Annotated in this window: 95 protein-coding genes, 4 tRNA genes and 1 pseudogene (1 of these 100 running past the window's edge); 31 read left to right on the forward strand and 69 right to left on the reverse strand. The window is 71.2% G+C overall.

All coding sequences use genetic code 11. The features are described 5' to 3' along the window. Positions 1-517 carry the 3' portion of a response regulator gene (locus CP975_RS11505; protein ID WP_030783457.1) on the forward strand. 68 nt of this gene lie to the left of the window's left edge, so 517 of the gene's 585 nt are visible here — the last part of the coding sequence; its start codon lies beyond the left edge, outside the window; it ends in the stop codon at positions 515-517. A gap of 26 nt (positions 518-543) precedes the next feature. Here CP975_RS11505 and CP975_RS11510 read toward each other — a convergent pair whose 3' ends face one another. Then, the gene (locus CP975_RS11510) at positions 544-2,433 is read right to left on the reverse strand and encodes an AMP-dependent synthetase/ligase (protein WP_055531622.1); all 1,890 of its coding nucleotides are present in this window, start codon (positions 2,431-2,433) and stop codon (positions 544-546) included. Positions 2,434-2,717: 284 nt separating this feature from the next. Further along, entirely contained in the window at positions 2,718-4,589 is a 1,872-nt protein-coding gene (gene lepA, locus CP975_RS11515) for a translation elongation factor 4 (RefSeq protein WP_030783452.1), read from the reverse strand. A gap of 217 nt (positions 4,590-4,806) precedes the next feature. Here lepA and rpsT point away from each other — a divergent pair, with 217 nt between their 5' ends. Further along, on the forward strand, positions 4,807-5,073 hold the full coding sequence (rpsT, locus tag CP975_RS11520) for a 30S ribosomal protein S20 (protein ID WP_055531624.1): 267 nt from the start codon (positions 4,807-4,809) through the stop codon (positions 5,071-5,073). Between the two features lie 360 nt (positions 5,074-5,433). Here rpsT and CP975_RS11525 read toward each other — a convergent pair whose 3' ends face one another. After that, a complete protein-coding gene (locus tag CP975_RS11525; protein ID WP_055531626.1) occupies positions 5,434-6,201 on the reverse strand; it encodes a polysaccharide deacetylase family protein in 768 nt (255 codons plus the stop codon). A 370-nt stretch (positions 6,202-6,571) separates the two neighbouring features. On the opposite strand from CP975_RS11525, the gene CP975_RS11530 reads away from it, so the two are divergent. Further along, a complete protein-coding gene (locus CP975_RS11530; protein WP_055531630.1) occupies positions 6,572-7,090 on the forward strand; it encodes a hypothetical protein in 519 nt (172 codons plus the stop codon). A 95-nt stretch (positions 7,091-7,185) separates the two neighbouring features. Here the strand turns inward: CP975_RS11530 and CP975_RS36585 are convergent. Next, positions 7,186-7,277: pseudogene (locus tag CP975_RS36585) on the reverse strand (IS5/IS1182 family transposase); the annotation flags it as partial. Between the two features lie 51 nt (positions 7,278-7,328). Here CP975_RS36585 and CP975_RS35010 point away from each other — a divergent pair. Beyond that, the gene (locus CP975_RS35010; RefSeq protein ID WP_167532682.1) at positions 7,329-7,478 is read left to right on the forward strand and encodes a hypothetical protein; all 150 of its coding nucleotides are present in this window, start codon (positions 7,329-7,331) and stop codon (positions 7,476-7,478) included. 40 nt (positions 7,479-7,518) lie between these two features. On the opposite strand, the gene holA is transcribed toward CP975_RS35010, so the two are convergent. After that, entirely contained in the window at positions 7,519-8,505 is a 987-nt protein-coding gene (holA, locus tag CP975_RS11535) for a DNA polymerase III subunit delta (protein WP_055531632.1), read from the reverse strand. Between the two features lie 110 nt (positions 8,506-8,615). Here holA and CP975_RS11540 point away from each other — a divergent pair, with 110 nt between their 5' ends. Then, entirely contained in the window at positions 8,616-8,861 is a 246-nt protein-coding gene (locus CP975_RS11540; RefSeq protein ID WP_055531634.1) for a hypothetical protein, read from the forward strand. Between the two features lie 13 nt (positions 8,862-8,874). Here CP975_RS11540 and CP975_RS11545 read toward each other — a convergent pair whose 3' ends face one another. The 6 genes from CP975_RS11545 to leuS all read right to left on the reverse strand — a co-directional run bounded on the left by CP975_RS11545 (position 8,875) and on the right by leuS (position 18,740). Beyond that, entirely contained in the window at positions 8,875-9,756 is an 882-nt protein-coding gene (locus tag CP975_RS11545) for a YceI family protein (protein ID WP_030783440.1), read from the reverse strand. Between the two features lie 335 nt (positions 9,757-10,091). After that, entirely contained in the window at positions 10,092-12,767 is a 2,676-nt protein-coding gene (locus tag CP975_RS11550) for a ComEC/Rec2 family competence protein (protein ID WP_150476836.1), read from the reverse strand. Continuing rightward, positions 12,764-13,906 (reverse strand): ComEA family DNA-binding protein, encoded by a 1,143-nt coding sequence (locus tag CP975_RS11555; RefSeq protein ID WP_150476837.1) that lies wholly within the window; start codon positions 13,904-13,906, stop codon positions 12,764-12,766. Before CP975_RS11555 ends, CP975_RS11550 begins: the two co-directional genes overlap by 4 nt. A 111-nt stretch (positions 13,907-14,017) precedes the next feature. Continuing rightward, positions 14,018-14,863 carry a DegV family protein gene (locus CP975_RS11560; RefSeq protein ID WP_055535269.1) on the reverse strand — a complete coding sequence of 282 codons (846 nt, stop codon included), beginning with the start codon at positions 14,861-14,863 and terminating at the stop codon, positions 14,018-14,020. A gap of 91 nt (positions 14,864-14,954) precedes the next feature. After that, entirely contained in the window at positions 14,955-15,692 is a 738-nt protein-coding gene (locus CP975_RS11565) for a hypothetical protein (RefSeq protein WP_055535264.1), read from the reverse strand. A gap of 147 nt (positions 15,693-15,839) precedes the next feature. Then, a complete protein-coding gene (gene leuS / locus CP975_RS11570; RefSeq protein ID WP_055535262.1) occupies positions 15,840-18,740 on the reverse strand; it encodes a leucine--tRNA ligase in 2,901 nt (966 codons plus the stop codon). 393 nt (positions 18,741-19,133) lie between these two features. Here leuS and CP975_RS11580 point away from each other — a divergent pair, with 393 nt between their 5' ends. Together CP975_RS11580 and CP975_RS11585 are read left to right on the forward strand one after the other, a co-directional pair. Further along, on the forward strand, positions 19,134-20,213 hold the full coding sequence (locus tag CP975_RS11580; protein ID WP_246201472.1) for a cytochrome b/b6 domain-containing protein: 1,080 nt from the start codon (positions 19,134-19,136) through the stop codon (positions 20,211-20,213). Continuing rightward, positions 20,210-21,802 carry an NADH-quinone oxidoreductase subunit NuoF family protein gene (locus tag CP975_RS11585; protein WP_150476838.1) on the forward strand — a complete coding sequence of 531 codons (1,593 nt, stop codon included), beginning with the start codon at positions 20,210-20,212 and terminating at the stop codon, positions 21,800-21,802. Before CP975_RS11580 ends, CP975_RS11585 begins: the two co-directional genes overlap by 4 nt. A gap of 94 nt (positions 21,803-21,896) precedes the next feature. On the opposite strand, the gene CP975_RS11590 is transcribed toward CP975_RS11585, so the two are convergent. Further along, positions 21,897-21,969 (reverse strand) — tRNA-Ala (locus tag CP975_RS11590). A gap of 122 nt (positions 21,970-22,091) precedes the next feature. On the opposite strand from CP975_RS11590, the gene CP975_RS11595 reads away from it, so the two are divergent. Continuing rightward, positions 22,092-23,306, forward strand: coding sequence for a glycosyltransferase 87 family protein (locus CP975_RS11595; RefSeq protein WP_055529457.1), 1,215 nt, complete (start codon positions 22,092-22,094; stop codon positions 23,304-23,306). Here CP975_RS11595 and CP975_RS11600 read toward each other — a convergent pair. The 3 genes from CP975_RS11600 to CP975_RS11610 all read right to left on the reverse strand — a co-directional run bounded on the left by CP975_RS11600 (position 23,275) and on the right by CP975_RS11610 (position 25,231). Next, positions 23,275-23,508: a hypothetical protein gene (locus tag CP975_RS11600; RefSeq protein ID WP_030783413.1), complete on the reverse strand. Its 234-nt coding sequence runs from the start codon at positions 23,506-23,508 to the stop codon at positions 23,275-23,277. The genes CP975_RS11595 and CP975_RS11600 overlap by 32 nt on opposite strands. A 3-nt stretch (positions 23,509-23,511) precedes the next feature. After that, positions 23,512-23,694, reverse strand: a complete 183-nt coding sequence (locus CP975_RS11605; protein ID WP_055529455.1) for a hypothetical protein — start codon at positions 23,692-23,694, stop codon at positions 23,512-23,514. Positions 23,695-23,764: 70 nt separating this feature from the next. Further along, positions 23,765-25,231, reverse strand: a complete 1,467-nt coding sequence (locus CP975_RS11610) for an MFS transporter (protein WP_150476839.1) — start codon at positions 25,229-25,231, stop codon at positions 23,765-23,767. Between the two features lie 102 nt (positions 25,232-25,333). Here CP975_RS11610 and CP975_RS11615 point away from each other — a divergent pair, with 102 nt between their 5' ends. Continuing rightward, the gene (locus tag CP975_RS11615) at positions 25,334-26,386 is read left to right on the forward strand and encodes a helix-turn-helix transcriptional regulator (RefSeq protein WP_478492146.1); all 1,053 of its coding nucleotides are present in this window, start codon (positions 25,334-25,336) and stop codon (positions 26,384-26,386) included. Positions 26,387-26,408: 22 nt separating this feature from the next. Here the strand turns inward: CP975_RS11615 and CP975_RS11620 are convergent. The 7 genes from CP975_RS11620 to CP975_RS11645 form a co-directional block, all read right to left on the reverse strand. Next, positions 26,409-26,481: transfer RNA gene (locus tag CP975_RS11620), tRNA-Ala, on the reverse strand. 130 nt (positions 26,482-26,611) lie between these two features. Then, on the reverse strand, positions 26,612-27,253 hold the full coding sequence (locus tag CP975_RS11625) for a histidine phosphatase family protein (protein WP_055529451.1): 642 nt from the start codon (positions 27,251-27,253) through the stop codon (positions 26,612-26,614). Continuing rightward, complete coding sequence (rsfS, locus tag CP975_RS11630) at positions 27,250-27,693, reverse strand: ribosome silencing factor (protein ID WP_030783398.1); 444 nt, start codon at positions 27,691-27,693, stop codon at positions 27,250-27,252. Before rsfS ends, CP975_RS11625 begins: the two co-directional genes overlap by 4 nt. Before the next feature lie 109 nt (positions 27,694-27,802). Then, the gene (locus CP975_RS11635) at positions 27,803-29,533 is read right to left on the reverse strand and encodes an LCP family protein (protein WP_249924289.1); all 1,731 of its coding nucleotides are present in this window, start codon (positions 29,531-29,533) and stop codon (positions 27,803-27,805) included. A 17-nt stretch (positions 29,534-29,550) separates the two neighbouring features. After that, the gene (nadD, locus tag CP975_RS11640) at positions 29,551-30,189 is read right to left on the reverse strand and encodes a nicotinate-nucleotide adenylyltransferase (protein ID WP_030783394.1); all 639 of its coding nucleotides are present in this window, start codon (positions 30,187-30,189) and stop codon (positions 29,551-29,553) included. A gap of 89 nt (positions 30,190-30,278) precedes the next feature. Further along, positions 30,279-30,443: a hypothetical protein gene (locus tag CP975_RS35015; RefSeq protein ID WP_164551736.1), complete on the reverse strand. Its 165-nt coding sequence runs from the start codon at positions 30,441-30,443 to the stop codon at positions 30,279-30,281. Positions 30,444-30,529: 86 nt separating this feature from the next. After that, positions 30,530-30,802: a hypothetical protein gene (locus CP975_RS11645; RefSeq protein WP_055529448.1), complete on the reverse strand. Its 273-nt coding sequence runs from the start codon at positions 30,800-30,802 to the stop codon at positions 30,530-30,532. Positions 30,803-30,901: 99 nt separating this feature from the next. Between CP975_RS11645 and CP975_RS11650 the strand changes: the two genes are divergently transcribed. Then, positions 30,902-31,990: a M48 family metallopeptidase gene (locus CP975_RS11650; protein ID WP_055529446.1), complete on the forward strand. Its 1,089-nt coding sequence runs from the start codon at positions 30,902-30,904 to the stop codon at positions 31,988-31,990. A 23-nt stretch (positions 31,991-32,013) separates the two neighbouring features. Here the strand turns inward: CP975_RS11650 and CP975_RS11655 are convergent, their stop codons facing one another. The 5 genes from CP975_RS11655 to proB form a co-directional block, all read right to left on the reverse strand. Continuing rightward, the gene (locus CP975_RS11655) at positions 32,014-33,078 is read right to left on the reverse strand and encodes an SCO2583 family membrane protein (RefSeq protein ID WP_055529444.1); all 1,065 of its coding nucleotides are present in this window, start codon (positions 33,076-33,078) and stop codon (positions 32,014-32,016) included. 66 nt (positions 33,079-33,144) lie between these two features. Next, the gene (locus tag CP975_RS11660; RefSeq protein WP_055529441.1) at positions 33,145-33,762 is read right to left on the reverse strand and encodes an SCO2584 family spore wall biosynthesis protein; all 618 of its coding nucleotides are present in this window, start codon (positions 33,760-33,762) and stop codon (positions 33,145-33,147) included. A 50-nt stretch (positions 33,763-33,812) separates the two neighbouring features. Beyond that, positions 33,813-35,105 carry a glutamate-5-semialdehyde dehydrogenase gene (locus tag CP975_RS11665; RefSeq protein WP_055529439.1) on the reverse strand — a complete coding sequence of 431 codons (1,293 nt, stop codon included), beginning with the start codon at positions 35,103-35,105 and terminating at the stop codon, positions 33,813-33,815. A 123-nt stretch (positions 35,106-35,228) separates the two neighbouring features. Continuing rightward, positions 35,229-35,708: a hypothetical protein gene (locus CP975_RS11670; protein ID WP_037897177.1), complete on the reverse strand. Its 480-nt coding sequence runs from the start codon at positions 35,706-35,708 to the stop codon at positions 35,229-35,231. Between the two features lie 225 nt (positions 35,709-35,933). Next, entirely contained in the window at positions 35,934-37,061 is a 1,128-nt protein-coding gene (proB, locus tag CP975_RS11675; RefSeq protein WP_150476841.1) for a glutamate 5-kinase, read from the reverse strand. A 282-nt stretch (positions 37,062-37,343) separates the two neighbouring features. Between proB and CP975_RS11680 the strand changes: the two genes are divergently transcribed. Then, complete coding sequence (locus tag CP975_RS11680; RefSeq protein WP_055529435.1) at positions 37,344-39,434, forward strand: hypothetical protein; 2,091 nt, start codon at positions 37,344-37,346, stop codon at positions 39,432-39,434. A 195-nt stretch (positions 39,435-39,629) separates the two neighbouring features. Here CP975_RS11680 and obgE read toward each other — a convergent pair whose 3' ends face one another. From obgE to folC, 18 genes are all read right to left on the reverse strand, one after another. Next, entirely contained in the window at positions 39,630-41,069 is a 1,440-nt protein-coding gene (gene obgE, locus CP975_RS11685; RefSeq protein WP_055529433.1) for a GTPase ObgE, read from the reverse strand. Positions 41,070-41,179: 110 nt separating this feature from the next. After that, a complete protein-coding gene (gene rpmA / locus CP975_RS11690; protein ID WP_010986870.1) occupies positions 41,180-41,434 on the reverse strand; it encodes a 50S ribosomal protein L27 in 255 nt (84 codons plus the stop codon). A 14-nt stretch (positions 41,435-41,448) separates the two neighbouring features. Then, the gene (rplU, locus tag CP975_RS11695; protein WP_028813461.1) at positions 41,449-41,769 is read right to left on the reverse strand and encodes a 50S ribosomal protein L21; all 321 of its coding nucleotides are present in this window, start codon (positions 41,767-41,769) and stop codon (positions 41,449-41,451) included. Positions 41,770-41,988: 219 nt separating this feature from the next. Further along, on the reverse strand, positions 41,989-43,347 hold the full coding sequence (locus CP975_RS11700) for a phospholipase D-like domain-containing protein (protein WP_055529432.1): 1,359 nt from the start codon (positions 43,345-43,347) through the stop codon (positions 41,989-41,991). 224 nt (positions 43,348-43,571) lie between these two features. Beyond that, on the reverse strand, positions 43,572-47,801 hold the full coding sequence (locus CP975_RS11705; RefSeq protein ID WP_055529430.1) for an Rne/Rng family ribonuclease: 4,230 nt from the start codon (positions 47,799-47,801) through the stop codon (positions 43,572-43,574). A gap of 234 nt (positions 47,802-48,035) precedes the next feature. Further along, positions 48,036-48,836, reverse strand: a complete 801-nt coding sequence (locus CP975_RS11710) for a TIGR03936 family radical SAM-associated protein (RefSeq protein WP_055529428.1) — start codon at positions 48,834-48,836, stop codon at positions 48,036-48,038. A gap of 48 nt (positions 48,837-48,884) precedes the next feature. After that, positions 48,885-50,171 (reverse strand): hypothetical protein, encoded by a 1,287-nt coding sequence (locus CP975_RS11715; RefSeq protein WP_055529426.1) that lies wholly within the window; start codon positions 50,169-50,171, stop codon positions 48,885-48,887. Positions 50,172-50,177: 6 nt separating this feature from the next. Further along, complete coding sequence (locus CP975_RS11720) at positions 50,178-50,726, reverse strand: GNAT family N-acetyltransferase (protein ID WP_425474245.1); 549 nt, start codon at positions 50,724-50,726, stop codon at positions 50,178-50,180. Between the two features lie 6 nt (positions 50,727-50,732). Then, the gene (locus tag CP975_RS11725) at positions 50,733-52,658 is read right to left on the reverse strand and encodes a TIGR03960 family B12-binding radical SAM protein (protein ID WP_055529424.1); all 1,926 of its coding nucleotides are present in this window, start codon (positions 52,656-52,658) and stop codon (positions 50,733-50,735) included. Positions 52,659-52,710: 52 nt separating this feature from the next. Further along, entirely contained in the window at positions 52,711-54,366 is a 1,656-nt protein-coding gene (locus CP975_RS11730; RefSeq protein ID WP_055529422.1) for a CYTH and CHAD domain-containing protein, read from the reverse strand. A 63-nt stretch (positions 54,367-54,429) separates the two neighbouring features. Beyond that, entirely contained in the window at positions 54,430-55,626 is a 1,197-nt protein-coding gene (gene rodA, locus CP975_RS11735) for a rod shape-determining protein RodA (RefSeq protein ID WP_055529420.1), read from the reverse strand. Further along, the gene (mrdA, locus tag CP975_RS11740; RefSeq protein ID WP_150476842.1) at positions 55,626-57,872 is read right to left on the reverse strand and encodes a penicillin-binding protein 2; all 2,247 of its coding nucleotides are present in this window, start codon (positions 57,870-57,872) and stop codon (positions 55,626-55,628) included. The genes rodA and mrdA overlap by 1 nt, the downstream gene beginning before the upstream one ends. 55 nt (positions 57,873-57,927) lie before the next feature. Next, positions 57,928-58,599, reverse strand: a complete 672-nt coding sequence (mreD, locus tag CP975_RS11745) for a rod shape-determining protein MreD (protein ID WP_055530030.1) — start codon at positions 58,597-58,599, stop codon at positions 57,928-57,930. Positions 58,600-58,611: 12 nt separating this feature from the next. Then, positions 58,612-59,565: a rod shape-determining protein MreC gene (mreC, locus tag CP975_RS11750; protein WP_055530028.1), complete on the reverse strand. Its 954-nt coding sequence runs from the start codon at positions 59,563-59,565 to the stop codon at positions 58,612-58,614. 162 nt (positions 59,566-59,727) lie between these two features. Next, complete coding sequence (locus tag CP975_RS11755) at positions 59,728-60,747, reverse strand: rod shape-determining protein (RefSeq protein WP_030362602.1); 1,020 nt, start codon at positions 60,745-60,747, stop codon at positions 59,728-59,730. Between the two features lie 323 nt (positions 60,748-61,070). Beyond that, a complete protein-coding gene (ndk, locus tag CP975_RS11760) occupies positions 61,071-61,484 on the reverse strand; it encodes a nucleoside-diphosphate kinase (protein ID WP_030783313.1) in 414 nt (137 codons plus the stop codon). Positions 61,485-61,560: 76 nt separating this feature from the next. After that, on the reverse strand, positions 61,561-61,926 hold the full coding sequence (locus tag CP975_RS11765; RefSeq protein WP_055530027.1) for a DUF4233 domain-containing protein: 366 nt from the start codon (positions 61,924-61,926) through the stop codon (positions 61,561-61,563). Positions 61,927-61,931: 5 nt separating this feature from the next. Further along, positions 61,932-63,455, reverse strand: a complete 1,524-nt coding sequence (gene folC, locus CP975_RS11770) for a bifunctional tetrahydrofolate synthase/dihydrofolate synthase (protein WP_055530032.1) — start codon at positions 63,453-63,455, stop codon at positions 61,932-61,934. 177 nt (positions 63,456-63,632) lie between these two features. Between folC and CP975_RS11775 the strand changes: the two genes are divergently transcribed. After that, complete coding sequence (locus tag CP975_RS11775) at positions 63,633-64,649, forward strand: rod shape-determining protein (protein WP_167532684.1); 1,017 nt, start codon at positions 63,633-63,635, stop codon at positions 64,647-64,649. Between the two features lie 94 nt (positions 64,650-64,743). On the opposite strand, the gene CP975_RS11780 is transcribed toward CP975_RS11775, so the two are convergent. After that, positions 64,744-65,904, reverse strand: coding sequence for a sensor histidine kinase (locus CP975_RS11780; RefSeq protein WP_150476843.1), 1,161 nt, complete (start codon positions 65,902-65,904; stop codon positions 64,744-64,746). Between the two features lie 135 nt (positions 65,905-66,039). On the opposite strand from CP975_RS11780, the gene CP975_RS11785 reads away from it, so the two are divergent. Continuing rightward, positions 66,040-66,696 carry a hypothetical protein gene (locus CP975_RS11785; protein ID WP_063756225.1) on the forward strand — a complete coding sequence of 219 codons (657 nt, stop codon included), beginning with the start codon at positions 66,040-66,042 and terminating at the stop codon, positions 66,694-66,696. Between the two features lie 111 nt (positions 66,697-66,807). Here the strand turns inward: CP975_RS11785 and CP975_RS11790 are convergent, their stop codons facing one another. Then, positions 66,808-69,432 carry a valine--tRNA ligase gene (locus CP975_RS11790; protein WP_055530511.1) on the reverse strand — a complete coding sequence of 875 codons (2,625 nt, stop codon included), beginning with the start codon at positions 69,430-69,432 and terminating at the stop codon, positions 66,808-66,810. Positions 69,433-69,643: 211 nt separating this feature from the next. Here CP975_RS11790 and CP975_RS11795 point away from each other — a divergent pair, with 211 nt between their 5' ends. From CP975_RS11795 to CP975_RS11805, 3 genes are all read left to right on the forward strand, one after another. Then, on the forward strand, positions 69,644-70,672 hold the full coding sequence (locus CP975_RS11795) for a hypothetical protein (protein WP_150476844.1): 1,029 nt from the start codon (positions 69,644-69,646) through the stop codon (positions 70,670-70,672). A gap of 113 nt (positions 70,673-70,785) precedes the next feature. Then, positions 70,786-71,799 carry a hypothetical protein gene (locus CP975_RS11800; protein WP_150476845.1) on the forward strand — a complete coding sequence of 338 codons (1,014 nt, stop codon included), beginning with the start codon at positions 70,786-70,788 and terminating at the stop codon, positions 71,797-71,799. A 63-nt stretch (positions 71,800-71,862) separates the two neighbouring features. Further along, positions 71,863-72,720 (forward strand): hypothetical protein, encoded by an 858-nt coding sequence (locus CP975_RS11805; protein ID WP_150476846.1) that lies wholly within the window; start codon positions 71,863-71,865, stop codon positions 72,718-72,720. Positions 72,721-72,786: 66 nt separating this feature from the next. Here the strand turns inward: CP975_RS11805 and clpX are convergent, their stop codons facing one another. The 5 genes from clpX to CP975_RS11830 form a co-directional block, all read right to left on the reverse strand. Further along, complete coding sequence (gene clpX / locus CP975_RS11810; protein WP_055530012.1) at positions 72,787-74,073, reverse strand: ATP-dependent Clp protease ATP-binding subunit ClpX; 1,287 nt, start codon at positions 74,071-74,073, stop codon at positions 72,787-72,789. 166 nt (positions 74,074-74,239) lie between these two features. Then, positions 74,240-74,944: an ATP-dependent Clp protease proteolytic subunit gene (locus CP975_RS11815; protein WP_030783282.1), complete on the reverse strand. Its 705-nt coding sequence runs from the start codon at positions 74,942-74,944 to the stop codon at positions 74,240-74,242. 62 nt (positions 74,945-75,006) lie between these two features. Further along, entirely contained in the window at positions 75,007-75,612 is a 606-nt protein-coding gene (locus tag CP975_RS11820; protein WP_030783279.1) for an ATP-dependent Clp protease proteolytic subunit, read from the reverse strand. Positions 75,613-76,007: 395 nt separating this feature from the next. Then, positions 76,008-77,384, reverse strand: a complete 1,377-nt coding sequence (gene tig / locus CP975_RS11825; RefSeq protein WP_055530013.1) for a trigger factor — start codon at positions 77,382-77,384, stop codon at positions 76,008-76,010. A gap of 126 nt (positions 77,385-77,510) precedes the next feature. Continuing rightward, a tRNA-Pro gene (locus CP975_RS11830) sits at positions 77,511-77,587 on the reverse strand. A 141-nt stretch (positions 77,588-77,728) separates the two neighbouring features. Between CP975_RS11830 and CP975_RS11835 the strand changes: the two genes are divergently transcribed. Next, positions 77,729-77,799 (forward strand) — tRNA-Gly (locus tag CP975_RS11835). A 76-nt stretch (positions 77,800-77,875) separates the two neighbouring features. Here the strand turns inward: CP975_RS11835 and CP975_RS11840 are convergent. Continuing rightward, positions 77,876-78,070, reverse strand: a complete 195-nt coding sequence (locus CP975_RS11840; RefSeq protein WP_030783273.1) for a hypothetical protein — start codon at positions 78,068-78,070, stop codon at positions 77,876-77,878. A gap of 574 nt (positions 78,071-78,644) precedes the next feature. On the opposite strand from CP975_RS11840, the gene CP975_RS11845 reads away from it, so the two are divergent. After that, a complete protein-coding gene (locus tag CP975_RS11845; RefSeq protein ID WP_150476847.1) occupies positions 78,645-79,850 on the forward strand; it encodes an acyltransferase family protein in 1,206 nt (401 codons plus the stop codon). Between the two features lie 78 nt (positions 79,851-79,928). On the opposite strand, the gene CP975_RS11850 is transcribed toward CP975_RS11845, so the two are convergent. The 3 genes from CP975_RS11850 to CP975_RS11860 all read right to left on the reverse strand — a co-directional run bounded on the left by CP975_RS11850 (position 79,929) and on the right by CP975_RS11860 (position 84,172). Next, positions 79,929-82,385 carry an FtsX-like permease family protein gene (locus CP975_RS11850; RefSeq protein WP_055535770.1) on the reverse strand — a complete coding sequence of 819 codons (2,457 nt, stop codon included), beginning with the start codon at positions 82,383-82,385 and terminating at the stop codon, positions 79,929-79,931. Beyond that, the gene (locus CP975_RS11855) at positions 82,385-83,212 is read right to left on the reverse strand and encodes an ABC transporter ATP-binding protein (RefSeq protein ID WP_055535769.1); all 828 of its coding nucleotides are present in this window, start codon (positions 83,210-83,212) and stop codon (positions 82,385-82,387) included. Before CP975_RS11855 ends, CP975_RS11850 begins: the two co-directional genes overlap by 1 nt. A 123-nt stretch (positions 83,213-83,335) precedes the next feature. After that, positions 83,336-84,172 carry a hypothetical protein gene (locus tag CP975_RS11860; protein ID WP_150476848.1) on the reverse strand — a complete coding sequence of 279 codons (837 nt, stop codon included), beginning with the start codon at positions 84,170-84,172 and terminating at the stop codon, positions 83,336-83,338. A 358-nt stretch (positions 84,173-84,530) separates the two neighbouring features. Between CP975_RS11860 and CP975_RS11865 the strand changes: the two genes are divergently transcribed. Further along, positions 84,531-85,379 carry a helix-turn-helix domain-containing protein gene (locus CP975_RS11865; protein WP_055528754.1) on the forward strand — a complete coding sequence of 283 codons (849 nt, stop codon included), beginning with the start codon at positions 84,531-84,533 and terminating at the stop codon, positions 85,377-85,379. Beyond that, on the forward strand, positions 85,339-85,683 hold the full coding sequence (locus tag CP975_RS11870; RefSeq protein ID WP_055528755.1) for a DUF397 domain-containing protein: 345 nt from the start codon (positions 85,339-85,341) through the stop codon (positions 85,681-85,683). Before CP975_RS11865 ends, CP975_RS11870 begins: the two co-directional genes overlap by 41 nt. A 3-nt stretch (positions 85,684-85,686) precedes the next feature. Here CP975_RS11870 and CP975_RS11875 read toward each other — a convergent pair whose 3' ends face one another. Next, positions 85,687-86,862 (reverse strand): PP2C family protein-serine/threonine phosphatase, encoded by a 1,176-nt coding sequence (locus CP975_RS11875; protein ID WP_055528741.1) that lies wholly within the window; start codon positions 86,860-86,862, stop codon positions 85,687-85,689. A 108-nt stretch (positions 86,863-86,970) separates the two neighbouring features. On the opposite strand from CP975_RS11875, the gene CP975_RS11880 reads away from it, so the two are divergent. Further along, positions 86,971-88,245 carry a GNAT family N-acetyltransferase gene (locus CP975_RS11880; RefSeq protein ID WP_055528743.1) on the forward strand — a complete coding sequence of 425 codons (1,275 nt, stop codon included), beginning with the start codon at positions 86,971-86,973 and terminating at the stop codon, positions 88,243-88,245. A gap of 9 nt (positions 88,246-88,254) precedes the next feature. Here CP975_RS11880 and CP975_RS11885 read toward each other — a convergent pair whose 3' ends face one another. From CP975_RS11885 to CP975_RS11895, 3 genes are all read right to left on the reverse strand, one after another. After that, positions 88,255-88,500 carry a superinfection immunity protein gene (locus CP975_RS11885; RefSeq protein ID WP_055528744.1) on the reverse strand — a complete coding sequence of 82 codons (246 nt, stop codon included), beginning with the start codon at positions 88,498-88,500 and terminating at the stop codon, positions 88,255-88,257. Further along, positions 88,490-89,320, reverse strand: a complete 831-nt coding sequence (locus tag CP975_RS11890; RefSeq protein ID WP_055528745.1) for an Fpg/Nei family DNA glycosylase — start codon at positions 89,318-89,320, stop codon at positions 88,490-88,492. Before CP975_RS11890 ends, CP975_RS11885 begins: the two co-directional genes overlap by 11 nt. 162 nt (positions 89,321-89,482) lie before the next feature. Beyond that, positions 89,483-89,968, reverse strand: a complete 486-nt coding sequence (locus CP975_RS11895; protein WP_055528746.1) for a ribose-5-phosphate isomerase — start codon at positions 89,966-89,968, stop codon at positions 89,483-89,485. A gap of 173 nt (positions 89,969-90,141) precedes the next feature. Between CP975_RS11895 and CP975_RS11900 the strand changes: the two genes are divergently transcribed. Both CP975_RS11900 and CP975_RS11905 read left to right on the forward strand, forming a co-directional pair. Next, positions 90,142-91,590 carry an amino acid permease gene (locus tag CP975_RS11900; RefSeq protein WP_055528747.1) on the forward strand — a complete coding sequence of 483 codons (1,449 nt, stop codon included), beginning with the start codon at positions 90,142-90,144 and terminating at the stop codon, positions 91,588-91,590. A gap of 122 nt (positions 91,591-91,712) precedes the next feature. Then, positions 91,713-93,041: an FAD-binding oxidoreductase gene (locus CP975_RS11905; protein WP_199782914.1), complete on the forward strand. Its 1,329-nt coding sequence runs from the start codon at positions 91,713-91,715 to the stop codon at positions 93,039-93,041. On the opposite strand, the gene CP975_RS11910 is transcribed toward CP975_RS11905, so the two are convergent. Beyond that, positions 93,038-93,616, reverse strand: a complete 579-nt coding sequence (locus tag CP975_RS11910; protein ID WP_055528748.1) for a biotin transporter BioY — start codon at positions 93,614-93,616, stop codon at positions 93,038-93,040. The genes CP975_RS11905 and CP975_RS11910 overlap by 4 nt on opposite strands. Before the next feature lie 264 nt (positions 93,617-93,880). Here CP975_RS11910 and CP975_RS11915 point away from each other — a divergent pair, with 264 nt between their 5' ends. The 3 genes from CP975_RS11915 (at position 93,881) to CP975_RS11925 (ending at position 97,745) form a co-directional block, all read left to right on the forward strand. After that, positions 93,881-95,287 carry an amino acid permease gene (locus CP975_RS11915; protein ID WP_055528750.1) on the forward strand — a complete coding sequence of 469 codons (1,407 nt, stop codon included), beginning with the start codon at positions 93,881-93,883 and terminating at the stop codon, positions 95,285-95,287. A gap of 190 nt (positions 95,288-95,477) precedes the next feature. Further along, complete coding sequence (locus CP975_RS11920) at positions 95,478-96,905, forward strand: amino acid permease (protein ID WP_150476849.1); 1,428 nt, start codon at positions 95,478-95,480, stop codon at positions 96,903-96,905. Positions 96,906-97,094: 189 nt separating this feature from the next. After that, entirely contained in the window at positions 97,095-97,745 is a 651-nt protein-coding gene (locus CP975_RS11925; RefSeq protein WP_030783236.1) for a superoxide dismutase, read from the forward strand. Positions 97,746-97,857: 112 nt separating this feature from the next. Here CP975_RS11925 and CP975_RS11930 read toward each other — a convergent pair whose 3' ends face one another. After that, complete coding sequence (locus CP975_RS11930) at positions 97,858-98,499, reverse strand: mycothiol-dependent nitroreductase Rv2466c family protein (protein ID WP_055528752.1); 642 nt, start codon at positions 98,497-98,499, stop codon at positions 97,858-97,860. A gap of 148 nt (positions 98,500-98,647) precedes the next feature. Here CP975_RS11930 and pepN point away from each other — a divergent pair, with 148 nt between their 5' ends. Next, positions 98,648-101,215, forward strand: coding sequence for an aminopeptidase N (pepN, locus tag CP975_RS11935; protein ID WP_055528753.1), 2,568 nt, complete (start codon positions 98,648-98,650; stop codon positions 101,213-101,215). Positions 101,216-101,392: 177 nt separating this feature from the next. Beyond that, entirely contained in the window at positions 101,393-102,448 is a 1,056-nt protein-coding gene (locus CP975_RS11940) for a hypothetical protein (protein ID WP_150476850.1), read from the forward strand. A gap of 16 nt (positions 102,449-102,464) precedes the next feature. Here CP975_RS11940 and CP975_RS11945 read toward each other — a convergent pair whose 3' ends face one another. Next, on the reverse strand, positions 102,465-104,282 hold the full coding sequence (locus CP975_RS11945; protein WP_055535139.1) for a TIGR03767 family metallophosphoesterase: 1,818 nt from the start codon (positions 104,280-104,282) through the stop codon (positions 102,465-102,467). Positions 104,283-104,539: 257 nt separating this feature from the next. After that, the gene (locus CP975_RS11950; RefSeq protein WP_055535137.1) at positions 104,540-105,007 is read right to left on the reverse strand and encodes an NUDIX hydrolase; all 468 of its coding nucleotides are present in this window, start codon (positions 105,005-105,007) and stop codon (positions 104,540-104,542) included. 302 nt (positions 105,008-105,309) lie between these two features. On the opposite strand from CP975_RS11950, the gene CP975_RS11955 reads away from it, so the two are divergent. Continuing rightward, a complete protein-coding gene (locus CP975_RS11955) occupies positions 105,310-108,594 on the forward strand; it encodes a S8 family serine peptidase (RefSeq protein ID WP_246201473.1) in 3,285 nt (1,094 codons plus the stop codon). Between the two features lie 64 nt (positions 108,595-108,658). On the opposite strand, the gene CP975_RS11960 is transcribed toward CP975_RS11955, so the two are convergent. Next, positions 108,659-109,393, reverse strand: a complete 735-nt coding sequence (locus CP975_RS11960; RefSeq protein ID WP_150476851.1) for a hypothetical protein — start codon at positions 109,391-109,393, stop codon at positions 108,659-108,661. Positions 109,394-109,395: 2 nt separating this feature from the next. Continuing rightward, a complete protein-coding gene (locus CP975_RS11965; protein WP_055535132.1) occupies positions 109,396-109,926 on the reverse strand; it encodes an RNA polymerase sigma factor in 531 nt (176 codons plus the stop codon). A 197-nt stretch (positions 109,927-110,123) separates the two neighbouring features. Between CP975_RS11965 and CP975_RS11970 the strand changes: the two genes are divergently transcribed. Then, positions 110,124-111,140 carry an aspartate-semialdehyde dehydrogenase gene (locus CP975_RS11970; protein ID WP_055535131.1) on the forward strand — a complete coding sequence of 339 codons (1,017 nt, stop codon included), beginning with the start codon at positions 110,124-110,126 and terminating at the stop codon, positions 111,138-111,140. Between the two features lie 27 nt (positions 111,141-111,167). Here CP975_RS11970 and CP975_RS11975 read toward each other — a convergent pair whose 3' ends face one another. Beyond that, a complete protein-coding gene (locus CP975_RS11975) occupies positions 111,168-112,367 on the reverse strand; it encodes an MFS transporter (RefSeq protein WP_055535129.1) in 1,200 nt (399 codons plus the stop codon). A gap of 107 nt (positions 112,368-112,474) precedes the next feature. Here CP975_RS11975 and CP975_RS11980 point away from each other — a divergent pair, with 107 nt between their 5' ends. Beyond that, positions 112,475-113,365, forward strand: a complete 891-nt coding sequence (locus CP975_RS11980; RefSeq protein WP_055535122.1) for a LysR family transcriptional regulator — start codon at positions 112,475-112,477, stop codon at positions 113,363-113,365. On the opposite strand, the gene CP975_RS11985 is transcribed toward CP975_RS11980, so the two are convergent. Together CP975_RS11985 and CP975_RS11990 are read right to left on the reverse strand one after the other, a co-directional pair. After that, complete coding sequence (locus tag CP975_RS11985) at positions 113,366-113,875, reverse strand: DUF1203 domain-containing protein (RefSeq protein WP_150476852.1); 510 nt, start codon at positions 113,873-113,875, stop codon at positions 113,366-113,368. It abuts the gene before it with no gap. 119 nt (positions 113,876-113,994) lie between these two features. After that, the gene (locus tag CP975_RS11990; RefSeq protein WP_055535118.1) at positions 113,995-115,236 is read right to left on the reverse strand and encodes a flavin-dependent oxidoreductase; all 1,242 of its coding nucleotides are present in this window, start codon (positions 115,234-115,236) and stop codon (positions 113,995-113,997) included. Positions 115,237-115,343 lie beyond the last annotated feature (107 nt).

Raw genomic sequence — 115,343 nt, forward strand, 5'->3', positions numbered from 1 at the left:
GATGGCCCTCGAAGCAGTCCTCGGGTCCCTGAACGAGCCGCTGGTGCGGGCCCGTTCGGGAGAGGAGGCGATGAAGGCGATCCTGCGGCAGCGGTTCGCCGTGATCCTCCTGGACGTACGGATGCCGGGCATGGACGGCTTCGAGACCGCGGCGAACATCAAACGCCTCGACCAGACCAAGGACGTGCCCATCATCTTCCTGACGGGCACCGACCACGACGCCGGGTACGCCTTCCGGGGCTACGCGACGGGCGCCGCGGACTTCCTCACCAAGCCGTTCGACCCCTGGGTGCTGCGCGCCAAGGTCACGGTCTTCCTGGAACTGCACCGCAAGAACCGCCAGCTGGAGCGGATACTGGCCCGCGAGCAGCTCCAGTTCGACGAGCTGGCCGCGCGCCTGTCCGCGATCGAGGCGCACATGGCGGCGAGCAGCCTCAAGGACGTCCTGGAGCTGCGCCACCATGTGACGCACATGGAGAAGCTGGTACAGGAGATGCGCCACGGACGCGGCCACTAGGGCGTGTCCGGCGGGACGGGCGGGCTTCAGGCCTCGCGTGAACCCGCGTACATCTCGTCGATCAGGTGCTTGTACTGCCGTTCGACGACCGGGCGCTTCAGCTTCAGGCTGGGCGTCAGCTCGCCGTGCTCGACGTCCAGGTCGCGCGGCAGGAGGCGGAACTTCTTGATGGTCTGCCAGCGCTGGAGGCCTTCGTTGAGCTGCTTCACATAGCCCTCGACCAGCTCGACCGCGGCGGGGGCGGCGACGACCTCGGCGTAGGACTTGCCGCCCAGGCCGTTCTCCTCGGCCCAGGCCAGGATCGCGGGCTCGTCGAGGGAGATCAGCGCGGTGCAGAAGTTCTTGTCGGCGCCGTGCACCAGGATGTTGGAGACGTACGGACACACGGCCTTGAACTGGCCCTCGACCTCGGCGGGCGCGATGTACTTGCCGCCGGAGGTCTTGATGAGGTCCTTCTTGCGGTCGGTGATCCGCAGATAGCCGTCGACGGACAGCTCGCCGATGTCGCCGGTGTGGAACCACCCGTCGGACTCCAGGACCTCGGCCGTCTTCTCCGGCAGGCCGTGGTAGCCCTCCATGATGCCGGGGCCGCGCAGCAGGATCTCGCCGTCGTCGGCGATGCGCACCTCGGTGCCGGGCAGCGGCTTGCCGACGGTGCCGGTGCGGTAGGCCTCGCCGGGGTTCACGAAGGAGGCCGCGGAGGTCTCGGTGAGGCCGTAGCCCTCCAGGACGTGGATGCCGGCGCCCGCGAAGAAGTATCCGATGTCGGGCGCGAGCGCGGCCGATCCGGAGACGGCGGCGCGCAGCCGCCCGCCGAAGGCCTCGCGCAGCTTGGAGTAGACGAGCGAGTCGGCGACCTTGTGCTTGGCCCGCAGCCCGAAGGGCACCGAGGCGTTGCCGGTCCTGCGGAAGTTGTCCTGGCTGACCTTCGCGTACTCGCGAGCGACGTCGGCGGCCCACAGGAAGATCTTGTACTTGGCTCCACCGGCGGCCCTGGCCTTGGCCGCGACGCCGTTGTAGACCTTCTCGAAGATGCGGGGCACGGACGCCATGTACGTCGGCTGCACCACCGGCAGATTCTCGATGATCTTGTCCACGCGGCCGTCGACGGCGGTGACGTGCCCCAGCTCGATCTGCCCGGAGGTCAGCACCTTGCCGAAGACGTGCGCGAGCGGCAGCCACAGGTACTGCACGTCGTCGGGGCCGAGGAGGCCGGTCGCGGCGATGGCCTTCGCCATGTACGACCAGTTGTCCTGCGGCAGGCGCACGCCCTTGGGGCGGCCCGTGGTGCCGGAGGTGTAGATGATCGTGGCGAGCTGCTCCTTGGTGATCGCCGCGACCCGCTCCTTGACGGCCTCGGGGTTCTTCTCCAGGTGGGCGGCGCCCCGGGCCTCCAGCTCGGCGAGCGTGAGCACCCAGCCCTCGGGGTCGCCCTCGCCGCCGCTCACGCCCTCGGGGTCGATCACGACGACGTGCCGCAGCTCGGGCAGCTCGGCCCGCTTCTCGCGCGCCTTGGCGAGCTGGGCCGCGTCCTCGGCGATCAGCACCCGGCTGTCGGAGTCGGCGAGGATGTACGCGGACTCCTCGGCGTTGGTCTGCGGATAGACGGTCGTGGTGGCCGCGCCCGCGCACATGATGCCGAGGTCGGACAGGATCCACTCGACCCGCGTGGAGCTGGCCAGGGCCACCCGGTCCTCGGGGCGCAGCCCCAGCCCGATGAGGCCCGCGGCGATGGCGTAGACGCGGTCGGCGGCCTGCGACCAGCTGAGCGCCTTCCAGACGTCGGGGCCCTCGCCGGACGGGGCCGGGACCGGGTAGCGGTAGGCCTCGCCGTCCGGCGTGGCCGCCACGCGCTCCAGGAAGAGATGCGCCACCGAGGGCGGACGGTTCTCGATCAAGGTCTGTGTGTCGCTCACGACATCCTCCGGGCCCACGACGGTGCGGCGATCTGGCTGGCGGCGGCTCTGCTTCTTATGTCTGCTGCTGCCCTGTCGGCCACTTGTTTAACTTGCGAGTAACCTGCGAGTGGAGATCAGAGTAGAGCGCCGACGCCCGGTGCGTAAGGGGCAGCTGCCCCTCACTTCCTCCGGACACCGAAATCCCCCGGACGCTCACACGAACGGGCCCGGCACGTCGTACGCACCGGGCCCGCGTGGCAGCGGCAGAACCGCGACCGGGGAGGCTACTCCTTCACGGGGAGCTACTTCTTCGCCTTGCCCGGGCCGCTGTCGTCGCTGGAGAGCACCGCGATGAAGGCCTCCTGCGGCACCTCGACGGAGCCGACCATCTTCATCCGCTTCTTGCCCTCCTTCTGCTTCTCCAGGAGCTTGCGCTTACGGGAGATGTCACCGCCGTAGCACTTGGCGAGGACGTCCTTGCGGATGGCGCGGATGGTCTCGCGGGCGATGACCCGGGAGCCGATCGCGGCCTGCACCGGCACCTCGAAGGCCTGCCGCGGGATCAGCTCGCGCAGCTTGGCGACGAGCCGCACGCCGTACGCGTACGCCTGGTCCTTGTGCGTGACCGCCGAGAAGGCGTCGACCTTGTCGCCGTGCAGCAGGATGTCGACCTTGACGAGCTGGGCCGACTGCTCGCCCGTGGGCTCGTAGTCCAGCGAGGCGTACCCGCGGGTCTTTGACTTCAGCTGGTCGAAGAAGTCGAAGACGATCTCGGCGAGCGGCAGGGTGTAGCGGATCTCGACGCGGTCCTCGGAGAGGTAGTCCATGCCGAGCATGACGCCGCGCCGGTTCTGGCACAGCTCCATGATCGAGCCGATGAACTCGCTGGGCGCGAGGATCGTGGCGCGCACGACGGGCTCGTAGACCTCGTCGATCTTCCCCTCGGGGAATTCACTCGGGTTGGTGACCGTGTGCTCGGTGCCGTCCTCCATGATCACGCGGTAGACCACGTTGGGGGCGGTGGCGATCAGGTCGAGCCCGAACTCGCGCTCCAGACGCTCCCGGATCACGTCCAGGTGCAGCAGCCCCAGGAAGCCGACGCGGAAGCCGAAGCCGAGCGCGGCCGAGGTCTCCGGCTCGTACACCAGCGCGGCGTCGTTGAGCTGGAGCTTGTCGAGGGCCTCGCGCAGGTCCGGGTACTCCGAGCCGTCCAGCGGATACAGACCCGAGAACACCATCGGCTTCGGGTCCTTGTAACCGCCGAGGGCCTCGGTGGCGCCCTTGTGCAGGGAGGTGATCGTGTCACCGACCTTGGACTGACGGACGTCCTTCACGCCGGTGATGATGTAGCCCACCTCGCCGACGCCGATGCCGTCGGCCGGGGTCATCTCGGGGGACGACACACCGATCTCAAGCAGCTCGTGCGTGGCCCCGGTGGACATCATCCGGATCCGCTCGCGCTTGTTGAGCTGGCCGTCGACCACTCGTACGTACGTCACGACGCCGCGGTAGGAGTCGTAGACCGAGTCGAAGATCATCGCGCGCGCGGGGGCGTCGGCGACGCCGACCGGCGGCGGGATCTCGGCGACGACCTTGTCGAGCAGCGCCTCGACACCCATGCCGGTCTTCGCGGAGACCTTCAGGACGTCGGCGGGGTCGCAGCCGATGAGGTTGGCCAGCTCCTCGGAGAACTTCTCCGGCTGGGCGGCCGGCAGGTCGATCTTGTTGAGGACCGGAATGATCTTGAGGTCGTTCTCCATCGCCAGGTACAGGTTGGCGAGAGTCTGCGCCTCGATGCCCTGGGCCGCGTCGACCAGGAGGACCGTACCCTCACAGGCCGCGAGCGAACGCGAGACTTCGTACGTGAAGTCCACGTGGCCCGGGGTGTCGATCATGTTGAGGATGTGGGTACTGCCCTGGTCCGGGCCCTCGTTCGGGGCCCAGGGCAGACGCACCGCCTGGGACTTGATCGTGATGCCGCGCTCGCGCTCGATGTCCATGCGGTCGAGGTACTGAGCACGCATCTGCCGCTGCTCCACCACCCCGGTGAGCTGGAGCATGCGGTCGGCGAGCGTGGACTTGCCGTGGTCGATGTGCGCGATGATGCAGAAATTGCGGATCAGAGCCGGGTCGGTACGGCTCGGCTCGGGCACATTGTTAGGGGTCGCGGGCACGCAGGGTCCTGTCTCTTGAGGCGCCTGTAGCCTCGGGTCGGATCTATACGTAGCTTCCATCGTCCCATGGGTGGGGCACTGCGCTCGGTTTGGGCCGGTCCGACGGTGGCTGGTACCGTGGGCAGCTGTGTCTCGTAGCCCTCTCAAGCGTCGAGGCGCGTGTCATAACACTCATCTGCAGTACCTCTGCAGTACCTGAACCTGAAAAGGCTCTTTCGTGGCGAACATCAAGTCCCAGATCAAGCGGATCAAGACCAACGAGAAGGCGCGTCAGCGCAACAAGGCGGTCAAGTCTTCCCTGAAGACCGCGATCCGCAAGGCCCGCGAGGCCGTTGCCGCCGGTGACGCCCAGAAGGCCGCCGAGCTCACGCGTGAGGCCACGCGCCAGCTCGACAAGGCCGTCTCCAAGGGTGTCATCCACAAGAACCAGGCCGCCAACAAGAAGTCGGCGCTTGCGACGAAGGCCGCGACCCTCAAGGGCTGAAGCCTTTACCCCGGCTAGTACGCCCTGTACACCTAGTACGCCGGGGAGCTGATCAATCCTCCCGCGAGGGTAATTCGAGCCCTCTACCTCGAATCGCGGACAGACCACGCAGTACGCCACGCTGCGACAGTGCCCCCGGCCCACTCCGGGGGCATTGCTGTGTCTGGGGTCTGTGGCCTGGAGTCTGGGGCCTGGGGCGTGCGGTCTGGGGCCTGGGCCTGGGCCTGGGAGGTTGTCTTTTCAAGCCGGCTCCCGGCAGATACCGCCGACCGCTCCCCCGGATCACGAGACCTTCGACGCCGGCGCCCACCTACGTCCTATCGGTCAGTTCGGCGCCCGAAGGGCGACATGTGTCCGGCGTCAGGCGCCGATGCGAGCGGCCCCTTCGCTCTCTTCCGAAACCAGGAATTCGCGTAGGTCTACGACGCCGTAGCCCTCCGCCCGCACTGCGTCAAGGATCCGGGGCAGCGCCTGGGCATCGAGCACGATCCCGTCACCGGTGCTGCTGCCCACGTGCATCTGGATGATGGCGCCCGGCCCGAACGCATCGACGGCCCGCTCGACGACGCGTTCCACGGTCATGCCGCGCCCCGGACCGAGGTAGCCGTTGGTGTCGGTGGTGAACTCGATTGCCGCGTAGCCAAGCCTGTTGACGTCGGCGACCGACTTCGCCGTGGTGGAGCTGTAGGGAAAGCGGAAGAACGGAAGCGGCTCGGTCCCGGCCGCGGCCCTGATCGCCATGTCGGCACGCCGCACCTCCCGCTCTCGTTGCCCGGTGCTCAAGTCGTCGAAGTACGGGTGGCTGTAGGAGTGGTTGCCCAGCCCGTGCTCAGCGCCCATGGCCCGCACAGCCCTGGGATGCGCCCTGGCGAACTGGCCGGTCGGGAAGAATGTCGCCGCGAGCCGTCGGCACCGTAGCTCGGCCAGGACAGTGTCAACACCGCTCTCGTCCCACGCGGCGTTGAACGTGAGCGCCAGCACCTTGCGCGAGGTGGGCAGACGACGGATCTCACCCCCCAACAGCGAGGCGGGAGGCCGGGGCCCCACCGCTGCGGCCCCTCCTGCCGCGCCGGGCACAAGCCCCGCGGCCAACAGCCCGGCCAGAACAGCCCGTCGCGTTGAGTCCATCCCCAGAGTCTGCGTGCAGGTGCCCTCCCGCCACCCGCAGCCGCGCCGCGCGCCCGGGTGACCCTTCATAGCCCACGGGCATTGCGCCAACCCACGAGTGCGCCGCCCACGGCCGCCGTGAGGATGCAGATCCCGTCCCGGCGAGCCGCCGCACGTGGCGAGTTGCATCCAATGCAGCGGGCCCGCTGCTGAAGTGCCGCGAAGTCCAGGCGGCCGTCGCGAAATGTGACCAGCTCCCCGTCAAGACCCAGGTCCACGTCCATGTCCACGTCCGCGGCGACTTCGACGAACTCCGGGGAGGCGGGCAGCACAAGCGCACCACGCCGGGACTTTCGGAGGGGCCACCTCGGCTGCCTTCTAGGCTGACGCCATGGACAACGGGCTCGCCCACGAGGAAAACACCCTCATCAACTTTCGACGCTATGCCCCGGATCCCAAAGAGCACGGGTTTCGGTGGATCGATACCAAGCAGCTCCGCATCTCTGCGGAGTCCATGGACGATAGAGGGCTGCTTGCCGCACTGATTGGGCACGACCAGTTCCGGGACGACTACGCAGGTGGTGGAGTGCTGCCTGACGGGCTCCGGCACGGTCCGTACTGGCTGGGGTTGATCACCCCGGACCGGTACGAGCCCATCAGCCAGGAGAAGGCCGTGCAGATCCTGCGGGGGTGGATGGATCCGCTCCGGGACGTGTCCACCGAGCTGGAGGCAGATCTACAGCGGGAGGTCTTCGCCTGCCTGGCCGCAGCCGATGGCATCTACTACCTCAGCGAGCTCGGTGATGATGCGATTCATGACTGGGGACGCGCGCACGACTACTTCCACGAGTTCGTGCTCATCGACCGCTCGGCTGGGCGGATCACGCTCATCGTTGCCGCCGACGACTGAGGCCACCATCGGGACATCCGCCGCGGTGGCCGATGTCAGGAGCGGAGCCACAACCGAATCGCCCTCTTGTCGAAGTGAGTCGCTGCGGCTCGGAACCCTTGAGCATGCTGATGGGCGCGGCAGCCGTCGTATCCACGCCCACCACACTCCTGTCGATCCGCCCCTCGACGTCTGCGTCGGCCTGGACCCCGGGCGGGGTGGTCTTTCTGATGACGAGTGGGCTCGACTCGACCCCCTTTTGCAGGCCTCTGCCGCATGCTGGAACGGCAACTGGCGGGGTGTCTGCAACCGGCTGCGGATGTGGGCCGTAGAGGGCGCCTGGGAGCGGGTGTTCACCGCTCTGGTGGCCCAGGCCGACGCGGTCGAGGGCCTCAACCGGACCGATTGATCCAAACGAAACCGCCTAGGCCCCCGGCCCGGCAAGGGCGTCAGCGGCGTCCGGACCGAGCCGCCCGCGCAACGGCGACGACCGCCTTCTCCAAGGCGTACTCGGGGTCGTCGCCCCCGCCCTTGACCCCCGCATCGGCCGCAGCGACAGCGGCAATCGCCGAGGCCACCCCATCCGGGGTCCACCCCCGCATCTGCTGACGCACCCGGTCGATCTTCCAGGGCGGCATACCCAGCTCCCGAGCGAGATCGGCCGGACGCCCACCCCGCGCGGAGGAGAGCTTGCCAATGGCGCGCACGCCCTGCGCGAGGGCACTGGTGATCATGACGGGGGCGACCCCTGTCGACAGCGACCAGCGCAACGCTTCGAGCGCCTCGGCGGCCCGCCCCTCCACCGCCCGGTCGGCGACCGTGAAGCTGGAGGCCTCGGCCCGGCCCGTGTAGTACCGCCCGACGACGGCCTCGTCGATCGTGCCCTCCACGTCCGCCACCAGCTGCGACACCGCGGAGGCCAGCTCACGCAGATCGCTGCCGATCGAGTCGACCAGGGCCTGGCACGCCTCGGGGGTCGCCGAACGCCCCAGCACCCGGAACTCGCTCCGCACGAACGCGAGCCGGTCCGCGGGCTTGGTCATCTTGGGACAGGCGACCTCGCGCGCGCCCGCTTTGCGCGCGGCGTCGAGCAGGCCCTTGCCCTTGGCGCCGCCCGCGTGCAGCAGGACGAGGGTGATCTCCTCGACGGGCGCCCCGAGATACCCCTTCACGTCCTTGACCGTGTCGGCGGGCAGATCCTGCGCGTTCCGCACGATGACGACCTTGCGCTCGGCGAAGAGCGAGGGGCTGGTCAGCTCGGCGAGCGTGCCGGGCTGCAACTGGTCGGGGGTGAGGTCGCGCACGTCCGTGTCCGCGTCGGAGGCACGGGCGGCCGCCACCACCTCCTGGACGGCACGGTCGAGGAGCAGGTCCTCCTGCCCCACGGCGAGCGTGAGGGGAGCGAGCGGATCGTCGTGAGCTGTCTTCCTGGCCATCGCGGTCAAGCATCCCACGCGCCACTGACAGCCGATCCCGGACGCCGGTCCCGGACGCCGTTTCCGGACGCCGCTCCCGGGAGCCGTTTCCGGTATCGGAGAATGGACCGGTGAACGACGTACGACATGTCCTGGTGCTGCCCGACCGCGATGCCGCGGAGGAAGTCGCCGAAGAACTCCCCGACCGTTTCGGCATCGCCGAGGAGCCCCAGCTCGTCCGGGACGCGTTGGCTGGTGAGGACGACGCCGAGGACGCCCAGTGGCTGGTCGTGGTCGAGGACCCCGAGTCCCGCCTGGACCCCGCCGCGCTCGACGAACTGGCCGCCGAGCACGAGGGCTGGCTGGAGGCCCCCTAGGCCCGAGGAGTCCCTAGGCCTTGGGGATGACCTGGATGTCGAGGTCGATCGTGATGCTGTGCCCGACAGCGGCGATACCGCGCGCCAGCATCGTCTGCCAGGTGATCGTGAAGTCGTCGCGGTGCAGTTCGGTGGTGGCGCGGCAGGCCACGCGGGTCTCGCCCTCCAGCCCCTGACCGACCCCGAGATACTCGGTGTCCAAAGTGACCGTGCGCGTCACGCCGTGCAGCGTCAGACCGCCGGATATGGCCCAACGGCTGCCGCCCTTGTGCACGAAACGGTCGCTGTAGAACTCCATCGTCGGGAACCGCCCCACGTCGAGGAAGTCACCGGAGCGCAGATGGTCGTCGCGCATCTGCACCCCCGTGTCGATGGAGGCCGCGTCGATGACGACGTGCATCGCGGAGTCCTCCATGCGCTCCCCCATCCGGATGGCGCCCGCGAAGCTGTTGAACCGGCCGTGGATCCGGGCGAGACCGATGTGTCTGGCGGTGAAGCCGACGGAGGAGTGCAGGGGGTCGACCTCCCAGTCGCCGGGCTCGGGAAGCGCCGGGGGCTGGGCGACCTGGAGCGTCACATCGCCGAGCGAGGCATGAGCCTCCTCGCCGACCGTGGCACTCGCCCGGTACGGAGTGAACCCTTCCGCCGAGACCATGAGCCGGTAGTCCCCCGCCGGAACGGTGGTGACGAACGACCCGTAGGGATCCGTCCCGCCACCGACCACCTTGCGGCCCATCGCGTCACTGACGGCGAATTCCGCGTTCCGCACGGGCTCGTTGACGGGGTCGAGCACCCGGCAGCTGAGCACCCCCGCGTTCGGCGGAACCGTGAACGCCGACATGGGTCCCGTCCGTCCCACCCGATTCGTACGGTTTCCCAGCCAACGGCCGATCACGCGCGACACACCCCCGCGTTCCTTGACAACACCTGCAAACTGCAACGAAGAGGCATTCGATCACCGTTGCGGCATTCGATGCAACACGGCCGTACATCGCGGGAATGCTGGCGATGCGCTGGAAGTGTCGCGAGTAGCCCGAATTGATCGCCCCTCCTTTCTCGTTTTGCCAGGTCAAGCGGTGTTCCCGGCGGTAGCGGCGCGAGGCGCCACAGCTCGGATCGGCCCGGGGTGTCATGGCCCGGGGTGTCATGGCCCGGGGTGTCATGGCCCGGGGTGTCATGGCCCGGGGTGTCATCGCTCGGGGTGTCATCGCTCGGATCGGCTCGCCTCGGCTAGGGCGGCGGCCGCGTGGCCGCTTCCAGCCGGGGCGACGCCCGCGCGCCGGAAGCCACCACCGCGACCGAGCCGTCCACGTCCGTGCGCAGCACCTGGGCCCCGCCCGCCCGCAGGGCCGCGACCGTGACGGGCGCGGGGTGGCCGTACGAGTTGTCCGCGCCGCAGGAGATCAGCGCCAGCCTCGGCGCCGCCCTGCGCAGGAGCTCCGGATCCTGGTGGGCCGAACCGTGATGGGCCACTTTGAGGACGTCCACGGAGGCGAGCGACGCGGCGGCCGGGCTGCGCAGCAGGGCACGCTGGCCGGGCGGCTCCAGGTCCCCGAGGAGCAGCAGACTCACTCCCGCGGTGCGCACGAGCAGCGTCACGCTCGCGTCGTTCGGCCCCTCGGGGGGCGGCGCCGGGCCCGCCGGGGGCCAGAGGACCTGCCAGTCCAAGGGTCCCGCGCGCCGCCGCTCGCCCGCCACGGCCCGGGTCACCGGAACCCTCTCGGCGGCCGCCTGCTCCCTCACGAACTCCGCCTGCTCCGGCGGCTCCTGGAATCCCGTCGTCTGGATCACCCCCACCTCACGCCCCCGCAGCACTCCCGGCAGCCCCGCGACGTGGTCGGCGTGGAAGTGCGTGAGCAGCACCAGCGGCACCCGGGTGATGCCGAGCGAGCGAAGGCACCGATCGGCCGCCACCGGGTCGGGCCCCGCGTCGACAACCACCCCCGTGTCCTCCCCCGCCGCCAGCACCGTGGCGTCACCCTGGCCCACGTCGCACATCACCATGCGCCACCCCTGCGGCGGCCAGCCCGCGATCACCCGGGTGAGGGGAGGCGGCTGGACGATCGCCAGGAGGAGGAGCAGGGCGCAGGCCCCGGCGAGCCACGGACGCCGGGCGAGTCCCCGGCCCGCCAGGACGAGCACCACCGTGGCGAGCGCGAGCAGCAGGCCGCCGTGCCAACCGCCCGGCCAGTCGATGCCGCTGCCGGGCAGCGCCGCGCCGGTGCGGGCGATCTCCGCGATCCACTCGGTGGGCCAACTCGCGCCCCACGCCAGCGCCTCGGCGACCGGCATCGCCACCGGCGCCGAGGCCAGCGCGGCGAAGCCGAGCACGGTGGCGGGCGCGACCGCGAACTCCGCGAGCAGATTGCACGGCACCGCTACCAGACTCACCCGGGCGGCGAGGACGGCGACGACGGGCGCGCACACCGCCTGCGCCGCGGCCGCGGCGGCCAGCGCGTCGGCGCACCGCGGTGGCATCCCGCGTCGGCGTAGCGCCGCACTCCAGCGTGGCGCCAGGGTGAGCAGGGCTCCGGTGGCGAGTACGGAGAGCAAGAAGCCGTAGCGACGGGCCAGCCAAGGGTCGTACAGGACGAGCAGCAGCACAGCGGCGGCCAGCGCCGGGATCAGCGATCTGCGTCTGCCGGTGGCGATGGCGAGGAGTGCGATCAGCCCACAGGCCGCCGCCCTCAGCACGCTCGGGTCCGGTCGGCAGACGATGACGAAGCCGAGGGTGAGCAGCCCGCCCAGCAGCGCGGTCGTGCGCAGTGGGATGCCCATCTTCGGTGCGAGGCCCCGTCGTTCGACCCGCTGGGCCGTGCCGGGCGGCCCGATGAGCAGCACGAGGACGATCGTGAGATTCGCACCGCTGACGGCGAGCAAGTGCGTCAGGTCGGTGTCCTTGAACGCCTGCTCAAGCTCGGTGGGCACCCGTGAGGTGTCCCCGACCACCAGCCCCGGCAGCAGCGCGCGGGCGTCGGCCGGCAGGCCTTCCGTGGCCTCGCGCAGCCCGCCCCGCAACTCCCCGGCGAGCCGCTGTGCCCCGGACGGCGCCCCGACCACCCGCGGCGGCCGCTCTCCCGACACCCTGAACACCGCCGCGGCCCTGTCCCCCTCCGGCAACGGCGGCGCCAACCTCCCTTGCGCCCGTAGCCGCGTGGAGGGCAGCAGCGTGAGCCAGGGGTCGCCGGGACGACTGGCGCCCGCCGGCCGGCCGCCCGGCGCCCTCACTCCCGCACCCCGGCCACCCGGCAGGTACGGAGGCCTCGCGGGCCCCGAGGCCTCACCCCGCACCACGACAAGCACCGGTGTCCGTGTCACAGCCACCGTGCCGTCCGCCTCCGTGACACGGACAACGTCGGCGTCCAGAACGACAGTGGGCGGCATCGCGTGGGCGCTCGCGACGCGGGGCCGGACGCGCCGAGGGTCGGACGTGACCTCCAGCTCCGCCTCCACCTCGGCGAATTCGCTCGCCAGGGCGGGGATCGGGCCACGGTGCAGATCCGCCCCGTGCAACGCCGTGGAGCCCGCGGAGGCGGCGGCACAGAGCAGGGTCGCGGCCACCGACAACCGCCCCCGGGCACACCGCCGACCGGCGCCCCGCCCTCGCGGCGACCACCCCCGCCGCCCACCCGGGGTCCCGCCCGGGGGCGCGGGGCCGGCCCCGATCCCAGCCGTCCACGTGACCAGCAACGCGCCCGCCACCGCCACACAGGCCGCCACCGTGACGACCGCCCACCGTGGCGGCGCGTCCAGCATGAGCGCGGCCGTCACCCACGCCGCCAACGCGGGTGGCACCAGGCGGAGATCGACCGGCCCCTCCTGCCGGGGGTGCGCGGCGCCGAGGCGGTGGCCCGACGAGACGTGGACCGCCGCACGCGCGCCCCCGGCCCGAGATCGCGGCGTCATGGCCGTACGAGATCCTGGAGATCGGCGAAGCGTCGGTCGCCGATGCCGTTGACCTCTCGGAGCTCTTCGACGGAGCGGAAACCGCCGTGCTCAGTGCGGTAGTCGATGATGTGCTGCGCCAACACGGGACCGACCCCTGGCAGTTCGTCGAGCTGCTCCGCGGTCGCCGTGTTCAGCCCCACGGGACCCGTGGCGGCCGCCCCCGGCCCGGCTCCCACCGGACCCGACCCCGCCGCGGCACCGGCTCCGCCCGGACCGGTGGCCGCGGCCGGCTCTCCGACCACCACCTGCTCACCGTCCATCAGGAACCGCGCGCGGTTGAGGCCGCCCATGTCCGCACCGGGCCTGGCCCCGCCCGCGGCCCGCAGCGCGTCGGCCACCCGGGACCCGGCGGGGAGCCGGTGCACGCCGGGACGGCGGACCTTCCCGCTGACGTCGACGACGATCGCGCCACCACCCGCACCGGTCACCGCACCGGCCGCACCGCTCCCGCCCGCTGGTGTGCGCCCCGCCTCGGCCGGGGTCCCCGGCGAGGGAACCGGTCGCGCCCCGTGTTCGGAGGCCGTGCCCGCCGAGCGCACGACGTCCGGCGCCTCGACGGGCCGCGTCCGCCCCGCCCAGAAGTGCTGCGCGGCGAAGACCACGGCGACGGCGAGAACCACGACGAGCGCGACCACGCCCCGCCGTTCGAGCCCGCACCGCGACTGGAGCCACACGGGCAACCGCTCCCGTACGGCAAGGCCCACCCGCTCCCGCCGCGAAGGTCCGGCCCGCGCCACCCCCTTCGAGGCGGCCTCCGCCTCCTCCGGGGCCTCCCCGGCAGCCCCTTCCCAGGTCTCCTCCCGCCGGGCCCATCCCGGCACGGGCGGCGGAGCCGGACGCGCCCCACCGCCGCCCCCTCCCTTGCTTCCCGGCAACAGCGGCACATCCGCGGCCGCCACGTCCAACCGCGGCGAGGGAGGCGGGGTTTGTGGCTCGGCGAAGAGTCTCTCCGCTCGCAACCGCACCGCCTCCGCCGAGGCATGGCCGCGCCGGACCCGGCGGGCGTGACGGCGCTGCGCCCGGCCGTCGGACGCGGGGGCGCGACCAGGGCCGCTCGTCGCGGAAGCTGTGCGAGAAGGTGATCGAAGTGAGGTCATGCCGACGACGTTAGGCACCGCCGCGACATTATGTTGATCTTGGTCAATTCCCGTGGATTACCCAGCAGTTGTGGATAACTCCGTCACCCACACGTGGGACAGAACCAGCTCTCACCGAGGCGAGACCACGGCCCCCAGCAGCCCCGGCCCGGTGTGCGCCCCGATCACCGCGCCCACCTCACTGACGTGCAGTTCCCCGAGACCCGGCAGCCGCTCGCGCAGGCGGTCGGCAAGGTCCGACGCCCGGTCCGGTGCCGCCAGATGATGCACCGCGATGTCGACCCGGCCCGTACCGGCACGTTCGACGACGATCTCCTCCAGCCGGGCGATCGCCTTCGACGCCGTCCGCACCTTCTCCAGCATGTCGATACGGCCGCCGTCCAGCTTCAAGAGGGGCTTCACGGCGAGCGCGGAGCCCAGCAGCGCCTGCGCGGCGCCGATACGGCCGCCCCTGCGCAGATAGTCGAGGGTGTCGACGTAGAAGTACGCGGACGTTCCCGCGGCGCGCTTCTCGGCGGCCGCCACCACCTCCTCCACCGGATCGCCCGCCTCGGCCGCCTCCGCGGCCGCGACGGCACAGAAGCCGAGGGCCATCGCGACCATGCCGGTGTCCACTACCCGCACCGGCACCGGAGCGTCCTTCGCGGCGAGTACCGCAGCGTCGTAGGTACCGGAGAACTCGGCGGACAGATGCAGCGAGACGATGGCCGTGGCTCCCGCCTCGGCCACCTTCCTGTACGTCTCGGCGAAGACCTCGGGGCTGGGCCGGGACGTCGTCACCGGCTTGCGCTTCTGCAACGCCAGGGCGAGGGAGCGCGCCGAGATCTCGGTGCCCTCCTCCAGCGCCTGGTCTCCCAGGACCACGGTCAGGGGCACCGCGGTGATGCCGTGCCGCTCCATCGTCCGCTGCGGCAGATAGGCCGTGGAATCCGTGACGATCGCGACATGGCGGGACATGGGCTGGACACTACCCGCCTGGGCCGCCGGGCGGCAGCCCGGCCCCTGCTCGCCCCTTCCCCGGGAGGAGGTGCCCCGCGTCATGGGCGGCTCAGGTCGTGCTCTCGGGCTTGGCCTTCTTCTCCCATGGATACGTGGGCGTCTGCGAAGGCGGCGTGATCGCCGGACGCGTGGGCTCCTGGGGCGCCTGCGGTGAGGGCTCGGACCAGGTCTGCTCCGCGTCCTTGCCGGGCTGCGCGGCGGCGGGCTCGGGCCAGGCTTCGGGGGCCTGCGCGGGGGGCGGCTCCGTCGCCCAGTGCCGCAGGGCGCCCGCCTCCATGTCGATCTGCGTGCTCAACGAGTCCAGGTCGTCGCCCGCGAACCGGTGGGCACGGTCGCGCGCCGACCACCGCAGCGAGTCCGCCGCCTTGGTGATCTGTTCCGTACGCTCCCTCAGCTCGGGGAGCCGCTCGGCCAGGGCCGCCTTGTCCGGGTCACGCTCCAGCCGCCGCAGCTCGCCGTCCAGCTCGTGCCCGTGCGCGCTGAGCCGTTCGAACAGGCCGAGGGACTCCTTCAGGGAGGCGTCCTCGACGGCGCCCGCCTTCAGGACGTCCTGCGTGGCCCGCATCGACGTGCGCAACGACAGCCGCAGCTGGGCCAGTTCGCCCGCGGCGCCGATCTGGGTGAAGCTCTTCGCGCGAAGGGTGGTGTCCTCCACCGTGCGGCGGGCCTCCGAGATGGTGCGGTCCACACCCCGCTTGGCGGCCTTCACGACCTTCACCGTGGCATACACCCCCAGCACCAGGAACAGCACGACGAGCAGCGCCACGATCACGCCCACGGCTTCCATGACGCCCCTCTCCGAGTCCGGTCCGATCCGCTCCCGCGGTGACCCCTCCACCGTAAACGGAGAAGGCAGGCCGGAGGTTCCATCCGGACCCCCAACCTGCCCTTAAGGGAAGACCCCTATGCCACTGACCCGGCAGGGGCCGGCCCGCTACGCCGGAACGATGTTCACCAGCTTCGGAGCCCGCACGATCACCTTGCGGATGCCCGCGCCGTCCAGTGCGGCCACGACCTTCTCATCGGCCAGGGCCACCTTTTCCAGTTCCGCGTCGGAGATCGACGGCGGTACCTCCAGGCGCGCCTTGACCTTGCCCTTGATCTGCACGACGCAGGTCACGGACTCGTCCACGACGTACGCCGGGTCGGCGACCGGGAAGTCCTGGTGGACGACCGATTCGGCGTGGCCCAGCTTGCGCCACAGCTCCTCGGCGACGTGCGGGGCAAGCGGCGCGATCAGCAGCACCAGGCGCTCGGCGACGGACCTCGGCACCGCGCCGCCCGCCTTCGTCAGGTGGTTGTTCAGCTCGGTGATCTTGGCGATGGCGGTGTTGAACCGCATGCCGTCCAGGTCCTGGCGGACCCCGTCGATCGCCTTGTGCAGGGCGCGCAGCGTGGCCTCGTCGATGTCGGCCTCGGCGACGTCCGCGACGGTGACCTCACCGGTCGACTCGTCGACGATCAGGCGCCACAGGCGCTGCAACAGGCGGTACTGGCCGACGACCGCACGGGTGTCCCAGGGGCGCGACACGTCCAGGGGGCCCATCGCCATCTCGTACAGGCGCAGGGTGTCCGCGCCGTACTCGTCGCAGATCTCGTCCGGCGTGACGGCGTTCTTCAGGGACTTGCCCATCTTGCCCAGCTCGCGCTTGACGGGCTCGCCCTCGAAGAAGAACTTCCCGTCGCGCTCCTCGACCTCGGTCGCCGGCACCGGGAAACCGCGGCTGTCCCGGTAGACGTACGCCTGGATCATGCCCTGGTTGTAGAGCTTGTGGAACGGCTCGGCGGACGAGATGTGCCCCAGGTCGAACAGGATCTTGGACCAGAAACGCGCGTACAGCAGGTGCAGCACCGCGTGCTCGGCGCCGCCCACGTACAGGTCGACGCCGCCGGTCGGCTGCCCCGCGCGCGGGCCCATCCAGTACTGCTCGACGGCGGGGTCGACCAGCTGCTGGTCGTTGCGCGGGTCCAGGTAGCGCAGTTCGTACCAGCATGAACCGGCCCAGTTGGGCATCGTGTTGGTCTCGCGGCGGTACTTCTTCGGACCGTCGCCCAGGTCCAGGGTGACGTTGACCCAGTCCTCGTTGCGGGACAGCGGGGTCTCCGGGGAGGTGTCCGCGTCGTCCGGGTCGAAGGTGCGCGGCGAGTAGTCGTCGACCTCCGGCAGCTCCAGGGGCAGCATCGACTCGGGCAGCGAGTGGGCGACGCCGTCCTCGTCGTAGACGATCGGGAACGGCTCGCCCCAGTAGCGCTGGCGGCTGAACAGCCAGTCGCGCAGGCGGAAGTTGACGGTGCCCTCGCCGATGCCGCGCGTGGCCAGCCAGCCGGTGATGCGCGCCTTGGCGTCGACGACGTCCAGGCCGTCCAGGGAGAACTCCGCGTTAGCGGAGTTGATCAGCTTCGCTTCGTACGAGACGAAAGCGTCGTCCCAGGTGGCGGTGTCGGTGCCGCGGCCGTCCGACGGCTCGACCACGCAGCGCATCGGCAGGTGGAAGGCGCGCGCGAAGGCGAAGTCGCGGCTGTCGTGCGCCGGGACGGCCATGATCGCGCCGGTGCCGTAGCCCATCAGGACGTAGTCGGCGATGAAGACCGGCACCTGCTCGCCGCTGACCGGGTTGGTGGCGTAGACGCCGGTGAAGACGCCGGTCTTCTCCTTGGCGTCGGCCTGGCGCTCGACGTCGGACTTCGACGCGGCGAAGGCGCGGTACTTGGCGACGGCCTCGGCGGGAGTGGCGTGACCGCCGGTCCACACCTCGTGGGTGCCCTCGGGCCAGGCCGCCGGGATGACCTTGTCGACCAGCTCGTGCTCAGGCGCCAGGACCATGTAGGTCGAGCCGAACAGGGTGTCCTGGCGGGTGGTGAAGACGGTGATCGCGTCGCCCTCGGTGCCCACGGGGAAGTTGACCCGCGCGCCTTCGGAGCGGCCGATCCAGTTGCGCTGCTGGAGCTTGATGGCGTCGGGCCAGTCCAGCGCGTCCAGGTCGTCCAGCAGGCGGTCGGCGTACGCGGTGATGCGCATGTTCCACTGGCGCAGCTTGGCCTTGAAGACGGGGAAGTTGCCGCGCTCGGAGCGGCCGTCGGCGGTGACCTCCTCGTTGGCCAGGACGGTGCCCAGGCCCGGGCACCAGTTGACGGGCGCGTCGGAGGCGTAGGCCAGGCGGTACTGGCTCAGCACCTCGGCGCGCTCCGAGGCGTTCAGCTCGCTCCACGCGCGCGTGGAGCCCGGTACCGCACGCTCACCGCTGTCGAACTGCGCGACCAGGTCGGCGATCGGGCGGGCCTTCCTGGCGTCGGCGTCGTACCAGGAGTTGAAGATCTGGACGAAGATCCACTGGGTCCACTTGTAGTAGTCCGGGTCGATCGTCGCGAACGAACGCCGCTTGTCGTGCCCCAGACCCAGGGAGCGCAGCTGGGCCTTCATGTTCTCGATGTTGGCCTCGGTGGAGACCCGGGGGTGCGTGCCCGTCTGCACGGCGTACTGCTCGGCGGGCAGGCCGAACGCGTCGAAGCCCAGGGTGTGCAGGACGTTGTGGCCGGTCATGCGCTGGAAGCGCGCGAAGACGTCCGTGGCGATGTACCCCAGGGGGTGGCCGACGTGCAGGCCCGCTCCGGAGGGGTACGGGAACATGTCCATGATGAACTTCTTGGGCTTGGCGACCAGCGCGGCCTGCGCCTCGTCCCGCGCGGCCATGTCACCGCTCGGGTTCGGCGCCTCGTAGGTGCCCTCGGCGTCCCAGAAGTCCTGCCAGCGTGCCTCGATCTCAGCGGCCAGAGCGGCCGTGTAGCGGTGCGGCGCGGCCACCTCGGAGGCGGCAGCAGAATTCGTCTCGCTCATGATCCTCAAAGCTCCATCGATCGTCTCTGCCTACGGAATTGACCGTGCTGGCCAAATGAAAAAGCCCCTCGCACAGGAGGGGACGCCGCGCCGATTCCGACCGCGATTCACCGGCGGTCGGGACTGATCAGCGCGGCCCGCTAAGCAGAAGGCGTACGGCACGCATGGCGTCAGGGTACCGCAGCGCCCGCGCGGCCCGCGACGAGGTCACGCGGGCGGCGGCGAGGCCCCTCCCGCCGAGCCTTGGCCAATGGTTACTCCGCGTACCGCCCACTATCGGGGCAACACCAAGACCGCATCGCACTTTGATAACAACGCAATAACTCAAACCCCGTACCCACTGGTATGGAGCGACTTAGCATGCGGCGGACCGAACCATTTCGGAGCCGCCCCATGAACCCTCTGCACCCTCATCGCCAGAGCCGTCCTCTCGGCACCGGAGCGCAGCTCCAGCGCCGTCTGCTCGGCACCGGAGCCCTGCTCCTGATACCCCTGCTCGTCGTCGTGGGCAGCGACGCCTTCCGGGCCGCCCTGGACTTCACCACCGGCGTCCTGTGCCTGGTCTCCCTCACCGCCGCCGTGGTCTGGGGCCTGGTCGCCACCGACCGTCTCTTCCTGCGCTCGCGCCAGCGACTGCTCGCCCAGGCCGTGCACCGGGCCACAGCGGTCGCCTCCGTCGGCTTCCTGCTGCTGCACGGCACCGTCAAGGTCGCCCTGGACCACGTGTCGCTCCTCGGCGCCCTCGTGCCCTTCGGGCTCGGTGTCACCGGCACCGCCGGGCTGATCGGCCTCGGCTCGCTCGCGGGCCTGCTCATGGTGGCCACGAGCGTCACCGGCGCCCTGCGCAGCGCCTTCGCCTCCCCCGCGCGGATCGCCTCGCGCTGGCGGTCGCTGCACATGCTGGCCTACCCCGCCTGGTGCGCGGCGCTGATCCACGGCCTGTACGCGGGCCGCCCGCCGAAGCCGTGGGTGATCACCCTGTACTGCCTGTGCCTGGTCGCGGTCGCCGGGGCCGTCGCACTGCGCGCGGCGCCGCCGCCGATCAAGCGGATGGTCGCCTCCCGGATCCTGGCCCTGCTGGAACCCGACCGGGGGGCTCCGCCCCGCGGCCGGCCACCCACGCGGGACACCGCCTCCAGCCCGCTCCCCGGCACGGCCCCTGACTTCACGGCCGCCCCCGACCCCGTCGTCGGCATCTCCGCGGCCTACCGCGCACTGGCCGAGCCGCCACGCCACGCGCCCCGCGCCGAGCCCGCGGAAGGCTGGCCCGTCCCCTGCCCGCCCCCGCCCGCCGAGTCCCCGTACGTGGCGCCCCAGCCCACGTACGACACCACGCCCCAGCCCGTCTACCACCTCACCTACGACTACGACACCGCGTACGACAGCGGCCCCGCCACCGAACCGCTGCCCCGGCCCTTCCAGGCCCCCAGCTCGGGCGAGCCCTGGAACGCCGGCACCGGAGGCCATCCTTGAACGCGCCGCTACCCGACGTCCCCGAAGTCCGCGTCGTCGGTCTCCCCCTCCTCACATCCGGCTTCGACCTGGTCGAACGCCTGGACCTGACCATGCATCTGAAGGTGCACGGCCCCCTGGAACCGATGGCGGGCGAGCCGCTCGCCCGCCTCGCCGAGCAGATCGCGCTGCGCGGCCGGGGCGGCGCCGGCTTCCCCTTCGCCCGGAAACTGCGGGCCGTCGCCGACGCGGCGATACGCCGCGGCGTGCGCCCCGTGGTGGTCGTCAACGGCAGCGAGGACGAGCCGGCCTGCCGCAAGGACACCGTCCTGATCAACCGCGCCCCACACCTGATCCTGGACGGCGCCCTGCTCGCCGCGGAGGCCATCGGCGCCCGCACCCTCGTCATCGGCGTGACGCGCGACTCCACCGAGACCTCGATGAGCAACGCCCTCGCCGAGCGCGGCCTCGGCAACCGCCGCGGATCGGCGCTCCGCGCGCGCGTGCAGCGCAATCCGGTACGGATGGTCACCGGGGAGTCCTCCGCCCTGGTGCGCTCGGCCGACGGCGGCCCCCCGCTGCCGCCGGGCCGCAAGGTGCGTACGTCCGACTCCGGAGTGGGCGGCGCGCCCACCCTGCTCTCCAACGCGGAGACCTTCGCGCAGCTCGCCATCGCCGCCCGGACCGGAGCGGACCGCTACTGCCGCACCGGCCTGCGCGACGAGCCGGGCACGGTCCTGCTGACCCTCTCCGGAGCGGTCGCCCGGCCGATGGTCGTCGAGGTGCCCACGGGCGTGCCCCTGCGGTACGTCCTTCAGCTCGCCGGCGCCCCACCGCTCCCCCAGGGCGTGCTGACGGGCGGGTACCACGGCAAGTGGCTCGACAGCGTCACGGCGCACGACGCGGTCGTCTCCCGCGCCTCCCTGGAGGCCTGCGGAGGCGCGCTCGGCGCGGGCGCGATCCTGCCGATCGGCGAGGACACCTGCCCCCTCGGGGAGTCGCTGCGCGTCGCGCACTGGCTCGCCGCCGAGAGCTCCGGCCAGTGCGGCCCCTGCTACCTCGGCCTCCCGGCGGCGGCGCGCGGCCTCGCGGATGTCCTGGACGGGGGCGGCCCGACCGCCCTCGAAGCGCTGCGCGAGGTGACCCGTGCCGTGAAGAGGCGCGGTGCCTGCAAGCATCCCGACGGCTCGGCGGCCTTCCTGGAGTCGTCGATCACGGCGTTCACCGACGACCTCGCGGCGCATGTCCTGGGCCATGGCTGCGGCCGTCCCGTGACGGGTGTCCTGCCCCTCCAGGCGGAGGCTCCCCCGGCCCAGGCGCCCAGTGGCCGCAAGCTGGCCGTCGACTGGACGCTCTGCCAGGGGCACGGCCTGTGCGCGGATATCGTCCCGGAGCTGATCCAGCTCGGTCCTGACGGCTTCCCCGCCGTGGCGGAGGCCGCCGTACCGCGCTACTCCGAAGCGCGCGCCTCCCGCGCCGTGCGCCGCTGCCCGGCGCTCGCCCTGCGCATCGAGGAGGACCCGGAGGCGGCACCCCCAGCCCGTCCCGAGCGGCCCGCCGCGCTCCCGCCCGGTCGGCGCCGCAGGGCGCTGGGCAGCGGACGGCAGTGACAAGAAGGGCCGCGACGACAGCGGGACGGCAGAGAGGAACGACAAAGAAATGAGAGCGGGCCACCCGATCCGGGTGGCCCGCTCTCATGTGCTGTGGAGCTAAGGAGAATTGAACTCCTGACCTCCTGCATGCCATGCAGGCGCTCTACCAACTGAGCTATAGCCCCTTGCTGTGTCCGCCCGGTTTCCCCGGCGGCTCCGCCAACATTACACGGTCATCCCGGTGCTCCACCAAATCGTTTCCGGTCTGGGCCGATACCGCCCGATAAGGCCGGTACTGTCAGCCTCCGTGACCGTGATCGCGTTCGCCGCCGCCCGCCGCCGCGTGCCCCTGGCCGCCGGGGCCTGCCTGCTCTCGTTCACGGCCTTCTGGCTGGCCCAGCGCGCCGCCGACGTCTCGATGATCGACCTGATGGTCTACCGGGCCGAGGGCGCGACCGTGCGCGCGGGCGGCGACCTGTACGCCCTGCGCACCACCGAAGCCCGTCTGCCGACGACCTACCCGCCGTTCGCCGCGCTCCTGTTCACCCCACTGACGCTCCTGGACATTCCGGACATGCGCACGCTCGCGACGCTCGGGAACCTGCTCCTCCTCGTCGCGTTCGTATCGCTCTCCCTGCGGTTCGTCGGTGAAGCCCGGCACGCGCGCGTGGAGAACACCCTGTGGGTGTCCGCGCTCGCCGTCTGGTGCGAGCCGGTGTGGACGACCCTGCGCTACGGACAGGTCAACCTGCTGCTCGCCGTCCTCGTCCTGTGGGACCTGTCCCGGCGTCCCGGCCACCGCTGGGCGGGCCTGGGCATCGGCGTCGCCGCGGCGATCAAGCTCACTCCCGCGCTCTTCGCGGTGTTCCTGCTGCTGACCGGGGGCGCCGAGGCACTGCGGCGCGGTGTGTGGCGGCCCGCGGTGCGCCACGCGTGCGTGGCGGCCGTCTCGTTCGCGGGCGCGACGCTCCTCGCGGCCGCCGTCCTGCCCTACGACTCGTGGCGGTTCTGGACCCGGATGGTCTTCGACGCGGGCCGGGTCGGGCTCGCGGAGGACACCGCGAACCAGTCGTTGCGCGGTGTCCTCGCCCGGCTCCTGCACACCCCGGAGCCCGGCGCGTGGTGGGCGGCGGTCGCGGCGGCGTGCTGCGCGCTCGGCCTGGCGGTCGCGGTGGCCGCCGCGCTGCGCGGGGAGCGGGCCCGGGCCGCGCTCTGCTGTGCGGCGACGGCGCTCCTGGTGAGCCCGGTGTCGTGGTCGCACCACTGGGTGTGGTGCGTGCCGATGGTGCTCCTCATGGGGGCCGAGGCGGCCCGCCGCGGGGGCTGGGCTCGGTGGGCGGCCACCGGAGCCGCGTCCCTGGTCTTCTGCTCGTACGCCTTGTGGTGGGTGCCGCATGGGGCGGGGCGGCTCGAACTCGGCCAGAATTATGGCCAGATGATGCTGTCCGCCCTCTACGTAGTGACCGCTTTGGGGTTTCTGCTGGTCGGCGTCATGCGGTGGCGAACGAGTAGAACCGCTTGAGGGTGCAGTGCTCGTCGAGCAGCCGACCGTAGATCGGCTCCCCTTCGAGCTCGCGGTAGGTCTCGATGGGGTCGCCTTTTATGATCAGCGCCCGCGCACACTCCTCGCACCAGTACTGGTACTCGTTGTTGACCGGCTCCATGTCGCGGACGATGGGTGTGCCACTGCCGCACCAATCGCATTTCCGCCTGTGTGCACCCATCGATCAGCTCCAGCTGTGGCCGCAGGCGGTGCAGACATAACTGACCCCGCCGTTGTCACCGAGTACCTGGGCGACGTGGGCCGAGCCGCAGGAAGGGCAGTTGAGGAGGGCGCCGAGCGCGGCACGTTCTCGTGTCGCCGCCTCGTCGAAGAGGCGGTCGACCTCTTCGAGGATGCTCGCAGGCATCGCGCTCTCCCTCCCGTCGGGCTGCGTCACCTTCCGGCTGTCCGATTCTGCCACGCTCCGAGCGGCCCGGTCAGCGAGGCATTCGTACCAGTCCGGACACGGCGCCGAGCACGGCCACCGCCGAGAGCGCGTAGCAGCACACAAGGAGCGCGCTCCCGGATGAATACGCCCCGGAGCCCCCCTGCGACTCAAGCCGGTTCAAGAAGAGTGCTCCGAAGCAGGCGACTCCGGTCAGCTGGCCGAGCTGCGTGACCGTGGCGAGGAGGCCGCTGGCGTCGGCCGCGTCCTCGGCGCGCACCGTGGCGAGCGCCCGTGTGAGCGTCGGCCCGAAGCCGAGCGAGAGCCCCGCGCCGACGCCGACGAAAGCCCCGTACAGCCAGAGCCCGCCGTCGCCGCCGTCGCGCAGCAGAAGACCCACGGCGGCCGTCGACACGGCGGTCAGCGCGAAACCGCCGGGAATCAGCGCCCCTTGGACCGCCTGAGGCCAGCGGCGCCAGGTCAGGCCGACCAGGCCGAAGACCGCGGCGGTCGGCGCGAAGGTGAGACCGGCGCGCAGCGCGCTGTGGCCGAGGCCGCCCTGGACGTGCAGGGTGAGCACGAACAGGAAGCCCGCGTTGGCGGCCATCACCGCGGTGACCCGGAACACCGCGAGGCCCATGCCCGGGGTCCGCAGGACCCGCGGCGCGACCAGCGGCGCCCCGCCCCGCCGGGCGAGCCGCGACTCGTAGGCGCAGAACAGCGCGAAGAGGAGCGCGGCGGCGGTCAGTGAGAGCCAGGACCACAGCGGCCAGCCCTCCTCCTCGCCGAGTACCAGCGGCACGGTGAACAGCGACACGGCGGCGCCGAGCAGCACCAGCCCCGGCAGATCGAGGCCGCGCGCCCGCCCCGCCGCGCGCTCCGCGGCGTCGTCGCGCGGCAGCACGCGCACCGCGAGGAGGAGCAGGACCACGCCGACCGGCACGTTCACCAGGAACACCGGCCGCCAACCGGTGCCGAACAGGTCGGCGCTGACGAGGACCCCGCCGAGCACCTGTCCGGCGGCGGCACCGGTCGCGAGGACCGCCGAGTACGCGCCGAGCGCCTTCACCCGCGCCTCGCCGACGAAGTTCCGCTGGATCAGGCTGAGCACCTGCGGGATAAGGACGGCGGAGCCCGCGCCCTGGAGCAGCCGGAAGGCGGTCAACTCCCCGGCACCACGGGCGAGTCCGCAGGCGAGCGAGGCCACGGTGAAGACCGCGAGGCCCACGAGGTACATCCGCCGGTGCCCGAGGCGGTCGCCGAGCCGGGCGCCGGTGATCAGGAGCACCGCGTACGTGATGGTGTAGCCGGCGATGACCAGCTGCAACCCGGCGCCGGACGCGTGCAGTTCGGTGCGGATGGTGGGGGCCGCGACATTGACGATGAAGACGTCGAGCAGCGCCATGAACTGGGCGGCCAGCACGACCGCGAGGAACCGTCCGCGGCGATTGTCAGTGCCGGGGGCTTTACTGGGTGCGGGAGTTGAACCCGCGGGGGCGGGTGAGGTGGTCGTCGTCATGCCGTCGAGCGTGCGGACGATCGAGTACGGGTAACGAGAGCCCGCTGATGCTGGTACTGACAGCACCTGGCAGGGGCCGGGGCGGGCGCGGACGATGGGGGCGTGACGACGATGACGGGGACGACCGGGATCCGAGGACAGGCACAGGAGCGGGCGCGGCAGACAGCGGCCCAGCTACGGCGAGCAGAGGACTCACCGGCGGCGACTTCGCAGCGCCCGCCGGACCAGACACAGGCGGCCGCCCCGCAGCGCCCGCCGGACCAGACACAGCCCCCGACCGCCCAACGGCGCCGGCCCGAGCTGGCCGCCTTCCTGCGCGGCCGCAGGGCCCGGGTGACACCGGCCGACGTGGGCATGGCCCCGGGCCTGCGCCGCCGCACTCCGGGGCTGCGCCGCGAGGAGGTCGCCCAGCTCTCCGGAGTCGGCGTCACCTGGTACACCTGGCTCGAACAGGGCCGTCCGATCAACGCGTCGCCCCAGGTCCTGGACGCCGTGGCACGCACCCTGCGCCTGGACCGGCCCGAGCGCGAGCATCTGTACCACCTGGCCGAGGTGCCGTACGCCCCGGACCGCGAGGCGGCGGCGGGGGCGGTGGCCCCGGAGATCCAGGGCATCATCGACGCCGTGGACCCGCACCCCGCAGTGGTCTACAACGCGCGCTACGACATCCTCGCCACCAACCCCGCCTACCGCGATCTGTTCCTCATCGAACAGCCCCCCACAAGTGGCGTCGCGAACGTGTTGTGGTCGCTGTTCACCGTGCCCGCGCGGGACTGCCCGCTGGTCTTCCGCGACGCGGAGCTGCCGGTGATGGTGGCGACCCTGCGCAGCGCGTACGGACGGCATGTGGGTGAGCCCGAATGGGAGGGCTTCCTCCACGCCCTGTCCGCCGCGAGCCCGTACTTCGCGCAGCTCTGGAAGAGCGGCGATGTGCTGCCGCCCGGGCCTCGGGTGAAGACGTTCCGGCACAAGGCGATCGGCGAGCTGCGCATGTCGTCGGTCTCCCTGAGCATCAACGGCATGCCCGAGTCCCGGATCGTCGTCTACACCCCGGACGACGACGAGAGCCGACGGCACACGGCCGAGCTGCGGGAGAGGCGGCTGAGGAGGGGGCGCCTGAGGAGAGGGGCGGGAAGAGAAAATCCCGCCCCCTGACGGGGACGGGATTTCCGGACTGTGGAGCTAAGGAGAATTGAACTCCTGACCTCCTGCATGCCATGCAGGCGCTCTACCAACTGAGCTATAGCCCCTTGTGCCACGCGGCGGAGCCGCGTGATGTTTCGCCCCGCTCGGCGGGGCGAACAAGAAGAACTTTAGCTTGCGACCAGCCGGAATGTGAAATCCGGGTCCGGCCGCCCACCTGAGCGGCTCGGAGGGCGCTCAGTCGTCGTCGCCGAGCACCGGCTCCGGCAGGGTGCCGGCGTTGTGTTCGAGCAGGCGCCAGCCGCGCGCGCCCTGGCCGAGGACCGACCAGCAGCAGTTGGAGAGCCCGCCGAGCCCTTCCCAGTGATGGGAGTCCAGACCGAGGAGGCGACCGATTGTGGTGCGGATGGTGCCGCCGTGGCTGACCACCACCAGCGTGCCGTTGTCGGGCAGCTTCTCGGCGTGGCCCAGGACGATGGGCGCGGCCCGGTCGGCGACCTCGGTCTCCAGCTCGCCACCGCCGCGGCGCACCGGCTCGCCGCGCTTCCACGCGGCGTACTGGTCGCCGAAGCGCGCGATGATCTCCTCGTGCGTCAGGCCCTGCCACTTACCGGCGTACGTCTCCTGGAGGCCCTCCTCGTACGTGACGGGGAGGCCGGTGACGGCGGCCAGCTCGCCCGCCGTGGCCGCCGCCCGCTTGAGGTCGGAGGCGACGATCGCGTCCGGCTTCAAGGAGGCCAGCAGCCGGGCGGCGCGCCTGGCCTGGGCGATGCCCGTCTCGGTCAGCTCGATGTCCGTGGAGCCCTGGAAGCGGCGCTCCAGATTCCAGGCCGTCTGGCCGTGCCGCCACAGGATGATCCGGCAGCCGCGGTTGCTCACCGAAGCTCACCGTCCAGGTCAGCCTCCTCCGCGGCCCGCTGCTCGGCGTGCTCGGCGCCCTTGCCGCGGGTCGCCTTGGCGTCCTCGGGCAGCGCGATCTCGGGGCAGTCCTTCCACAGGCGCTCGAGGGCGTAGAAGACCCGCTCCTCGCTGTGCTGGACGTGCACCACGATGTCGACGTAGTCGAGGAGGATCCAGCGCGCGTCGCGGTCGCCCTCGCGGCGGACCGGCTTGGCGCCGAGCTGCTTGTTCAGCTGCTCCTCGATCTCGTCGACGATCGACTTGACCTGGCGGTCGTTGGGCGCGGAGGCGAGCAGGAAGGCGTCGGTGATCGACAGCACGTCGCTGACGTCGTACGCGATGATGTCGTGCGCGAGCTTGTCGGCAGCCGCCTGGGCGGCGACGTTGATGAGCTCGATGGAGCGGTCCGTGGCGGTCACTGGTGAGCTTTCCTTCAGATGGTCAAGACACCTCAAGGGTCTCACGGACCGCCGCCCGCACCCCAGACGATTACGTCACCGCCTCCGCCGGCCCCCTCTCGCCCCGCTCTCACCCCGCCTTGTAGTCCTGGCCGAGGACCACGGACACATCGGCGTTCGGTGCGGTCCTGCCCTTGCGGACCGCGCTGGTCGGCAGGCCGAGGGTCTTGGCGACCTCGGTGGCCTGCGCCTTCTTGGATGCGTCGGCGTAGGTGACCTGCGAGGTGGGCTGGGCAGCGGAGCCCGCGCCGCTGTCGATGAAGGCGTAACCGCCGTTGACCAGGGAGACCCGGGCCTCCTGGGCCGCGCTCTTCGCCCCGGAGGCGTTCTTGACGCCGACCCGCACGGCCGCGCCGTTCTCGGGGCTCTTCACCGCGCCGCCGAGGATGTCCTTGACCACACTGTCGCCGGCCTTCTCGGACAGGGTGCCGTCCGGCCGCACCGGCAGCAGCGTCGTCTTGTAGTCGCCGCCCTTCGCACGGTCGGCGAGCTTGGCGAGGAAGCTGCCGAGGTCCTTCTCCTTGAGCGAGGGGTCGAGGATCAGACCGAGCGACTCCACGGTGGTCGTGGCCCCCTGCGGGTCCGACGACAGCTTGCGCAGGATGCCCCGCACGACCTGGCCGAAGCGGGCGAGCTGCGCGCTCTCGTCCTCGCCCGGTGCGCGGTAGGTGGCGTAGGCGACGGCCATCTCGCCGCTGAGGGTCTGCTGCTCGCCCTTCTTCACCAGGGGCGCTTCGCCCTTCTTCGCCTTCGGCTCGGGCACGTCGGCGTTCGTGTCGACGTCGATGTTGCCGACGAGCTCGACGAGGTTGTTCAGGAACGGCGTGTCCAGGCGCCAGGTGCCCTCGACCTCGGTACCGAGGACGGTGTCGATCGACTCGCGCGTGCCCGTCGAACCGTCGTCGTCGACGGACTTGCCGAGCGTCGTCGCGCTGCCGTTGTCGTCGGAGACGGCGAGGGAGTTGGGCAGCAGGACGGTGGCGCCCTGCCCGGTGGTGCTGTTGTCGACCAGGAGCACGGTGGAGGTGCCGCCGCCCTTGGTGTTGTGCAGATGGACGACGATCACGTCGCGCTTCTGCGGTCCGGACGCGTCGGCCGCGGCGCCCTTGCCGTCCGACTGGCCCGGCAGCTCGCCCGCGAACCAGAGGTAGCCGACGCCGCCCGCGATCACCAGGGCGAGCACCACGACGAGCGCGACGACGCGGGAGCGTCCGCGCCGCTTGGCCTCCTCGCGCCGCTCGGTGCGGCTCTCGGTGAACTTCAGCCAGTCGATGACGTCTTCGGAGTCCTCGTCCGGCTCCTCGATGAAGGAGAACTGCTCGGTCTTGTACTCGGGCCGCGACGCATGCGGCGCGGGCTCGGACGCACGCGGCTGCGGCTCCCGTTCCGGTTCGGGCTCCGGTTCGGGCTGAGGCCGTTGAGCTTGCTGCTGCTGGGGCACCCAGGCCTGTTCGTAGGACGGCCGCCCGAGCGGAGACGGGGTGGCGGGCGTACCGCCGTACGAGTCATACGTACCCGTGCCCGTACCCGTGCCCGTACCCGTGCCGTAGGAGGCGTCGTAGCCCTGCTGCTGCCCACCCGCATACGGGTCGTACCCGTACCCCTGAGACTGCTGAGGCACCTGCGGCTGCTGAGGCGCTTGCGGCTGCTGAGGCACCTGCTGGTACACCGGCCGCCCGTACTCGTCGTACCCGACGACCTCGTACTGGTCGGCCGCGTACTGGTCGGCCGCGTACTCACCCACGTACTCGCCCGCATACGGATCACTGCCCGCATACGGGTCGTACTGTCGGTCGTTCACCGGGTGCCCCTCTCGGCTCATTCGCCGCGGTACAGCTCGCGCTTGTCGATATAACGCACCACACCGTCCGGCACCAGATACCAGACAGGGTCACCCTTGGCGACCCGCGCGCGGCAGTCCGTGGACGAGATGGCGAGGGCCGGGACCTCCACGAGGGAGACACCGCCCTTGGGGAGTCCGGGGTCGGCCAGGGTGTGGCCGGGCCGGGTGACCCCGATGAAGTGCGCGAGGGAGAACAGCTCTTCCGTGTCCCGCCAGGTGAGGATCTGGCCGAGGGCGTCGGCGCCCGTGATGAAGAAGAGGTCCGTGTCGGGGTTGAGGGCACGCAGGTCCCGCAGCGTGTCCGTGGTGTAGGTCGCTCCGCCGCGGTCGATGTCGATGCGGCTCACCGAGAACTGTGGGTTCTCGGCGGTCGCGATGACCGTCATCAGGTAGCGGTCCTCGGCCGCGGACACCTGTTTGTCGCTCTTCTGCCACGGCTGCCCGGTCGGTACGAACACCACCTCGTCGAGGTGGAATTGCGCGGCGACCTCGCTGGCCGCCACGAGGTGTCCGTGGTGGATCGGGTCGAACGTGCCGCCCATGACGCCGAGGCGGCGCTTGCCGTTGCTCACCGGACCGGTCCCCGGACCGGTAGGCATGTCCTGCTCTCCCATGCGTGCAGACCCTACCGGCCCGGTCGAGGGGCCCTGCTCCGGCCGTCAGCCATAAAACGTCAGGCGTCAGCCATCAGCCATCGGCCGTCCTAGCGGTCGCGGTTGAAGCGGGTGGTGATCCACAGGAGCAGCATGAGCGCGACGAACGCGCCGCCGCCGGTGAAGAGGGGGCTGAGGCTTTCGTGGTCGCCGCCGTGCTCGCCGCCCTCGGAGGCGAGAGTGACCAGCTGGGCGGCGGTGCTGTGGAGGCTCATCTCAGGCAGGACCTATCCGGGGGTGGGATGGACATAAGGACTTCCGGGCCATCGTAAGCGGGGGCCCGGCCTCGGCTCACGCCGACTCAGCTCTTGTGGCCCTCACCGCCACCCGGCCGCCCCTCGCGGCCATGGCTCCCGGGCTCGTCGCCACCGGCCCCGGGCCCGTCACCGCCCTGTCGGCCCTCGCCCTCGCCCTCGTCCTCGCCCCTGCGGTACCCGCGCAGCAGGAACCACCCCACCAGGACACACCCGACGACCATGACGATCAGCACGATCCGCAGCAGATTGCCCGGCCCCTGCTGCTGCGCGGCCTTGGCCGCTTCCATGAGCCAGTCGGGCCCAGGGTTGTGCTCCATGACGGAAGACTCCTTCTGTGTGCTGCCCTGTCACGGTATCTCCGCCTAGGCTGGACCCCACCTCGGGGGCACAAGGGGACGACACATGGGGGAATCGGCATGACCGACGGCAACCACCACGGCGGCGGCGGGAACGGCGAGGGCCACGAGCGGGTGCCCAGCCGTCAGCGCAGGCGCTTCCCCGGAATCTCGTCTCGTGCCTACGAGCATCCGGCGGACCGCTCGGCCCTGGTGGCCCTGCGCAGGCTCAGCGGATTCGACACGGTCTTCAAGGCGCTCAGCGGCCTTCTGCCCGAGCGGAGCCTCAGGCTCCTTTTCCTGTCGGACTCCGTACGGGTGTCCGACGCGCAGTTCGCGCACCTCAACACCATGCTGCGGGACGCCTGTTACATCCTGGACCTGGAGAAGGTCCCGCCGATGTACGTCAACCAGGACCCGAATCCGAACGCGATGTGCATCGGCCTCGACGAGCCGATCATCGTCGTCACCACGGGCCTGGTCGAACTGCTCGACGAGGAGGAGATGCGGGCGGTCGTCGGCCACGAGGTGGGCCACGCCCTCTCCGGTCACGCCGTCTACCGCACGATCCTGCTGTTCCTCACCAACCTCGCGCTGAAGGTCGCGTGGATCCCGCTGGGCAATGTCGCGATCATGGCGATCGTGACGGCGCTGCGGGAGTGGTTCCGCAAGTCCGAGCTGTCCGCGGACCGCGCGGGCCTCCTGGTCGGCCAGGACATCAAGGCCTCCATGCGGGGCCTGATGAAGCTCGCCGGCGGCAACCACCTGCACGAGATGAACGTGGACGCGTTCCTGGAGCAGGCCGAGGAGTACGAGGCCGGGGGCGACCTGCGCGACTCGGTCCTGAAGATCCTGAACATGCTGCCGCGTACGCACCCCTTCGCCACCGTGCGCGCCGCCGAACTGAAGAAGTGGGCCGAGTCCCGCGACTTCCAGCGGATCATGGACGGCCACTATCCGCGCCGCGAGGAGGACAAGGACGCCTCGGTCTCCGACTCCTTCCGGCAGTCCGCCTCCGCGTACGCCGACGACGTACGCAACAGCAAGGACCCGCTGATGAAGCTGGTCAGCGACATCGCGGGCGGCGCGGGCGACCTGGGAGGCAAGCTGCGGGGGAAGTTCACGGGGCAGGGCGGGCAGGACAGCGACCGCCCCTCGGACGACAGGTAGCCCAAACCGCCCCGGACCAGCCGTCAGAGCGAAGGCTGGGCGGCAGCCGCCAGCGACCCGCACAGCGCCGTCGCGCCCCCCGTGGCGTACGGATCGGTGCCGGGCGGGCCGCCCGTCCTCGCCCGCTGCCCCGCGAGCAGCGGCCGCAGGTGGTTCGCGGAGTCGGCCGCGCAGGTCAGCGGCCCCGCCTGCGTGGCGGAGGAGAGCAGCTCGGCCCGGTGCATCCGCAGGTCGTCGCGGTCGAAGCGGAAGTGCAGCTCGCGACGGACGGTGAACAGCGACGCCCCCGCCTCCCCCTCGCCGGCGCGCCTCAGCGCGTACGCGAACGTATGGTCCGAGGTCACCTCCAACGTGTTCTTGTCCGCCTCGACGACCCGCAGCGTGCCCTCGACCCTGACCCGCCGGTCGGCGAGCGCGGTCCGCGCCGGGTCGAACCGCACCAGCCAGCCGGTGGGCGCGTGCCGGCCGTCGGCGGCCGGGCGCGCGAAGCTCCGGTCGAACTGGGCGAGTTGCTGGGGATCGAGCAGCAGCCGCACGGAGCGCGGCGAGCCGCCGATGAGCGTGTCCGGGTCGAGGGCAGACTCGACCAGGTAGTCCTTGGCGGTGGTCAGCGCGGACGTCACCTGGCTGTCCGAGAAGTGCGCGGTGCGGTGCGCGGCGGGGAGGCCGATACCGGCGGCGCCCACCCGGAACCGTGCGGCGGGGCTGTGCGCGTAGAGGTCGGTGATCCTCGCGGAGCCGGGCACGCGGCCCTGCGGCGCGAGCGGTATCACCGTCATCCGCAGCGGCTCGGGGCGCTTGGCCGCGGGGCTCTGGTACGGGTGCCGTATGCCCATGTAGATCGCCGTGCCGAAGGCCAGGGCGATCAGCACGACGAGGAACAGGGCCTGCCGGGACAGGCTCCGGTGGAGCGCGGGGCGGCGGCGCACGGCGCGCGCGTGGTCGCTCATGCGCTCCTGCGCGGAGAATTCCTGGAGGCGCGCAGCCCGCACGAACGACTCGTCGAAGACAACGGATCGGTACTCGTCGTCGCCACCGCCGGGAGCGTCCTCGGGCGTCCCCGCGGGTGGGTCTCCTGGCCCGCCCATACCTTCAGGGTAGGTCTCCGGACGGTCAGGTAAACGCCCTGGTACACGACAAGTTCTGACGGCTCCTCATGGGGTGCGCGGCACCGCGGGGGCGGCTGACTGGCCGAAATCCGCGGATGCCGAGGGGCGGGACGAGGCCTCCCTCTCGGCCTTGTCGCCGCTCTGCCCCACTTCGGTGGAGGCGGGCGCGGGCACGCGGTCCTGGCGGCCCGATGAGGTTCCGCGGTAGACGGCGGTGAAGGAGAGGGCGACCATGCCGACGCCCATCAGGAGGGCGAGCATCCAGGCGACGGGGCGGTGCCAGCGGGCGCGGCCGAGGCGCCGGCCGGGGCGGCCGTAGCCCCCCTCGGGGGTGTCGTGTTCGTAGGCCTCGTCGAGGTCGTCGTGGCCGAATTCGCCGCCGTCGGGGCCGAAGCCGTCGTCGTAGAAGTCGTCGTCCCCTGCGTCGTGGCCGGGGCCGCGGGTGCGGGCTCTGCGGGCCTCGGCCTCGGAGGCTTCGGCACGCGCCTGGGCGGCGGCCAACAGCCGCTCCACCGCGGTCGGTTCATGGATCTCGGCGGCTCGTACGAAGTCCTCGTCGAAGACCACGGAGGCGAACTCTTCGTCCGCACCCCCGCGGTCGCGGTCGTCGTCGGGCTCCCAGCCGTCAGGGAACGACGGCGTGCCCCCCACGTCCTCCGGCACCCCTCCAGCGTAGCCCTGGAAGGGGTGATTTGGGCATACGGAAAGGGAATTCAGCGGATGTGGCCGTCGCCCGTGACGATGTACTTGGTCGAGGTCAGCTCGGGCAGCCCCATCGGGCCGCGCGCGTGGAGCTTCTGCGTGGAGATGCCGATCTCGGCACCGAAGCCGAACTGCCCGCCGTCGGTGAAGCGCGTCGAGGCGTTGACGGCGACCGTGGTGGAGTCGACGAGCTGGGTGAAGCGGCGTGCGGCCTGCTGCGAGGTGGTGACGATGGCCTCGGTGTGGCCCGAGGTCCACAGCCGGATGTGCTCGACGGCCTGCTCCAGGGTGTCGACGACGGCGGCCGCGATGTCGTACGAGAGGTACTCGGTCTCCCAGTCCTCGGTGGTCGCGGGCACGACGGTGGCCTTGGACGCGTCCCCGTACGTGAGCACGCGCTCGTCGGCATGCACGGTGACGCCGGCCTCGGCGAGGGCGGCGAGGGCGCGCGGCAGGAACGCGTCGGCGATGTCCTTGTGGACGAGCAGCGTCTCGGCGGCGTTGCAGACGCTGGGGCGCTGCGCCTTGGAGTTGATCAGGATGTCGACGGCCATGTCGAGGTCGGCGGCGGCGTCCACGTAGACGTGGCAGTTGCCGGTTCCGGTCTCGATGACCGGGACGGTGGACTCCTCGACGACGGTCTTGATCAGCGAGGCGCCGCCGCGCGGGATCAGCACGTCGACGAGCCCGCGGGCGCGCATCAACTCCCTTACGGAGTCACGGCTTTCGCCCGGGACGAGCTGGACGGCGTCCGCGGGGAGGCCGGCGCCGTGCACCGCGTCGCGCAGGACGCGCACGAGGGCGGTGTTCGACTCGTACGCCGATGAGGAGCCGCGCAGCAGCACGGCGTTGCCGGACTTCAGGCAGAGGGCAGCCGCGTCCACGGTGACGTTCGGGCGGGCCTCGTAGATGATGCCGACCACGCCGAGGGGGACGCGGACCTGGCGCAGGTCGATGCCATTGGGGAGCGTGGAGCCGCGGACGACCTCGCCGACCGGGTCGGGCAGGGCGGCCACGTCGCGCACGTCGGCGGCGATGGCGCGGACCCGCTCGGGGGTGAGGGTGAGGCGGTCCACGATCGACTCGCTGGTCCCGGCCTCGCGGGCGCGCGCGGTGTCCTTGGCGTTGGCCTCGACGATCTCGGCGGTCCGCACCTCCAGGGCGTCGGCGATCGCGAGGAGCGCGTCGTCCTTGGCCGCGCGTGGCAGCGGCGCGAGCGTGGCGGCGGCGCCGCGGGCGCGGTAGGCGGCCTGGGCGACCGGCGAGAGGTTGTCGTAGGGCGAGACGGGAGAGAGCGACGTCATATCCGCAGGGTAATCCCCGCGCGCGGGGCATCCACCCGGTATTCCAGTCCCCGAGACCGCTGGGCGGCGGCCGTGGGACGACGGCTCAAAACAGGCGCCGGTCCCCGGGCCGCGAAACGACGATCAGAACGGATGTACGCCGACCGGCGTGGCCGGAAGCGGCCCGTACCCCTCCGCGATCCGCTGGTGATACGTGTCGCGGTCGATCACCTCAAGCCCCACGATCTCCCACGGCGGCAGCCGCGCGCTCTGCCGGTGCTCGCCCCACAGCCGCAGCGCGACCGCGGCGGCGTCGTGCAGATCGCGGGCCTCTTCCCAGTAGCGGATCTCGGCGTGGTCGGGGGCGTACCGGCTGGTGAGGAGAAAGGGGTGGTCGTGAGCGAGCTGTTCGAGGCCTCGCCTGACCTCGCCCAAGGGGGCCTCGGTGCCCGAGACGCTCAGCGTGACGTGCCACAGACGGGGCGCCTCCACCGCGTCGCCCTCCCCGCTCTCGTGCGCCTCCCCCTCGTGCCCGGCGTGCGCCTCGCTCTCGTACGCCTCTCCCGCGGCGACGCTCGTCAGCGCCCGCTCAGCCGAGCCGCGGGCCGCCGCCCCAGGGCGCACTCGTCTCACGTCGGCCTCCTTTACGCAATGTCGGTGCGGATACGCAACGGTCGTGCGGAACTGCCTTCAACAAAGTTGAGCAGGCCAAGGGGGTCCGCGGGGCGCTTTTGGGGAGTTTCACCTCGCGCGGACCGCCCGGCCGGGGCCGATCGCGATGCTTTTCAGCCGAGGCCGGTGTGGCGTGTGGGACGAGTGATCCGACGCGACCTGGGACTTTCGGAGCGCCTATCCGTGGAGCGGAACGAGGTCGTCCCGGTGCACGACCTCCCGCTCGTACGCAGGTCCGAGTTCTCGCGCGAGATCCCGCGTCGAGCGGCCGAGGAGCTGCGGCAGCTCCTTCGCGTCGAAGTTCACCAGGCCGCGCGCGACGGGCCGACCCCGGACGTCCCGCAGCTCGACCGGGTCGCCCGCGGCGAAGTCCCCCTCGACCGAGGCGATGCCGGCGGGCAGCAGCGATTTGCGCCCCTCGACGACCGCCCGCACCGCCCCGTCGTCGAGCGTGAGCGCGCCGCGCGGCTCGGAGGCGTGCTGGAGCCACAGCAGCCGGTCGGCGGAGCGGCGGCCCGTGCGGTGGAAGTACGTGCCCGTGGCGCGGCCCGCGAGGGCGTCACCGGCCTGGCTCGCGGAGGTCAGGACGACCGGGATGCCGGCGGCCGCGGCGATCCGCGCGGCCTCGACCTTGGTGACCATGCCGCCGGTGCCGACGCCGGCCTTGCCCGCGCTGCCGATCTGGACGTGCTCTATGTCGGCGGGCCCGGCCACCTCGGAGATCCGGGAGGTGCCGGGCTTGGCCGGGTCGCCGTCGTACAGGCCGTCGACGTCGGAGAGCAGGACGAGCAGGTCGGCGTGGACGAGGTGGGCGACGAGGGCGGCGAGCCGGTCGTTGTCGCCGAAGCGGATCTCGTCGGTGGCCACCGTGTCGTTCTCGTTCACCACGGGGAGCGCGCCCATCGCGAGCAGCTGGTCCAGGGTGCGGGAGGCGTTGCGGTGGTGGGCGCGGCGGGCCATGTCGTCGGAGGTGAGGAGCACCTGGCCGACGCGTACGCCGTAGCGCGCGAAGGAAGCGGTGTAGCGGGCCACGAGCAGGCCCTGGCCGACGCTCGCGGCGGCCTGCTGGCGGGCCAGGTCCTTCGGGCGCCGCACGAGGCCGAGCGGGGCGAGGCCCGCGGCGATGGCTCCGGAGGAGACCAGCACGATCTCGCGCTCGCCGCCGCTGCGGCTCTTGGCCAGGGCGTCCACGAGGGCGTCGACGCGGTCGGCGTCCAGGCCCCCCGACGCTGTGGTCAGGGACGAGGATCCGACCTTGACGACGACCCGCTGGGCCTCTGCCACCGACTGCCTTGCCGCTGTCACGCGCTTCCCCAAATGATCCCGATGTCCCGGACCTGATGATTCCGATGTTCCGGACCTGCAATCTACGTGAGGACGCACAGGGCGCGCGCACCTGTTCCGAGGAGCGGACCCCGGACCGCCCGGCGGGCCGTGAGGGGAAAAACACCCCCGGGGTTCAGTCTTCTTTGCCCCTTTATCAGGTGATTGACGTCACGGAAGATTGCTAGGGAGCCGCCGCGCGTCATACGGTCAGTGGTCGACTTCCCCCCATTCCCTCTTCATCCCCGCCAGGAGCCCACGCCCGTGCCCTCTGCCGGACTCGTCCCTCGACGCATCGTGCAGCTCTCAGCGCTGTTCGCGATGCTCGCGCTCTTCACGACCCAGCTCGTGACCGCGCTGCTCCCCTACGTCCCGGTGTTCATCGCCGCGGCCGCCGCGAACCTCGCGCTCGACATCTATCTGCAGTACAAGCAGCCGGGCCTCCTGTCGCTCCTTGGCAAGATCCGCTTCGACGTCACGGTCCGCCAGCTCCTGCGCGACATGCTGGTCCTGGTCGGCCTGCTGCGCATCGACGGCATAGAGCCGCTCGCCGAGCAGTCGCCGCTGACGATCACTTTGCTCGCGTTCTACGCCCTGCACTTCGGCTGCCAGGCCGTCGCCGTGATGGTGCGCCGCACCCGCGCGCTGCCGATCGTCACGCGGAACATCGACACCTCCGCGCTGCACCTGACGGCCGCCCCGCCGCGGATCCTCTCGCGCCGCCAGGCCCACCGCCTGCTCACGTTCTCGGTGCCCACGACGGTCGGCCTGCTGCTCACCGCGGCGACCACCGACGCGTACTGGGGCGGCATCGGCGTCGGCATCTCCCTCGCGCTCATCGGCGGTGGCGCCCTCTACCTCGCCACCTGGCTGCTGCCCAGGAAGCGGGCGAAGAACGACGAGCGGGTCACCCAGTGGCTCGACCAGTGGCTGGCCGACTACAAGCCGACCATCGCCATGTACTTCTCGGGCGGCACCACGTCCGCGTACCAGGCGAACATGTGGCTCTCCACCCTCTCCAAGCTCGACGGCAAGCCGTTGATCGTGCTGCGCGAGCGGTTCATGGTGCAGAAGATCGACGCCACGGACGTGCCGATCATCTGCTTCCCGAAGGTGGCGACGATGTTCTCCCTGGAGACGTCGACGCTGAAGATGATGCTGCACCCGGCGAACGCCGCGAAGACCTCGCAGGTCCTGCGCATCCCGACGATCAAGCACGCCTTCATCAACCACGGCGAGAGCGACAAGCTGTCCTCCTGCAACCCGTACGCGAAGGCCTACGACGAGGTGTGGGTGGCGGGCCCCGCGGCCCGCGACCGCTACCAGCTCGCGGACATCGGCGTCGACGACAAGGACGTCGTCGAGGTGGGCCGCCCCCAGCTCTCCCCGATCCTGCCGTTCGCGGGCGCGCCCACGGGCCCGTACACGACCGTTCTGTACGCCCCCACCTGGGAGGGCTGGGACGGCAACCCCGGCAACACCTCGGTGGTCCTGGCCGGTGAGAACATCGTCCGCGAGCTGCTCGCCGACCCGGGCGTGCGGCTGCTCTACAAGCCGCACCCGATGACCGGCTCGCAGGACCCGCGCGCGGGCGCCGCCAACGAACGCATCAAGGCGATGATCCTCGCGGCCAACGCCAAGCGCTCGGGCGCCCGCCCCGGCCCCGAGGCCGCGGCCGAGCTGGAGCGCCGTACCGCCGCCCTTGACGAGCTGACCGCGCGCAAGTTCCGCAGGAGCGCGGACGAACAGGAGCGGATGATGCTCCAGGGCGCTCCGGACGGCGACGCGCAGGCCGCGGTGGCCGAGGCGACGGCCGCGTGGGAGGCGGCGTTCTGGGCGTCCTTCCCCGAGTGGGAGCACCAGATCATCACGTCCGCGCGCCCGGCGATCTTCTCCTGCTTCAACCAGGCGGACCTGCTGATCAGCGACGTCTCCTCGGTCGTCTCCGACTGGCTGAGCAGCGAGAAGCCGTACGCCGTCGCCAACACGGCGGGCATGTCCGAGGCCGAGTTCCGCGCGAGCTTCCCGACGGTGTCCGCGGCGACGATCCTGACGCCCGAGGCGGACGGCGTGGCCGCCCTCCTGAAGGCCGTACGCGCCCCGGAGCTGGACTCCCACGCGGAGGCCCGCGCCGAGCTCAAGGAGCACCTCCTGGGCCCCTCGGACCCGCCGTCCCTGGCCCGCTTCAACGCCGCAGCTCTCGCCCTGTGCGCCAAGGCCGACGCCCGCCGCGCCCGCATGGCCTCCCGCATCGACGCGGAGATCCCCGGCCAGCGCGTCGCGGAAGAGGCGGCGGAGGAGATGGAACAGGACCCGACGGAGTCGAACGGCGCGGAGGACTCGGTCACCGCGTAAGCACCTGACGCACGCAGAAGGGCCCCCGGAGCAAAAGCTCCGGGGGCCCTTCTCATGTCACCGCCTGGCGGGACTGCCGCCGCTGTGGGCAATCGTTCCGCAGGGCGGAACGGGTGGGCACAGCCCCCGACGCCGGGCGCCACCCAAGAGTGCAGCAACCCCGGAACCCGCCCAGGGCGCCCCGCCAGCCCCCGCCTAGAACGGCTCGAAGTCGTCGTACTCGCGCTGCGCCTCATCCCGCTCCGCCTCGCGCTCCTTGCGGCGCTGGGCGGCCGGACGGGGCGCCTCCAGGCGGTGGTCCTCGCCGCGGCGGCCGAGCATCTCGGCGCCCGCCATCATGGTCGGCTCCCAGTCGAAGACGACCGCGTTCTCCTCCGGGCCGATGGCGACGCCGTCGCCGGCGCGGGCGCCCGCCTTCATCAGCTGGTCCTCGACGCCGAGGCGGTTGAGGCGGTCCGCGAGGTACCCGACGGCCTCGTCGTTGTTGAAGTCGGTCTGACGGATCCAGCGCTCCGGCTTCTCGCCGCGCACGCGGTAGATGCCGTCCTCCTCGCGGGTGACCGTGAAGCCGGAGTCGTCGACGGCCTTGGGACGGATGACGATGCGGGTCGCCTCCTCCTTGGGCTTCGCGGCGCGCGCGGCGGCGACCAGCTCGGCCAGACCGAAGGACAGCTCCTTGAGGCCCTTGTGGGCGACGGCCGACACCTCGAAGACGCGGTAGCCGCGCGCCTCCAGGTCGGGCCGGACCATCTCGGCGAGGTCCTGTCCGTCGGGCACGTCGATCTTGTTGAGGACGACGATGCGCGGACGGTTCTCCAGGCCCGCGCCGTACTGCCGCAGCTCCTCCTCGATGACGTCGAGGTCGGAGACGGGGTCGCGGTCGGACTCCAGGGTCGCCGTGTCGAGTACGTGCACGAGCACGCTGCACCGCTCGACGTGCCGCAGGAACTCCAGGCCGAGGCCGCGGCCCTGGCTCGCGCCCGGGATGAGGCCGGGCACGTCGGCGACGGTGTAGACGGTCGAGCCCGCCGTCACCACGCCGAGGTTCGGGACGAGCGTCGTGAAGGGGTAGTCCGCGATCTTCGGCTTCGCCGCGCTCAGCACGGAGATCAGCGAGGACTTGCCCGCGCTCGGGTAGCCCACCAGGGCGACGTCGGCGACGGTCTTGAGCTCCAGGACGAGGTCCCGCTCCTCACCCGGCACACCGAGCAGCGCGAAGCCGGGGGCCTTGCGCCGGGCGGAGGCGAGCGCCGCGTTGCCGAGGCCGCCGCGGCCGCCCTGGCCGGCGACGAAGGTGGTGCCCTGGCCGACCATGTCCGCGAGGACGTTGCCCTCGCGGTCCATGACGACCGTGCCGTCGGGGACGGGCAGGACGAGGTCCTGGCCGTCCTTGCCGGAGCGGTTGTCACCGGCGCCGGGCTGGCCGTTGGTGGCCTTGCGGTGCGGGCTGTGGTGGTAGTCGAGCAGCGTGGTGACGTCCTGGTCGACGACCAGGATCACGTCACCGCCACGGCCGCCGTTGCCGCCGTCCGGGCCGCCGAGCGGCTTGAACTTCTCACGGTGAACGGAGGCACAGCCGTGGCCTCCGCTACCCGCGGCGACATGCAGCTCGACGCGGTCCACGAAGGTGGTCATGGTTCAGTGCCTCCAGAAGAAACGTGCGGGGGGTGTCTCTTGCGTAACACGCGAAAGGCGGACCCGCTTCCCCGCCGGGGAAGTGAGGTCCGCCTCGCGAAAAGAACCGATCAGGCGACCGGAACGATGTTCACGACCTTGCGGCCACGGTGCGTGCCGAACTCGACCGCGCCCGCGTCCAGCGCGAACAGGGTGTCGTCCTTGCCGCGGCCGACGCCCGAACCCGGGTGGAAGTGGGTGCCGCGCTGGCGGACCAGGATCTCACCGGCGTTGACGACCTGACCGCCGAAGCGCTTCACGCCGAGCCGCTGAGCATTGGAGTCGCGACCGTTCCGAGTGGACGATGCGCCCTTCTTGTGTGCCATCTTGTCTCAGTCCCTTACTTCGCAGCCGTGGGGATACCGGTGACCTTGATCGCCGTGTACTGCTGGCGGTGACCCTGGCGACGGCGGTAGCCGGTCTTGTTCTTGTACCGAAGGATGTCGATCTTGGCACCCTTGTGGTGGTCCACGACCTCGGCGGTGACCTTGATGCCGGCCAGGACCCACGGGTCGCTGGTGACGGAGTCGCCGTCGACAACGAGCAGGGTCGAGAGCTCGACCGTGTCGCCAACCTTGGCCGTGGGAATCTTGTCAACCTCAACGATGTCGTCGACAGCAACCTTGTGCTGGCGACCACCGCTGCGCACGATGGCGTACACGCGGATCTCTCTCTCGCTCGGAACGGGACCCCCGCAGTCCAGCCACCCACGAAGGCGGGCGGCCTCTCCCCAACCCGGGACAGTGCCCACGGTCTGGGAGGAAAAGGGTTTACAGGGGGCGGGCGTGCATAGGAACACGCCGACGGTCAAGGTTACGGGGCCCGCCCTGAAGGGTCAAACCGGGCCCCGCGCCCCCGCTCACCTGGGCGGCCCCCACCGTCACGTGGTCGGCTTCTCACCGTCAGGCGGCAGCGGCTTGACGCCCTTGCACAGGTCCGTCTTGTCGGCGGTGCCCGGCCAGGCCACGGCCCCCGTGCGGTTGAAGTGCGAGCGGTAGGTGTCGTGCACCGAGTCGTCGTCGACCTTGACGATCGCCTCGTCGTTCTCGCGCAGCGCGGGCGCCGTGTAGTTCTGCGAGCCGGTGAAGGAGACCTTGTTCCGCTTGCCGTCGTACATGCCGTCGATGAGCAGGTACTTCGAGTGGATGATGTAGGGCGTGATCAGCTTGGCGCCGGGGTTCAGCGGGTCCCTGTCGTCGTTGTAGCAGCGCACGGAGGGGCCACCGGGCTGGTGGAGCTGCTCCCAGGTGCCGGGAGTGCCGCCCTGGCTCTTGGCGCTGTCCGTCTCGGCGTACAGGATGCTGACGTCGCAGCCGGCCTTCTTCAGGGAGACCAGCTTGTCGGCGATCTGCTTGCGCGTGATCTTGAAGATGGCGGCGCGGACCTTGGTGCGCTGGGTCACGCCCGCCGCGTCCCGGTAGGTGCACCGGATGTTGTTCATGACCGAGTACATGGTGTCGGTCTCGTTGACCGTGCCGTTGCGCGGGAAGAAGTACGCCTTGTAGCGGCCGCTGCTGACCGTGCGGTAGTCCCAGCCCTGCCACTGCTTGCCGAGCATGTCCGTGAAGTACTCGGCGTACGCGTCGTACATGGCGGGGTTGTTCGGCAGCAGGAGCGCGTCGTTGAAGAACTTGGTGTGCGCGGAGGGCGTCGAGTTCGACGTGGTCTGTACGACCACGTCCCTGGCGCCCTTGACCTGCGAGAACAGCCAGAACTTGTTGTGCATGATCGACTTGCCGTACCGCGGGTCGCCTAGGCAGGACTTCCCGGTCGGGCAGAGCGTCACGAAGGACGGCCTGGTCCTGCTCGTGCCGAGCGCCTGCATGAGGCGTGCGTACGAGGCGTTGGTGGGCCGGTCGCTCTTGCTGGTCTCGTCGAGCAGGACCTGGACGTGCACGCCGCGCCTCTTGGCGGCGACGAGCGCGTCGACGATCGGGGCCTCCCACACGTGGTAGACCGCGACCTTGATCGTCGATCCCGGCACCGCGGCGTTCGTCAGTTCGATCAGCCGGGTGCGGATCGCGTGCTGCTGGTCGACGCCGCCCTTCGGGTCGTTGAAGATCGGGCCCTCGGTCCAGGTGGGCGTCGGCGTCGTGTCCGCGGAGGCGGTACCCACCGACCCCGCGGCCTGGATCCCCGCCGCCGACAGGACCGTGGCCAGAGCCACGGCCTGGCGCCCGCCCTTGACCGGCTTCACCGCACGGTGCCGTCCCGTGCCCCGCAGGCGCACGTGCGCCATCTGTCATCCCTCCCCGACGAGGGCGCGCCGTCTCCCCAACAAGCGCGCCGACGTCCCTGTTGTTCCGTCAGACCGCATGAGTTTTGCAGGTGTTGTCCGCGCGCTCAAAGTCCAGGGGTGGCGCTTCACGCTTTCGAGCTGTGGCGGTGCGTTTCCCGGACACGCCGGTGCCCCCCTGCTCAAGCCCTACGGCCGAACAGGGGGGCACCGGGTGCGCGAAGCGGTCAGCCCTCGCTGGAGGCGGTGGCCGAGACACCGGACGGCTTCTGCTCCGCCGCCGCTGCCTTCTTCGCCGTCGCCTTCGACGCCTTCTTGGCCGTCGTCTTCTTGGCGGCCGTCTTCTTGGCCGCGGTCTTCTTGGCCGCGGTCTTCTTGGCGGCCGTCTTCTTGGCGGGCGCCTTCTTCGCGGCCTTACGCGCCGTCTTCTTGGCCGGAGCCGCTTCCTCGGCAGGAGCCTCGGCCTCGGCCGCGGGCTTCTCCGCCTCGGTCTTCACGGGCTCGGCCTTCTCCGCCGACGGGACGACCACGACGGCCGCCTCCTCGGACGCGGTCGGCGCGGTGGCCTTGCGCACCGCACGGCGCCGCGGACGGGCCGGGGCGGCGTCGGCGACGGGCGCCTCGGCCACGGGCTCGGCCACCGGCTCGGCGGCGGGCTCCGCCTTGGGCGCCGGGGCCACGACGACCTCGGCGGCCTCGGGCTCGGCGCTCTGCGCGGTCTTCGGCGAACCGGCGGGCGACGTCGCCTTGCGGACGGCACGACGGCGCGTACGTCCCTTCGGCGCGGCGTCCTCCGCGGGGGCCTCGGCGTGCGCCTCGTGCGCCGCCTCGACGGCCTCGGGGGTGCCGACCATCGGGTCCTCGGCGGCGGGCGCCGCGGTGCGCGCGGCGTCGGAGCCGACGACCGGGACCTCGGCCCTCGTGGCCTGTTCCTCGGCCTCGGCCTGAGCCTCGGCCTTCGCGGCCCGCTCGGCGGCCCGCTCAGCTGCCTTCTCCGCGGCCTTGGCCCTCTTGCCCGACCGCTTCGAGGGCTCCGCCTTCGGAGCCTCCTCCTGCGGAGCCTCGGCGGGAGCGGCCTCGGCGCGGGGAGCGCCCGCGGGGGCCGAGGCCCGCCGCGTCGCCCTGCGCCGGGAGCGGCCACCGCGCGAAGCGGCGGCCTCGGCCTCGGCCGCGCTGCTGTACAGCTCCTCGTCCGGGACGAACTCGGGCTCGGGCAGCGCCACCGGGGCGGCGACCTCCGCGGCGATCTCGTCCGCGGTCTCGATGGCCTGCTCGACGGCCTCGACGGCCTCGATGTCGTCGACGCCCTCGGCCTCGTGCTCGTGACCGTGGTCCTGGTGGTCCACGCCGCCACGCCCGCGCTTCTTGCGCTTGCCGCCGCCACCGGCGGCGGTCGGCTGCTCCATGTGCACGATGACGCCACGGCCGTTGCAGTGCACGCAGGTCTCGGAGAAGGACTCCAGGAGCCCCTGGCCGACCCGCTTACGGGTCATCTGCACCAGACCGAGCGAGGTGACCTCGGCGACCTGGTGCTTCGTACGGTCTCGGCCGAGGCATTCGAGCAGCCGGCGCAGGACCAGATCGCGGTTGGACTCCAGGACCATGTCGATGAAGTCGATGACGACGATGCCGCCCAGGTCGCGCAGCCGCAGCTGGCGCACGATCTCCTCGGCCGCTTCGAGGTTGTTCCTCGTCACGGTCTCTTCGAGGTTGCCGCCCTGACCGGTGAACTTGCCGGTGTTGACGTCGACGACGATCATCGCCTCGGTCTTGTCGATCACCAGCGAGCCGCCGCTGGGCAGCCAGACCTTGCGGTCCAGGGCCTTCGCGAGCTGCTCGTCGATGCGGTACGTCGCGAAGACGTCGACCTCGGACGTCCACCTCGAGAGGCGGTCGGCCAGGTCGGGCGCGACGTGCGAGACGTATCCGTGGATGGTCTGCCACGCGTCGTCACCGCTCACGATGACCTTGGAGAAGTCCTCGTTGAAGATGTCGCGGACGACGCGGACGGTCATGTCCGGCTCGCCGTACAGCAGGCTCGGCGAGCTGGTGGAGATCGCCTTCGCCTTCTTCTGGATCTCTTCCCACTGCCCCTGGAGACGCTCGACGTCACGGCGCAGCTCGTCCTCGCTCGCGCCCTCGGCGGCGGTGCGCACGATGACGCCCGCGTCCTCGGGGACGATCTTCTTGAGGATGGTCTTCAGACGCGCGCGCTCGGTGTCGGGCAGCTTGCGGCTGATGCCGGTCATCGACCCCTCGGGGACGTAGACCAGATAGCGGCCGGGCAGCGAGACCTGGCTGGTCAGGCGGGCGCCCTTGTGGCCGATGGGGTCCTTGGTGACCTGCACGAGGACCGACTGGCCGGACTTCAGCGCGGACTCGATGCGCCGGGGGCCGTTGGCCATGCCGAGCGCTTCGAAGTTGACCTCACCGGCGTACAGGACCGCGTTGCGGCCCTTGCCGATGTCGATGAACGCGGCCTCCATGGAGGGCAGCACGTTCTGCACCTTGCCGAGGTAGACGTTCCCGACGTACGAGGTCGCCTGTTCCTTGTTGACGTAGTGCTCGACGAGGACGTTGTCCTCGAGGACGCCGATCTGGGTGCGCTCGCCGTTCTGGCGTACGACCATCACGCGCTCGACGGCCTCGCGGCGCGCCAGGAACTCGGCCTCGGTGATGATCGGCACCCGGCGGCGGCCCTGCTCGCGGCCCTCGCGGCGGCGCTGCTTCTTGGCCTCCAGGCGGGTCGAGCCCTTGATGGACGTGACCTCGTCGACGCCGGTGCCGAGCTCGCGCTCTTCCTTCTTGCGCGGCTCCCGGACCTTCACGACCGTACGCTCCGGGTCGCCGTCGCCCGGCTCGCCCTCGGCGGAGTCACCGGCACGGCGACGACGCCGGCGACGGCGACGGCTGCTGCTGGAGCCGGACCCGCCGTTCTCCGAGGCCGCGTCCTCCGAGTCGTCCTCGGCGTCCTCGGCGGCCTGCTCGGCGGTGTCCTCGGTGTCCTGCTCCGCCTGCTCGGCGGCGGTCTCGTCGTCGGAGTCGGCCGTGGTGTCGTTCTGCTCGTCGTCCTGGTCGGCCAGCTCACCGCGGCGACGGCGGCGGCCACCGCGACGGCGCCTGCGGCCCTGGCGCTCGCCGGAGTCCTCCGCGTCGTCGTCGGAGTCGGCCTGCTCGGCGGCCGTGTCCTCGGCCTCCTCGGCCGGCTGCTCCTCGACGCCTGCCGAGGCGGCCTTGACCGGCTCCCGCTCCTCGACGGCGGCGGGCTGCTCCTCCGCGGCCCGACGGCGGCGACGGCGACGCGGGGCCGTCTCCTCCGCCACGGGGGCGGCGGGCTCCTGGACGGGCTCCTCGACGGACTCCTCGGCGGCCTCGGCAGCGGCGGCTGCGGCGGCGCTCTCCGGGGTCTGGAACATCGGCGCGGCGAACACGGGCGCCTGGAAGACGGCGACGGCGGGACGGGGCTTGCGGCCGCCGCCCTCACCGGACGCGTCGGCGCTCTGGGCCTTGCGGGCCTTGTGACCGGCGGGCGCGGAGAATCCGACGGCCGCGGTCTTACGGGTGGCGCGACGGCGACGGCCACGGGGGGCGTCGTCGTCCACGGGCTCGGCGGGGGCTTCCTCGACCGGCGCGGGCTTCTGAGCGGCCTGCTCGGTGGCGGTGCTCTCCTCGGGCTTCTCGGCGGCCTTCGGCTCACCGGCGGGCGCGGAGGCACTACGGGTGGCGCGGCGGCGCGAGCGGCGCGGTGCGGCCTCCTCGGCGACCGGCTCGGCCTCCTCGACCTCAGCGGCGGCCACAGCAGGCGCCGGCTCGACGGCGGCGGGCGCCTCTGCGGCGGCCTTCGGCTCACCGGCGGGCGCGGAGGCACGGCGGGTGGCACGACGGCGAGCACGCGGCGCGGGAGCGGCCTCCTCCTCGGCGGCGGGCGCGGCCTCGACGTCCACGGAGCCCTCGGCGGCGACCGCCACGGCCTCGGCGACCTCGGTGGCCTGCGGGGCACCGGCGGGCGCGGAGGCACGGCGGGCGGCACGACGGCGCGTACGCGGTGCCGGGGCGGCCTCCTCGGCCTCCGCGGTCTCCTCAGCGACGGGCGCGGAAGCCTCGGCGGCGGGCGCGGTGGGCTCGCTCACCTCGGCGGCCTTCGGCTCACCGGCGGGCGCGGAGGCGCGGCGGGTGGCGCGGCGGCGCGCTCGGGGCGCCGGGGCGGCCTCCTCCGCGGCGGGCGCGGGGGCCTCGGCCGTGGCGGCCACAGCGCTCTCCTCGGCCTTATCGGCCTTCTCGGCCTCTGTCACGTCTTCGGCGGCGGGGGTGGCCGGTATGGCCGGGGCCGCGGCCTCGGTGGTGCCCGCGGGCGGTCCCGCGGGGCGCGACGCGGCGCGGCGCCTGCGGCGCGGCGGCAGGGTGTCGCTGGGGGTGTCGTTCTGCGAGCCCTCAGTGGGTTCGTTCGGCTCAAGCATGCGGGCGGTTCTCCCGTCACGCTCCCGGGCGCCGCGCCTGGTCCGGTGATGCCGCGGCTCGCGCTAGGTGCGCGGGGCCGCCATCCGGGGGCGGGGCGCCGCACGGGAGCTCTCTATGTCTTGTCTCGCCGGTTCCGTACGCCCAAATGCGGACGGCCTGGCGAAAGTCTCGGTCAGTGCGCTGCCCGACCCAGGTGGCTCCCGAGTACGAGGGCTGCGCGGTGACGTACGTCCTTAGCGGGGGCCTTCCGGCACCGGCGCCTTCGCGGCGGCAGATACGGCGGCCGTGGGTGGGGCGGCCGTGACTGCCTCGCGGTCGGGCGCGAGCGGGTCGGTCACCGTGCCGGTCTCTTCATCGAAAAGCCCCTGCGCCAGCCTGGTCACCGCTGCGGGGACCGGCGGCGCCAGGTCGGCCACAGCTCGGAGACCGGACAGGACGTCGTCAGGTCGTACGGCAGGTGTCACGTGCCGAACAACCAGCCGCAGTATCGCACAGGGCTTGTCGCTCGGCCTATCGGTGTCGTGCGCGAGCGCCTCACCATCGGTGACCGCTTCCAGGCTCACCACGGCCTCGCGCGCGTCGAACGTACGCATGCCGTTCTTCGTGCGGCGCTGCACCTCGACCGTCTCCGCTGCGCGGAACAGCTCGGCCGCGCGCTGTGCCTGTGCGGGCTCGACGCCGTCGAGGCGCAGCTCCCAGACGGAGGCGGTCAGCCGGTCGGCGAGGCCCGAGGTGCGGGACTCGACGGCGTCGGTGATGTCGAGGCCGTCCGGCAGCGATTCGTTCAGCAGCTCGCGGAGCTGGTCGGGGTCGCGCGGCGCGGTGAGCGCGATCTCCAGGTACTCGGCCTCACTGCCCGTGCCGGTGGGTGCGGCATTGGCGTACGACACCTTCGGGTGCGGGGTGAACCCCGCCGAGTACGCCATGGGCACCTCGGCGCGGCGCAGCGCACGCTCGAAGGCGCGCTGGAAGTCACGGTGGCTGGTGAACCGGAGGCGGCCGCGCTTGGTGTAGCGCAGGCGGATGCGCTGCACCGCGGGTGCGGGCGGCGGGCCTTCGGGCTGTCGCTTGCCCAGTGTCGTTCAGTCCTTCGTGAGTGCGGTCGTACTGCTACCTAGAGTACGTGTCCCGGGCGCGTCAGGTTCCCGCCGGGCCACCGGTACGGGCACGGGCTCCCCGGGCGCCGCCGCCACCGGCACCGGCTGCCTCGGTGCTCCGAACAGCATGCGCCGCACATCGGCCCGCGCCTGTCGCACGCTCTCCCGCGCGGACGTGAGGGCCTGCCGGGTGGCGCGGCGCACCTCCTTGACGGCCTTGGCGGCGGGGCGCCACACGGCGTCGCGGACCACGTGCCCGACGGGGGTGAGCACCGTCCGGTAGACCCACCGCACCGGCTCGACGAAGATCCACCGAAGGAGTTTCGCGAGGAAGCGGCCGATGACGAGGGAGATGTGCCCGGCGACGCGCCAGGCGTGGCCGAGCGCGTCACCGATCTCCCGCGCCACGACGGCGACGGCCCGCCCGACGGGCGCGAGCACCCAGCGCCACAGGGCGACGACGGGCGCGACGAAGATCCAGCGGAACAGCGCCGATACGACGGTCCAGATGCCGCGCGCGAGCCACGCGATGCCGTGCCCGAGCGGCGTCAGGACCGCCCGGTACAGCCACACCGCGGGGATCACGATCAGCACCCGGCCCAGCCACGCCAGACCGGCGCCGACCGGCACGACCACATACCGCCAGAGCCCCACCCACGGCCACACGAAGACCGCCTTGAACAGCCACGTCAGCACGGCGCCGATGCCGCGCCCGGCGGCCGCCGCTCCGCTGCCGATGACCCTCGCCAGCCAGGCGATGCCGTGCCCGACCGGTGTCAGGACGCGCGCGTAGAACCACGCGGCCGGGATCGCGACGAGGTAGCGCCACAGCCACGCGCAGCCCGCGCCGACGCCCAGCGCCAGCCAGGCGATGCCGTGCCCGAGCGGCGTCAGGACCGCCCGGTAGAACCACACCACCGGCGTCACGACGAGCACCCGGCCCAGCCAGGCAAGACCCGCGCCGACCGGCACGACCACATACCGCCAGAGCCCCACCCACGGCCACACGAACACGGCATTGAACAGCCACGTCAGCACGGCGCCGATGGCACGCCCTACCGGGCGGACGCCCCGGTAGTAGAGGAAGCGGCCGCAGACGGTGAGCGCGTCCCAGACCAGGCGCACGGGCACGACGAGCACGAGCACCACGATCCGCACCGGCAGTCGGATCGCGACGGCGAGACAGCCCTCCGCCTGCGGAGGGTGCCGGTCGGCCTGCCCCGGCGGGGGCTGCTGGGCAGCCTCGTGGGGAGGTCGTTTTTCCAGGTCCATGTTGTCCTAGACGCGCGGGAGTTCGGTTCGGATCCAGTACCGCAGCTTTCCGCCCCGCTCATCCTCGAAGACACCGCCCGACGCCTCGATGACCTTGCGCGAGCCGGTGTTGTCGGTGTCGCAGGTCACCAGGACGGATTCCAGGCCGAGTCCGGCCGCGTACGGCAGGCAGGCGCGCAGCATCTCGGTGGCGTGGCCGCGGCGGCGCGCGGTGGGGCGGACGTCGTAGCCGATGTGGCCGCCGTACTCGCGCAGGAAGCGGGTGGCGATGGAGTGCCGGACGGCGACGCGGCCGAGGTAGTCGCCGCCGTCGACGTACCAGAGGGTCGTGACGGGGACGGCGAGCGGCCCCTCGGAGCGCTCGGCGGCAGCGGCGACCTCGGCGAGGTACCGCTCGAAGACGACGGGGTCGTGCCACTTGTCGCCGTAGTCGCGCAGGGTGCGGCCGAGAGTGGTGTCGTCGTCGGGCCCGCCCCGCCCCTCGGCCCGGAACTCCTCCATCGCGGCGATGTAGGAGCGGTGTACCAGGCCGGTGGGCGGGACGAGCCGGGGCACGTACGGCTACTTGACGACCGTGAGCGGCAGCAGCTTCTTGCCGGTGGGGCCGATCTGGATCTCCGTCTGCATGGCGGGGCACACGCCGCAGTCGAAGCACGGCGTCCAGCGGCAGTCCTCGACCTCGGTCTCGTCGAGCGAGTCCTGCCAGTCCTCCCAGAGCCAGTCCTTGTCGAGACCGGAGTCCAGGTGGTCCCAGGGCAGGACCTCCTCGTACGTGCGCTCACGCGTGGTGTACCAGTCGACGTCGACGCCCATCTCGGGCAGCGTCTTGTCGGCGCAGGCCATCCACCTGTCGTAGCTGAAGTACTCGCGCCAGCCGTCGAAGCGGCCGCCGTCCTCGTAGACGGCGCGGATGACGGCGCCGATGCGGCGGTCGCCGCGGGAGAGCAGGCCCTCGACGATGCCGGGCTTGCCGTCGTGGTAGCGGAAGCCGATCGAACGGCCGTACTTCTTGTCGCCGCGGATCTTGTCGCGGAGCTTCGCCAGGCGGGCGTCGGTCTCCTCGGAGGAGAGCTGCGGGGCCCACTGGAACGGTGTGTGCGGCTTGGGCACGAAGCCGCCGATCGACACCGTGCAGCGGATGTCGTTCGAACCGGAGACCTCACGGCCCTTGGCGATGACCTTCGTCGCCATGTCGGCGATCTGGAGCACGTCCTCGTCGGTCTCGGTGGGCAGGCCGCACATGAAGTACAGCTTCACCTGCCGCCAGCCGTTGCCGTACGCGGTGGAGACGGTGCGGATGAGGTCGTCCTCGGACACCATCTTGTTGATGACCTTGCGCATGCGCTCGGAGCCGCCCTCGGGGGCGAAGGTCAGGCCCGACCTGCGGCCGTTCCTGGTCAGTTCGTTCGCCAGGTCCACGTTGAAGGCGTCGACGCGGGTCGAGGGGAGGGACAGGCCGATCTTGTCCTCCTCGTACCGGTCGGCGAGGCCCTTCGCCACGTCGGCGATCTCGCTGTGGTCCGCGGAGGAGAGCGAGAGCAGGCCGACCTCTTCGAAGCCGGTCGCCTTGAGGCCCTTCTCCACCATGTCGCCGATGCCGGTGATGCTTCGCTCCCGTACGGGGCGCGTGATCATGCCGGCCTGGCAGAAACGGCAGCCGCGGGTGCAGCCGCGGAAGATCTCGACGGACATCCGCTCGTGGACGGTCTCGGCGAGCGGGACGAGGGGCTGCTTGGGGTAGGGCCACTCGTCGAGGTCCATGACGGTGTGCTTGGACACGCGCCACGGCACGCCGCTGCGGTTCGGGACGACGCGGCCGATGCGGCCGTCCGGGAGGTACTCGACGTCGTAGAAGGCCGGGATGTAGACGGACCCGGTCTTCGCGAGGCGGAGCAGGACCTCCTCGCGGCCGCCGGGGCGGCCCTCCGCCTTCCAGGCGCGGATGATCTCCGTCATGTCGAGCACGGCCTGCTCGCCGTCGCCGATGATCGCGGCGTCGATGAAGTCGGCGATCGGCTCGGGGTTGAAGGCGGCGTGGCCGCCGGCGAGCACGATCGGGTCCTCGACGGTGCGGTCCTTGGACTCCAGCGGGATGCCCGCGAGGTCCAGGGCGGTCAGCATGTTGGTGTAGCCCAGCTCGGTGGAGAAGCTGAGCCCGAACACGTCGAAGGCCTTCACCGGGCGGTGGGCGTCCACCGTGAACTGCGGGACCTGGTGCTCGCGCATCAGCGCCTCCAGGTCCGGCCACACGCTGTACGTGCGCTCGGCGAGGACACCGGGGCGCTCGTTGAGGACCTCGTACAGGATCATGACGCCCTGGTTGGGCAGTCCGACCTCGTACGCGTCCGGGTACATGAGCGCCCAGCGGACGTCACACTCGTCCCAGTCCTTGACGGTGGAGTTGAGCTCTCCGCCGACGTACTGGATGGGCTTCTGGACATGCGGGAGAAGCGCTTCCAGGCGTGGGAAGACCGACTCGACAGGCATCGCGAGATCTCTCATGAGCTGGCAGGGGTGACCATCAAGCGTACCCCGGTGTTCAGCTGCCGAGCGCCGCCCGCAGTTTCCGCCGGGACGCCTCGGCCCACACCCCCGGCAGCTCCCGCTCCCGGTCCGCCGCGCTCGCCTCCTCCTGGCCGTACAGGAGGCCCCAGGTGAACGCGGTCTCGCCCGCGAGGTGGGCCTGGATCGCCAGGGCGCGCAGGGCCTCCCGGGCGACCACGCTGTCCTGGTGGCCGCCGAGGACGCTCTGTACGGACTTCATCCGCTTCGCGAACCGTTTGGCGGCCTTGCCGAGCGCGGGGACGGCGGCCTCGCCCGCGTACCGGGCGCGCTTGGCGGCCTTGCGGGCCTCGTGCATGGCCCGGTCGCGCTCGTCGCCGGGGGCCAGCGCGAGAGCGTGTTCGACGCGGGTCGCGAGGCGGGCGTAGTCCTTCAGGAGCGCCTTGGGCAGCGCCTTGGCGGGCGGCGCGGAGGCGGCGGGACGCAGCGGGGGCTCGGCGAGCAGCGCGTCGATGGTGTTCAGGAGTGTGAGGTAGCGCTTGCTGTCGAGTACGGCGACCGTCCTGCGCCGCGAGCCGGTGCGGCGGGTGACGGACCAGACGCGCAGCCGCCCGCGCACCGGGCCGAGCAGGAGCGTCTTGGGGAGCGCTTCGACGCGGGTGACCAGGCGATCGGTGAGGACTTCCTGGTCGCGGTCGACGCCCAGCTCCCCCGCGAGCCACTTCAGCTCGTCGCCCACGGGGTCGGTGACCGTACGGTCCAGGATCTTTCGGTACGACTTGAAGGCGCTGCGCATCCGTCGGGTGGCGACCCGCATCTGGTGCACGGAGTCGGGCAGGTCGCGGCGGACGGCGGGGTCGAGCGAGACGATCGCGTCGCGCTGGGCGCGGAGGTAGGCGACGGCGTGGTCGCCCGCGGTTCCGGTCCCGTCCCCGACGGCCTCCCGCACCGCCTCGGCCACGGCCTCGCTCTTCCCGGCCGGCTTGCCCGCGCCGACCGCTCCCTCCGCGGGGCGGACCTCGTCGGCTGCGGCCTTCTTGGTCTTGCGCCCCTTGGAGGCGGCCTCCTTGGGCGCGGTCTCCTTGGGCGCGGTCTCCTTCAGCGCCCTGGCCAGTTTCGAGGAGGCGGTGGACCGTCGTACGCCCGCCTTCCTCAGCTTCTTCTCGACCTTGTCGAGGAGCGCGGGATCGCAGCCGTCGGCCAGTTCCACCTCGATCTCGGACCATTCGGCCGTGCCGCCGCCCGGGGTGAGCCGCTCCGCGATCACCCCGTCGACGCTGACCTCGGCGAGCAGCGCGCCCTTCGCGTCGACGAGGTGGCGCAGTTTCCGCGCGGACAGCAGGCGGACGACGGGTACGAGGTCGGCCTCGCGGACGCGGGAGCGCACGAGGCCGAGCAGCGAGCGCGGCACCGTGTCGGAGAGCGGCTCGTGGACCTCGTCCCGCACGCCCTGCGCGAGCGAGACCGGCAGCTTCAGGTGCCAGCCCTCGTCGGCGCCGCCGGTGCGGCGGCGCAGGGTGATGGAGGCGGCGGCCAGGCGCTGGTCGGGGGTGTCCCAGTAGACGGCGTCCAGTTCGACGACGCCCTTGTCGAGGACGTCCCCGACCCCGGCCACCCCGCTCAGGTCGGGCAGCTCCGCGTCCGCCCCGTCGACGTCGTACTTCCGCTCGATCTCGCGCTTCGTCTCCGCCATGAATTGAATCTAGACGCGAAACGCGAGACCAAACATGCCCGCGGCGGGACTTCCGGCAAGGCGTTACGCGGACATCGGCCGCTGCACCTTGATCGACTGGAGCAGTCCGACGGCCACCCAGACCGCGAACATCGACGAACCTCCGTACGACACGAAGGGCAGCGGAAGGCCTGCCACCGGCATGATGCCGAGGGTCATCCCGATGTTCTCGAAGGACTGGAAGGCGAACCAGGCGATGATTCCGGCGGCGACGATCGTGCCGTACAGCTCGGTCGTCTCGCGGGCGATGCGGCAGGCACGCCACAGGACGACGCCGAGGAGGAGCAGGATCGCGCCCGCGCCGACGAAGCCGAGTTCCTCGCCCGCGACGGTGAAGACGAAGTCCGTCTGCTGCTCGGGGACGAACTGGCCGGTGGTCTGGGAGCCCTTGGTCAGGCCGGTGCCGGTCAGGCCGCCCGAGCCGATGGCGATGCGGGCCTGGTTGGTGTTGTAGCCGACGCCCGCCGGGTCGAGCGCGGGGTTGGCGAAGGCCGCGAAGCGGGCGATCTGGTAGTCGTCGAGGACGCCGAGCTGCCATATGGCGACGCCCCCGGCGACGCCGGTGCCGAGGAGTCCGAAGACCCAGCGGTTGGAGGCGCCCGAGGCGAGCAGGACCCCCAGCACGATCATCACCATGACCATGACCGAGCCGAGGTCGGGCATCAGCATGACGATCGCGATCGGTACGGCGGCGAGGCCGAGCGCCTGCACCACCGTGCGGTGGTCGGGGTACTCGCGGTCGCCCGCGTCGACGCGGGCGGCGAGCAGCATCGCCATGCCCAGGATGATGGTGACCTTCACGAACTCGGAGGGCTGGAGCGAGAAGCCGCCGCCGAGGACGATCCACGCGTGCGCGCCGTTGATGGTCGCGCCGAGCGGGGTGAGCACGAGCAGGACCAGGAAGACGGAGATGCCGTAGAGGATCGGCACCGCCGTGCGCAGCGTGCGGTGGCCGAGCCAGACGGTGCCGATCATCAGGGCGAAGCCGATGCCGGTGTTCAGGACGTGCTTGAGCGCGAAGGAGTACGGGTCGTCGCCGACCAGCTCGGTGCGGTTGCGGGTCGCGGAGTAGACGAGCGCGGTGCCGATCCCGGAGAGCGCGATCGCCGCGAGGAGCATCGGCCAGTCGAGCCGGCGCACTATCGAGTCGCGGGCCAGCAGGCGCGAGATGTTGGAGCGTTCGGGGCCGTACCCGGAGACGGAGAAGCCACTGCCGGTCATCAGTCACGCCTCCAGTTGGCCGGGGCCCCGGCCAGCTCCTGCTGGTCCTGCTGATCCTGCGGGTCCTGCGGGTCCTGCGGGTCCTGTTGCCCCGGTGGGTCCTGCTGCTCCTGCTGTCCCTCCGGCGGCTCGGGCGCCTCGGGCTTGTACGGCTTGACCTTCGGGGCGTCGATGGAGCCGTCGGCCTCGATCTTCGGCAGGGTCTTCTGCGGCTCGGGCAGCAGCGCCTTCTTCAGGTCCTGGTTGCCGCTGTCGTCGAGGCCGTAGATCGCGTCGTAGATCTTGCGGACGGCGGGTCCCGAGGCGCCTGATCCCGTACCGCCCTGGGAGATCGTCATGACGATCGAGTAGTCCTTGGTGTACGTCGCGAACCAGGAGGTGGTCTGCTTGCCGTAGACCTCCGCCGTACCCGTCTTGGCGTGCATCGGGATCTTGTCCTGCGGCCAGCCGCCGAACCGCCACGCGGCCGTACCGCGCGTCGCGACGTCCGCGAGGGCACCGTCTATGTCCTTGCGCAGCTCGGCGTCCATGGGCAGCTTGCCGTGCGCCTTGGGCTTGATCTCCTCGATGTGCCTGCCGTCGGCGCTGATGATCGCCTTGCCGACGGTGGGGTCGTACATGGTTCCGCCGTTGGCGATCGCGGAGTAGATGGTGGCCATCTGGATCGGGGTGACGAGGGTGTCGCCCTGGCCGATGGAGTAGTTGACGGAGTCACCGGCGCGCATCTTCATGCCTTCGAGGCAGTTCTCGTACGCGATGCGCTCGGAGTACTCGCCGCCCTTCTTGCCCTGCTTGCACCAGGCGTCCTTGTTGGCCTTCCAGTAGTCCTTCTTCCACTGGCGGTCGGGGACGCGGCCGGTGACCTCGTTGGGCAGGTCGATGCCGGTCTCCTTGCCGAGGCCGAACTGGTGGGCCGTCTTGTAGAACCAGTCCTTGGCGTCGGGCCTCGGCTTGTTGCCGCCGTCCTTGTTCCACTGGTCGTGCGCGAGCTTGTAGAAGACGGTGTCGCAGGAGACTTCGAGGGCCTGGCCGAGGGTGATGGAGCCGTGGCCCTTGGACTCGAAGTTCTTGAAGGTCTGGCCGCCGATCGAGTACGAACTGGGGCAGGGGTAGCGGCCGTTGAAGTCGTAGCCCGCGTTCACGGCGGCGGCCGTCGGGATGACCTTGAAGATCGAGCCGGGGGCCGCCTGGCCCTGAATGGCACGGTTGAGCAGCGGGTAGTTGGACTTCTTGCCGGTGAGCTCGGCGTAGTCCTTGCCGGAGATGCCGCCGACCCAGGCGTTCGGGTCGTACGTCGGGTTGGAGGCCATGGAGATGATGCGGCCGGTCTTGTTCTCCATGACGACGACGGCGCCCGCGTCGGCCTTGTAGTTCTCGCCGGTGTTCTTGTCGAACTCGCCGCGTGCCTTCTTCATCGCGTCGTTCAGCCAGTACTCGGAGACGGCCTGGACGCGCGCGTCGATGCTGGTGACGACGTTGGCGCCCGGCTTGGCCTCGTCGGACTCGGCCTTGCCGATGACCCGGCCGAGGTTGTCGACCTCGTAGCGGGTGACGCCGGCCTTGCCGCGCAGCTGCTTGTCGTACGTCCGTTCAAGCCCGGAGCGGCCGACCTGGTCGGAGCGGAGGAACGGGGAGTCGGTGTCCTTGGCCTTGTTGATCTCGTCGTCGGTGACGGGCGAGAGGTAGCCGAGGACCTGCGCGGTGTTGGACTTGCCGGGCGCGGGGTAGCGGCGCACGGCCGTGGGCTCGGCGGTGATGCCGGGGAAGTCCTCGGAGCGCTCGCGGATCTGGAGGGCCTGCTTGGGCGTGGCCTCGTCGGTGATCGGGATGGGCTGGTAGGGCGAGCCGTTCCAGCAGGGCTGGGGGGTCTTGGAGTCGCAGAGGCGGACCTTGTCGGCGACGTCCTTGGGGTCCATGGCGAGGACGTCGGCGAGCTTGGCGAGGACCGCCTTGCCGTCGTCCTTCATCTTCATCAGGTCCGTGCGGGACGCGGAGACGACCAGGCGGGTGTGGTTGTCGGCGATCGGCACTCCGCGGGCGTCCAGGATCGAGCCGCGCACGGCGGGCTGGACGACCTGCTGGACGTGGTTGCCGGAGGCCTCCTTGGCGTACTCCTCGCCGTTGCGGACCTGGAGGTACCAGAGGCGGCCGCCGAGGGTGAGCAGGAGGGAGACGACGAGGATCTGGATGATGATGAGACGGATCTGGACGCGTGGGGTCCGCCCGGTCTCCGGGATGTTGGTCACCGCTCCCCTCCCCTGCTGCGATCTCCCCTGCTGCGGTCAGCGAAGTGCTTCGCCCTCACAGGCGCTTGACCCCCTTGATGCGTCCGGCGCGCGCGACACGGGCCTTGGCCGCCTTGGCCCGCAGTCCGCCGCGCTGGTTGCCGATGCTCAGCCCGGTGCCGGAGGCGAGCCAGCCCGAGGAGACGTCGGCGGCCTTGTTGGCCGGGGAGCCCTCGCCCAGCGGGTCGTTCTCGGCGCGTCTGGCGAGCGCGATGATCAGCGGCACCGTGAAGGGCGCGAGGATCAGGTCGTAGAGCGCGGCGGTGAAGAGCAGCCCGACCAGGCCCACGTGGCGGGCGGCGGTGTCCCCGACGAGGGCGCCCACGCCCGCGTACAGCAGGGTCGATCCGAGGGCGGCGCTGACGACCACGAGGAGCGGACCGGCGGCGGAGCGCAGCCGGCCGCTCTCGGGCTTGGCGAGGCCCGCGAGGTAGCCGACGACACAGAGCACGAGGGCGTACCGCCCGGCGGCGTGGTCGGCGGGCGGGGCCAGGTCGGACAGGAGGCCCGCGCCGAAGCCGACGAGGGCCCCGCCGACGTGGCCGTAGACCAGGGCGAGGGCGAGGACGGTGAGCAGCACCAGGTCCGGTACGGCGCCCGGCAGCTGGAGCCGGGCCAGGACGCTGACCTGGATGACCAGGGCGACGACGACCAGGGTGGTGGAGAGCAGGATTCGGTTGAAGCGCATGGGTCCGGTCTCCTACTGCTCGTCGCCGTCGGCGGCGCCGTCGACCGGCGGCTTTCCTGACGGGGTGGCCGTGACGGTCACCGTCGGGGTCGGCTTGGGCTTCTCGGGCTTGGGCGGCAGGACCGTGTCGCGCGGGTCCTTGCGGGGCGCCTCGACGACGACGCCGACGATGTCGAGCTTGGTGAACCCGACGTACGGCTTCACGTAGACGTTGCGGGTGAGGTCGCCGCCCGAGGGGTCGACGCGGACGACCTCGCCGACGGGTACGCCCGGCACGAACGGCTTGTCCTTCTGCGAACCGAAGGTGACGAGGCGGTCACCCTTCTTGACCTTGGCCTTGCCGTTGAGCAGCTGGACGGAGAGCGGGCGGTCGCCCTGGCCGGTGGCGAAGCCCAGCTCGTCGGTCTTCTCCAGGCGGGTGCCGACGGTGAAGTCGGGGTCGTTGGCGAGCAGGACGGTCGCGGTGTTCGGGCCGACGGTCGTGACGCGGCCGACCAGGCCGTCGCTGTTCAGGACGGTCATGTCGCGCTTGAGACCGTCGTTCGCGCCGGCGTCGATGGTGACGGTCCAGGAGAAGCCCTGGGCCGCTCCTATGCCGATGACCTCGGCGCCCTTGATGCCGTACTGTCCCGCGCCCGCCGTCTTGAGCATGCCGTCGAGCTGGCGTACGCGGCTGCGGTTGCGGTCGTCGCTGCCGAGCTTCGCCTTCAACGCGGCGTTCTGCCGCTCCAGTTCGGCGATCCGGTCGTGGCGTTCGCCGGAGTCACGGACCGCGCCGATGGCGTTGCCGATCGGGTCCACGGCGGAGGACATCCCCTCCTCGACCGGGCCGAAGACGGTGGCGGCGGCCTGGCGGGCACCGTCGACCGGCGAGTCCTCACCGCCGCGGATGTCCACCGTGATCAAAGCGAACGCGATGGCGATCAGCAGCACCAGGAGCAGCCGGCTCTCTCGTGTGTCCCTCACGTGCGGCGGCGTGCCTTCCTCAATCGGATTCCGTGGAATCTGCGCGTTCCACGAGGTTATGGGGAATTCTTCTGCCTTGCCTGAATTCTTCTCTTGCCTCTATATCAACGATCCGCCGCACGAGGTGGCAGGCACTCGTACGGCGGATGTTTTCGCGTCAGGTCATCTGCGCGGCTGGGCGTCGAGCACCTGCTGCAACGCCTCGAACTCCTCGACACACTTTCCGGAGCCGAGCGCCACGCTGTCCAGCGGGTCCTCGGCGATGTGGATCGGCATGCCGGTCTCGCGGCGCAGCCGCTCGTCGAGGCCGCGCAGCAGGGCGCCGCCGCCGGTCAGGACGATGCCGCGGTCCATCACGTCGCCGGACAGCTCGGGCGGGCACTTGTCGAGGGTGGTCTTGACCGCGTCCACGATCGCGTTGACCGGCTCCTCGATGGCCTTGCGGACCTCGGCGGCGGAGATGACGACGGTCTTGGGCAGCCCGGAGACCAGGTCGCGGCCGCGGATCTCGGTGTGCTCGTCGGCGTCCATGTCGTACGCCGAACCGATGGTGATCTTGATCTGCTCGGCCGTGCGCTCACCGAGGAGGAGGGAGTACTCCTTCTTGATGTGCTGGATGATCGCGTTGTCCAGCTCGTCGCCGGCGACGCGGATCGACTGTGCCGTGACGATTCCGCCGAGCGAGATGACGGCGACCTCGGTGGTACCGCCGCCGATGTCCACGACCATGTTGCCGGTGGCCTCGTGGACGGGCAGGCCGGAGCCGATGGCGGCGGCCATGGGCTCCTCGATGATGTGCACCTGGCGCGCGCCGGCCTGCGAGGAGGCCTCGATGACGGCGCGGCGCTCCACTCCGGTGATGCCGGAGGGCACGCAGACGACGACCCGCGGGCGCGCGAGGTAGCGCCGCTTGTGGATCTTCAGGATGAAGTAGCGGAGCATGCGCTCGGTGATCTCGAAGTCGGCGATGACGCCGTCCTTCAGCGGGCGCACCGCGACGATGTTGCCGGGCGTGCGTCCGATCATCTTCTTGGCTTCCGCGCCGACCGCGAGGATGCCACCGGTGTTGGTGTTGATCGCGACGACGGACGGCTCGTTGAGTACGATCCCCCGACCCCTGACGTACACCAGCGTGTTGGCGGTCCCGAGGTCGACAGCCATGTCACGGCCGATGAACGACATGTTGTTCCCCATGAGGATGCGTCTGGCCTTCCCTATTGGAGCTTGTGATGGCTTTTTAGGTAGGCGAGGTGGGTGCTGAGTGGCAGTGGAGGCTTCCATCGTAGTCTCGGCCGCGCGAAGACGGCGCGAGGGTCTTCGCCATTGTCAGCAGATGATGTGCCGCCCCGCTCTTGGAGACGTGCCATCGGGGGCACGCGTTCCCCCGATTGGGGCGCACATGCCAGAGGACGGCCGAATCTCTCCGGCCGTCCGGGGCGGGTCGGCATCCCACTGACGTGTCGTCAGCGAGTCGCGCGAGAGGCGATGCGCCAGGGCCCGGGAAGTTACGCCAGACCCGGGAAGAAGATCTTCAGCTCGCGCTCGGCGGACTCCTCGGAGTCCGAGGCGTGGATCAGGTTCTCCCGGACGATCACGCCGAAGTCGCCGCGGATGGAGCCGGGCGCGGCGGCGATCGGGTCGGTCGGGCCCGCCAGCGCGCGCACGCCCTCGATGACGCGCTCACCCTCGACGACCAGGGCGACGACGGGGCCGGAGGCCATGAAGCCCATCAGCGGCTCGTAGAACGGCTTGCCCTTGTGCTCGCCGTAGTGCTGCTCCAGGGTCTCCTGGTCCAGCGAACGCAGCTCCAGCGCGGAGATCGTCCAGCCCGCCTTGCGCTCGATCCGGCCGATGATCTCCCCGATCAGGCCACGACGTACGGCGTCGGGCTTCAGCAGGACGAGGGTGCGCTGGCTCATGTGCGGCTCCAAGGTGTTCTTACGATTCTTCGATCTTTGCGATCGCCGGGATTGGGCCGCACGATACCGGGGGTGGCTACGCGGTGTTACCTCCGGCCTCCGCCTGCTCCTCGGCCATCGCCGCGAACCGTGCCTTCGCCAAGTCGATCTGCCGCCCGAAATGGACCGAGGCCCACCACAGGGCGGCGAAGACCGCGCCCATGAAGAACATCACCGGCACGACGAAGCCGCTCGCGATCAGCGCGATCTGGAGGGCCCAGCCCAGCTGCACCCCGCCGGGCCGCGTGATCACACCGCACAGCAGCACGCTCAGCAGCATCGCGACGCCGCAGACCGTCCAGACCGTGCTCATCGAGAGGTCGGGGTCCTTCATGGCGACCAGACCGGCGAAGCCGATGACGAAGAACTCGCCGATCAGTGTCGAAGCGCAGAGCGTACGCACAGGAGTCAGCCCCTCCCCAGGAGCAGCCGGGCCTCGCCGACCGTGATGACGGAACCGGTGACCAGGACGCCGCCGCCCGCGAACTCGCCCTCTTCCTCGGCGAGGGTGATCGCGGCCTCCAGCGCGTCGGGCAGACGCGGCTCGACCTGGACGCGGTCGTCGCCGAAGACCTCGACGGCGATCGCGGCCAGCTCGTCGGCGTCCATCGCGCGGTGGCTGGTGTTCTGCGTGATGACGACCTCGGCGAAGATCGGTTCGAAGGCCTCAAGGAGGCCCCGCATGTCCTTGCCGTCGCTCGCGCCGACCACGCCGACGAGATTGCTGAAGTCGAAGACCTCGCTGATGGCGGCGGCGGTGGCGCGGGCGCCCGCGGGGTTGTGCGCGGCGTCCAGGACGACGGTGGGCGAGCGGCGTACGACCTCCAGGCGGCCCGGCGAGGAGACCGTGGCGAACGCCTTGCGGATGGTGTCGATGTCCAGCGGGCGGGCGTGCTGCGAGCCGATGCCGAAGAACGCCTCGACGGCGGCGAGCGCCACCGCGGCGTTGTGCGCCTGGTGCTCGCCGTGCAGGGGCAGGAAGACTTCCTCGTACTCCCCACCCAGGCCGCGGAGCGTCAGGAGCTGGCCGCCGACCGCGACCCGGCGGGCGACGACGCCGAACTCCAGGCCCTCGCGGGCGACCGTGGCGTCGACCTCGACGGCCTTCTTCAGGAGCACCTGGGCCGCGTCCACCGGCTGCTGGGCCATGATCACCGTGGCGTCCGGCTTGATGATGCCGGCCTTCTCCGCGGCGATCTCTCCGGTGGTGGAGCCCAGGCGGTCCGTGTGGTCCAGGTCGATGGGGGTGATGACGGCGACGGAGCCGTCGATCACGTTCGTCGCGTCCCAGCTGCCGCCCATGCCGACCTCGACGACGGCCACGTCCACGGGGGCGTCCGCGAAGGCCGCGTACGCCATGCCGGTGAGGACCTCGAAGAAGGAGAGCCTGTACTCCTGCTGGGCGTCGACCATCTCCACGTACGGCTTGATGTCGTTGTACGTCTCCACAAAGCGCTCGGCCTCGATGGGGGCGCCGTCCAGGCTGATCCGCTCGGTGATCGACTGGACGTGGGGCGAGGTGTACCGCCCGGTGCGCAGCTCGAAGGCGGAGAACAGGGCCTCGATCATGCGGGCCGTGGACGTCTTGCCGTTCGTCCCCGTGATGTGGATCGAGGGGTACGCGCGCTGGGGCTCGCCCAGGACGTCCATCAGCGCGGCGATGCGGCTGACGGAGGGCTCCAGCTTCGTCTCGCCCCAGCGGCCCGCCAGCTCCGTCTCGACCTCGCGCAGCGCCTTGTCCACCTCCGGGTCGGTGGGCCGGGCGGGGATGTCGCCCTGCGGCGGGCCCGCCAGGGTGCGCAGGGTGCGGCTGCCCGCCTCGATGACGGCGAGGTCGGGGTCCCTGTCGGTCTCGGCGCCGACGATCTCCTCGAAGGCCTCGTCGTCGGCGGGGCGGTCGGCGTGCTCGTCGTTCGGGGGGAGGTCACTCACGTACGCCAGTCTACGGAGCGCCACCGACACTCGGCGTCCGGACCTGTCGGCCGGGCCGTCGGGACCTGCCGGCCGGGCCGTCGGGACCTGCCGGCCGGGCCGTCGGGACTTTCGGCCCGTCCGATTCGGGACTTTGGTCCCTCCGCTCGCCGGGGCCGCCCGGCAAACTTGGCGATCATGGACATAGGTATCGACCTCGGCACTGCCAACACCCTCCTCTACGTGCGCGGCAAGGGGATCGTGCTCAACGAGCCGTCCGTGGTCGCCGTGCGGGCCGACAGGGGAGGCAAGGGCGGGGTGCTCGCCGTCGGGACGGAGGCCAAGGAGACGATCGGGCGCACCCCCGGGTCCATCACCGCGATCCGCCCGCTGCGCGACGGAGTGATCAGCGACTACGAAGCCGCCGAGGAGATGATCCGGCACTTCGTGCGCAAGGCCGTGCCCGGCAGGCGGCCCCGCATCCGCATGGTCGTGTGCGTGCCGAGCGGGGTCACCCCCGTCGAACGGCGGGCCATCGTCCACGCCTCGCAGCGGGCCGGGGCGCGCGCCGTCCATCTCGTGGAGGAGCCGATGGCCGCCGCGATCGGGGCTGGACTGCCGGTCGGCGAGCCGCGCGGGTCGATGGTCGTCGACATCGGGGGCGGCACGAGCGAGGTCGCCGTCATCTCGCTGGGCGGGATCGTCACGGCGCAGTCGCTCCGGGTGGGCGGCGACCGGCTCGACGCGGCGATCACCGACTTCGTCCGCAAGGAGCACTCGCTCCTCGTGGGTGAGCGCACCGCCGAGGACATCAAGGTCGCGATCGGCTCCGCCTGGCCCGTGCCGGGGCGTGAGGACTTCGAGGACCGGACGTTCACCGTGCGGGGCCGGGAGAAGGTGGCCGGGCTGCCGAAGACCGTGGACCTGACGGTGCGGGAGGTGCGGGGAGCTCTCGACGAGCCCGTCGAGCACATCATCGCGGCGGTGAAGACGACACTGGAGGAGTGCCCGCCGGAACTGTCCGGCGACATCATGGAGCACGGCATCGTCCTGACGGGCGGCGGCGCGCTGCTCCCCGGCCTCGACCTGCGGATCGCCTCCGCCACCGGCATCCCGGTCTTCGTCGCCGAGAATCCGCTGGACAGCGTGGCGCTGGGGTGCGGCAAGTGCGTGGAGGACTTCGACGGCTTGGAGAGGGTGATGTCGGCGGCGTAGCGGGTGACGCCCGGGTGGGTCTCTGTCCCTTCGGGACGGGTGAGTTCGGGGTGACGGGTGGGTGGGTGGGAAAGGTTCTTGCGGCCCCGGAGGCTCAGGCCAGCTCCCCCGCGGGCAGGCACGCAGTCACCTCGTACGCCCCGCCCACCGGCCCCGCCGAAAACTCACCGCCCACGGCGAGCACCCGCTCCGCCATCCCCGCCGTCCCGCTCCCCGAGGAAACCGGCGCCGACTTGGGCGCCGCGGCCGGCAGCGCGTTGCGGACGGCGATGCCGAGGCGGCCGTCCACCACGTCCACCCGGACGGTGACCCGCTCCCCCGGAGCGTGCTTCGCCGCGTTCGTCAGGCACTCCTGGACCACCCGGTGCACGGCCGCCTGCCGCAGCGGCGAGAGCCGGTGGGCCGCGGGGGCCACCAGCAGCTCCACGGGGCTGCCCGCGCGCCCGCTACGCTCGGCGAGTTCGGGAAGGGCGTCGAGACCGGGCGTGGGCGCCCCATCGAGACCCCGCTGCACGATGATCTCGTTCAGCATTTGATGCGCACTGCGCGCCGTCTCGGAAAGCTCCTCGAACCCCTCCTCGAAGGGCCCACCGGAGGCCCGGCGCGCCAGCACCTGGGAGCGCACGCTCAGCAGCGTCAGCTCGCGCCCGACGAAGTCGTGCACGTCCCGCGCGATGCGGGCCCGCTCCTGCTGCACGGCGTGCAGCATGTCCGTCTCCGCGCGCTGCGCCTCCAGCGCGTGGACCAGGTCCTGCCGGTTCGCGGCGACACCGACCCCCGCCGCGAGCACACCGACCGGCACGATGAGGCTCAGGAACTCGCTGAGCGTCTCGCCCCGGTGCGGCGGCCAGCCGGGCAGCAGGAACATCACGTAGGCGAACGCGACGTACCCGATGACGCCGAGCGTCCCGGCCCGACGCCCGCGGTAGCGGCCGAGGGAGTACAGCGCGAACTGCGCCAGCGTCAGCTCGTGCAGCCAGCCCAGCAGGCACAGCGCGACGGCGTACGGAAGCCAGGGCGCCGCGCGGCGCAGCAGCAGGGACGCCGCGCCCGCCGTCAGGACGAGCGCGGCCGTCGGACCGGTGAGGGAGTTGTCCGCCGCGGCGAGGCCCGGCACGTCCAGGCTCATCAGCGCCAGCGCGCTCAGCACGGTGAGCAGGTCCAGGGTCCCGGTCGCCTTGCCCCAGCGCTCGGCGAGGCGACGGCCGATGGCCGCCGCCTGGCGTATCGCCTGGGCGGCGGGGCGGGCGTGCATGCCCTCCATCATCCAAGGTCTTTCGGCCCGATTCATCGGACTTATGGCCCTGATTTGGTGATTTGCGGCACTGACTCGCACGGCCTCGCGGCGCGGCTGACGGGCCCCGGCTGGTACCGGGGGTCAGATCTGACCATGTGGTATGCCCAGAATTCCGCCCGGCGGACCCATCAGCTCGCCGGTGACGCCGGGGTCCTGCTGTGGACCGCGCTGTGGGCCACCGCCGCCGTCATCGCGTACCGGCTGGCGTGTCTGCTCGCCCTCCCCCGCGCCCTCCAGGAGCACAGGGCACCGCTGCCCCTGGTCGGCGGGCGCGTCGACACGGCCCTTCGCCGCGTGGCGGACGCCGTCGACGCCATGGACCCGGTGGCCGTGCGCACCGCCGTCGCCGTGGGCGCCCTCGCCCTGTTCGTCGTACCCGTGGGCCTGGTGCTCGTGGTCTGGCTGCCGCGCCGGCTCCGCTGGATCCGCCAGGCGGGGGCGGCGCGGGACCTCGCCGCCTCGGACGACGGCCGTGACCTGCTGGCCCTGCGCTCGCTGCTCAGGCCCCTGGAAGAGGTGGCCGTCACCGCCTCGGAGATCCCGGGCGCGACGCCGGGCAGCCTCGCCTGGGGCTGGCGGCACGGCGATCCGGAGATCCTGGACGCCCTGGCGGGCGCGGAGCTGGAGCGGCTCGGCCTTGAGCCACCGGCCCCGCGCGAGGGCCCGGCCGAGGTCTTCGAGCCGGTCGACCTCATCGCGCCCGCGGGCCCGGCCGACGAGCGGGCCGCGGACCGCCACGCCATCGGCTGATCACGCCATCGGCTGATCACGCCGTCGGCTGACCTCGTCATCGGCTGACCTCGAACGACGAAGGCTCCCGGGTCCGCCTGCCGGTCCCGGGAGCCTTCGCTGACGACGTGCCTACGCGGCGGGCAGGGCCTCCAGCTGTGCCGTCAGGCGGGCGATGTCGGCCTCCGCCTTGGTGAGGCGGCCGCGGATCTTGTCGACGACCTGGTCGGGCGCCTTCGCGAGGAACGCTTCGTTGCCCAGCTTCGCCTCGGCCTGCGCCTTCTCCTTCTCGGCGGCGGCGAGGTCCTTGGCGAGGCGCTTGCGCTCGGCGGCCACGTCGATCGTGCCGGACAGGTCGAGCGCGACCGTGGCGCCCGAGACCGGCAGCGTCGCCGTCGCCGTGAACGCGTCGCCCTCCGGCAGGAGGCGAAGCAGCTGGCGGATGGCGGCCTCGTGCGGGGCGAGGGCCGTGCCGTCCAGGGTCAGGCGGGCCGGGACCTTCTGGCCCGGCTGGAGGCCCTGGTCGGCGCGGAAGCGGCGGACCTCGGTGATGACCTGCTGGAGGGTCTCGATCTCCCGCTCGGCACCGGCGTCGCGGAAGCCGCTGTCGGCCGGCCAGTCGGCGATGACGAGCGACTCGCCGCCGGTCAGCGCCGTCCAGAGCGTCTCCGTCACGAACGGGACGATCGGGTGGAGCAGCCGCAGGGTGACGTCGAGGACCTCGCCGAGGACGCGGGCCGAGACCTTCGCGCCCTCGCCGCCGGCCATGAACGTCGTCTTGGACAGCTCGACGTACCAGTCGAAGACCTCGTCCCACGCGAAGTGGAAGAGGGCGTCGGAGAGCTTGGCGAACTGGTAGTCGTCGTAGAGCGCGTCGACTTCGGCGACCGTCGCGTTCAGCCGGGACAGGACCCAGCGGTCGGTGGCGGACAGCTCCTCGGCCGGGGGCAGCTCGCCCTCGATCGTGGCGCCGTTCATCATCGCGAAGCGCGTGGCGTTCCAGATCTTGTTGGCGAAGTTGCGCGAGCCCTGGACCCAGTCCTCGCCGATCGGCACGTCCGTGCCGGGGTTGGCGCCGCGGGCCAGCGTGAAGCGCAGGGCGTCCGAGCCGTACTTGTCCATCCAGTCCAGCGGGTTGACCGCGTTGCCGAAGGACTTCGACATCTTCTTGCCGAACTGGTCGCGGACCATGCCGTGCAGCACGATCGTGTGGAACGGCGGGGTGCCGTCCATCGCGTACAGGCCGAACATCATCATCCGGGCGACCCAGAAGAAGAGGATGTCGTAGCCGGTGACCAGCACGGAGTTCGGATAGAACTTCGCGAGCGACTCGGTCTGCTCGGGCCAGCCGAGCGTGGAGAACGGCCACAGGCCGGAGGAGAACCACGTGTCGAGCACGTCGTTGTCCTGGCGCCAGCCCTCGCCGGTGGGAGCCTCGTCATCGGGTCCGACGCAGACGACTTCACCATTCGGCCCGTACCAGACGGGGATGCGGTGGCCCCACCAGAGCTGGCGCGAGATGCACCAGTCGTGGAGGTTGTCGACCCAGTCGAAGTACCGCTTCTCCATCTCCTGCGGGTGGATCTTGACCTTGCCGTCGCGGACCGCGTCACCGGCGGCCTTCGCGAGCGGGCCTACCTTGACCCACCACTGCATCGACAGGCGCGGCTCGATGGTGGTCTTGCAGCGCGAGCAGTGGCCGACCGAGTGCGTGTACGGGCGCTTCTCGGCGACGACGCGGCCCTCGGCGCGCAGCGCGCCGACGATGGCGGAGCGGGCCTCCAGGCGGTCCAGGCCCTGGAAGGGGCCGTGCGCGGTGATGACGGCGTGCTCGTCCATGACCGCGATGTTCGGCAGGCTGTGGCGCTGGCCGATCTCGAAGTCGTTCGGGTCGTGCGCCGGGGTCACCTTGACGGCGCCGGTGCCGAACTCGGGGTCGACGTGCTCGTCCGCGACGACGGGGATCGTGCGGTCGGTCAGCGGCAGCTTGATCTGCTTGCCGACGAGGTGCTTGTACCGCTCGTCGTCGGGGTGGACCGCGACGGCGGTGTCGCCGAGCATCGTCTCGGCGCGGGTAGTGGCGACGACGAGCGTCTCGTCCCCCTCGCCGTACTTGATCGACACCAGCTCGCCGTCGTCGTCCTGGTACTCGACCTCGATGTCGGAGATCGCCGTCAGACAGCGCGGGCACCAGTTGATGATGCGCTCGGCGCGGTAGATCAGCTCGTCGTCGTAGAGCTTCTTGAAGATGGTCTGGACGGCCTGCGAGAGGCCCTCGTCCATGGTGAAGCGCTCGCGCTCCCAGTCGACGCCGTCGCCGAGGCGGCGCATCTGGCCGGAGATCTGGCCGCCGGACTCGCCCTTCCACTTCCAGACGCGCTCGATGAACGCCTCGCGTCCGAGGTCGTGGCGGGACTTGCCCTCCTTGCCCAGCTCGCGCTCGACCACGTTCTGCGTGGCGATGCCCGCGTGGTCCATGCCCGGCTGCCACAGCGTCTCGAAGCCCTGCATGCGCTTGCGGCGGGTGAGGGCGTCGATGAGCGTGTGCTCGAAGGCGTGTCCCAGGTGGAGCGCGCCCGTCACGTTCGGCGGGGGGATGACGACGGTGTACGGAGACTTCTCGCTCTTCTCGTCGGCGGAGAAGTAGCCCCGTTCTACCCAGCGCTCGTACAGCGGCCCCTCTACCTCGGCCGGCGCGTACTGGGTCGGCAGTTCGGGGGTGGTCGCTGGGGGCTGCTGCTGAGCGTTGTCGGTCACGCGGTCAGTTTAGAGGGGCGGGACGGCGGTCCCGAAACCGGAATATTCGACAGCCCCGGGTACTGCGCGGCGGCGCCGCCGACTTCCGCCACGTCCGTGCTCTGGCACAGCCCTTCAACAACTGCGCATCGATCCGGCCCGAGGCCCCAACCCCGTCCGCCCATCCGACAGGATGTTCGGAACGCGTAAGCATCGGGAGGGAACCCCAGTAATGAGCTACAACCAGCCGGGCCCGTACGGCGGGCAGCAGCCCCAGCAGCCCGGGCCGTACGGCCAGCAGCCGCAGCAGCCCGGCCCCTACGGCCAGCCGCCGCAGGCTCCCCAGCCCGGCTACGGCTACCCCCCGCAGGCCCCGCAGCAGCCCGCCCCCTACGGGCAGCCGCCGCAGGCCCCTTACGGACAGGTCCCGCCCCCGCCGCCCGGCGCAGGTGGCGGCGGCAAGAAGACCGGCCTGATCATCGGCGCGGTCGCCGTGGTCGCCGCGGCCGCGGTCGGCGGTTACTTCCTCTTCGCGGGCGGCGACGACGACAAGGGCGGCGGCAAGAGCGGCGGTTCCTCGAACGTGGCCGGTGGCGGCGGAGGCGACGAGACCGGCCTCAAGGACGACGGCCCGCACAAGCTGACGGCTCCGGAGACGGTGCTGACCGACTACAAGAAGGACCCGAGCCGCACCGGCGGGCTGAACAGCGTCGATCCCGAGAAGGCCGAGGCGGCCGGGGTGAAGAACCCCAAGGATGTGAAGGCCCAGTACCAGTCGGGCAGCAAGGACAACCCGCTGGCGCAGAAGGTGCTGACCTTCGGCGGGGTCTACGGCGACATCGAGGACCCGGAGAAGGTCGTGGACCACATGTTCACCACCGCCGCGCAGAAGGCCGAGGACGGCACCACCGCCCAGGGCGGCGAGAAGGTCACGATGGTCGGCAGCCCGAAGGAGTACAAGCCCGCCGAGCTGGACGGCGCGGTCCTCAAGTGCCAGGAGATGAAGATCGACCTGGGCAGCGGCGCGGGCACCGCGGGGTCCAGCACCGGGTCCACCGCCGGGTCCACCGCCGGATCCAGCGCCGGGTCCTCGGGCCCCAGTGAGATGTCCGCCGCGACCTGCATCTGGGGCGATCACAGCACCCTCGGCTACATCGTCACCACGGACGTGGCGAGCGCACTGTCCGGCCAGGCCGCGGACCTCGACGAGGCCGCGACGACAACGGCCAGGTTCCGCGGGGAAGTCCGCGTCAAGATCTGACGCGCGGCGGGCCGTGCGCGGCCCGTCGGCCCTGGGCTCAGGGCTGGGTCACCCGGCCGGGCCCTCTTGCGTCAGGATGTCGGGAACACATAAGCGTTTCGGAGGGGAACCCCATGAGCTACAACCAGCCGGGCCCGTACGGCGGGCAGCAGCCCCAGCAGCCCGGCCCGTACGGCGGCGGGCAGCCCCCGCAGCCGGGCCCCTACGGCGGCCAGCCGCAGCAACCCGGCCCCTACGGGCAGCCGCCGCAGGCCCCCCAGCCCGGCTACGGCTACCCCCAGCAGGCGCCCCCGCCGCAGCCGCAGCCCGGTTACGGCTACCCGCAGCAGGCCCCGCAGCAGGGCGGTTACAGCCAGCCCCAGCAGCCCGGCCCCTACGGGCAGGTCCCCCCGCAGGCCCCTTACGGGCAGGTCCCGCCCCCGCCGCCCGGCGGAGGCGGCGGCAAGAAGACCGGCCTGATCATCGGCGGCATCGCCGTGGTCGCGGCCCTCGGCGTCGGCGCGTACTTCCTCTTCGGCGGCAGCGACAGCGGCGGCAGCGGCGGCGGTTCCTCCTCCGTGGCGGACGACGGGGCGCACAAGCTCATCACGCCCGAGACGCTGCTCACCGACTACAAGAAGGACAGCGGCCAGAGCGGGGGCTTCAACGACAGCGACATCGCGGCCGCCAAGAAGGCCGGTGTGAAGGACCCCAAGGACGTCAGTGCCGGATACAAGTCGGGGGACGAGGGCAATCCCCTGGCGCAGAAGGCCATCCAGTTCATGGGTGTCTACGGAAAGGTCGGCGACCCGGGCAAGGTCGTCGACGGCATGTTCGCCAAGGTCAAGAAGGACTCCAAGGAGCCCGGCGCGGAGACGGGCAAGCTGGTCGGCAGCCCCAAGGACTTCAGCACGGACGACGTCGTGCTCAAGTGCCAGGAGTCCGTGATCAAGAACGACGGCCCGAGCAGCGGCACGTCGTCCGGCCCCAAGGAGATCCGCATGCCGGTCTGCATCTGGGGTGACCACAGCACCGTCGCGGTCGTCGTGCCCATCGAGGTCGCCAACGCCATGGCGGGCAAGGTCTCGCTCGACGACGCCTCGGCCACCGCGCTCAAGGTCCGCAAGGAAGTCCGCGTCAAGCTCTGACGCCGGCACGCAGCACCACGCAGCACGCACCGCCGCACCACCAACGAGGGGAACCCCGACGCAGTGAGCTACAACCAGCCCGGCCCGTACGGCGGCCAGCCGCCCCAGCAGCCCGGCCCCTACGGGCAGCCGCCCCAGCCCCCGCAGCCGGGCTACGGCTACCCCCAGCAGGCGCCCCAGGCCCCGTACGGGCAGCCGCCCCAGGCCCCGTTCGGGCAGTACCAGGCGCCCCCGCAGGGCGGCGGAGGCAAGAAGGCCGGGCTCATCATCGGTGCCGTGGTGGTCGTGGCCGCCGCTGCCGTCGGCGGGTACTTCCTCTTCGCCGAGGGCGACAGCTCCTCGGTCGCCGACGACGGCAAGACGTACAAGCTGACGGCCCCCGCGACCGTCCTCGGCAGCTTCAAGAAGCTTGAGGGCTCCGGCGGCGGCATGTCGTCGAGCGACCTCAAGGACCTGGAGAAGCAGGGCGTCAGCGACCCCAAGGACGTCTACGCCGCCTACCAGTACGGCGAGGGCGCGAGCATGCAGACCTTCAACTACTCGGGTGTGTACGGCAAGGTCGACGACCCGGAGAAGGTCGTCGACGCGATGTTCGCCGAGATGGAGAAGAACTCGATGAACGGCTCCGACGGAGCCATGAAACTCATCGGCGAGCCCGAGGAGTTCACGCCGGACGGCTTCGAGAACGGCATCATGAAGTGCCAGAAGGCCGAGTACAAGATGGGCGAGGTCGACCCGGGCGGCGAGGGCATCCCCAACAGCTTCCAGACGCCGATGTGCGTCTGGGGTGACCACAGCACCGTCGCGTACGCCGTGTACTCCGACGCCGCCGCGACCGGCAGCGGCAAGAAGATCGCGCTGGAGAACGTCGCCACCCAGGTCGCCAACCTCCGCGACGACGTCCGCGTCGAGGTCAAGTAGCCCTCACCACACACAAAGGGGCGCCCGGCGATCGAATCGCCGGGCGCCCCTTTGTGCGTAGGAGAACTACGCGGACTTCTGCTCCCCGGCGCCCGGACCCCGCACGTCGCGCGGCACCAGCGTCGGGTTCACATTCGAGCGGACGACGTCCGCCGTGATGACGACGCGGGCCACGTCCTTGCGGGACGGCACCTCGTACATCACCGACTGGAGGACCTCCTCCATGATGGCGCGCAGGCCGCGCGCGCCGGTCTGGCGCAGGATCGCCTGGTCCGCGATGGCCTCCAGGGCCTCACGCTCGAACTCCAGCTCCACGCCGTCCAGTTCGAAGAGGCGCTGGTACTGCTTCACGAGCGCGTTGCGCGGCTCCACGAGGATCTGGAGCAGGGCCTCGCGGTCGAGGTTGTGGACCGAGGTGATCACGGGGAGGCGGCCGATGAACTCGGGGATCATCCCGAACTTCACCAGGTCCTCCGGCATGATGTCCTCGAACTGGTCCTTCTCCTCCAGCTCGCGCTTGGAGCGGATGGTGGCGCCGAAGCCGATGCCCTTGGCGCCCGCCCTCGACTCGATGATCTTTTCGAGGCCGGCGAAGGCGCCGCCCACGATGAAGAGCACGTTCGTCGTGTCGATCTGGATGAACTCCTGGTGCGGGTGCTTGCGGCCGCCCTGCGGCGGGACCGAAGCGGTGGTGCCCTCCAGGATCTTCAGCAGCGCCTGCTGGACGCCCTCTCCGCTCACGTCGCGCGTGATCGAGGGGTTCTCGCTCTTGCGGGCCACCTTGTCGATCTCGTCGATGTAGATGATCCCGGTCTCGGCCTTCTTGACGTCGTAGTCGGCCGCCTGGATCAGCTTGAGCAGGATGTTCTCGACGTCCTCGCCGACATAGCCCGCTTCCGTCAGCGCCGTCGCGTCCGCGATGGCGAACGGGACGTTCAGCATGCGGGCGAGTGTCTGCGCCAGGAGTGTCTTGCCGGACCCGGTCGGGCCGAGCAGCAGGATGTTGGACTTGGCGAGTTCGATCGCGTCGTCACGGCCCTGCGCGCCGCCGTTCTCTCCCGCCTGGACCCGCTTGTAGTGGTTGTACACCGCTACCGAGAGGGCCTTCTTCGCGGGCTCCTGGCCCACGACATAGCCCTCAAGGAATTCGTAGATCTCGCGAGGCTTGGGCAGTTCCTCCCAGCGGACCTCGCTCGTCTCCGCGAGCTCTTCCTCGATGATCTCGTTACAGAGGTCGATGCACTCGTCGCAGATGTACACACCGGGGCCTGCGATGAGCTTTTTGACCTGCTTCTGACTCTTTCCGCAGAACGAGCACTTGAGCAGATCGCCGCCGTCACCGATGCGTGCCACGAGGTGCTTCCCCTTCGCCTGGGAGACGCCACGTTCAGCGGCTCCTGGTGCCTCTATCCGACGGTACCTTGCCGGGCCCCCCGTTCGGGCCCCCCTTGGCACGGTTCACTTCGACGCGGGTCGTACGCGAACCATGCCAAGGAGCGGCAGATGCTACAGCGCCGGGTCAGGCAACCGCGGAATTGTTCATCTTCCGGGTGGAGATGATCTGGTCGACGAGGCCGTACGCGAGCGCGTCCTCGGCCGTGAGGATCTTGTCGCGCTCGATGTCGTCGCGGATCTTCTCGATCGGCGTCGTGGAGTGCTTGGCCAGCATGTCCTCCAGCTGCGCGCGCATCCGGAGGATCTCGTTGGCGGCGATCTCCAGGTCGGAGACCTGACCGCGGCCCGTCTCGCTGTAGGGCTGGTGGATCAGGACCCGGGCGTTCGGCAGCGCCATGCGCTTGCCCGGCGTGCCCGCCGCGAGGAGGACCGCGGCGGCCGAGGCGGCCTGGCCCATGCAGACGGTCTGCACGTCCGGCTTCACGAACTGCATCGTGTCGTAGATGGCCGTGAGGGCCGTGAACGAGCCGCCGGGGCTGTTGATGTAGATGGAGATGTCACGGTCCGGGTCCATCGACTCCAGGCACAGGAGCTGCGCCATGACGTCGTTGGCGGAGGCGTCGTCGATCTGCACGCCGAGGAAGATCACGCGCTCCTCGAAGAGCTTCGCGTACGGGTCGTACTCGCGCACGCCCTGCGAGGTGCGCTCGACGAAGCGCGGGATGACGTAGCGGGACTCGGCGCGGGCGCCGGTGAACTCGGCCTGGGCGGCCGGGCCGAGCTCGGCCTGGGTGCGGGCGTAGAGGCCGCTGCCGGGGTGGTTGTTCATCTGTCTTGGTCTCCTGAGGAGCGGGGGCTGAGGTTTCGGCTGACGGGGCGCTGAGGGGTGCCTCAGGCTCCGGTGCCGCCCCCGCCCGGCATGCCGGCGGCGGTGGGCATGATGTCGTCGATGAGGCCGTACTCCTTGGCCTCCTGCGGGTCGAACCAGCGGTCGCGGTCCGAGTCGCGGGTGATCTGCTCGACGGTCTGGCCGGTGTGGTGAGCGGTCAGCTCGGCCATCCGCTTCTTGGTGTGCAGCAGCCGCTCGGCGTGGATCTTGATGTCCGACGCGGAGCCCGCCAGGCCCGCGGAGGGCTGGTGGATCAGGATCTCGGCGTTCGGCAGGGCGAAGCGCTTGCCGGGCGTGCCGGCGCTGAGCAGGAACTGGCCCATGGAGGCGGCCATGCCCATCGCGATCGTCACCACGTCGTTCTTGATGTACTGCATGGTGTCGTAGACGGCCATGCCGGCCGTGATCGAGCCGCCGGGGCTGTTGATGTAGAGGAAAATGTCCTTGTCGGGCTCGGCGGCAAGGAGCAACAGCTGCGCGGTGATCTTGTTGGCGATGTCGTCGTCCACGGCCTGGCCGAGGAAGATGATCCGCTCGCCGAGCAGCCGGTTGTAGACCTGGTCGCCGAGGCCACCACCGATGGAGGGGTCGCCGGCGGCGGAGGGCATCAGATTCGTCACGTATCCACCTGCTCGTCTTACGACGGCGCCGGGCCGTCTCACGTCTTCAGCTGGGGCTGGGACCCCGCGTGCCAGCCGCTCCGGGGCGGCTCCGGGGACTCCCCTGCCCTCGTATTCATGGACCCTAACGCGCGGGGTCCCTCCGGGAATCCCGGAGAGCCAACTGTTCGCTGTGAGCGCAGGTAGCGCCCCGTAAGGGGCGCGGGGAACTGCGCGGCCAGCCCCCGACACCCGCACTCGCCGTGGGGCAGACGTCGGCAGACGCGTCTGCGGCTTGGACGTGGTTGCTCGCGCAGTTCCCCGCGCCCCTGACGGGGCACGACTGTGGGCCCCCGGGATCGAGATCCCGGGGGCCCACAGTACGTACGCAGGAGCTACGAGGCTCAGGCCTCGGTCTTCTCCTCGGCGGGGGCGTCGGAGGCCTCGGCCGAGGCGGCCTCGTCCTCGTCCTCGTCGCTGAGGTCGATGACCTCACCCTTCGTGTCCTTGACCGTCGCCGCCTCGACGACGACCGCGAGGGCCTTGCCGCGGGCGACCTCGCCGACCAGCATCGGGACCTGGCCGCCCTCGACGACGGCCTGGGCGAACTGGTCGGGGGACATGCCGGAGGACTGCGCGCGACGCATGAGGTGCTCGGTGAGCTCCTCCTGGTTCACGTTCAGCTTCTCCTTGTTGACCAGCTCGTCGAGGACGAACTGCGTCTTGATGCCCTTCTCGGCCTGCTCCTTGGTCTCGGCGTCGAACTCTTCCTCGGTCTTGCCCTGGATCTCCAGGTACTTCGCGAGGTCGAGGCCCATCTGGCCGAGCTGGTGGTTCACCAGGTTGTGCTTGCGGGTCTGGATCTCGTCCGCGAGGAGCTTCTCGGGGACGGGGACCTCGACCAGTTCGAGCAGCTTCTCCAGGACGCGCTCCTGGGCCTGCGTGGCCTGGTCGTACTGCTTCATGTTCTCAAGGCGCTTGCGGCTGTCGGCCTTCAGCTCGTCGAGGGTGTCGAACTCCGACGCCAGCTGGGCGAAGTCGTCGTCCAGCTCGGGCAGTTCGCGCTTGGCGACCTGGGTGACCTTGACGGTGACCTCGGACTCCTTGCCGGCGGCCGAGCCGCCCTTCAGCTCGGAGGTGAAGGTGGCCTCAGCCCCGGCCTCCAGGCCCTTGACGGCGTCGTCGATGCCTTCGAGCAGCTCACCGGAGCCGATGGTGTAGGAGACGCCGGACGCGACGCCGTCCTCCAGGACCTCGCCGTCGACCTTCGCCTGGAGGTCGATCGTCACGACGTCGCCGTCCTCGGCGGCACGCTCGACGGGGGACGTGGAGGCGAAGCGCTCGCGCAGCTCCTCGACGGCCTTGTCGACGTCCTCGTCGCTGACCTCGATCGCGTCGACCTCGACCTCGATGCCGGAGTAGTCCGGGATCTCGATGGTCGGGCGGACGTCGACCTCGGCGGTGAAGTTGAGGGTCTCGTTGTCCTTCAGCTCGGTGATGTCCACCTCGGGCTGGCCCAGGACGTTGAGCTCGGCCTCGTTGACCGCCTCGGTGTAGAACTTCGGGAGCGCGTCGTTGACGGCCTCTTCGAGGACGGCGCCGCGGCCGAACCGCTGGTCGATGACTCGGGCCGGGATCTTGCCCTTGCGGAAGCCCTTCACCGTGACCTGCTGGTTGATCTTCTTGTAGGCCGCGTCGAGGCTTTCCTTGAGCTCCTCGAAGGGCACCTCAACAGTGAGCCGAACCCGAGTCGGGTTCAGGGTCTCCACGGCGCTCTTCACGGTTCGGTCTCCTTGGGGCTGACTGCTTGGGATTCTGCCCGGCTCAGAGACACACGGGCACACAGCTTGCATAGTAACGGCAAGCGGCAGCCGAGCCACAATGCGATCTTGTGAGGGAGATCCTGCTGGTCGGGGTGGCGGGATTTGAACCCACGGCCTTCCGCTCCCAAAGCGGACGCGCTACCAAGCTGCGCCACACCCCGTCGGTGCGACACGTAGGGTACATGCCCCCGGGCCGTATGACCCCCGGTCGAGCGGGGTTGCGGGAAGGGGGGTGTGCGGCGGACGCCGTGGACCCGCTACGATGCCTGTCGTACCGCGGCCCGAGGGCCCTGGTGCACCGTGCGGGCGTAGCTCAATGGTAGAGCCCTAGTCTTCCAAACTAGCTACGCGGGTTCGATTCCCGTCGCCCGCTCTCGTCAGTCCTCCGGCCCGGTTTGCTGAATCCAGCGACCGGGCCGTCGGCGTTCCCCCGCCGGCGCCCGGCCCGGTCAGAAGCTGATCGAGTTGATCGTCTCCGCGAGCTGGTTCAGGAATCTGTTTATGGAGGGCGCCATGCCCGTCGAGGCGAGGAAGAAGCCGAAGAGCACCGCGACTATCGCGGGCCCCGCCTTGAGCGATCCCCCACGGATCAGCACTACGAGGATGATCGCCAACAGCAGCACCACTGACAGCGAAATGGCCACACTGATCACACCTTAGGTCGGTCGCTCTCCCGGCCCGGGGGGTACGACCCCGCACACCCCCGCCACCGACCATCGTGCCACCAACCCGCCCGCTGTATGCGGCCGCTGACACATCGTCGGCCAACCCGCGCGGACCCGGTCCGCGGGGGACGGCAATTCGACCGCCCCCGGGCAACGGGAATTCAACGTGACCGTTGCCATTGCCACACACGGTGTTCGCAGGAAATTCGAATTGTCGCGGAGGGCACATCGGGGGCTCCCGGCCGGCCGACCAATCGGACATTCCGGCGGAGTCGCCTGCGGGCGTTATGCACCATTTAAACCGGATGAATTGTGACGTATGGGACGCCATACGGTCACATCTCTTTGTCTACTGAAGAGATTCGCGGGTACGTGGGCCCGATAAGCGGTAATCGCCTCAGGGATTGACAGGGATTGAGTTGACGAAATCGACGAGGGTTTTACGAAGACAGCGCCGCGACGCTAGGGTGCGTCAGATGTTCCACGCTGCCACCACCCCCGTAGGCGCAGTGCGGTCCCGGATCGTCTCACCGAGTTCTTGGTGGGAGGGCCTGTGACCAACTCGGTGCACCCGCACGGACGCCACCGGGCGCCGCTCCCCCCGGCCCAGGTGCCGGCGGCCGGACCCCCGCCCCCACGCACCCACTATCCGACCCCGCAGGCCGCCACCGCTCCCCCCACCCCGACCGGCCACCGCGCGGCCGCCCGCTCGGCGAAGCCCGCCAAACAGCGCGACGCGTTCTTCGACAACGCCAAGTACCTGGCGATCGTCCTCGTGGCGATGGCCCACGCATGGGAACCCCTGACGGATCACAGCCGCGCCGCCGAGGCGCTGTACATGACCGTCTACACCTTCCACATGCCGGCGTTCATCCTGATCTCCGGCTACTTCTCGCGCAGCTTCGACATGCGGCCCGACCGCCTGCGGCGCCTGGTGACCGGTGTCGCCGTGCCGTACGTGATCTTCGAGGTCGCGTACACCCTCTTCAAGCGCTGGGCGGACGACGACCCGTCCCAGCCGATCAGCCTGCTCGACCCCTGGTACCTCACCTGGTTCCTGGTCGCGCTCTTCGTGTGGCGGCTCACCGTGCCGCTCTGGAAGATCGTGCGCTGGCCGCTGCCGCTGGCTCTGGCCATCGCCATGCTCGCCGTGATCTCGCCGGACATCGGCGACGACCTCGACCTCCAGCGCGTCCTTCAGTTCCTGCCGTTCTTCGTGCTCGGCCTCTTCATGAAGCCCGAACACTTCCAGCTGGTGCGCCGCCGCGAGGTGCGGATCCTGTCCGTGCCGGTCTTCGCCGCCGCGGTGCTGCTCGCCTACTGGGCCGCGCCCCGCATGACGTCCGTGTGGTTCTACCGCCGGGACAGCGCCCAGGAGCTGGGCGTGCCGTGGTGGGTCGGCATCGTGATGACGCTGGCGCTCTTCGGCTGTTCCGTGGTGCTCACCGCGTGCTTCTTCGCGTGGGTGCCGCGCCGCAAGATGTGGTTCACGATCCTCGGCGCGGGCACGCTGTACGGCTATCTGCTGCACGGCTTCCTCGCCAAGGGCTCCCGGTTCTGGGGCTGGTTCGAGGACTACGAGTGGCTGCACAAGCCGCTCGGCGAGATCTTCGTGACGGTGGTGGCGGGGACCGTGGTCACGCTGCTCTGCACGCCTCCCGTGCAGCGGATGTTCCGCTTCGCGATGGAGCCCAGGATGGAATGGGCCTTCAAGCGGGACGCGGCGGAGCTGGCGCGGGAGCGCGCCAGGTCCACCTGACGGCGGGGCTCAGCGTTCCAACAGGGCGCGTGTGACGGTGTACTTCACCGTCATGCGCGCCCTTGTCGTTTCGCCGGATCAGTCGGACTTCAGGGCCTGCCGTGCCGGGATCGTCGTCGAGGCCAGGCCGAGGAGCAGGATCGCGGCCACGAAGGAGCCGTAGACCAGCGGGGGGATGTACGGGGATTCGCCGGTCAGGCCGTTCATCATCGGGACGAGTGTGGCGAGGGCGATGGCCGAGCCGATGACGATGCCCGCGACGGCGACGATCAGGGCCTCCCAGCGGATCATCCGCAGCACCTGGCGGCGCGTGGAGCCGATCAGGCGCAGGGTGCCCAGTTCGCGGCGGCGGTCGAGGACCGTCATCACCAGGGTGTTGACGGCGGCGACGGCCGCGAAGCCGCCGAGGACGGCCGCCATCGTGGTGTTGGCCCAGGCGTTCAGCTCCCGGTCCAGGGACTGGGCGGTGGCGTAGCCGTCGCGGTCCTTGAGGGTGCCGAGGCCCGAGAGGTCCCGCGCCGAGCCGCCCCTGGCCCACAGTTCGGTGCTGAAGGCCGAGGTGACGTGCCGCGTCAGGTCGGCGGCGGGCAGGGTCACCTGGGAGAGGCCGAGGCCCCTGCCGTACGTCGCCACGATCCTCGGCGATGCCTTGGTGCCGTCGGGCAGGTGGAGGGCGAGGCGGTCGCCCGTCTTGACGTGGGCGGAGCGGGCGAGCGCGGCGTCCACGGCGATCTCGCCCCTGCCGAGCGTGAGGGTGCCCGTCTCGACCGACAGGTCCTGGACCTTGGCGAGGTCGGCCGCCGTGCCGGTGACGCCCTGCGTCGACGCCGACTGGAGCCAGCGGTCGCCGCCCGAGCCCACGGGGACGAGCACGGACGTCTTGAGGAGGCCGACGGCGGAGGTGACCCCGTCGGTGCCCCGCGCCTCGGCGAGCGCGCCCGGGGCGAGCCCGGTGTCGGAGGTGACGATGTGGTCGGCGGTGATGCCCTCGCGCTGCTGGTCGGCGGCGACCCGGTCCTCGCTGGTGTGCATGAAGACCAGGACGGAGGAGAACGCCATGGCGAGCACGATCGGGGTGATCGCGGAGGCCAGTCGGCGGGCGTTCGTACGGGAGTTGGCGGCGGCGAGGAAGCCGGACGCGTCGGCGCCGCGCAGCGGGAGGCCGAACAGGGCGGCGCACGCGCGGGCCACGAGGGGGCCGAGCAGGGCCACGGCGAGCATGAAGAGCATGACGACGCCCAGTGCCGCGTTCGCCGCGTCGTCGCCGCTGGTGCTCGCGGCGATCCCGGAGAGGGCCACGCCGCCGACCGCGGCGGCGACGCCGAGCGGCGTACGGATCCAGCCGAGCCGCACCCGCTCCACGGAGGCCTCGCTGAGCGCCTGGCCGGGCTTGATGCGGGAGGGGCGGCGGGCGGCCATGAATCCGGCGCCGAGCGCGGTCAGGACGGCGACGCCGATGGCGGCGGCGAGCGGGAGGGGGGAGAGGGACAGGTCGACTGCCTCCGGGATCGCGCCCTTCTCCTTGAGCTGCCCGAACCACCAGGTGGCCAGGGCGATTCCGGGGAGCACGCCGACCGCTCCCGCGAGGGGCGCGACGAGCAGGGTCTCGGTGGCGATGGTGCGGCGGATCTGCCGCGGGGTGGTGCCGATGGCGCGCAGCAGCGCGTACTCGCGGGCGCGCTGGCCGACGGAGAGCGCGACGGTTCCCGCGGCGGTGAACACGGCGGTGAGGGCGGCGATGCCGCCGAAGGAGCCGCCGAGCGCGGTCAGCATCTCCTTGGCGTAGGCGAGCGCGGAGCTTTCGGCGGCGCCTCGGTCGTCGCCGGTGTGGACCTCGGCCTTGCCGCCGATGGCGTGCGCCACCTGGGACTTGAGGGTGGCGTCCGATACGCCCGGCTTGGGCAGGACGGCGACGGCGTCGATCCGTCCCGGGTGCCCGGAGACGCGTACGGCTTCGGAGTCGGCGAACCAAGCGGTGGCCGGGCCGCCTTGAGCGGGCTTCACCGTGCCGGACACGCGGAAGTCGCGCGGGCCGTCCGCCGTGGTGAGCGTGACGCGGTCGCCGACGGCGGCGCCGGGCGTGGCGAGGGCCACCTCGCCGGGGTGCGGGGCGCGGCCCGCGCTGAGCTTCTCGCCGGTGAAGGCGGTGGAGCCCCAGCCGTGCGCGGTGACGTCCTTGCCGCCGGACCGGACGGGGAAGGTGACGTCGGCGACGGCGGCGCGGGCGCCGGGTGCCGAGGCGGCCTTGGCGACCAGGGACGCGTCGAGCCGGGCCCGGTCGGGCAGCGGGGTGGAGGACTCGGAGCGGGACTCGCCGCTGCCGGTGACGAAGTGGACCTCCTGGTCGGCGGCGGCCACGACCGGCGCGCCCGCGTAACGCGCGGGCGGCACGGAGGCGCGCAGGCCGGTCTCCAGGAGGATTCCGCAGGCGGCCACGATCAGCGAGGCCATCATCAGCGCGACGAAGGTCCCGGCGAAGGCGGCGGGCTTGAAGCGGACCGCCGCGCGGGCCAGGCCGTTGGGTACGAACGCCATCAGGCAGCCACCGTCGCGTAGGCGGGAGCCGTCAGCGCGGTCATGCGGGCCGCGATCTGCGCGGCGGAGGCGTGCTCCAGGCGGTCGACGATCGAGCCGTCGGCGAGGAAGAGGACGCGGTCGGCGTAGGCGGCGGCGGACGGGTCGTGGGTGACCATGACGACGGTGGCGCCCATCATGTCCACGGCCGAGCGCAGCAGGCCGAGGATCTCGGTGGCGGTGGTGGTGTCCAGGGCGCCGGTCGGCTCGTCGGCGAAGATCACGTCGGGCTCGGTGATCAGGGCGCGGGCGATGGCGACGCGCTGCTGCTGGCCGCCGGACAGCTCGCCGGGGCGGCGGCCTCCCTTGTCGCCGAGGCCGACGCGGGCCAGTATCTCGGCGGCCTTGCGGCGGTCGGGGCGGCGGCCCGCGAGGCGCATGGGCAGTACGACGTTCTGTTCGACGGTCAGCGAGGGCAGCAGGTTGAACGCCTGGAAGACGAAGCCGAGGCGGGTGCGGCGCAGGGCGGTCAGCTTGTTCTCGCTCATGCCGGTGATCTCGGTGCCGCCGAGGTGCACGGTGCCCGAGCTGGCCCGGTCGAGGCCCGCCGCGCACTGGAGGAACGTGGACTTGCCGGATCCGGAGGGCCCCATGACTGCGGTGAAGCTGCCGCGCGGCAGGGCGAGGTCGATGCCTGCCAGGGCGTGCACGGCCCCGGCCCCACGTCCGTACTGACGGCGGACACCGCGCAGTTCGACGGCCCAGTCGCCGGTCCTGGCGCTCGGCATCGGGGACGTCACGACCGCTCCCGCGCGCTCTTCGGTCCGGTTCTTCCGTCGCAGCCCCATGGCTGTGCCGCCTTCCGTTCGTACGTCGCCGAGCGATCTCGGGATGTCCCTGTTCGATGTCTCGAACCTACGGATCAAGGGGCGGTACGAACCATGAGGACGGCTGGCGAACCGGGGGTGGGGTTAACCCCCTGAGCGGCCTCCGAGCGCGGCCCGCAGCCTCTCCACGTGGCCCCGGACCCGCTCGGCCGGGAGCCCGGCCCCCGCCCGGCAGCCGCCGCACAGCCCGCCCGGCAGCGCGGTGGACTCCCCCGGCTCGCCGCACACGGTGCACTCCACGATGTACCCGGGCGCCGCCGGGGGCGGGGGCGGCGGGAGCTTGGCCAGCAGGCGGGCGCGTACGAAGCCGTAGGGGTGGGCCACCTCCGCCGGCAGCCCGGCGGCGAGCGCCCGCGCGAGCTGGGCCTCGGTGGCCTCCCGCGCGAACCACTCGGCGGCCAGCGGCGCGAGGGCCTCGCAGTCGGTGGCGGACAGCGTCAGGCGGGGCTCGGTCCGCCCGAGCCGGGCGAGCGCGTCGTACGCCCGTCCGGTCGACGCCTCGCGCGCGGGCGCCGCTACCGCGTCCTGCGCCGGGTCCCCGGCGAAGAAGGCCGTCCACCAGGCGTCGTCGCGGGCGGTGCGGGAGAAGAAGGTGTGCCAGACCCAGCGCGGGCCGCCCTCGTCGGTGGTGATCGGGCGTCGTACGCGCCTCAAGTGCCCCTCCCCGGACAGGACTCGCAGGACGGTCGACAGCGCGCACTGGCCGTACGGGAGGTGCTTGGCGAGGGTCTTGATGGAGATGTCGGAGCCCTCGGGAAGCCGGTCGAGGTACCCGGCGACGGCGGCCTCACGCTTGGGCAGATGTGCGAAGTCCCGGCGGGAGCGGGGCGCTTGCCCCGGGGCGGACTTCTTTCCGTAGCCGGGGTTGGCCAGGGGATGCGCGCTCGGGCGCAGGGCAGGACTAAGCTGGGCTACAGCCATCGGATCGCTCGTTTCGATCTGGGTGGTCAGACCCTCGCGTGGTGCTGTGAACACCGCTCGGGGGTCGCTTTATGTGTCTTGTGGCGCGTAATTGCTGACTCGTACTTGCGGCGCACGCTACACCGTGGCAGCCCTGTGTGGCGACTCGGTCACGTGAAGTCATCTGCCGTGGGCCGCAGGGGACTTGGGGAGGGTGGCGGGTAAGCCCGCCCACCCATTCCTTTCCAAAAGGGGCTCGAATCCCGGGCCCCGAAGCTCAAGCGGCGACACTTTGGGGCATTCGCCGGACCAGCTCGCGACAGTGCGCTTACGCTTGAATACTGTCCGAAATCACCTCTCCGTGACGCTGGGGGACGGCATGACTCAACCCCGCGCGCTCGACGCGAGCGCCTCACCACTCGACTACTACGGCGCCGAATTACGCCGCCTGAGAGAAGCCGCCGGGCTGAGCCAGGCGCAGTTGGGCGACTGCATCTTCTGTACGGGGTCCCTGGTGGGCCAGATCGAGACAACGAAGAGGGTGCCCACGCGGGAGTTCTCCGAGCGGGTGGACGCGGCACTGGGGACGGATGGTGTCCTGTCACGGCTCGTGGGCCTCGTGCTGCGCAGCCAGTTGCCGAGCTGGTTTCAGGCATTCGCCGAGATGGAGGCGCAGGCCGCGTACATCTCCACGTACCAGGCGCAGTTGGTGTACGGGCTTCTCCAGACGGAGGCGTACGCGCGGGCCGTGCTCAGTGTCACGACGGACGACAACCTCAATGCGCGGGTTGAAGCCCGCATGGACCGGCAGCGAGTTCTGGCGAAGGGAAACCCGCCGCTGCTGTGGGTAGTGCTGAGCGAGGCAGTGCTCCATCAGGAAATCGGAGGCCATGAGGTCATGCGAGAGCAGCTCGCTCACCTCCTGGGGTTCCGGGACCAACAGTGGGTGAACCTTCAGATCCTGCCCTTCACGGCAGGTCAACACGCGGGCCTGCCCGGGACGTTCACCACTCTCCGCTTCGAGGACGACCCCGACCTCATCTACACCGAGGACTTCGTGCAGGGGCACATGACGGCTCATCCCGAGAAGGTCAAGGAGAGTTCCCTTCGTTACGCTCGCTTGCAGGCATCCGCCCTGTCCGTGGAGGATTCGGCGGCACTGATCGCGCGCGTGATGGAGGAACGGTATGGGGACCAACCAGCGGCTGACGGGCGCGGCATGGCGTAAGTCGAGTTACAGCAGCGACACGGGCGGCGACTGCATCGAGTGCGCGCCGCTCGGCGCTGTGGCTTGGCGTAAGTCGTCGCACAGCAGTGACACCGGAGGCGAGTGCGTCGAGTGCGCCCCGCTCGGCGGTGCCACCTGGCACAAGTCGTCGTACAGCGCCGACACCGGAGGCCAGTGCGTCGAGGTCGCCGACCTCACCGCGCACGTCGCCATACGGGACTCCAAGAACCCGGAGGGCCCCGCCTTCTCCGTCGCGCCCGCCGCCTTCGCCGCGTTCGTCGCGGCGGCGGCCGGCGGGATCTGAGGCTTACGCCTCCCGGCAGATCAGCAGCAGCGCCCTGTCGTCGTTCACGTCCTTCGCGACCGCCTCGATGAGGTGCCAGGCCGCGCCGTGGAAGCCGCCCGCTACATAGCGGTCGGCCTCCCCGGTGAGGCGGTCGATGCCCTCGGCGATGTCCCGGTCGGAGGTCTCCACGAGGCCGTCGGTGAAGAGCATCAGGACGTCGCCGGGGCGCAGCAAACCCTTGACGGGGTCGAACTGGGCGCCGTCGTACACGCCGAGGAGCGGGCCCTGGCCCGTCTTCTCCTCCCAGCGGCCACTGCCCGCGCTGAGCTGGAGGCCCGGCGGGTGGCCCGCCGAGAAGAGTTCGTAGTCGCCGGTCTCCAGGTCCAGGACCAGATGGATGGAGGTCGCGAAGCCCTCGTCCCAGTCCTGGCGGAGCAGATAGCCGTTGGCGGCGGGCAGGAAGGCGTGCGGGGGCAGCGAGCCGAGCAGGCCGCCGAAGGCGCCGGACAGGAGCAGCGCCCGCGACCCCGCGTCCATGCCCTTGCCGGACACGTCGGTGAGGACGACCTCCAGGGTGCGCCCGCCGTTCGTACGGGCCGCGACGACGAAGTCACCGGAGAACGACTGCCCGCCCGCCGGGCGCAGCGCCATCTCGCGGTGCCAGCCGCGCGGCAGCCTCGGCAGCTTGCTCTGGACGCGGATGCGCTCGCGCAGGTCGAACAGCATCGTGCCGCCACCGCGCCAGGGCACGCCGACCCGGCTGCGGAACTGGGCGATGAGCAGCCCGAAGAAGCCGCAGGCGGCCACCACGAGGACCACGCCCGGCGTGACGCGCGAGGGCCCTTCGGCGTACGGGCCGAGCTGCACGGACTCCACGATCAGGGCCACCGCGGACGCCGCGTACAGGCCGAGGAGGCTGGCGGGGCGCAGCAGCAGGCCGCCCGCGACGATGGGCAGGACGAGGGCGGCGGGCGCGCACCACACGTTGTTGACGATCGTGCCGCAGGTGATCATCGGGACGGTGACGAGCAGACCGGCCAGGGCGACCCAGTCGGAGCCGTCGCCGCGGAAGTAGTCGACCCCTGATTTGCGCAGCACGTTGCGGGCCCGGTGCAGCCGCTTCTTCATCCGGGCCGTGAACGTGTCGGCTTCCGCCCGCCGCACGCGGCGCTCGCGCCGTGCTTCTCGTACTGCCATCGCTCGTGGACCTTATCCACCGGAGCGCTCACTTCGCACGGGAGGTCCCTCTTGTTCCCCCCGGAAATCCCCTCGCACCGGGCCGTATCGGCCTGCTACCCATGGCATATGACAACAGACTTACGGGTGCTCACCGAGGCCGACTGGGAGACGTGGTACGCGACGCTGGAGCTGGCTTTCGGCGGTGTCGCCGAATCGCCCGAGGAGCGGGAGCTGTGGCGCGCGCTCACCGAGCCCGACCGGTCGATCGGCGTGTGGGACGGCGACGCGTGCGTGGGGACGGCCGGGGCGTTCTCCTTCCGCCTCGCGGTGCCGGGCGGCGCCCTGGTGGACGCGGCGGGCGTGACGATGGTGGGCGTGGCGGCCACGCACCGGCGGCGCGGCATCCTGACGTCGATGATGCGCGGGCAGTTGGACGACGTACGCGCGCGGGGCGAGTCCCTGGCCGTGCTGACCGCCTCCGAGCCGGTCATCTACGGCCGGTTCGGGTACGCCGCGGCCTCCTCGCAGCTGAAGGCGGCCATCGACACGAGCCGGGTGAGCCTGTCCGCCCCGGCCGGTACGGATGACATACGGCTGCGGTACGCGAAGCCGGCCGACGTCCACGACGCGTGCGAGAAGCTGTACGCGCGCCAGGTCACCGGGCGCCCCGGCATGCTGGCCCGGCGGCCCGGCTGGGAGCGGCTCGGGCTGCTGGACCCGCCGGGCGAGCGGGGCGGCGCGTCACCTCTCCAGTGCGTGGTCGCCGAGCGCGCGAACGGGCGCGGCGGGCACGGCTCCGAGGGATACGACCCCGACGGATACGACCTCGTCGGGTACGCGCGGTTCGCCGTGAAGCCCGAGTGGGAGTGGCAGGGCCCCAAGGGCGCGGTCCACGTGCGCGACCTGGAGGCCCTGGACCCGGCGGCGTACGCGGCGCTGTGGCGGTTCCTCTTCGGCATCGACCTGACGACGTCGGTCGTCGCCCGCAACCGCCCGGTGGACGATCCGCTGCTCCAGCTCGTCTCGGACGTCCGGCGGTGCGACATCGCGGTGAGGGACTCGCTGTACGTACGCCTCGTCGAGGTCGGCGCGGCGCTGGAGGCGCGTACGTATCAGGCGCCCCTGGACGTGGTGTTCGAGGTCGAGGACGCCTTCTGCCCCTGGAACGCGGGGCGCTGGCGGCTCACCGGCGACGCCAAGGGCGCGTCGTGCGAGCGCACGCCGGACCCGGCCGACCTCGCCCTTTCGGTGCGGGAGCTGGGTGCCGCGTATCTCGGCGGCGTGTCCCTGTCGTCGCTCGCGGGCGCGGGGCGGGTGCGGGAGCTGCGGCAGGGCGCGCTGGCCGAGGCGTCGGTGGCCTTCGGCTCGGACGCGGCGCCGTGGCTGCCGCACGGGTTCTAGCCGGGGGCTTCAGGCGGCGGGCTGGGCTGCCGGGGCCTGCTCCGGGGCCTGCTCCGTGGTCTTGACCTTGCGGGTGGCGAGGTAGAGGGCGATCAGCCAGAAGATGACCGATCCGCCCAGGAAGACGTTGATGAAGAGGATCATCCAGCGGCGCTCGACACCTCGGTTGAAGGCGATGAGCGACGGCAGAAGGTAGATCGCGCCGACGAGCACCGCCAGCACGATGGCGGCCAGCGCGCCGAGGTCACTCAACATCAATTGCTCCCGAGGGTCGCTGGCAGCCGGGGCACCAGAAGAGGTTGCGGGCGGCGAGACCGGCGGTGCGGATCTCGCTGCCACAGATGTGACAGGGCATGTTCGCCCTGCGGTACACGTATACCTCGCCGCCGTGGTCGTCGACGCGCGGCGGGCGGCCCATCGCCTCCGGGGTGTGCTCGGGCCGGACGGTGTCGATGCGGTTGAGGCGCACGCCCTCGCGCATCAGCGCGACGAGGTCCGCCCAGATCGCGCTCCACTGCGCCTCGGTGAGGTCCTTGCCCTGGGTGTACGGGTCGATGCCGTGCCGGAAGAGGACCTCGGCGCGGTATACGTTGCCGACCCCGGAGACGATCTTCTGGTCCATGAGGAGCGCGGCGACGGTGGTGCGGCTGCGGGAGATCCTGCGGTACGCCTTGCCCGGGTCGTCCCCCTCCCTGAGGGGGTCCGGGCCCAGGCGCTCGTGTATCGCCCGCTTCTCGTCGTCCGTGATGAGCGCGCAGGTGGTCGGGCCGCGCAGGTCGGAGTAGTACGCGTCGTTCAGCAGGCGCAGGCGGACGGTGTCGGTGGGGGGCGGGGCGGGGGTCTCGCCGAGGGCGTACTTGCCGAAGAGGCCGAGGTGGATGTGGACCCAGTCGCCTCCCCCGAACCCCAGGAAGAGGTGCTTGCCGTGGGCCTCGGCGGTTTCCATCGCCCGGCCGTCGACCAGCGCGGCGCTGTCGGAGAACTTGCCCTGGGGACTGGTCGCCCGGACTGGACGTTCCTGAAACCGTTCCCTGTGCTCGGCCGCGAGGCGGTGAATAGTGTGCCCCTCCGGCACGGGGTCCCTCCGGGGGTTAAGAATCAGCCCCTCCGGCGTTTGAGGAGCGGGGTCCGGGGCGGAGCCCCGTGGCCTCGCTGAAGCTCGGGGCTGCGGTCAAAAGGGCTCGTCCTCAAACGCCGGACGGGCTGAAGACTCAGCGCCGCCCGGCGAAAGGGGCCGCTACTGCTGGGGGTGCCCGGCCGGGATGGGGGGCAGCTCGCCCGTCGTCTCGTAGGCCGACAGCATGTCGATGCGGCGAGTGTGACGCTCCTCACCCGAGTACGGCGTAGCCAGGAAGATCTCGACGAACTTCGTCGCCTCCTCCTGGGTGTGCATCCGCCCGCCGATCGAGATGACGTTCGCGTCATTGTGCTCACGCCCGAGCGCAGCGGTCTGCTCGCTCCAGGCCAGCGCCGCACGGACGCCCTTGACCTTGTTCGCGGCGATCTGCTCGCCGTTGCCCGAGCCGCCGATGACGATGCCGAGGGCCTCGGGGTCCGCGGCCGTCCTCTCCGCGGCGCGCAGGCAGAACGGCGGGTAGTCGTCCTGGGCGTCATAGATGTGGGGCCCGCAGTCGACGGGCTCGTGGCCGTGGCTCTTGAGCCATTCGACCAGGTGGTTCTTGAGTTCGTAGCCGGCATGATCCGAGCCGAGGTACACGCGCATGCGTCCGAGTGTGGCACGCCGCACGGCGGGTAGCGGCGACCGGGGCCGGGCCATCGGGACCAAGGTCCAGGCCAAAGGGCCGGAAAGCAACGATCCGGATTCAGGACTTCCGTCCCGATGACTCCTGAGTTTGAATGCGAGGGCTCGTGACCCGAGAACTTAAGGATTCGTCCATGACCTCGCAACCCTCCCTTGCGAAGGCAGACAGCAACCCCTCATCCCCTGGGGAACCGCAGTCTGGCGGCACTGGTGACACCGGCGACGGCCTGAAAGCGGGTCTCAAGAACCGCCACCTCTCCATGATCGCGATCGGCGGTGTGATCGGCGCCGGTCTCTTCGTCGGCTCCAGTTCCGGCATCGCCGCCGCCGGACCCGCGATCCTGATCTCGTACGCCCTCGTCGGCACGATGGTCGTCCTCGTGATGCGGATGCTCGGCGAGATGGCCGCCGCCCGGCCCACCTCCGGCTCCTTCTCCACCTACGCCGACCAGGCGCTCGGCCGCTGGGCCGGTTTCTCCATCGGCTGGCTCTACTGGTTCTTCTGGGTCGTCGTGCTCGCGGTGGAGGCCACCGCCGGTGCCGTGATCCTCAACGGCTGGATACCCGCCGTCCCGCAGTGGGGCTGGGCGCTCATCGTGATGGTGGTGCTCACCGCGACGAACCTCGTCTCGGTCGGCTCGTACGGCGAGTTCGAGTTCTGGTTCGCCGGGATCAAGGTCGTCGCGATCGGCGGCTTCGTCGTCATCGGTCTGCTCGCCGTCTTCGGCCTGCTGCCCGGCTCCGACAACCCGGGCGCCGGATTCGCGCACCTCACGGACGCGGGCGGCTTCATGCCCAAGGGCGCGGGCGCCATCCTCACCGGTGTGCTGATGGTCGTCTTCTCCTTCATGGGCAGCGAGATCGTCACGCTGGCCGCCGGTGAGTCCGAGGACCCGCAGCGCGCGGTCACCAAGGCGACGAACAGCGTCATCTGGCGCATCGGCGTCTTCTACCTGGGCTCGATCCTCGTCGTGATCACGCTCCTTCCGTGGAATGACAAGTCGATCACCGAGCACGGCAGCTACGTCGCCGCGCTGAACTCGATCGGCATCCCGCACGCCGGTCAGGTCATGAACGTCATCGTCCTCACGGCCGTGCTCTCCTGCCTCAACTCCGGGCTCTACACCGCCTCCCGCATGGCCTTCTCGCTCGGCCAGCGCGGCGACGCGCCCAAGGCCTTCGCGCGCACCAACGAGCGCGGCGTGCCCCGGGCCGCCATCCTCGGCTCCGTCGTCTTCGGTTTCGTCGCCGTCTGGTTCAACTACCAGTGGAAGGACACCGTCTTCGACTTCCTGCTCAACTCGTCGGGCGCGGTGGCCCTGTTCGTCTGGCTGATGATCTGCTTCACGCAGCTGCGGATGCGCGGGATCATCCTGCGCGAGGAGCCGGAGAAGCTCGTCGTGAAGATGTGGCTCTTCCCGTACCTGACGTGGGTGACGATCGCGATGATCTCGTTCGTCCTCGTCTACATGCTGACCGACGAGACCGGGCGCAAGCAGGTGCTGCTCTCGCTCCTGGCGGCCGCGTTCGTGGTCGTGTTCTCGGTGGTGCGGGAGAAGGTCCGTCCTCGGGTCGACGCCTGATTCCTATTTCTTCTCGGGGTCCCGTGATTAGTTGACGGTGGTTGTCAGCTTTTCGCGGGACCCTCTCCGTTGTTCAGACAGACGTACGCCTCTCAGGCGTACGCGGCTCAACGGAGGCACCCGTGGATTTCACCGCCCAGCGACTCGTGTTCCGGCCCGGCGACGCCGGGTACGAGGACGAACTCGCCGGATTCCAGACCGGTTTCGTGACGCGGCCCGACCTCGTCGTCGGCGCCACGAGCGCCCAGGACGTCGTCGCCGCCGTGTCGTACGCCGCCGAACACGGCCTCCCCGTCGGAGTGCAGGCCACCGGGCACGGGCTTCCCGGCGCCTCGGAGGGCGGAGTCCTGATCAGTACGCGGCGCATGGACACCGTCCGGGTCGACGCCGACGCCCGGACCGTCACCGTGGGCGCCGGTGCCCGCTGGGGCCAGGTCGTCGAGGCCGCGGCGCCCCACGGGCTCGCCCCGCTGAACGGCTCGGCGCCGGGCGTCGGCGCCGTCTCGTACACGCTGGGCGGCGGCCTCCCCATCCTGGCCAGGGAGTTCGGATACGCGGCGGACCACGTCCGCTCGCTGGACGTCGTCACGGCCGACGGCACCCCGCGCCATGTCACCGCCGACAGCGCCCCCGAGCTGTTCTGGGGCCTGCTCGGCGGCGGCGCGAACCTCGGCGTGGTCACGGAGCTGGAGATCGGCCTGGTGCCGGTGGCGAGGCTCTACGGCGGGTCCATCGCGTTCGACGGGCGTACGACGCCGCCGGACGCCCTGCTGCGCGGCTACGAGGAGTGGACGCGGACCCTGCCCGAGGAGCTGACCTCCTCGCTGGCGGCGGTGGTCTACCCCGACATCCCCCAGCTCCCGCCGCCCCTGCGGGGCCGCTACCTCGTCTCGGTGCGCGTCGCGTTCACGGGACCGGCGGCCGAGGGCGAGCGGCTCGTGGCGCCCTTGCGCGCGCTCGGGCCCGCCGTGTCGGACACGCTGCGGGAGATGCCGTACACCGAGAGCCCCACCATTCACAGCGACCCGGACTTCCCGCACGCCTACTACGGGGACAGCGTGCTGCTGAGCGGCCTCGACGTCGCCGCGGCCGGTGAACTGCTCGCGCTGACCGGCCCCGACGCCGATGCCATGCACGTCGTCCAGATCAACCACCTGGGCGGGGCGCTCGCGCGGCCCGCGCCGAACGCGGTGCCCTACCGCGAGGCGGGCTGGCTCGTGCGGATCCTCTCCCCGCTGGACGGCACGGACGTCGCGGCGGCGCGGAAGCTGCACGCGCGGGCGTTCGGGTGCGTGGCGGGGCAGAGCCTCGGGCGGTCCCTGAACTTCGCGTTCGGCGGCGGTGACCGGCCCGAGGGGCTGTACGACGCGGAAACGCGGAAGAGGCTCGCCGCGTTGAAGGTCACGTACGACCCGGCGAACCTCTTCAGGCGGAACTACGACGTCCGTTAGCGGTCGAGCAGCTTCCAGGCCGTGGGCAGCGCGCCCATCGCGAGGGCGGCCTTCAGGGCGTCGCCGATCAGGAAGGGCGTGAGCCCGGCGGCGACGGCCTGGGTCAGCGACATGCCGGTCGCGGCGGCGAGGTAGGGGACACCGACCGCGTAGATGATCGCGGAACCGAGCACCATCGTGCCCGCCGTACGCAGCACGGAGCGGTCGGCGCCGCGGCGGGCGAGGGCGCCCACGACGGTGGCGGCGAGCAGCATGCCGAGGATGTAGCCGAGGGTGGGGAGCGCGGCGCCCGACTTGGCCTGCGCGAACCACGGCATGCCGGCCATGCCGACGAGGGCGTACAGCGCGAGGGAGAGGAAGCCGCGGCGGGCGCCGAGCGCGGTGCCGACGAGCAGCGCGGCGAAGGTCTGCCCGGTCACCGGAACGGGCGAGCCCGGCACGGGCACCGCGATCTGGGCGGCGATCCCGGTGAGCGCGGCGCCACCGAGCACGAGGGCCGCGTCCTTCACGCGGGACGCGGGCAGCAGGTCGGCGAGGACCTGGCCGGGGCGGGTGGTGGCAGCGGCGATGCTCATCGGGACTCCGCGAGGACGTGGGGAGGTTGGGACGCGACGACGCTATCCCAGGCGGGAGCGCCCCCACAGGGGCTCCGGGTGACAACCCGGGGGCGGGGCCTTGGTGGGCTCCGTACAAAGAGCGTCGCGTACACCCCGTACGGCGTGACGCTCGTCACGGAGGTCGGCGGGTAGGTGCCCCGTTTTGCGCGAGGGGCTGCCGCCCGGGGAGACTGTGGAGTCCCGCCAAAGTCTTCTGTGAACCTGAGAGCAGCGCTGAGCACCATGCACGACGCACCCCCCGATGAATCGGCACCCGGCACCGGGGAACCGCTCGGCACCGGGGAACCGCTCGGCGGCGGGCTCAAGCAGCGGCACCTCACCATGCTCGGGCTCGGCGGGGTCATCGGGGCCGGGCTCTTCGTGGGGTCGGGAGCGGGGATCGCGGTCGCGGGGCCCGGAATCGTCGTCTCGTATCTGATCGCGGGCGCGCTCGCGATGTGCGTGATGCGGATGCTGGGCGAGATGTCGGCGGCGATGCCCGCGTCGGGGTCGTTCTCCGTGCACGCGGAGCGGGCGCTCGGCCGCTGGGCCGGGTTCAGCGTCGGCTGGCTCTACTGGTTCCTGCTGGTGGTCGTGCTCGCCGTGGAGGCGACCGGCGCCGCGCAGATCGCCCACGGCTGGGCGCCGGCGGTCCCGCAGTGGGCCTGGGTGCTGGTCTTCATGCTCGTCTTCACGGGCGCCAACCTCGCGGCGGTGAAGAACTTCGGCGAGTTCGAGTTCTGGTTCGCGGCGCTGAAGATCTTCGCGATCGTGGCGTTCCTGCTGCTCGGACTGCTCGCGATCTTCGGGGTGCTGCCGGACACCGACCCCACGGGCCTCACCCACCTCACCGGTGACGGCGGTTTCCTGCCCAACGGCTGGGAGGGCGTGATCTCCGGGGTCCTCGCGGTCGTCTTCGCCTTCGGCGGCCTGGAGGTCGTCACGATCGCGGCCGCCGAGTCCGACGACCCGGTCCGCTCGGTCGCCCGCGCGGTGCGCAGCGCCGTCTACCGCATCCTCTTCTTCTACGTCGGCTCGATGCTGGTCATCGTGACCGTGCTGCCGTGGACCGCGCAGAAGGCGGGGGCCAGCCCGTACGTCACGGTGCTCGACTCCATCGGCGTGCCGTCCGCCGGGACGATCATGAACATCGTGGTGTTCGTGGCCCTGCTCTCGGCGCTCAACGCCAATCTGTACGGGTCCTCCCGGATGGTCTTCTCCCTCGCCGAGCGCGGCGAGGCACCGAAGGCGCTCCTGAAGGTGTCCGGCGGCGGGGTGCCGCGCCGCGCGGTCCTCGCCTCGGTCGCGTTCGGGTTCGTATCGGTCGTACTCAATCTGAAGTGGCCCGACTCGGTCTTTCTCTACATGCTCAACTCGGTCGGCGCGGTGCTGCTGTTCGTCTGGGCGCTCATCGCGGTGTCGCAGCTGCGGCTGCGGCGGCGCATCGAGCGCGAGGCCCCGGAGCGGCTGGTGCTGCGGATGTGGGCCTTCCCGTATCTGACCTGGGTGGCGCTGGCCGCGATGGCCGCCGTGCTCGGCCTGATGCTGACCGACGACGGGGCGCGGCCGCAGCTTCTGTGGTCGGCGGGCGCGACGGGGCTCGTACTGGCGGTGGCGGGGCTGCGGGAGTGGCGCGAGCGGCGAGCGTGAAGTTTCCGTGAACGTGGTGTGTCCATTTCTTCACGTGGTGTAGGCGTCGTGTCCGTATAGCGGTCAGCCATTCCCTGTCAGCGGTACCGGACTTCAGACTGTGGGCCCGCTCGACCCCGCTCGAACGCGGCTCGATCCTCGTTCGTCCCCCGCTCGTCTCCCCGTCTCGGCTAGTGAACAGGGCACGCCCATGTCTCGGACGTCCACCTCCCAGGACGCAGCACCAGCACCTGATGCGGCACCCAAGGCCGACTCCCCCCTCGTCCACGGCCTCAAGCAGCGGCACCTCTCCATGATCGCCCTCGGCGGCGTGATCGGCGCCGGGCTCTTCGTGGGCTCCGGGGCGGGCATCGCCGCGGCGGGGCCCTCGATCGTCCTCGCCTACGCGATATCCGGCGCCCTCGTCATGCTCGTGATGCGCATGCTGGGCGAGATGTCGGCCGCCAACCCGGCCTCGGGCTCCTTCTCCGTCCACGCCGAGCGGGCCATCGGCCCCTGGGCGGGCTTCACCGCGGGCTGGGGCTTCTGGTTCCTGCTCTGCGTCGCCGTCGGCCTTGAGGGCATCGGCGCCGCGAACATCATGGTGGGCTGGTTCCCCGACACCCCGCAGTGGGCCTGGGTCGCCCTGTTCATGCTGGTGTTCTGCGGCGCGAACCTGACGGCCGTGAAGAACTTCGGCGAGTTCGAGTTCTGGTTCGCCGCCCTCAAGGTCGGCGCCATCACGCTCTTCCTCGGCATCGGCACCCTCGCCATCCTCGGCATCCTGCCCGGCTCGGACGCCCCGGCCCCCGGCCTCGGCAACCTCACGGGCGACGGCGGCTTCATGCCGAACGGCACGGACGGCCTGATCATCGGCCTCCTCGCCTCGGTCTTCGCGTACGGCGGTCTGGAGACCGTCACCATCGCGGCCGCCGAGTCCGAGAACCCGGTCCACAGCGTCGCCAAGGCCGTGCGCACGGCGATGTGGCGCATCGCCCTCTTCTACGTCGGCTCCATGCTCGTCGTCGTCACGCTGCTCCCCTGGGACAACAAGGAAGTCGTGGCCAAGGGCCCCTACGTCGCCACCCTGGACCACCTCGGCATCCCCGGCGCCGGCCAGATCATGAACGTCATCGTCCTGATCGCCCTGCTCTCCGCGATGAACGCCAACATCTACGGCGCCTCCCGCATGTCGTACTCCCTGATCGAGCGCGGCCAGGGCCCCAAGGTGCTCGGCCGGGTCGACAGCGGCGTGCCGCGCCTGGCCGTCCTCGCCTCCTCGGTCTTCGGCTTCGTCTGCGTGCTGCTCAGCTACTGGAGCCCCGACAAGGTCTTCCCCTGGCTGCTCAACATGATCGGCGCGATGATCCTGGTCGTCTGGATCTTCATCGCCGTCTCGCAGCTGATCCTGCGCCGCAGGACGGAACGCGAGGAGCCGCAGAAGCTCGTCGTGAAGATGTGGGCCTACCCCTTCCTCACCTGGGTGGCGCTGGCCGGGATGGCGTACATCTTCTACTTGATGACCGAGCAGCCGGACACCCGCAAGCAGCTCCTCGCCACCGGAACGCTGACGCTGTGCCTCGCGGTCATCGGCTTCGTCCGGCAGCGGCTCGCCGAGAAGCGCGCCATCTCCTCCTGAGCGGCCTCCCCCTCCACCGGGAGGCGGCCTCCCCCTCCACCGAACCACCGGTCAACCGTCTCCAGCCCTAGGTCGAAGGGCCGATGCCCCCTGCCCTGTCCGAGCCCCCTTCTGCTGCTAGCCTGCACTTGCATATCGGTTGCAATAAGCAGGTCGCACTAAGCACAGCAGCAGTCGGAGGGCTCGGACATGGCCATTTACACGCTTCCAGAACTTCCGTACGACTACGCGGCGCTCGAGCCGGTCATCAACCCCCAGATCATCGAGCTGCACCACGACAAGCACCACGCGGCGTATGTGAAGGGCGCGAACGACACCCTTGAGCAGCTGGAGGAGGCGCGCGACAAGGAGACGTGGGGCGCCATCAACGGCCTGGAGAAGAACCTGGCCTTCCACCTCTCCGGCCACATCCTGCACAGCATCTACTGGCACAACATGAACAGCCCCAAGGACGGTGGCGGCGGTGAGCCGCTGGCCGCCGACGGTGTCGGCGAGCTGGCGGACGCGATCGCCGAGTCCTTCGGCTCCTTCGCCAAGTTCAAGGCCCAGCTGACCAAGGCCTCGGCGACCACGCAGGGTTCGGGCTGGGGCGTGCTCGCCTACGAGCCGCTCAGCGGCCGCCTCATCGTCGAGCAGGTCTACGACCACCAGGGCAACGTCGGCCAGGGCTCGACTCCGATCCTGGTCTTCGACGCCTGGGAGCACGCCTTCTACCTCCAGTACAAGAACCAGAAGGTCGACTTCATCGAGGCCATGTGGCAGGTCGTCAACTGGCAGGACGTCGCCAAGCGTTACGAGGCCGCCAAGCAGCGCGTGAACAGCCTGCTGCTGACCCCGTGAGAACGTCCTGCCTCGTGATCGTCTTCTCAACTTTCGCCGAGGCAGGCGGATAGACGAAAGGCCCCCGTGAGGACGTGACTCACGGGGGCCTTTCGGTGGCTCTGGGGGCGGGTCAGTCGAAGATCGGGCCCTGCGTACGCGTGCGCTTGATCTCGTAGAAGCCCGGCGTCGATGCGACGAGCAGCGTGCCGTCCCACAGGCGCGCCGCGGCCTCGCCCTTGGGGGCCGGGGTGACGACCGGACCGAAGAAGGCGACCTGCTCGCCGTCGGCGCCGGGGACGGCGATGACGGGCGTGCCGACCTCCTGGCCGACCTTGTCGATGCCCTCCTTGTGGGAGGCGCGCAGCTCGGTGTCGTAGGCGTCGGAGTCCATGTGGTCGGCGAGGTCGGCGGGCAGCCCGACGTCCTCAAGGGCCCCGACGACGGCCTCGCGGGTGAGGCCCTCGCCGCGGTTGTGGATGCGGGTGCCGAGCGCGGTGTAGAGCTTGCCGGTGATCTCCTCGCCGTGCTTCTGCTGGGCGGCGATGACGACGCGCACCGGGCCCCAGGCCTCGTTCGCGAGCATGTCGCGGTAGTCCTCGGGAAGCTGGTCCAGCTTGTCCTCGTTCAGCACGGCGAGGCTCATCACGTGCCAGCGGACCTCGACGTCGCGGACCTTCTCCACTTCGAGCAACCAGCGCGACGCCATCCACGCCCAGGGGCACAGCGGGTCGAACCAGAAGTCGACCGGGGTCTTGCCGGTGTTCTCGGACATGTCTCTCCCTAGGGAATGTGTTCGGCGCTTGGGGAGGGGAACGCCGGGGGTCGGCCAGGGCATTCCCGGATGTCGGCCGCCGGGGCCACATGCGAGGATCGTAGACATTCGAGATGCCAGTCATGCGAGTCACAAGGGAGTGCCGCCCGTGCCCGGTGAGAATCTGTCCCGCGACGAGGCCCGCGAGAGGGCCGCGCTGCTGTCCGTCGATGGCTACGAGGTCTTTCTGGACCTGCGCTCGGCGCTCGGCGAGAGCGGTCAGGAGCCGCGCACGTTCCGCTCGGTGACCACGATCCGCTTCCGCGCCGAGCCCGGCGCGGCGAGCTTCGCGGACCTGGTGGCGCCGAGCGTCACGGCCCTCTCCCTGAACGGCAAGGACCTGGACCCCGCCGAGGCCTTCGACGGCACCAGGATCGCGCTGGAGGACCTGGCCGAGGAGAACGAACTGGTGGTGGACGCCCAGTGCGCCTACAGCCGCACCGGTGAGGGCATGCACCGCTTCGTCGACCCCGAGGACGGCGAGGTCTACCTCTACACGCAGTACGAGCCCGCCGACGCCCGCCGCGTCTTCGCGAACTTCGAACAGCCGGACCTGAAGGCGCCCTACCGCTTCGAGGTGAAGGCCCCCGAGGGCTGGACGGTGTGGTCGAACGGCGTGGGCGAACTGACCGACGGCGTGTGGCGGTTCGCCGAGACCAAGCCGATCTCCACGTACATCACGGCGGTCGTGGCCGGCCCCTACCACTACGTGACCGACTCCTACGAGCGCGTCCTCGACGACGGCACGCGCCTGGAGATCCCCCTCGGCGCGATGTGCCGCAAGGGCCTCGCCCCGCACTTCGACGCCGACGACGTCTTCCTGGTGACCAAGCAGGGCCTGGACTTCTTCCACGACAACTTCGACTACCCCTACCCCTTCGGGAAGTACGACCAGGCGTTCGTGCCGGAGTACAACCTGGGCGCGATGGAGAACCCCGGCCTGGTCACGTTCCGCGAGGAGTTCATCTTCCGCGGCAAGGTGACCCAGGCGTCGTACGAGCGCCGGGCCAACGTGATCCTCCACGAGATGGCCCACATGTGGTTCGGCGACCTGGTCACCATGCGGTGGTGGGACGACCTGTGGCTCAAGGAGTCCTTCGCCGACTTCATGGGCTCCTTCTCGATGGTCGAGGCGACCCGCTTCACCAACGGCTGGATCACCTTCGCCAACAACCGCAAGGCCTGGGCCTACCGCGCCGACCAGCTGCCCTCCACGCACCCCGTGACGGCCGACATCCGCGACCTGGAGGACGCCAAGCTCAACTTCGACGGGATCACGTACGCCAAGGGCGCCTCGGTCCTCAAGCAACTCGTCGCCTACGTGGGACGCGACGCCTTCCTGGAGGGCGCCCGGCGCTACTTCAAGCGCCACGCCTACGGCAACACGGTCCTCGGCGACCTGCTGTCCGTCCTGGAGGAGACGTCCGGGCGCGACATGGCCTCCTGGTCGCGGTCCTGGCTCCAGACGGCCGGTGTCAACTCCCTCACCCCGCAGGTCATCCTGAACGCGGAGGGCCGGATCACCGAGCTGTCCGTGCTCCAGGAGGCCGCCGAGTCCCACCCCGAGCTGCGCCCGCACCGGGTGGCGGTGGGCCTGTACCGCAGGGCGGCCGGCGGCGAGCTGGAGCGGTACGCCCGCGCCGAGATCGACGTCGACGGCCCGCGCACGGTGGTGGCCGAGCTGGCCGGGGAGGCGGCGCCCGAGCTGATCCTGGCCAACGACGACGACCTGACGTACTGCAAGGTCCGGTTCGACGAGAACTCCCTCGCGACGCTGCGGGAGCACCTCGGCGACATCGCCGACCCGCTGGCCCGGGCGCTGTGCTGGTCGGCGCTGTGGAACCTCACGCGGGACGGGCTGATGCCGGCCCGTGACTTCATCGGCCTGGTGCTGCGTTTCGCCGGGCGCGAGAGCGACATCGGCGTGTTGCAGATGCTGCACTCGTGGACCAGCTCCGCCCTCACGCACTACGCCGCGCCCGACTGGCGCGAGGAGGGCGGCCGGGCGCTCGCCGAGGGGGCGCTGCGAGAGCTGCGGATCGCCGAGCCGGGCAGCCAGCACCAGCTGACGTGGGCGCGGTTCTTCGCGGCGGTGGCCTCCTCGGCGGCCGACCTGCAACTGCTCCAGGGCCTGCTGGCCGGCACGGCCAGGATCGACGGCCTGGACGTCGACCAGGAGCTGCGCTGGGCGCTCCTCGGCCCGCTGGCCGCGCACGGCGCCGCCGGTGAGGACGTCCTCGCGGCCGAGCTGGCCCGGGACGACACGGCTTCCGGCAAGCGGCACCACGTGCGGTGCCTGGCCGCGCGGCCCTCGGCGGCGGTCAAGGCACAGGCGTGGGCCGCCGTGGTGGAGTCGGACGCGCTGTCCAACGCGCTGGTCGAGGCGACGATCGCGGGGTTCGCCCAGCCGTCGCAGCGGGAGCTGATCGCTCCTTACGTCTCGAAGTACTTCGACGCGATCGAGCGCGTCTGGTCGGAGCGGTCCATCCAGATCGGCATGGATGTGGTGCGGGGCCTGTTCCCGCACCTGCGGGACGACGAGGGCACCCTGGCGGCGACGGACGCGTGGCTCACCACCCACACCTCGGCCGCACCGGCCCTGCGCCGCCTGGTCCTGGAAGCCAGGGACGACCTCGCCCGCGCGCTGCGGGCACAGGCTTGCGACGCGGGGGCCTAGGGCGGGTCCGCAAAGTCCCGCCCTAGGGCGAGTCCGCCCAAAGGGCCCCGGTCCTCCGGGTGGAGCCGGAGATCATCGGCAGTCGAACGCTCGTGCTTTAGGGCGAGCTTGTCCGGTTTTGTCGACGGAACTGTAACAGCGGTTAGAGGGCGGAGCGGCCGAGGGAACGACCCCGGCATGAACCACAACGCCCCGCCCTCCCCGCTCCCCCTCCAGCGCCTCTCCCACATCCGGCCCCGCGTCCTCAGCAGCGCCCAGCTCCGCGAGCACGGAGTCTCCGCCGCCGACGCCGGCGCCCACTGCCGCCCCGGCGGGCCCTGGCAGCAGATCCTGCCGGGCGTATGCCTGTTGCACCCCGGCCCGCCGACCAGCGAGGAGCGGCTGCACGGCGCCCTGCTGTACGCGGGGCGCCCGCCCGCCCGCGAGGCGCGAGCCGTGCCCGCGCAGCCCGGCGCGGGCGAACCGCACGCCCCGTACGCCGACGCGATGATCACGGGCCTCGCGGCGCTCACCCTGCACCGCTTCTCGTCCGCTCCCCCGCTGCTCTCCCAGGACCGCATCGACGTCCTGGTGCCCCGCACCCGCCGCCTGCGGTCCGTCGGCTTCGTCCGGCTGGTGCGCGGCGCCGCGCTGCCGACTCCCCAGCAGATCACGGGCGTTCCCGTGGCCCCCGTGCCCCGCGCACTCGCCGACGCGGTGGCGCAGCTCACCGATGCGGGTGCCGTACGGCGGCTGCTCACCGAGGCGGTGCGCGGTGGGTACTGCGAACCCGCCGCGATCGTGCGGGAGTTGAGTTACGCACGGCTGCTGGCCCTGCCGCACGTCGTGGACGCCGTGGACTCGCTGCTCGCCGAGGGGCGGGCCATCGCGGAGGACAGGCTGTACCGGCTGGTCGCCGAGCACGGCCTGCCCGACCCGCTGTGGAACGTCGATCTGCGTCTGCCCGGTGGCCCGCACCTCGGTGGAGTCGACGCCTTCTGGCCGGACCAGGCCGTCGCCGTGGAGCTGGACACCCGCGCGCCCCGCCAGGGCCTGCGCCAGGAGGACGAGGCCCTGTGGTCCGAGTACGCCCGCAAGCGCGAGCACTTGGAGCGGCTCGGCATCACCGTCGTACACATCACCCCGAAGAAGCTCAGGGACTCGGCGGAGCAGCAGGCGACCGTCCTGCGGACGGCGCTGATGGCGTCCAACGACCGCGAACCGGCGGCGTACGTCGTGGTGCTCCCCCGTTAGCCGCCCCTGTCGCGCCTCAGCCCTTGCGGAGCACCAGCTCCGTGTTCCGGTCGCCCGCCTCGCCGCCCAGGGCGGGCTTCGCGCCGGGGGCGTTGAAGGACAGTTCGCGGTAGAGCGCGGCGAGACCGGTCTGGGAGAGGTCGGCGAAATCCGTGCGGTGCGGGGCGGCGGACTCGATGAGCGTGGTGAGGACGGAGACCGTGCCGTCGTGGTTGTCGGCCAGCTCCACGACCCGCGCCAGCTGCGGGAAGTCGATGTGCGAGGCCGTGGAGACCTCCCAGAAGGAGCCGTGCGGGGTGCGGTGCGGGGTGATCGCGTTCTTGTGGCTGTGGCCGTTGACCCAGGCGAGGACGGAGCGGTGGCGGCCGAGCAGCGCGAGGACCTCCTCGCCGCCGTGCCGGGCCTCACCGGGGTGCGCCGGGTCGTGGCGGAGGTTGCGCATGGTCCGGCTGGTGTGGTGACTGAGAACGACGACGTAAGAGGGTCCGCCCGCGCGGCGTTCGTTGGCGGCCAGCTCACGCTCCAGCCAGCGCAGTTGTGCCGTGCCGAGCGAGCCCTCGTAGTGGCCGCCGGGGTCGGTGGTGTCCAGGCTGATGCCGAGCACGTCGTCGCTGACGCGGAAGGAGTAGTACTGGGTGGCCGACGCGAGGTTCTCCTCGGTGTAGCCGTGGCCGACCGGGCCCGCGCCCGCGTGGGCGGGGGCCAGGTGCGCCAGGACGTACTCGGCGGGCGTGAAGGGTGCCCGGGACTCGTCCGGCGTGATGGACCGCATGCGCCGCGCCTCGCTCTTGAGGAGTTCCTTGAAGTGGGCGCCCTTGGGGTCCCGCCCCTTCTTCACGGCCTGCCACAGGGCGGCGCCCCGCGTCTCGTCCAGGGACATCAACTTCTTCCCGCCGACGGCGAATTCGGTGAAGTACGAGTCCTTGGGTGCCCAGCATCCGCCGGGCAGCGCGTCGTGGTTGCCGACCGTGGAGTACCAGGGCAGGTCGAGGCCGGGGCTGTTGACATCGCGGACGGCGGCGTCGAGGAAGCCGGGCAGCCGCGGGAAGCCGAGTGACTTGTCGGCGTCGCGCAGGGCGTCGTCCGGGTGCCAGTACAGCTTGAGGCCGCTGTCCTGCACGCCTTCGTAGCGGCGCGGGTCACCGGTGTTGGGGGTGACGCGGCCGCCGCTCATCACCTTGAGGAACCAGTCGAGTTCGGTGCGGGAGTTGTTGTCGGTGTTGTCACCGGTCGTCACGACGCAGTGCAGGGGGGAGCCGGTGGCGGGGGCGCCGCGCAGGGCGTTGACACGCTCGACGAGGGAGACCGCGCCGGCCACCGAGAGCGACTCGTGGGGCCGCCAGGCGCTCGCCGTCTGTGCGCGCAGGTACTCGTACCGCAGAGGGTGTTGTACGTCGACCAGGTGCAGGTCGGTGAATTGCACGAAGGCGGCGAGCGCGGTCCTGCGCCCCTCCCGCCCCGGCTTCGCCGCCGCGAGGTCGCCGCGCACCACGCGCGGCCAGGCGGGCCCGTCGCCGAGCCGCCGGTAGCCGGATGTGCCGCGCGCGGCGGCGGTGGTGAGCAGCGTGGTGCCGCTCCGGTACGGGGCGAGGGGCGCGGCGGGTGCCTGCCGGGAGCGCGGGACGGCGGCGTGGCCCGCGGGTGAGGCGTTGCCGGAGCCCGCGCCGGGGCCCAGCGCGTAGCCGATGCCCGCGGAGAGGGTGACCGCGCCGGTGGCGGCGAGGAGGGCGCGGCGGTCGAGGCGGCCCGCGGCGCCGGCCGCGACGGAGGCGGCTCCCGCGGCGGCCGTGGCGGTTGCGGCAGTTGCGGTGGCGACAGAGCGTATGCGCGGCATGCGCGGTCTCCCCGAGTGCGAACGCGTCGGCAGTGGTCGCGGGAGGTCCGGGACCTGGCTGCGGCCCGCGGATTTCCCGCTCGTACTGGATCGTTGGCATCGGGGGTGACCTGCGTGTGAACGAGACCGCAACGGGCAGCGCCGATCACCGTACGTGGATCACCGGGCACCCTGCGCGGTCATCGGACTCTTCCCGGGTGGAGAGGAAGCGGTCACTCCACGTTCACCTTCCGGGGAAGGGGAGGCTCGTCGTGGGCTCACCGGCCCGGGTCGGCGGCGCGGTCGATGTGCCCGTCGGCGGGGCGGGAGCGCCACAGTTCGAGGCCGATGTCGACGAGTCCGACGCGGTCGAGGTGCGGCACGGACTCCAGCGCGTGCCAGGCCGCGAGGTCCGTGGAGCCCTCGGTCTCGTGGCGCAGTTCGCCGCCGGTGACCCGCCCCTCGTACAGGATGCGCAGCCCGTGGAAGTCGGCGACGGCGCCGAGCCTGCGGGGGTAGCGGCGGCGCAGCGAGTCGACGCCGAGGAGCGCCACCGGTTCGACGACGTACCCGGTCTCCTCGTCGGCCTCGCGGATCACGGTGTCGTAGGGATCCTCGCCGTGGTCCATGCCGCCCCCGGGCAGCGTCCAGCGTTTGCTGCCGTCGCCCGCCACCCAGCGGGCGAGCAACACCTGTCCGTCGCGTACGCATACGGCGTAGGCCGCCACCCGGAGTTCTTTCTGCACGGGGTCGACGCTAGGCGGTTCATCCGTTGCCCGTCGTTCATCTGCGAGTTCGCCGTGGCTTGCCGCGCGGTTCCCCGCCCCCCTTCAGGGGCGGGGCCGTTCCCCCATGTCCCCCTATAACCAGCCATGTCCTCGATGGCGTATGGCGGAATTGCGTCACGCCCTGATCACAGCTCGGACAACTCTCCCCAAACAGCTGTCACTTACGTAAGGCTGAGCGGTCATCCGGCCCCGAATTCCGGACCTTCTCGAATGGTGGGCCTGATGAACCCTCCTCCCGACCTTCACGTACAGGGATGCCGATGCCCAGATCCAGTTCCAGCGCGAGACACGCGCCCCGCCTCGCGATAGCCGTCGGCCTCACCGCCGCGCTCTGCGCGACCGGGGCCGCACCCATGGCCTTCGCGGCGGACGACGCCCCCGTGCCCGAGCCCAAGTCCGCCGCGGCCAAGCTCGGTGCGGCCGACGCGGGCCTGCTCGCCGACGCCAAGGCGGACGGCGACAAGACCGTCACGATGATGGTCGCGACCGCCCCCGGCGCCACCGAGCAGGTCGCCGACCAGCTCGACGACGTCAAGGGCGGCTCGGTCGGCCGCACCTACGACAGGCTCGGCTACGTCCGCGCGACCGTGCCGACCGGCAAGGCCGAGGCCGCGATCAAGTCGGCCGCGAAGCTGTCGTCCGTGCACGCCATCGACCTGCGGCACGAGATCGAACTGGACGACCCGACCCCCGCCGCCGACCGCGCCGAGGGCGCGAAGCCCGGCGCGAGGGGCACCTACCCGGGCCCGGACAAGAACACCCCCGCGAAGAACCCGTACAACCCGTCCGCCGAGACCGGCGCCGTCGACTTCGTGAAGAAGAACCCGAAGGCCGACGGCCGCGGCGTCACCATCGGTGTCCTCGACTCGGGCATCGACCTCGGCCACCCGGCGCTGAAGAAGACCACCACCGGCGAGCGCAAGATCACCGACTGGGTGACCGCGACCGACCCGATCGTGGACGCGGACGGCACCTGGCGCCGGATGACCAACCCGGTCACCGGCCCCGTCTTCACCTGGGACAGCGAGACGTGGAAGGCCCCGGCGGGCTCCTTCCAGGTCAACCGCTTCCGTGAGTCGGCCACCACCGGCGGCGACGCCAAGGGCGACCTCAACCGCGACGGCGACACCACCGACAGCTGGGGCCTCCTGTACGACCCGGCGGCCGGCACGGTGCGCGTCGACCTGAACGACAACAAGGACTTCACCGACGACGAGACGATGAAGCCGTACAAGGACGGCCACCAGGTCGCCTACTTCGGCAAGGACGACCCGGCGACCGACGTCGTCGAGCGCATCCCGTTCGTCGTCGAGATCCGCAAGGACGTGCCCACCGACCCGTACGGCGGCGACTGGGTCGGCAAGAAGGCCGACTTCGTCAACATCGGCCTCATCGAGTCCGAGCACGGCACGCACGTCGCGGGCATCACCGCCGCCAACGGCCTGTTCGGCGGCAGGATGAACGGCGCCGCCCCCGGCGCCAAGCTGGTCTCCTCGCGCGCCTGCACCTGGACCGGCGGCTGCACCAACGTCGCGCTCACCGAGGGCATGATCGACCTCGTCACCAAGCGCGGGGTGGACATCGTCAACATGTCGATCGGCGGCCTGCCGGCGCTCAACGACGGCAACAACGCGCGCGCCGCCCTCTACACCCGCCTCATCGACACCTACGGCGTGCAGCTCGTGGTGTCCGCGGGCAACTCCGGCCCCGGCGCCAACACCATCGGTGACCCGAGCCTCGCCGACAAGGTCATCTCGGTCGGCGCCGCCATCTCCAAGGAGACGTGGGCCGCCAACTACGGCTCCGCCGTGGAGAAGAAGTACGCGATGATGAACTTCTCCTCGCGCGGCCCGCGCGAGGACGGCGGCTTCACGCCGGTCATCTCGGCGCCGGGCTCGGCCATCAACACCACGCAGACCTGGCTGCCGGGCTCCGCGGTCACCGAGGCGGGCTACCAACTGCCCGCCGGCTACTCGATGTTGCAGGGCACGTCGATGGCCTCCCCGCAGGCCGCGGGCGCCTCGGCGCTGCTGCTCTCCGCCGCCAAGCGCGAGAAGGTCGACCTGACCCCGGCCGAGCTGCGCACCGCCCTCACCTCCACCGCGAGCCACATCCGCGGCGAGCAGGCGTACGAGCAGGGCACCGGCCTGATCGACGTCGTCGACGCCTGGGAGGCCATCGAGGACGGCGCGAAGGCCCACACGTACACGGTGAAGGCCCCGGTCGACACCGCCCTCGACCAGGAGCTGAAGAAGCCCGGCACCGGCATCTACGACCGTGAGGGCGGCCTGCGGGCCGGCCAGAAGCGGACGTACGACGTCACGATCACCCGCACCTCGGGCCCGGACCGCGGCATCCGCCACGAGCTGGACCTGGCCAAGAACCACGAGGGCACCTTCCGCCTCCTCGGCAAGGGTGACGTCACGCTGCCGCTGAACGAGCCGGTCACCGTGCGGGTCCAGGCGAAGGCCAAGTCGGCCGGTCTGCACAGCGCGATCCTGACCGTCGACGACGAGCGCACCGAGGGCATCGACCAGCAGATCATGTCGACGGTCGTCGTCTCGGCGCCGCTCGCCGAGCCCTCGTTCTCGTACGAGGCCGACGGCTCGGTGCAGCGCAACAGCACCACGTCGTACTTCGTGACCGTGCCCAAGGGCGCCAAGTCCCTCGAAGTCGCCCTCGGCGGCCTGAAGGACAAGAGCCAGACACGGTTCATAGCGGTGCACCCCTACGGCGTCCCGGTCGACTCCACGTCGTCGCTGGTCTGCTACCCGAACTACGAGAACCCGGCCAACACCTGCCGCCCTGACCTGCGTTCGTACGCCGAGCCGCAGCCCGGCGTCTGGGAGATAGAGGTCGAGTCGCGCCGCACGTCGCCGCTGCTCGACAACCCGTACAAGCTGAAGGTCTCCGCGCTCGGCGTCGACTTCGACCCGGCCGTGCAGACGGTCCCCGAGGCGAAGGTCGGCACCCCCGCGCCCGTCGCCTGGAAGGCCGTGAACAAGTTCGCCGCGGTCGACGGCAAGCTGAAGGGCGGCTCGCTCGGTTCCGCCGAGTCGGCGCGGCCCACCATCGGCCAGGGCGCCACGCAGACCAGCACGGTGGTCGTGCCCGAGGGCGCGGAGCGGCTCGACGTCGCCATCGGCTCGCCCGCGGACGTCGCCGCCGACCTGGATCTGGCCGTCAAGAAGGACGGCAAGGTCGTCGGCTCGTCGGCGGAGGGTGACTCGGAGGAGACGGTGAGCCTGTCGAAGCCGGCCGCCGGTACGTACACGATCGAGGTGGTGGGCTACTCGGTGCCGACCGGCTCGACCGCGTACGACTACCGGGACGTGTTCTTCTCGGGCGCGCTCGGCAAGGTCACGGTCGACGAGTCGAAGCGCGTGCGGCTCGGCAGCGGCGACTCGGCGCAGGTCGAGGCCAAGGTCGAGGCGAAGGCCCCGGCCGCCGAGGGCCGTGAGCTGTTCGGCGAGGTGTCCCTGCTGAACGCGGGCGGCACGGTCGCGGGCAACGGCAGCGTGAAGATCGAGAAGGTTACGCCGTAGGTCTAGTAGGTCTAGCGGTGTCCTGAAGCGCCGGGCGGGCTCGATTGAGCCCGCCCGGCGTTCTTCATTGACCGCCGCACGGGGCCTTCGCCGCACCCGGGAGGGCCTTGAGGACCATGCGGCGCAGGCTGTCGCGGTCCTTGCCGGTGGGCCAGTTGTCGGGGCGGGCCTCACCCCGGGGGATGGTGATCAGGACGCGGTCGCCCTTGTCCAGGCGGGGGGCCACGTCCTCGTCCATGGGGAAAGTGATCGTCCGGGTCCCGGACTCCGGCTTGTAGTAGCGGGTCACGTCGAGCGTGACCCGGTCGCGCGCGGCACCCGGCACCGGCTCGACCGCCATGACCGTGCCCTCCACGATGAGCCGCGAGCACGCCACGAAGCCCTCCGGGGAGAGCTTGGCGTCGTCTCCGTCGCGGCCCTGCCTGCTCTGCCCGGCCGCCGCGCCCTTGTCCTCGGCGGCGCCCGGCCCGTTCACCACCAGCCAGCCGAGCCCTCCGACCAGCGCGGCGGCGGCCGTCACCGCGGCCGCGCCGAGCGCGGTGACCAGGCGGCCGCGGGTGGCCCGTGCGGGGGCCCGGCTAGCGAACCGGAACGGAACGACCGGCTCCGCGGGCCCCGCGGGAGCCGCGAGCGCCTCGCCCACCGCCCCCAGCCGCTCCCTCAGCAGGGCCACGTCCGCGACGGCCGCCGCGTGCTCGGCGGCGAAGGCGGGATCGCGCAGCGCCTCCTCGGGGACGGGCTCGCCCGTGATCGCCGTCATCAGCGCGTCGAAATCGTCCAGGTCTTCCTGGCCAGGCACCCTCACACCACCTCCCCTTCGTGCAGCCGCGCCCGCAGGAGCCGTACCGCCGTGTGCAGCCTGCTCTTGACCGTGCCCTCCGGAATGCCCAGTTGGTCCGCTATCGCCCGGACCGGCAGATCTGCGTAGAAGCGCAGCACCACGACCTGCCGCTGGGCGTCCGGCAGCTCGCCGAGGCCCTGCGCCACCGCCATCGACAGCGCCCGCGCCTCGGCGCCGTCCTCGTCGGCCGCCTCCCGCCACAGCGCGGAGAGCCGCTCGCCGAGCCGCTCCTGCCTGCGCCGGGCCCGGTGCCAGTCCATGGCGAGGTTGGAGGCGACGACGGCAGCCCACGCGGACACGTCACGCGGCGCCTCGCGCCCGTCGGCCGCCCGCTCCAGGAGCTTCAGCCTGACCTGCTGCACCCCGTCCGGCAGATCGGCGTGCGGTACCCCGCCGAGCGCGAGCACCGCGCGCACCCGGTCCTCCTGGGCCGCGTCCAGCGGATCCGCCGCCCGCCCCTGCGGCGCGCGGCGCACTCTCCTGCGCAGCAATGTCGCCCTCCCGTCCCCCCGTTTCCCCTACGACGCCCCGGCGGCCCGGAACGTTCACGGCGGGGGCGGGCGAATGTGGCGTCCCGCACCTCGGACAATGGATTGGACAAGCCGGGCCCGGACAGACGCATGATGGAGCCACCCCCCACAGACCGGCCGAGGTCACGAGGCCGCACGCACATACGGAGGAAGTCCCTGTGAAGGTCGGAATCGTCGGAGCCACCGGTCAGGTCGGCAAGGTCATGCGCAAGATCCTCGTCGAGCGGAAGTTCCCGGTCGACGAGCTGCGCCTGTTCGCCTCGGCCCGCAGCGCCGGGACGGTCGTGGACGGCGTGACCGTCGAGGACGCCTCCACCGCCGACTACTCCGGCCTTGACATCGTGCTGTTCTCGGCCGGTGGCGCCACCTCCAGGGCCCTCGCCGAGCGGGTCGCCTCGCAGGGCGCGGTCGTGATCGACAACTCTTCCGCCTGGCGTATGGACCCCGAGGTCCCCCTCGTCGTGTCCGAGGTCAACCCGCACGCGGTGGCGAACCGCCCCAAGGGCATCATCGCCAACCCGAACTGCACGACGATGGCCGCGATGCCGGTCCTCAAGCCGCTGCACGCCGAGGCCGGCCTCGAAGCGCTGGTCGTCGCCACCTACCAGGCGGTGTCCGGCTCCGGTCTCGCCGGTGTGGACGAGCTGTTCGAGCAGGTCAAGAAGGTCGGCGAGGACGCCCCGAAGCTGACCCACGACGGCTCCGCGGTCGACTTCCCCGAGCCGGACAAGTACGTGGCGCCCATCGCGTACAACGTCCTGCCGATGGCAGGCTCCATCGTCGACGACGGTCTGAACGAGACCGACGAGGAGCAGAAGCTGCGCAACGAATCGCGCAAGATCCTGGAGATCCCGGAGCTGAAGGTCTCCGGCACGTGCGTGCGTGTGCCGGTCTTCACCGGGCACTCCCTCCAGGTCAACGCCCGTTTCGCACGTCCGCTGAGCCCCGAGCGCGCCACCGAGCTGCTCTCGAAGGCCGAGGGTGTCGTCGTCACGGACGTGCCCACGCCGCTGGTCGCCGCGGGCAAGGACGACTCCTTCGTGGGCCGTATCCGCAAGGACGAGACGGTCGACAACGGCCTGGCGTTCTTCATCTCCGACGACAACCTCCGCAAGGGCGCGGCGCTGAACGCCGTGCAGATCGCGGAGCTGGTCGCGGCCGAGCTGAAGGGCTGATCCCGGCCACGTCCCGACGGGGGGCGGTCACCCTTCGCGGGTGGCCGCCCCTTTCGCGCGGGCCACTGCCACCAGCGCGAGCCCGGCGAGGGCGCCGCCCAGCCACAGCGCGTCACCGGCCCCGCGGCTGTCCGCGACCCGGCCGCCCGCGAACGCGCCAAGTGCGATCGCCACGTTGAACACCCCGGCGAAGAGCGCCGACGCCGCCTCGCGGGCGTGCGGCGCGGCGGCCATCACCCAGTTCTGGGCGGAGACCGACACCCCGCCGTACGCCAGGCCCCACGCCACGAGCAGCGCCGCCGACGCAAGGAGCGAGCCGCCCGCGGGCACCAGCAGCAGCACCACCGTGCCGAGCCCGGCGCAGATGGCGAGCAGCGCCCTGCGGGGATCGCGGGCCGCTACCGCGCCGCCCGCGAAGTTGCCGACGATGCCGGCCGTCCCGTAGGCGAGGAGCAGTCCGCTGATCAGCCCGGCGCCGATGCCGGGCACGCGCTCAAGGACGGGGCGTACGTAGGTGTACGCGGCGAAGTGGCCGGTGACCAGCAGCGTGACGGCGAGCAGCCCGGCCCGCAGCCGCCCGATCCGCAGCAGTCCGGCGAAGGCGCCGAGCCGGACTCCCTCGCGCGCGGGCAGCTTCGGCAGCACCGTGGCGAGCAGCGCCGCGACAGCCAGGGCGAGCGCGGCGAGGGCCGCGAAGCCCCAGCGCCAGCCCGCCAGTTCGCCCAGGAGCGTGCCCGCGGGGACGCCGAGCACGGACGCCACCGCGATCCCGCTGAAGATCACCGCGGTGGCCCGCCCCGCGGCCTCCTCCCGGACCAGACGCACCCCGAGACCGGCCGCGATGGCCCACACGCCACCGATGCAGACACCGACCAGGACGCGTGCGACGAGCAGGACGCCGAAGGCGGGAGCGAGCGCGGAGGCCAGATTGGCCGCGGCGAGCAGCGCCATCAGCACGCACAGGACCGTACGCCGGTCCGCGCGGCGCACGGCGACGGGCAGCAGCAGGGCGGCGAGCGCCGCGACGAGGCCGGGCAGGGTGACGGCGAGACCGGCGATGCCGTCCGAGACGCGCAGGCCCGAGCCGATGGAGGTGAGGAGGCCGACGGGAAGCATCTCGGTGGTGACGACGGAGAAGGTCGCGGCCGCCACGGCGAGGACGGCGGGACCGCCCCGCCGCCGGGGCACCGCCGCCGGGGGTGTGGGGAGTTGGGTGCTCTGAGACATGACATCCACCCTGTGGCGCGGCCGGGCGGGGAACAACGCCGAAGATCTCATCCTTGTATGAGCCGGGCTCATCGATGGGAGGGGCCCGGGAGGAGCGTCGTACGGACATGAACGGGCTTGAGATCCGGGAGCTGGAGTGCTTCCTCGCGCTCTCCGAGGAACTGCACTTCGGGCGGGCGGGCGAGCGGCTGTACGTGTCGCAGAGCCGCGTCAGCCAGCTGCTCGCCGCCCTGGAGCGCAGGATCGGCGCGCGGCTCGTCGAGCGTACGAGCCGCCGGGTCCGGCTGACCCCGCTCGGCGAGAGTTTCCTCACCGAACTCCGTCCCGCCTACGAGCAGTTGACGTCGACGGTCGAGCGGGCACGGGCGGCGGCGCGGGGCGTCGAGGGCACGCTGCGGATCGGCTTCCAGGGGACCGCGGACGCCCGGCTGATGGAGGCGATCGCGGCCTTCCAGGAGCGCCATCCCGGCTGTGCGACGGAGATCGTGGAGGTCCCCTTCGCCGACCCGTTCGGGGCGGTGCGGCAGGGGGAGGTGGACGCGGCGATCGTGCTGCTGCCGGTCGCCGAGCCGGATCTGGTGCTCGGCCCGGTCTTCTCCAGCGAGCGGCAGACCGTCGCGGTGTCGGTACGGCACGCCTTCGCGGGGCGGGCCTCGCTCGCCGCGGCGGAGCTGAGGGGGACCCCGCTGATCGCCGCGACGGGACCGGCCCCCGCGTACTGGCGTACGGCGCACGCCCCTTCGGACACGCCCGCGCCCGCGGTCCGCACGCTCCAGGAAGGGCTGACGCTGGTGGCGGCGGACCGGGGCGCGATGCTGCTGTGCCGTCCGACAGCGGAGTACCACGGCCGCAAGGACGTCGTCTTCGTGCCGGTCGACGGGTTGCCGGACTCGGTGCTGGGGATGGTGTGGCACCGGGACGGCGAGACGGCGCGGGTACGGGAGTTCGCACGGGCGCTGTCCGGTGCCGCCGCCGGTGCCGTCACCGGTGAGGCCTGATCACACGTCCCTGCGCACCTCGAAGTGGAAGCAGCCGTACTCCACGGCGCGCACGTGCACGAGGACGACCTCCGGGTCGGCGAAGGCCTCGTCGAAGGCGGCGTCGAAGCCCTTCGTCTCCTCCGCGGGGATCTCCAGCAGGCGCCCGCCGACGATGCGCCCCTCGGCGTTGTAGCGGCGGACCGTCCGCAGGGCCCCGGCCCGGGAGTAGGGGTAGCCGTCACGCTCCCGGGCCGGCCCTTCGCAGGGGTCGGCGTGGATGAAGACGGGCCCCTGCTCGTCGTAGGCCCCGGGCCGCGCACCGCTCTCGGCGGCCCAGCGGCGCAAGGGCGCGTACGACACGAGGGCGACACGCTCCCCGGGCTCGACGGCCCGCAGACAGCACCGCAACGGGTCACCGCCCTCGGGGTCTACGTACGGAACGCAGGGCCGCCCCGCGTCATCGACGTCACGGAGCTGGGCGAGGGCGTCGGGGGTGATGGGGCGGGGGGTGTAAGCGGTGGTGGTCATGGGTCGAGCGTCGCGCGTGGGGCGGGGGTGGAGCTGGCGGATTTCGGACATCGAACTGGGGAATTCAAGCCCGTCCGGCGTTTGAGGACGAACTCGGCGGAGCCGGTGACAAAGCCGGTTCAAGGCCCCAGGCCAGTTGTCCGCCGGTACGCCGCGTCCAGCGCGCCCAGTTCCTGCGGAGTCAGGACGTCCTCCACCCGCTCGAAGCCATCGGGCGCCCGCTCCGCGACCGCTTGGAGGACGCGGTCGGCCGGCATGTCGCGGTTGGCGAGGACCACCGCGTTGGCCGCCTCCCTGCGCACCTCCTCGTAGGCCCGCAGCCCCGCCTCCCGGTCCGGCGAGGCGTACGCGAGGCAGCGGGCGAGGACGCCCGCGTCGAGGATCGCCTGGGAGCCGCCGCTGGACCCCACGGGGTACATGGGGTGCGCCGCGTCGCCGAGCAGGGTCACCGGGCCGCGGCCCCACCACGCCAGCGGGTCCCGGTCCACCATCGGGTACTCCAGGATGTGCCGCGTGGCGGCGAACAGCGCGGGGACGTCGAGGTCGGCGACGCGCCACCCCGCGTAGTGCGGCAGGACGTCCGAGAGCCGCCCGGAGCGGTTCCAGTCGGCGGGCCCCGCCATGGCGTGGTGGTGCGCCCGCGGGAACCGCACCTCCGCCACCCAGTTGAGCACCGCCCTGCCCCGCTCCTGGGCGGGCCGCGAGATCGGGTAGACGACGAGTTTGGCGGCGGCGTTGCTGCCCGCGATGGCGACGGTCCGCCCGCCGAGCACGGGATGCCATTCGGCGACGCCGCGCCACATCCGGACGCCGTTCCACCGCGGCGGCCCCTCGCCGGGGTGCAGCATGGCCCGCACCGCCGAGTGCAGCCCGTCCGCCCCGACCAGGGCCCGCGCCCGCACCGCGTACTCCCGGCCGCGCGCCACGTCCCGCAGGATCACCCGCAGTGCGCCGCCCTCGCGCTCGGCGAGGCGGACGAAGGCGGTGCCGGTACGCACCGCGTGGTCGCCGAGCCGGTCGCGCACCGCGTCGAGGAGGAGCAGTTGGAGGGCGCCGCGGTGGAGGGAGTACTGCGGCCAGTGGTGGCCGTCCGCGAGGCCGCGCGGCTCGCTCCAGATGCGGTTGCCGTGCCGGTCGAAGTGGGTCATGGCGTCCGGCGCGACCGCGGTCGCGGCCAGCTCGGCGCCGAGCCCGAGATCGGTCAACTCCCGTACGGCGTACGGAAGCAGGTTGATGCCGACCCCTGCCGGCCGCAGCTCGTCGACGGCGTCCACCACGCGCACCTCGATGCCCGCCGCGTGCAGGCCGAGCGCGGCGGTGAGCCCTCCGATGCCGGCGCCCGCCACCAGTACGTCGGTCATGGCCGCCGCGCTGCCGGACCGGCGCGGCCCGGCCCCTCGATCCCCAGCATCTCCCACATCCCCCTGTGGTCCCGGCGTCCCCGGCGTTCCCGGTCGGCCGCCCAGTG

This window comes from Streptomyces alboniger (genome assembly GCF_008704395.1).
Classification (GTDB): domain Bacteria; phylum Actinomycetota; class Actinomycetes; order Streptomycetales; family Streptomycetaceae; genus Streptomyces; species Streptomyces alboniger.

Coding starts and splice junctions, on each gene's coding strand:
- CP975_RS11815 (WP_030783282.1), bottom strand. CDS start 74,944: ATGAACAACCACCCCGGCAGCGGCCTCTACGCCCGCACCCAGGCCGAG.
- CP975_RS11650 (WP_055529446.1), top strand. CDS start 30,902: ATGACCGACGGCAACCACCACGGCGGCGGCGGGAACGGCGAGGGCCAC.
- CP975_RS11645 (WP_055529448.1), bottom strand. CDS start 30,802: ATGGAGCACAACCCTGGGCCCGACTGGCTCATGGAAGCGGCCAAGGCC.
- CP975_RS11940 (WP_150476850.1), top strand. CDS start 101,393: ATGAACCACAACGCCCCGCCCTCCCCGCTCCCCCTCCAGCGCCTCTCC.
- CP975_RS11855 (WP_055535769.1), bottom strand. CDS start 83,212: ATGGGGCTGCGACGGAAGAACCGGACCGAAGAGCGCGCGGGAGCGGTC.
- ndk (WP_030783313.1), bottom strand. CDS start 61,484: ATGAGCCAGCGCACCCTCGTCCTGCTGAAGCCCGACGCCGTACGTCGT.
- CP975_RS11920 (WP_150476849.1), top strand. CDS start 95,478: ATGTCTCGGACGTCCACCTCCCAGGACGCAGCACCAGCACCTGATGCG.
- CP975_RS11865 (WP_055528754.1), top strand. CDS start 84,531: ATGACTCAACCCCGCGCGCTCGACGCGAGCGCCTCACCACTCGACTAC.
- CP975_RS11725 (WP_055529424.1), bottom strand. CDS start 52,658: ATGCCTGTCGAGTCGGTCTTCCCACGCCTGGAAGCGCTTCTCCCGCAT.
- holA (WP_055531632.1), bottom strand. CDS start 8,505: ATGGCCAGGAAGACAGCTCACGACGATCCGCTCGCTCCCCTCACGCTC.
- CP975_RS11990 (WP_055535118.1), bottom strand. CDS start 115,236: ATGACCGACGTACTGGTGGCGGGCGCCGGCATCGGAGGGCTCACCGCC.
- CP975_RS11530 (WP_055531630.1), top strand. CDS start 6,572: ATGGACAACGGGCTCGCCCACGAGGAAAACACCCTCATCAACTTTCGA.
- CP975_RS11910 (WP_055528748.1), bottom strand. CDS start 93,616: ATGAGCATCGCCGCTGCCACCACCCGCCCCGGCCAGGTCCTCGCCGAC.
- CP975_RS11555 (WP_150476837.1), bottom strand. CDS start 13,906: ATGACCTCACTTCGATCACCTTCTCGCACAGCTTCCGCGACGAGCGGC.
- obgE (WP_055529433.1), bottom strand. CDS start 41,069: ATGACCACCTTCGTGGACCGCGTCGAGCTGCATGTCGCCGCGGGTAGC.
- CP975_RS11610 (WP_150476839.1), bottom strand. CDS start 25,231: ATGACGACGACCACCTCACCCGCCCCCGCGGGTTCAACTCCCGCACCC.
- CP975_RS11580 (WP_246201472.1), top strand. CDS start 19,134: ATGAACCCTCTGCACCCTCATCGCCAGAGCCGTCCTCTCGGCACCGGA.
- CP975_RS11715 (WP_055529426.1), bottom strand. CDS start 50,171: ATGGACCTGGAAAAACGACCTCCCCACGAGGCTGCCCAGCAGCCCCCG.
- CP975_RS11550 (WP_150476836.1), bottom strand. CDS start 12,767: ATGACGCCGCGATCTCGGGCCGGGGGCGCGCGTGCGGCGGTCCACGTC.
- CP975_RS11975 (WP_055535129.1), bottom strand. CDS start 112,367: ATGTCTCAGAGCACCCAACTCCCCACACCCCCGGCGGCGGTGCCCCGG.
- CP975_RS11705 (WP_055529430.1), bottom strand. CDS start 47,801: ATGCTTGAGCCGAACGAACCCACTGAGGGCTCGCAGAACGACACCCCC.
- CP975_RS11880 (WP_055528743.1), top strand. CDS start 86,971: ATGACAACAGACTTACGGGTGCTCACCGAGGCCGACTGGGAGACGTGG.
- CP975_RS11955 (WP_246201473.1), top strand. CDS start 105,310: ATGCCCAGATCCAGTTCCAGCGCGAGACACGCGCCCCGCCTCGCGATA.
- CP975_RS11730 (WP_055529422.1), bottom strand. CDS start 54,366: ATGGCGGAGACGAAGCGCGAGATCGAGCGGAAGTACGACGTCGACGGG.
- CP975_RS11700 (WP_055529432.1), bottom strand. CDS start 43,347: ATGGCGCACGTGCGCCTGCGGGGCACGGGACGGCACCGTGCGGTGAAG.
- CP975_RS11875 (WP_055528741.1), bottom strand. CDS start 86,862: ATGGCAGTACGAGAAGCACGGCGCGAGCGCCGCGTGCGGCGGGCGGAA.
- CP975_RS11560 (WP_055535269.1), bottom strand. CDS start 14,863: ATGTCCCGCCATGTCGCGATCGTCACGGATTCCACGGCCTATCTGCCG.
- nadD (WP_030783394.1), bottom strand. CDS start 30,189: ATGGGAGAGCAGGACATGCCTACCGGTCCGGGGACCGGTCCGGTGAGC.
- CP975_RS11980 (WP_055535122.1), top strand. CDS start 112,475: ATGAACGGGCTTGAGATCCGGGAGCTGGAGTGCTTCCTCGCGCTCTCC.
- CP975_RS11945 (WP_055535139.1), bottom strand. CDS start 104,282: ATGCCGCGCATACGCTCTGTCGCCACCGCAACTGCCGCAACCGCCACG.
- CP975_RS11600 (WP_030783413.1), bottom strand. CDS start 23,508: ATGGGTGCACACAGGCGGAAATGCGATTGGTGCGGCAGTGGCACACCC.
- CP975_RS35015 (WP_164551736.1), bottom strand. CDS start 30,443: ATGAGCCTCCACAGCACCGCCGCCCAGCTGGTCACTCTCGCCTCCGAG.
- rodA (WP_055529420.1), bottom strand. CDS start 55,626: ATGACCGGCAGTGGCTTCTCCGTCTCCGGGTACGGCCCCGAACGCTCC.
- CP975_RS11525 (WP_055531626.1), bottom strand. CDS start 6,201: ATGGACTCAACGCGACGGGCTGTTCTGGCCGGGCTGTTGGCCGCGGGG.
- mreD (WP_055530030.1), bottom strand. CDS start 58,599: ATGCGCTTCAACCGAATCCTGCTCTCCACCACCCTGGTCGTCGTCGCC.
- CP975_RS11755 (WP_030362602.1), bottom strand. CDS start 60,747: ATGTCGTTCATCGGCCGTGACATGGCTGTCGACCTCGGGACCGCCAAC.
- CP975_RS11785 (WP_063756225.1), top strand. CDS start 66,040: ATGTGGTATGCCCAGAATTCCGCCCGGCGGACCCATCAGCTCGCCGGT.
- leuS (WP_055535262.1), bottom strand. CDS start 18,740: ATGAGCGAGACGAATTCTGCTGCCGCCTCCGAGGTGGCCGCGCCGCAC.
- CP975_RS11895 (WP_055528746.1), bottom strand. CDS start 89,968: ATGCGCGTGTACCTCGGCTCGGATCATGCCGGCTACGAACTCAAGAAC.
- CP975_RS11565 (WP_055535264.1), bottom strand. CDS start 15,692: ATGGAAGCCGTGGGCGTGATCGTGGCGCTGCTCGTCGTGCTGTTCCTG.
- CP975_RS11915 (WP_055528750.1), top strand. CDS start 93,881: ATGCACGACGCACCCCCCGATGAATCGGCACCCGGCACCGGGGAACCG.
- CP975_RS11605 (WP_055529455.1), bottom strand. CDS start 23,694: ATGCCTGCGAGCATCCTCGAAGAGGTCGACCGCCTCTTCGACGAGGCG.
- CP975_RS11795 (WP_150476844.1), top strand. CDS start 69,644: ATGAGCTACAACCAGCCGGGCCCGTACGGCGGGCAGCAGCCCCAGCAG.
- CP975_RS11900 (WP_055528747.1), top strand. CDS start 90,142: ATGACCTCGCAACCCTCCCTTGCGAAGGCAGACAGCAACCCCTCATCC.
- CP975_RS11780 (WP_150476843.1), bottom strand. CDS start 65,904: ATGCACGCCCGCCCCGCCGCCCAGGCGATACGCCAGGCGGCGGCCATC.
- CP975_RS11800 (WP_150476845.1), top strand. CDS start 70,786: ATGAGCTACAACCAGCCGGGCCCGTACGGCGGGCAGCAGCCCCAGCAG.
- CP975_RS11850 (WP_055535770.1), bottom strand. CDS start 82,385: ATGGCGTTCGTACCCAACGGCCTGGCCCGCGCGGCGGTCCGCTTCAAG.
- CP975_RS11930 (WP_055528752.1), bottom strand. CDS start 98,499: ATGTCCGAGAACACCGGCAAGACCCCGGTCGACTTCTGGTTCGACCCG.
- CP975_RS11860 (WP_150476848.1), bottom strand. CDS start 84,172: ATGGCTGTAGCCCAGCTTAGTCCTGCCCTGCGCCCGAGCGCGCATCCC.
- CP975_RS11870 (WP_055528755.1), top strand. CDS start 85,339: ATGGGGACCAACCAGCGGCTGACGGGCGCGGCATGGCGTAAGTCGAGT.
- CP975_RS11925 (WP_030783236.1), top strand. CDS start 97,095: ATGGCCATTTACACGCTTCCAGAACTTCCGTACGACTACGCGGCGCTC.
- CP975_RS11665 (WP_055529439.1), bottom strand. CDS start 35,105: ATGACGTCGCTCTCTCCCGTCTCGCCCTACGACAACCTCTCGCCGGTC.
- CP975_RS11985 (WP_150476852.1), bottom strand. CDS start 113,875: ATGACCACCACCGCTTACACCCCCCGCCCCATCACCCCCGACGCCCTC.
- CP975_RS11775 (WP_167532684.1), top strand. CDS start 63,633: ATGGACATAGGTATCGACCTCGGCACTGCCAACACCCTCCTCTACGTG.
- rpmA (WP_010986870.1), bottom strand. CDS start 41,434: ATGGCACACAAGAAGGGCGCATCGTCCACTCGGAACGGTCGCGACTCC.
- CP975_RS11820 (WP_030783279.1), bottom strand. CDS start 75,612: ATGCCCTCCGCCGCCGGCGACCCCTCCATCGGTGGTGGCCTCGGCGAC.
- CP975_RS11885 (WP_055528744.1), bottom strand. CDS start 88,500: ATGTTGAGTGACCTCGGCGCGCTGGCCGCCATCGTGCTGGCGGTGCTC.
- CP975_RS11655 (WP_055529444.1), bottom strand. CDS start 33,078: ATGGGCGGGCCAGGAGACCCACCCGCGGGGACGCCCGAGGACGCTCCC.